The organism is Saccharibacillus deserti (assembly GCF_013618475.1).
GTDB classification, from domain to species: Bacteria; Bacillota; Bacilli; order Paenibacillales; family Paenibacillaceae; genus Saccharibacillus; species Saccharibacillus deserti.
Window position 1 is genome coordinate 57,672 of sequence record NZ_JABJVN010000001.1, and the last position, 115,343, is coordinate 173,014.

Consider the following 115,343-nt stretch of genomic DNA (forward strand, 5'->3'; position numbering starts at 1 on the left):
GTAGGAGCGAGCATTTCCGGCATGCCGGGTCCGCCTTTTGGTCCTTCGTAGCGAATGACCACGACATGACCTTCTTTGACTTGTCCTTTTGCGATACCTTCGAGCGCTTCTTCCTGGGAATCGAAGCAGATCGCAGGTCCTTTGTGATAGCCGCCGACCGAAGCGTCGACCGCACCGACTTTGATGATTGCCCCTTCCGGAGCCAGGTTGCCGAACAGAACGGCCAGACCGCCGCGCTCGGAATGCGGATTGTCGAGTCTGTGGATAACCTCGGTATCGAGGATTTCCTGACCTTGAACGTTCTCGGCAAGCGTCTTGCCGGTAACGGTGATACGGTCGCCGTGCAGGGCACCCGGTTTTTTGAGCAGTTCGTTCAGTACGGCGCTGACGCCGCCGGCATTATGCACATCTTCGATATGCCAGTCGGAAGCGGGAGCAAGTTTGGCCAAGTGAGGAACGCGGTTGGCGACTTCGTTGATGCGTTCGATCGGATATTCGATACCGGCTTCCTGTGCAAGAGCCAAAGTATGCAGAACGGTGTTGGTCGAACCGCCCATGGCCATATCCAGAGCAAAAGCGTTGTCGATCGCTTCGACCGTTACGATATCGCGCGGTTTGAGATCAAGCTTGATCAGTTCCATCAGCTGCGTAGCCGACTGGCGAACGAAGTCTCTGCGTTCTTCGGCAACCGCGAGAATCGTACCGTTGCCCGGAAGAGCGATACCCAGAGCTTCGGCCAGACAGTTCATCGAGTTGGCGGTGAACATGCCCGAACAGGAACCGCAGGTCGGACAGCCGTATTGTTCAAGCTCCAGCAGCGTCTGGTCGTCGATTTTGCCGACTTGGTGCGCGCCTACGCCTTCGAAGACCGAAGTGAGCGAGATGGAGCGGCCGTTTTTGTCTTTGCCGGCTTTCATCGGGCCGCCGCTAACAAATACGGTCGGGATATTGACGCGCAGCGCGCCCATCATCATGCCCGGTGTGATCTTGTCGCAGTTCGGAATACAGACCATTCCGTCGAACCAGTGTGCCATAACCATGGTCTCAACCGAATCGGCGATGATTTCGCGGCTCGGCAGGGAATAGCGCATCCCGATATGTCCCATGGCAATTCCGTCGTCGACGCCGATCGTATTGAATTCGAACGGAACGCCGCCCGCTTCGCGGATCGCTTCTTTGACGATTTTGCCGAATTCCTGCAGATGGACGTGGCCCGGAACGATGTCGAGATAAGAGTTGCAGACTGCGATAAACGGTTTTCCGAAATCTTCTTCCTTGACGCCGGCTGCACGCAGAAGGCTGCGGTGCGGTGCGCGGTCGAACCCTTTTTTGATCATGTCGGAACGCATTTTCTTAGCAACCATGATGACTTTTCCCCCAGAACGATATATTGAAATACCTGCTTTAGCGCGGTTCACGAGCAAAGCGAAAACTCGTGATGCCACCGAAATAAAGATGAAACGAGGTAGCGGATTGTGCTTTCGCCCCTCGCGGCAGCCGTTTATTCCGGGAACGGCTCCAGCTCAACAAATAAGCTAAATTTTCTAAACAGTCTAACACATGCCGTTACTTTTTTCTAGCAAAGGACAAAAAAATGGAGCTTCCTTTATTTGGACACGCAAAAAAGCGCGCCCAGGCGAAAGAGCCGAACACGCTGACAGACTTCGTTTCGGCTCTTTCGCTTGGCGCGCGGGGAATAACGGCATGGGCGAGAGGCAGCCCTGAATGCGGGTTACTTCTGGCCGCCTTTGCGTCCGATTTCGCGATAAAAGTCTTTGTCGTGGGAGTTGGAAGTCGCTTCTCCGCCTTTGCGGCCGATTTCCTGATAGAACTCCCGGCTGTGCGATTTCGCCGTGGCTTTGCCGCCTTTGCGTCCGATTTCTTGGTAGAACTCCCGGCTGTGTTTCTTGGCCGTAGCTTCTCCACCCATACGACCGGCTTCTTCGCGACTCATTTTCTTGTTGCCCGACTGACTGTTTGTCATCTCAATCACTCCTCAGTAGTTGTTTTTGCCGCGTGCACCAACTATTTACCACCGCCATTTTCCAATGAAACGCCGAGCAAGCTTGAAAAAGCCCTACCTGGGTAGGTTTTCTTTCCAAATCCTTGCAGCGGCGCGGTCTAAAAAATTTTTGGTTTTTTTGCTTATTTTCTTATTTGCGGCCGATCGGAGTTGCAATCCTTGCGGAACAAGCCCGCAGCCTCCGTTTTCGCCCACGGATCAGTCTTTTAATTATTGAAGAATTTGTTTAAAAAATCGAAAATGAACGTTCTTATCGGTGCTTTTCGGTTTTTTTCATTGACACCGCAAAAGCGTTTGACGCACAATGAAAGCGAGTACAGCGGCGTGAATAAGTACCTACAAACGTTCGGCCGTATTTGCCGCAGAAGGCCGGAAGCGGAGAGGGATGAGCGGAATGAAGAAAATCAAGGTGCTGCAGCGAATTATGGACTGCGGCGTGGTGGCGGTTCTGCGCGGGGATTCGCCGGACCAGGTGGTGGAAATGGCCGAACAGGCGATTGCCGGAGGCGTCAAGATTATCGAGGTCACGATGACGGTGCCGAACGCGCTTCAAGCGATCGAACGTCTCAGCCGTATTTACAGTCCGGAAGCGCCGATCGACTCGGATCGTTTTGCCGTGATCGGAGCGGGAACGGTATTGGAGCCGCATACGGCGCGTATGGCTATTATGGCGGGTTCCCAGTTTGTCGTGTCCCCCGCCTTGAACGAAGATACCGTCAAGCTGTGCAATTTGTATCGGATTCCGGTGATGCCGGGAATCGTCACGATCGCCGAGCTGCTTAAAGGGTTGGAATTGGGCGCCGATGTCATGAAACTTTTCCCGGGAAATATGTTCGAGCCTTCGATTATCAAAACGTTCAAAGGACCGGTCCCGCAGGCGAATCTGATGCCGACCGGCGGAGTCTCCGTAGCGAACCTGGGAGAATGGATCGAAGCCGGGGCGGTTGCGGTAGGGATCGGTTCCGATCTGACCAGCGAAGCGCTGAAGACCGGCGATATGACCAAGGTTCGCGAGAAAGCGGCGCAGTACGCCGAAGCCTACCGCCAGGCCCGCAGCCGCTAGGTACGGATTTCGATTCTTCCGGACCCGGCTGAAGCCCGCACGGATTCCTCGGTTTGGAAGTGCGGGCTTTTTGCATGCGCAGAATTATCCGCGGGAGGCTTTGCCGGGACTGCGGCGTTTCTTTATAATGGTACGGGGAAAGCCATAGAAGGGTAAGGAGGAAGCATGATGCTGACGGGAACAAGATCGCCGATCCGGCCGTTCGAAACCGGAAAACGAAAAGGAAACAAAAGCGGAAGGAATCCGCGCGGCAAGAAACGCCTGGTCCTGACGATTGTGATTGTGCTGCTGATTGCTCTGATCGCCGCGGCCGTCGTGTACGTAAGTACGCCTTACGGCCCTTCCGCAGAAGCGCAGGCCGCTCTGAAAGGGGACGCCGCCGTTGCGGTGTCTCAGACGGACGATTGGATCGAGTTCGAACCGGTGGAAGGCGAAACGGCCAAGCAGCCGGGGGTTATTTTCTATCCGGGAGGCCGGGTCAAAGCGGAAGCTTACGCCGCATTCGCCCGCGATTTGGCAGAGACCGGACGGCATGTGTTTATTGCGAAGATGCCATTGAACTTCGCGTTTCTGGGACAAAACGAAGCGGAGAAAATCGCGGAAAAGTATCCGGATGAAACGTTTGCGATCGGCGGACATTCGTTGGGAGGGTCTTTTGCGGCACGTTACGCGGCTGAGCATCCCAAAGAAACTGCCGGGATCTTTTTCCTGGCTTCCTACGCGGAAAGCAAAGGCGATCTCAGCGCTGCGCAGATGCCGGCTTTGTCGATTACGGCATCCGGCGACGACGTGCTGAATCGGGAAAAGTATGCGGAAGGACGCAAATATCTGCCGGCCGATGCTCAGTACGAAGTGATAAAAGGCGGCAACCATGGTCAATTCGGCAGCTACGGCGACCAGGGAGGCGACGGGAAAGCTTCGATCTCCGGGGCGAAGCAGCGGGAACAAACGGTGGCTTTGATCTCGGCTTGGCTGGATGCCATACCGGCTTCCGGAGCCAAATAGGAGGAAGCGTATGGCATTTCTGACGGTTCAAGAACGCTCCTATGCCTGCGAGGCGCTGATCTTCGACAAAGACGGCACGCTGCTCGATTTTATGGAGCTGTGGGGCCGCTGGGCCGACGAGATGCTCCGGCAGACCGAGGAGAAGCTGACCGCCGCCGGAGGGCAATGGACCGGCAGTGCGGAGCGGGCATTCGGCATTGTGCGAGCACCGGATGGGCGCATCGCCGATTATGATCGCAGCGGACCGCTGGCGCTCGCGACCGCCGAAGAAATGACGGGGGTTCTGGCCTGGCAGCTGTACGGGGCCGGGATTCCCTGGCATCAAAGCGTGGACGCGGTGCGGGGATTCGCCGCCTCCGCGGAAGAGACGATGGAGCGGGAACGCCCCGTGCGTCCGTTGCCGGGTCTGGTCGCGAAGCTTGAACAAGCCCGGGCCGCCGGGATGCGGATTGCCGCGGCAACGTCGGACACGACGGAGTCCGCACTCCGGCATCTGCGCTGGGCCGGCCTGGACGGATGGTTTGATTCCGTCCAAGGGCGGGACCGGGTGCTTGAAGGCAAGCCGGCGCCGGATTTGGTGCACGAGGCCTGCAGGCGCCTCGGCGTGGAACCGGCGCAGGCGATTGTGATCGGCGACGGCGGCGCCGATATGGAGATGGCGAGGCGCGCGGGTGCTGCGCTGGCTATCGGCATCGCGCCGAACGGAGGACCCCGCGGTCATCTGTCGGCGGCGGACTATGTGGTCGGCGGGTACGACGAACTGGAAATCGCCGCCGGGAAATAAGAAGCGGAGGAGGAAGGCATATGGAGAAAGACGGCGCGGAAGTGCTGGCAGAGTGGATCGAAGCGGCGCGGCGGATCGTATTTTTCGGCGGTGCGGGAACTTCGACGGAAAGCGGCATTCCCGATTTTCGTTCGGCGGGGGGATTGTACGAAACGGAAGACCGCGAGTTTCCCTATCCGCCCGAAGACATGCTGAGCCGGGAGTTTTTTTACCGGAAGCCGGAAATGTTCTATGACTTTTACCGCAAAAGGATGGTATACCGGGAAGCGCAGCCCAATGCCATGCACAAGCTGCTTGCCGATCTGGAGCAGGCCGGCCGGCTGAACGCGGTCATCACCCAGAATATCGACGGCCTGCACCAGAAAGCGGGCAGTCGGCGCGTATTGGAAGTGCACGGTTCGGTACTGCGGAATACGTGTACGCAGTGCGGGGCGGTCTACGGACTGGAAGCGGTAATGGACAGTACGGGGATTCCCTGCTGCACCGCCTGCGGCGGAACGCTCAAACCGAACGTGGTGCTGTACGGCGAAGTCCTGGACTCAAGCGTGATGGAAGCCGCGATGCAGGCGATCCAAGAAGCGGATCTGATGCTCGTCGGCGGAACTTCGCTTACGGTCCAGCCCGCTGCCAGTCTGGTCGGCATGTTCGACGGCGGGCACCTGGCCCTGTTGAACCGTACGGCGACTCCTTACGACAGCCATGCGGATCTGTTGATCTCGGAACCTATGGGAGCGGTCGCCGAAAAGGTGCGCCGTCTGCTCGGATATGCCTGATATCAGCCTCATGCAGGATAGGGACAAGATGTAATCGTTTTCTTGCCAAGCGGCAAACCCGGCGCTAAGATGGAAGCAAGCTTGAAACGAAAGGATGGAGAAAATCGATGGAATACAAGGCGAGCGGAGAACGTTACGACCAAATGAAATATAACCGCAGCGGGCGGTCGGGGCTTAAGCTTCCGGCGATCTCGCTCGGGTTGTGGCATAACTTCGGCGGCGTCGACGCCTACGAGAACGGACGAAGCATCGTGCACCGGGCGTTCGATCTGGGGATCACCCATTTCGATCTGGCGAACAATTACGGACCGCCGCCGGGATCGGCCGAAGAGATGTTCGGCCGCATGCTGTCGACGGATCTTAAGGCATACCGCGACGAACTGATCGTTTCGACCAAAGCCGGCTATTACATGTGGCCCGGGCCTTACGGCGAATGGGGATCGCGGAAATATCTGGTCTCCAGCCTGGATCAGAGCCTGAAGCGTCTCGGACTGGATTATGTCGATATTTTCTATCATCACCGTCCGGATCCCGATACGCCGCTCGAAGAAACGATGATGGCACTCGATCATATCGTCCGTTCCGGCAAAGCGCTGTACATAGGCGTGTCCAATTACTCGGCGGAGCAGACCCGCGAAGCGGTGGCTATCCTCAAAGACCTTGGTACGCCGCTTACGATCCATCAGCCGAGCTATTCGATGATGAACCGCTGGATCGAGCACGGACTGCAGGACGTGCTCGACGAGAGCGGCGTCGGCAGTATCGCTTTCAGCCCGCTGGCGCAGGGACTGCTGACGAACAAATATCTGAATGGGATCCCGGAAGATTCGCGTGCGGCGAGCGCTTCGCCGTTCCTGAACCAGACGCAGATCACGCCGGAAGCGATGCGCCGGGTGCGCGCGCTCAACCAAATGGCGGTTGCCCGCGGACAAAGCCTGGCACAGTTTGCACTGGCCTGGGTACTGCGGGGCGAGCGCGTGACCTCCGTTCTGATCGGCGCGAGCCGGGTGGGGCAAATCGAAGAGAATATCGGGACGCTCAAACAGCTGGAGTTCTCGGCCGAGGAGCTTGAGCGGATCGAGAAGATCCTCAAGACGGAGAATGAACAATAAGAACACCGCGAGGGCCGGAACGGCTGCCCGAGCGACATAAATGACGCATGCTTAAAATCCCGAATCTTCGCCTTTGTGCGGAAGATTCGGGATTTTTGGCATGATAGAGCAGCGGAATTCGGGTTCGGACGAAGATTTATGCTTTATCATTAGCGCTTTGCGGAAGTGGACAAAGCGTCCGGCGGCAGGCCCGTTCGCCGATTCCGCTTTGCCGGATTCTGCCGCCGCTTTCCGGTTAATTTAGGGAGGGGACGCCGTGTGAAGATTTTACGTCCGATTGAGTACGGATTCCCGGTAGGCGGTCGGAGACTGTCCGTGCAGCCGCTGAAACTGGCGCGAAAAATACAGCGGATCGGTCAGTCCGACGGACGACGCGATCTGCTGGATCGACAGATCCGGCCGCTCGCGCAGCAGCCCGCGGGCTTTATCGATCCGCAGACGCAGCAGATAAGTGACCGGCGCGGCGCCCGTTTCTTTTTTGAACAGCCGAGACAGATAGGCGCGGTTGTAACCAAGGCTCTGGCACATGTCCTCGATCGAGACGGGATGGGCATACTGGTCGGTCATATAGCGGATCATCTGCTTGACCGCCAGGCTGCCCGCCGTGTCTGCGGCGGGCAGCGCCGAATCGCCGCGCACGACGTCTTCGGCGGCAGACAGAATCAGGTGCAGGTAGCCAAGCGACGCCAAATGGGCGCCGGCGCGTCTGGAACGGAACGATTCGAGCGTGTGAAGCAGCAGGCGCGGGATGTCCGATTCCGGGGCAGGACGGAACACCGGATGCTGCCGGGTGAGGCCGGCCGTACGCACCGTATCCTCGGCGAGCTTTCCTGCGAACGAGATCCAGCGGTAGCGCCAAGGTCGGCGGGAATCGGAGATATAGCTCACCAGCCGGCCGGGCCGGATCAGGAACGCGTCGCCGGCTTCCAGTTCGTAAGGCTGGCCGTCGTGCACGAACGTTCCCCGTCCTTCTTCCACGATATGCAGCAGGAAATAATCGTAGATCTTCGGGCCGATCTTGTGTTCCGGCAGGGTCTGACTTTCGCCGGCGAACAGGACATAGAGCATGCCTTTGTCGTCGTATACCGGATTGGGGGCGACGGAGTAAGAGAAGTCCGGCAGCTGCGCGGACGGGGAAGAGCTGTGGGTCATGGGCGTTCCTCGCTTTCCGAAGTGTTTTTACCAGTATAAACGCTTCTTTATCGAAAGTCATATAAATCCATGCAGTCCGCACATCGGTGCATTATCAGGGAGAACGCTATCTTTTATACTAAAGGTACAGGAAGAACAAACCAACCCATGAGGTGAGCCCAGAATGAATACGCAGCAAATCAAGCAAATGTTTATGGAAAAATTCGGGGAATCGAATATCGATCCGCGTGTGTTCCATGCACCCGGACGCGTGAACCTGATCGGCGAGCATATCGATTACAACGGCGGCTACGTCCTTCCGGCGGCGCTGGAATTCGGTACGACGCTCGTCATCCGCGAACGGGCGGACGGAATCATCCGCCTCGCTTCGAGCAACATGCCCGAAGAGGCGCGGATCAAGGTCGACGAGATCGGGCTGAGCAAAACCGGAGAATGGACAGACTATCCGGTCGGCGTCATGGTCGAACTGGCCGAGCGCGGCTATCCGGTATCCAAAGGCTTCGAGCTGCTTTACCACGGCGAAATCCCGAACGGAGCGGGCCTCTCGTCTTCCGCATCGATCGAAGTCGTCACCGGCTACGCGCTGCTCTCGATGGGCGGCTACGAGCGCGATACGGTCGAGATCGCCCTGCTGTCGCAGGGGGCGGAGAACAACTTCGTTGGCGTCAACTGCGGCATCATGGACCAGTTCGCGGTAGCCAACGGCAAAAAAGATCATGCGATCCTGCTAATGTGCGATACGCTTGAGTACAAACATGTTCCTTTCCAAACGGGCAGCTACACATTGGTCATCGGCAATACGAATAAGCGCCGCGGTCTGGTAGACTCCAAGTATAACGAACGCCGCGAGCAGTGTACGCAGGCTTTGGAACGTCTGAGAAGCTGCAAAGCCGATCTGAACTACCTCGCCGAGCTGACGCCCTCGCAGTTCGAAGACTTCAAGTCCGCTCTGACCGACGAGACGGTCCGCAGCCGGGCGCAGCATGTCATTGAAGAAAATGCCCGCGTGCTGGCTTCGGTCGAAGCGCTCACGGCAGGCGATCTGCATGAATTCGGCCGCCTGATGAACCTGTCCCACGACTCCCTGCGCGACCTGTACGAAGTGAGCTGCGAAGAGCTGGACATTATGGTCGAGGAAGCGCGAAAAATTCCGGGTACGCTCGGAGCCCGCATGACCGGCGCCGGTTTCGGCGGATGCACCGTATCGCTTGTACATGAAGACGATGTGGAGCGCTTCGTGGCCGAAGTCGGCGAACGCTACAAAGCGCGCACGGGTCTCGAAGGCGAATTCTACGTCTGCGGCGTAGGCGAAGGCGTGGAAGAACTCGGCGCGAACTGATTGGGCGGGAACGACACACGGCGGAATCACTTTTTCAACAAATAAATGGACGCGCGGCCGAAGACCTGTCAAGCATCGTACAGACAGCGGACCGCTCGCTCCCTCATTCCAAGGAGGAATTGACAATGGCAATTTTGGTTACCGGCGGTGCCGGTTACATCGGTTCGCATACTGTGGCGGCTCTGCTCGAACGCGGCGAAGAAGTGGTAGTGATCGACAACCTGCAGACGGGTCATCGAAGCGCGCTGCTGGGCGGCAAGCTCTATGAAGGCGATCTGCGCGACAAAGAACTGCTGAAAAAACTGTTTGCGGAAAATGAAATCGAAGGCGTGATCCATTTCGCGGCGAACTCGCTGGTCGGCGAAAGCATGGAGAATCCCGGCAAGTACTACGACAACAATATGTACGGTACCCTGTGCCTGCTCGAAGCGATGAACGAGGCGAACGTGCGCCGGATCGTCTTCTCGTCCACGGCGGCGACTTACGGCGAACCGGAAAAAACGCCGATCGAAGAAACCGACCGCACCGAACCGACGAACGTCTACGGCGAAACGAAGCTGATGATGGAACGCATGATTCGCTGGTACGACCGTGTGCTGAACGTCCGCTACGTCGCTCTGCGCTACTTTAACGCGGCCGGCGCGCACGACAGCGGCAAGATCGGCGAAGATCACCGTCCGGAGACGCACCTGATCCCGATCGTGCTGCAGACGGCGCTGGGACAGCGTTCGCACATCTCCGTTTTCGGCGAAGATTATCCGACGGAAGACGGCACCTGCGTCCGCGATTATCTGCATGTCAGCGACCTGGCGGACGCCCATCTGCGCGCGATCGATTATCTGAAAAACGGCGGCGAAAGCGACGTATTCAACCTCGGCAGCGGCAGCGGCTTCTCCGTGCGCGAGATCATCGAAACGGCGCGCCGCGTCACGGGCAAAGAGATTCCGGTCAAAACCGAACCTCGCCGCGCCGGCGACCCGGCGACCCTGATTGCTTCGTCCCACAAAGCGCGTACCGTACTCGGCTGGAGCCCGGCGCGCGAAAATATCGAAACGATTATCGCAAGCGCCTGGAACTGGCACCAATCGCGTCCGGACGGCTATAACGATTAAAAAACCAGAACGATAACGGGGGCAGCTTTCATGAGCGAACAGTTGAAAAACGGAGTACAGCAAGAAGCGCTGCGGGCGATCGAGCGCTTGACCGCCTTTGCGCTGCGGGAAGGCCTGCTGGAAGCGGCGGACGCCGATTACGGACGCAACCGGCTGCTTGCGCAGTTCGGATTCGACGAGCCTTACGCCGGCGGCGATGCGCTTGACGAGGAACTGCCGGAAGGCCCGCAGCCCATGTTGGATACATTGATCGATTACGCGGCGCAAACCGGCATGATCCCGGAAAATACGGACACCCAGCGCGACCTGCTCGACAGCAAGCTGATGGGCCTGCTGCTCGCGCGTCCGTCGGAAGTGACCCGCGACTTCCTCGCGGCGGAGCAGGAGGGCGGCATCACGGCGGCGACGGACCGTTTTTACAAATGGTGCATCGATTCCAACTATATCCGGATGGACCGGGTCGCCAAGAACCTGTATTGGACATACGAATCCGATTTCGGGCCGATCGAGATTACGATCAACCTGTCCAAGCCGGAGAAAACGCCGGAAGAAATCGCCCAGGCGCGGCGGCTGCCGCCTCCGGTCTATCCGAAATGCCAGCTCTGCCGCGAGAACATCGGCTACGCGGGCCGGATCAACCATCCGGCCCGCCAGAACCTGCGCGTGATTCCGCTTCAGCTGAACGGCGAGCCGTGGCTGTTCCAGTATTCGCCTTACGTCTACTACAACGAACACTGCATCGTCCTGCACCGCGATCATGTGCCGATGAAGCTGACCAAGGATACGCTGCGCCGTCTGCTTCAGTTCACGGACCGGTTCCCGCATTATTTCCTCGGCTCCAACGCCGATCTGCCGATCGTGGGCGGTTCGATCCTGACACACGACCATTTCCAGGGCGGCAAGCATACGTTTGCGATCGAACGGGCCGTTACCGAAGCGGTGTTCGCCCATGCGAACTATCCGTCCGTAAAACTGTCGATCGTCCGCTGGCCGATGTCGGTTGTCCGGTTGTCCGGCAGCGATCAAAGCGAACTGCTTAAGGCGGCGAACGAAATTTATGAAACGTGGAAAACGTACAGCGACGCAAGCGTCAATGTGCAGGCTTCGAGCGGCAAAGACGGCGAAAGCGTTCGGCACAATACCGTAACGCCGATCGTCCGCCGCCGCGAAGGCGCGTACGAGCTCGATCTGGTTCTGCGCAACAACCGGACGGACGAGCGGTATCCGGAGGGCATTTTCCACCCGCACCGCGAAATGCACCATATCAAAAAAGAAAATATCGGCCTGATCGAAGTCATGGGGCTGGCGATTCTGCCGGGCCGCCTCAAAGACGAACTGGATCAGATCGGCCGGATTCTCAGCGGCGACTCCGCGCTGCTGGCCGCGGCGGAGAGCGACGCTGCGCATCCGCTTGCCCAGCATCTGCCGTGGATCCGTTCCATGATCGAAAGCGGCGGGTCCGCTTTGACACCGGAAGCGGCGCTCGATCGGGTCCGCCTTGAAGTGGGCGCGAAGTTCACCGAAATTCTCGGCCATGCCGGCGTGTACAAGACCGACGCCGCAGGACGCGAAGCGTTTTTCCGCTTCGTCGCAAGCTTCGGCTGGAACCGGACGGACGCGCAGTAAGCGGATGTTCGCACCAGGAGAACAGCGCTAGGGCATCAACGAAAAGGGCGGCTGCTTCGCATGACGCGGCCGCTCTTTTTGTTTTCGCGCGGACTTGGTATATAATAAATACATACTTATCAAAAGGAAGGGGCAACACTTACTCATGAAATCTTTCACTTTCTATAATCCGACCCGCCTTATTTTCGGCAAAGGCCAATTGGAACAGCTCAAAACTTTGGTTCCCCAATACGGCAAAAATATCCTGCTCGTTTACGGAGGAGGCAGCATCAAGCGTTCCGGCCTATACGACAGCGTAACGGCCCTGCTGAAAGAAACCGGTTCGAACGTTGTGGAACTGGCGGGCGTCGAGCCTAACCCGCGTTTGTCGACGGTGCACAAAGGCGTCGACCTGTGCAAAAACGAAAACATCGACCTGATCCTGGCGGTCGGCGGCGGCAGCGTCATCGACTGTGCCAAAGCGATCGCGGTCGGAGCGAAATACGACGGCGACATGTGGGACTTCGCGGAACGCAAAGCGGCCGCCAAAGACGGACTGCCGCTAGGCGTTGTCCTGACCATGGCAGCGACAGGTTCGGAGATGAACAGCGGTTCGGTCATCACGAACGAAGAGACGATGGAGAAACTCGGCTGGGGCAGCGCCTATTCGTTCCCGACGTTCTCGATCCTCGATCCGGAGTTCACGTACTCCCTGCCGAAAGACCAGACGGTCTACGGGGTGGTCGACATGATGTCGCACGTGCTGGAGACCTATTTCCACCTGGAAGGCAACACGCCGGTCCAGGACGGCTTCTGCGAGTCCGTGCTGCGCGCGGTAATCGAAGCGGGGCCTGCACTCGTCAACGACCTGGAGAACTACGAGCTGCGCGAGACCGTCATGTACAGCGGCACGATGGCGCTGAACGGCGTGCTGAGCATGGGCAGCACCGGCGACTGGGCGACGCATAACGTCGAGCACGCCGTATCGGCCGTGTACGACATTCCGCACGGCGGAGGTCTGGCGATCCTGTTCCCGAACTGGATGAAGCACAGCCTGCACGTCGATCCGGAGCGTTTCAAGAAGCTCGCCGTCAACGTGTTCGGGATCGACGCTTCCGGCAAATCCGCCGAAGAAGTCGGGCTCGAAGGCATCGAGGCGCTGAGAAGCTTCTGGAATTCGATCGGCGCGCCGAGCACGCTGGCCGATTACGAGATCGACGGCAGCCGCATCGAAGAAATGGCCGATAAAGCCATGAAATTCGGACCGTTCGGTAACTTCAACAAACTGCAGCGCGAAGATGTCGTAGCGATCTACAAAGCTTCGCTGTAAGCGATACGGCATGAGTTTTAGGCCGCGCTGCCGGCAGGAACAAGCTTCCCTGCTTGCTGCCGGCGTTCGCCACGATAGCCATAAAGGTCCGAACCGAAGGAAGCTTTCCTTCGGTTCGGACCTTTTTTTTGTTAGGAAGATCACGAAGCAGAACCAAGATTGGGAATTTTATCGCAAGTTTATCGTTAGCAAGGAGAATAGAGAGGTTTTTAGAAAATAATGAAACCAAATCGGCAATCACCCGTATGTAATCATAGACTCATCGCCAACGGATCCGTATTTCGGAATCGGGATGAGCGACCTTCAACAAAGAAGGAGGGGTACGCCTATGGAAGCTTTATACTTTGGCTGCTTGGCGGGAGGCGTCATGTTTGCGCTGATCAGCGTCGTGTTCGGGGACTGGATCGGTGACACGCTGGGCGGAATGTTCGATGCGCTATCGTTCGAGTTCCTGCAGCCGATCGTATTGGCCGGCATGGTAACCGTTTTTGGCGGTGCCGGTATTTTGATCGAGCGGTATGCGGGCTTGACCCCCGTCTTGAGCGTATCGGCCGCGGTGCTGTGTGCGCTCGCTTCCGGTCTGCTGCTCTACCTGGGTTACGTCAAGCCCATGCGGGGCAGCGAGAATTCCGTCGGATATTCCATGAAGGATCTGACAGGCCGGATCGGTGAAGTGACCGTGCCCGTACCGGAGAAAGGCTACGGCGAAGTCCTCGTCGGCATGGGCGGTTCGGGCAATACGCTGCATACCGCGTTCAGCTTCGACGGAGCTTGGATTCCGGCGGGAGTCCGGGTCGTAGTGGTGGATATCGAAGACGGAACGCTTGGTGTGTGCGAACTCGAAAAAACAGAAAAGGGGTTGGAGTAAAATGAGCATTTTCGATCAGGTGCCGGATTATCTGTTGATTCCGGGTATCGTCATAGCCGTGCTGCTCGTACTGGGGATTGCTTTTTGGGCCCGTTACAAGACGGTCAGCACGGATGAGGCGATGGTGGTGACCGGCTCGTTCCTCGGCACGAAGAATATTGCCGACGACGAAGCCGGACGCAAAATCAAGATCGTACGCGGCGGGGGCGCTTTTATCCTCCCGATTTTCCAAAAAGCCGAATATCTGTCGCTGCTGTCGCATAAACTGGACGTGACGACACCCGAAGTGTATACGGAACAGGGCGTACCGGTTCTGGCCGACGGCGTGGCGATCATCAAGATCGGCAGTTCCACGGAAGACGTGGCGACGGCGGCCGAGCAGTATATGGGCAAGCCGATCGAATCGCTCAAGTCGGAAGCCCAGGAAGTGCTCGAAGGCCATCTGCGGTCGATTCTCGGTTCCATGACCGTCGAAGAAATGTACCGCAACCGCGATCGTTTCGCGCAGGAAGTGCAGAGCGTCGCCGCCCGCGACCTGAAGAAAATGGGTCTGCAGATCGTCTCGTTTACGATCAAGGATGTGCGGGACAAGCACGGTTATCTGGAGTCGCTCGGCAAGCCGCGGATTGCCGCGGTCAAGCGCGACGCGGAAATCGCCGAAGCGGAAGCGGTACGGGATTCCCGGATCCAGAAAGCGCGCGCCGAAGAAGAAGGGCAAAAAGCGGAGCTGATCCGCGATACGAATATTGCCGAAGGGCAAAAAGAAAAAGAATTGAAGATCGCCGCGTTCAAACGCGACCAGGACACGGCCAAAGCCGACGCCGACCAGGCGTATATGATCCAGGAAGCGCGCGCCAAACAAGTTGCGGTTGAAGAACAGATGCGGGTCGAGCTGGTACGCAAAGACCGCGAAATCGATCTGCAGGAAAAAGAAATCCAGGTTCGCCAGAAGCATTACGATGCCGAAGTGAAGAAAAAAGCCGACGCCGACCGGTATGCGGTCGAAGTGGCGGCGGAAGCGGACAAAGCCCGCCGGATGCGCGAAGCCGATGCGCTGCAGTATTCGATCGAAACGCAGGCCAAAGCGTCCGCCGAACAGAAGCGCCTCGACGGGATTGCGTCGGCCGATGCGGAGCTTGCCCGCGGTACGGCCGAAGCGGAAGTTATCCGGCTGCGCGGCGCGGCGGAAGCCGAAGCCAAAGAAAAACTGGCGGAAGCGTTCAAACACTACGGCGAAGCGGCGATTCTTGACGTGATCGTCAACATGCTGCCGGAACTTGCCGGCAAAATCGCCGAGCCGATCGCGTCTATCGACAAGATTACGGTCGTCGATACGGGCCGGGGCGAAGGCGGCGGCGCTTCGCGCGTCAGCGGCTACGTGACGGAGCTGATGGCGACCGCGCCGGAAATGCTCAAAAGCGTATCGGGGCTCGATCTGGAGCAGATGATCCAGAATCTGACCGGAGGCCGAACAAGACCAAGCGAAGCGGAAATCGGTGCCAAGCTGGCCGCCGAAAAAGCGTCGAGATCCGATGCCGTGGCGCTCGCTGAACGTCCGTCCAAAGACCCGCAAGCGTAAAAGGACGGCTGCCGCAGCGAAGCGTCGAACCCTGCTTTTTCAGGCCAGCCAGGCTCTCCCGGCAGGCCGAATCCGTACCGTTTTCGAATAAGTATGCATAAAGGACTCAAACCCGCGTTTTTCCAGTAAAAATGCGGGTTGACGGTCCTTTTTTTTATGGGATAGAATGAGGGGATTGCGTGTGTGCCGAAGAATACGGAACCTGCGGCGCCGCAGACGAAATGCCGGAAAAGGACGGGAAAACGAATGCTGAGTAAAAATTCGGTAAGCAAAACGATAACGGATATTGCGTTTATCGCGCTCGGCGCCTTTATTTTTGCGCTGGCGGTCAATCTGTTCGTTATTCCGAACGACTTTGGCGAAGGCGGAGTCACGGGTGTTACGATTATTTTGTTCTATTCGTTCCAATGGTCGCCGGGCCTCGTCAACCTGATCATCAACTCGATTCTGCTGGTGGTCGGCTATCGTTTTTTGGACAAAAAGACGATTATTTATACAATATTTGCGGTAGCGTTCAACTCGCTGTTTCTGCATCTCACGGAGAGTTGGGACATCCAGTCGACCGAGAAAACGGTCAATGCGATTTTTGCCGGCATTTTTGCGGGGATCGGAATCGGCATGATTGTGCGCGTAGGCGGAACGACGGCCGGAACGGTTATTCTGGCGAGATTGGCGAACAAGTATCTGGATTGGAATATCAGCTACGGCCTGCTGTTTTTTGACGTAGTGGTGGCTGTGGCTTCTCTGCTCGTAATCGAAGTGGAGAATTTTATGTTTACGATTGTGCTGCTGTACGTCGGCACGAAGGTCATGGATTTCATTATCGAAGGTCTGAACCCGAAAAAGGCGGTCATGATTATCTCCAAGCATCAGCACATGATCGCCGAACAGGTCAATACGGTCATGGACCGCGGGGTCACGGTGCTGTCGGGACACGGATTTTACACGAAAGAAGCCAAAGAAGTGCTCTATATCGTCATTAATAAACAGGAAGTCTCCCAGCTTAAAAAGATAGTGAAAGAAGCCGACAAAGACGCTTTCGTGACTATTCACGACGTACGCGACGTGTTTGGCGAAGGGTTCGTGGATATTGCAAAATAAAGAAGGTTCCGGCCCGGGTCTGACGGGCCGCGAACGAGAAGGAGCGGAATCAAGCGGATGCTGGTGTCCAAAGTATTGAACAACAATGTCATTATTGCGGACGATCCGCAGTACGGCGAAGTGGTCGCAATCGGCAAAGGGATCGGCTTCGGACGTGCGGAGCGGGATTCGATCGAACCGGAAGCGGCCGAGAAGATGTTTATTTTGCGGAGCCGGCGCGAGCAGGAGCAGTACAAGCAGCTGCTGCCGCAGGTCGACGAGAAGCTGATCGAGGTCATGAACGAAGCGATTCAGACGATCAGCACCCGCAGCGCTTCGCCGCTCAACGAGCATATCCATGTCGCGCTGACCGACCATATCGCTTTTGCGCTCAAGCGGATCGAGAAAGGGATTACGTTTCAGAACCCTTTTCTTTATGAGACCAAAGAGATCTACCCCGAAGAATACGAGCTGGCCGAATATGTGGTGCATCTGATCGAAGAACGTTTGGGTACCTCTCTCGGCCCGGATGAAGTCGGTTTCGTCGCCCTGCATATTCACAGCGCGATTACGAACCGGCCGATCGGCGAGGTCAGAGGGCATTCCGAGCTGATTGCGGATCTCATCGACCTGATCGAGCAGAATATCGAAGGCGGGTTGAACCGGAGCAGTCTCGATTATTCCCGGCTGCTGACCCATCTGCGCTTCGCGATCGAAAGAGTCTGCCGGGGCGAAGAAGTGCGCTCGACAGACCGTTTGGCGGAACTGCTGAGCCGCGAGTATCCGGAGATGTATTCGCTCGCCTGGAAGCTGACCAAGGTGATGGAGAAACGTCTGGGGCAGCCTGTGTATAAGCCCGAAGCCAGTTATCTGACCATACATCTGCAGCGTTTGGCCGAAAAAGAATCGATCTGATTTTTGTTCGTGAAAGGGCTTGCCAACCGTAAGAAGCGATGCTATAATGACCGACGTAAGCCAACTTAAAACGACCTTTGTAACGATGTGTCACTGATACGATCAGGCATGAATCGCTGCGAAAGATAAAACGCATACTTGCTACAAGGACCAAGCTGTACCCGGGGGGTCCGTGCACGAAGTATTCCTTTTATTTTTCGTACGTTCATGCCTTTTTTGCGTCTTCAAAAAGGACTTTCGTTGAGGGTCGGTCGGAAACAAGGAAAACAAAATACACAACAAAGAGGGAGTTACATCCATGTTCAAACAGCTATTTGGACTTTTGCAGCGTGTCGGCAAAGCGGTTATGCTGCCGGTGGCCATCCTGCCTGCGGCAGGTCTGCTGCTGGCGATCGGAACCCTGCTGGTCAGCCCCGATTTCCTGGAATTGGCGCCTGCGCTTGACGTGCAGTGGGTACAATCGATCGCAACCGTCCTCATGAAGGCGGGCGACATCGTCTTCGCCAACCTGCCGCTGCTGTTCGCAGTCGGCGTCGCGGTCGGATTATGTGACGGAGAAGGCGTTGCGGGCCTCGCGGCGATCGTCGGTTTCCTGATCATGAACGTCACGCTTGGCGTCGTTGTCGGCGTTACGCCGGCTCTGACCGGCGAAACCGGTCTGGGCTACGCAAGCGTGCTCGGCATCCCGACATTATCCACCGGCGTGTTCGGAGGTATCATTATCGGGATACTGGCCGCAGTCATGTACAAAAAGTTCTTCCGGATCGAACTGCCGTCGTATCTGGGCTTCTTCGCCGGCAAACGTTTCGTTCCGATCATGACGGCGGCAATGTCGATTCTGGTCGGCCTGCTGCTCGTGATCGTCTGGCCTCCGATTCAGCACGGTCTGAACTCGCTGTCGAACGTGATGATCAACGGCAATCCGACGCTATCGGCTTTCGTCTTCGGTGTCATCGAACGTTCGCTCATTCCGTTCGGTTTGCACCACATTTTCTACTCGCCGTTCTGGTATGAATTCGGCGAATACGTCAACAAAGCGGGCGAAGTATTCCGCGGCGACCAACGGATCTTCATGGCGCAGATGAGAGACGGCGTAGACTTCACGGCCGGCATGTTCATGACCGGTAAGTTCCCGTTCATGATGTTCGGTCTTCCGGCCGCGGCTCTGGCGATCTACCACGAAGCCCGTCCGGAACACAAGAAATACGTGGCCGGTATCATGGGTTCGGCGGCTCTGACCTCGTTCCTGACAGGGATCACCGAACCGCTGGAATTCTCGTTCCTGTTCGTCGCTCCTGTCCTGTTCGGGATTCACGTGGTCTTCGCGGGTCTGTCGTTCATGACGATGCAGCTTCTCAACGTCAAGATCGGAATGACCTTCTCGGGCGGTCTGATCGACTTCCTGCTGTTCGGGGTTCTTCAGAACCGTACGGCTTGGTGGAATGTCATTATCGTCGGTCTCGTACTGGCAGTCATTTACTACTTCGGTTTCCGTTTCGCCATCCGCAAGTTTAACCTGAAGACACCGGGCCGCGAAGATGCGACGGAAGAATCGGCGGGCGCTTCGCAGAGCAAAGGAACCGCAGGCGAACTGCCGCAAAACATTCTGTCCGCTCTTGGCGGACGCGAAAATATCTCGAACCTCGATGCCTGCATCACGCGCCTTCGCGTTCAGGTCAACAATGTCGGCAGTGTCGACAAAGACCGCTTGAAGAACCTCGGCGCGGCCGGCGTACTGGAAGTCGGCAACAACATCCAGGCGATCTTCGGAACACGTTCCGATACGATCAAATCGCAAATTCAGGACATCATGTCGGGACGCACTCCGGTCGAAGCGCCGGCTGCCGCCGTCGAACTTCCGGAGAAAAATGCCGCAGCCTCCGACGCGGCCGAAGCGATCGACGTACTGAACGAAGAAACCATCGTGTCGCCGGCCAACGGCGAACTGCAGGACATCTCGAATGTTCCCGATCCGGTCTTCTCGCAGCGTATGACGGGTGACGGTTTCGCGGTTCTTCCTTCGGACGGCAATATCGTATCGCCGGTCAACGGAACGATCTTCAATGTGTTCCCGAGCAAGCATGCGATCGGCATCATGTCCGAAGCGGGCAAAGAAATTCTGGTCCATATCGGTGTGAACACCGTTAAACTTAAAGGCCAAGGGTTTAATGTATTGGTAGCGGAAGGCGACGCCGTTATGGCGGGCCAGCCGATTCTCGAAGTCGATCTGGCTTATGTGCGGGAGCATGCTCCTTCGATCATGACGCCGGTCATCTTCTCCAATCTGCCGGAAGGTGCCAAAGTTACCCTGCTCAAGACCGGCACCGTCAAAGCGGGAGAAGCCAACATCGTTTCGATCAAATAAGCCGCAGGGCGATTAAGATCGGACCAGGGAACACCGCGGTGCGAAACGGCTCAGGACGCGCTTCGCACCGCCGGGATTCCTTATAGAAGCAAAGCATGCAAAAGCAGTTAAATCAGCAAACAGCAGGCAAGCGTGCAAATGGAAGACAAGTAAGCTATAATAAGTATGGTAACTTTAAAAACAGAACATAATTGGAGGAACTCTATCATGGAAAAAACATTCAGAATCGTAGACGAAGACGGTATTCATGCACGTCCGGCAACGGCACTGGTCAATACGGCTAACAAATTCAAATCGACGGAATCGTTCGCGGAAGCCAACGGCAAACGCGTAACGCTCAAATCGATCCTTGGCGTTCTGTCCCTCGGTCTGGAAAAAGGATCGACGCTGACACTGATCACGCAGGGCGAAGAAGAAGCAGCGGCTCTCCAGGCTCTGGAAGACGTAATGGTCGGAGAAGGTCTGGGCGAAGTAAATGCTTAATATTTCCGGAATCGCGGCTTCGGCCGGCATCGCTATCGCTAAAGCGTTTCGCCTGGAGCATCCGGATTACACCGTAACCCAGCAAACGGTAAAAAATGCGGAAGCGGAAATCGCAAAGCTCGACGACGCGCTTGCGAAATCGCAGGTTGAACTTGAGCGCATCAAAGAACGGACCCTGCAGGAACTGGGCGCCCAAAAAGCGGAGATCTTCGAATCGCATCTGCTGATTCTGAACGATCCCGAGCTGATCAGCCCGGTCAAAGACATGATCGTCAACGATCAGGTTAACGCGGACTATGCGCTGAACGAGACTTCCAAGCAGTTCGTGACGATGTTCGAGAACATGAAGAGCGTTTACCTGCAGGAACGTGCGGCGGATATGAAAGACGTCACTAAACGGATCCTCGGTCATCTGCTCGGTCTGAACGTGCAAAATCCCGCGGAAATCAGCGAAGAAGTGATCGTGATCGCCGAAGACCTTACGCCTTCGGATACGGCCCAGTTGAACCGCAAGTACGTCAAAGGCTTTACGACGAACATCGGCGGACGTACTTCGCACTCGGCAATCATGGCCCGCTCGCTCGAAATTCCGGCTGTTGTCGGAACCAAGAACGTGCTGGAACAGGTACAGCCGGGCGATCTCGTCATCGTCGACGGTCTGGAAGGCCAGATCATCGTGAACCCGAGCGACGAAGTGGTGGCCGAATACCGCGACAAGCAGGTCAAATACGACGAGCAGCGTGCCGAATGGCGCAAACTGCGCGGCGAAAAGACTCTGTCGACGGACGGCGTCCATGTCGAGCTGGCTGCCAATATCGGCACGCCGAACGACGTAGCCGGCGTACTCGATAACGGCGGCGAAGGCGTAGGTCTGTACCGGACGGAATTCCTGTACATGGGCCGCGACAAACTGCCGTCCGAAGACGTTCAGTACAATGCCTACAAAACGGTACTCGAGAAAATGGAAGGCAAGCCGGTCGTTGTCCGCACATTGGACATCGGGGGCGACAAAGAACTTCCGTATCTCGATCTGCCGAAGGAAATGAACCCGTTCCTCGGTTTCCGGGCTATCCGTTTGTGCCTGGATCGTCAGGATATCTTCCGTACCCAGCTCAGAGCCCTGCTGCGCGCAAGCGTACACGGCGATCTGCGCATCATGTTCCCGATGATCGCGACTCTGGTCGAGTTCCGGGAAGCCAAAGCGCTGCTTGAAGAAGAACGCGCCAACCTCAAGAGCGAAGGCATTGCGGTGGCGGATGAGATCCAGCTCGGCATCATGGTCGAGATTCCTTCGACTGCCGTGCTGGCCGATCAATTTGCAAAAGAAGTCGACTTCTTCAGCATCGGCACCAACGACCTGATCCAGTACACGATGGCCGCAGACCGGATGAACGAACGCGTCTCCTATCTGTACCAGCCTTATAACCCTTCGATTCTGCGCTTGGTTGACATGGTCATCAAAGCGGCGCACAAAGAAGGCAAATGGGCCGGCATGTGCGGCGAAATGGCCGGCGACTCCGTCGCGATTCCGCTGCTGCTGGGTCTGGGCCTCGATGAATTCAGCATGAGCGCCACTTCCATTCTGCCGGCACGCAGCCAGATCTCCAAATTGTCCCGCGCGGACATGCAGGAACTGGCAGCGAAAGCACTGGAATGTGCGACAGCCGAAGAAGTTGTGGCTTTGGTCGAAGCGATCCAAGCCTGATTAAGGGCTTTACGCATTTCGTACCTTACGTTAGGTCTGTATGATCTCTGTCGCTCCGGCGTGTTCGCCGAGCATCTTGGCACGCCGAAGCTGCGTCCGTCCGGTTCCTTTACAGGGAGCCGGATTTTTTTGTTTGAAGCGGCTGCTGATTCGGCAAAAGTTAGGCAGCATCAAAAGGCCAAAAGGCGGATTGGGCGAGCAGAAATATCCGCAAGCTTGTTTATTTTTCCACACAAAAAAAGAACCGGCAGAGGTCTGCCGGTTCTTTTTGGCTTGGAGGAAAGTTTTTGATCGGTTAAGCTCGAATGGGCAGAAGAGAAATTCCGGCGAAGGAGCGATAGCGTTCGCCTTTGTACGGGGGAAGCGGCCGCTTGAAGCCTGTTCCAGCTTCCTCCGTGCAACACGCGACCGCAGCGAAATTTCTCTGTCAGCCCCTGTGGCGCCCCTAGCGAATAGGATTTACCCGGCCATAGCTAAGCATCGTCCGGTTCCCCGCCTCCTACCACAGACTTTGAATATTCACGCCTTTCGGCTCCGCCTGCGGATCGCTTTCGTTGATATGGTCGTAGAACATCACGCCGTTCAGGTGATCCAGCTCATGCTGCATGACGATTGCGGGATACCCTTTGAGCTTCAGCAGCAGTTCCTTGCCGTTCTCGTCGTAGGCTTTGAGTTTGATTTTCTCGTAGCGGGGGACGATGCCTTCGACCGGGCGGTCGACGGACAGGCAGCCTTCGCCGTCCGGCAGATACGTCATCGCCGCGGAGTGGCTGACGATTTTCGGATTGAACAGCTTATATTCGTACAAGGTCGGATTTTCTTCTTCGTCTTCCATGATATCCGTGAACAGCACCGCGAACATCCGGCGATCGAGGCCAACCTGGTTGGCGGAAATGCCTACACCCGCACGCAGTCCGTACTTCTCGGCCAGTTCGTCGTCTTGGCTTTCTTTGAGATAACGCATCATCGCATCCATGGCATTCCGGTCTTCGTCGGAAAGAGGGAATTCCACTTCCGCAACTTTGCGGCGCAGAATCTCGTGGCCTTCGCGGACGATATCGTCCATTGTAATTCGGTAATCTTTATCGGTGAGTGACATAATCGTGATATACCTCGGCTTCCTGAAAATTTGTTGGGGTCAAACGGCCGCCGGACCTGCGTAACGCGCAATAAGCGGACCTTCTTCTATTATGAAGCGGCCCGCCTCAAAAGAAAAGCCGCTTTGCCGGAAAAATCCGGGAAAGCGGCGGGGAGAAACGGATGGCAAGGTTGAGCCTTCCGTTTAGGCTTTAGCTGCAGGCGCAGTTTAGGACCGGCTTGCGCGCGGCGTTCGTCTCGTCGAGACGGGTGACCGGCGTCGTGTAAGGCGCGTTCAGCAGAAGTTCCGGATTTTCTTCGGCTTCCTTGGCGATCCGGATCATCGTGTCGATAAAGCCGTCGAGCGTTTCTTTGCTTTCCGTCTCGGTCGGCTCGATCATGATGCATTCTTCGACGTTGAGCGGGAAATAGATGGTCGGCGGGTGATACCCGAAATCGAGCAGCCGCTTGGCGACATCCAGCGTGCGCACGCCGTATTTTTTCAGTCCGCTGCCGCTCATGACGAATTCGTGTTTGCACGGACCGGCGAACGGCACTTCGTAATGGTCTTTGAGGCGGGTCATCATATAGTTGGCGTTGAGCACGGCGCATTCGGAGACGCGGCGCAGGCCGTCCGGACCGTAGGTGCGGATATAGGCATACGCGCGCACGAGAATGCCGAAGTTGCCGTAATACGCTTTAACGCGGCCGATCGAAGTCGGGGAGGGAGCGGCCAAACCGTACGAACCGTCTGCCAGCTTCTCGACGATCGGAGCCGGCAGGTACGGGATCAGGATCGACTTGACGCCGACCGGACCCGCGCCGGGACCTCCGCCGCCGTGCGGCGTGCTCATCGTCTTATGCAGATTGAGATGCACGACGTCGAAGCCCATGTCGCCCGGACGCGTGATGCCCATGATCGCGTTGGAGTTGGCACCGTCGTAATAGAGCAGGCCGCCCGCTTCGTGCACGATCTGCGCGATTTCGACGATTTGTTCTTCGAACAGTCCGAGCGTGCTCGGGTTGGTCAGCATGAGGGCGGCCGTATCGGAACCGACGGCGGCGCGCAGCGTGTCGAGATCGACCATGCCTTTGGCGTTCGACGGAATGGTCACCGTCTCGAAGCCGGCCACGGTCGCGCTCGCCGGATTGGTACCGTGCGAAGAGTCCGGCACGATTACTTTGGTGCGCTGATGTTCGCCGCGCTCTTCGTGGTAGCTGCGGATCATCATCAGGCCCGCCCATTCGCCATGCGCGCCGGCGGCCGGCTGGAGCGTAACGGCGTCCATGCCGGTCAGCGCGGCCAGGTCGCTTTGGAGCGTGTACATCAGCTCAAGCGCGCCCTGCGCGCTCGATACCGGCTGATACGGGTGAATCTTGGCGAAGCCGGCATAGCGTGCCACGTCTTCGTTGATCTTCGGGTTGTATTTCATCGTGCAGGAGCCGAGCGGATAGAAGCCGTTGTCCACGCCGAAGTTGCGGCGGGACAGTCCCGTGTAATGGCGGATGACGTCGACTTCGTACACTTCCGGCAGGGCGGCGGCATCGCTGCGCTTGAATTCGGCCGGGAGCCAGTCCGCGGCTTCTTCTTCGCTGAACGGCACGTCGCAGTCCGGCAGCGAATAGGCGACGCGGCCGGGGGTGCTGAGTTCGAAAATCAGGGAGCAATCTTCTTTGGCGTCGAGGCCTGTCGGCGTCGTCAGATCGAGGCTCGTGTTCATAGACTTCCCTCCAAAATTTCCGCGAAGCGGTCGATGTCTTCCTTGGAACGTCTTTCGGTGACGGCGATCAGCAGGGCGCTGCCCAGTTCCGGATATTCGCGCGACAGGTTATAGCCGCCGATGAAGCCTTCTTCCAGCAGTTTTTCGTTCAGGGCGTCGATGTCCGTGCCTTCCGGCAGCTTCAGCACGAACTCGTTGAAGAACGGCGAAGTGAAAGCGGGCTTCACGTCGTGGATCGAACCGAGCTGTTTGGCGGCGTAATGGGCTTTTTTGAGGTTCAGGTCGCAGACGTCGATCATGCCCTGGCGGCCCATAACGGACAGATAGACCGAAGCGGACAAAGCGAGCAGCGCCTGGTTGGAGCAGATGTTCGACGTCGCTTTGTCGCGGCGGATATGCTGCTCGCGCGCCTGAAGCGTCAGCACGAAGCCGCGCTTGCCGTTCTTGTCGGTCGTCTGGCCGACGATGCGGCCGGGAATTTTGCGCATGAGCGCTTTGGAGACGGCGAAATAGCCGCAGGTCGGTCCGCCGTACGAACCGGAGATGCCGAGCGGCTGCGCGTCGCCGACCGTGATATCCGCGCCGAGCCGGCCCGGCGCTTCCAGCAGGCCGAGCGACAGCGGATTCGCGCTGACGACCAGCAGTCCTTTTTGCGCATGGACGAGCTCGCCGATGCTTTTGACGTTTTCCACGGCGCCGAAAAAGTTCGGCGATTGAACGAGTACAGCCGCGGTATCGCCGTCGATCATGTTTTCCAGCTGCTTCAGGTCGGTCACGCCGTTCTCGAAGCCGGCTTCGACTACTTCGATGCCGAGTCCGTACGCGTACGTGCGTACGACCGCCCGGGTCTCCGGGTGCACCGTGCTCGCGATAATGATCTTTTTGCGTTTGGTGGCGCCGCTTGCGAGCGAAGCCGCTTCGGCCATCGCCGTCGCGCCGTCGTACATGCTGGCGTTGGCGACTTCCATGCCGGTCAGCTCGCAGATATACGATTGGAACTCGAAGATTGCCTGCAGCTCGCCCTGGCTCACTTCCGGTTGGTACGGTGTGTAAGCCGTATAAAATTCCGAGCGAGAGATGACATGGTTGATGACGACCGGAACCTGGTGATCGTACAGCCCGGCTCCGAGGAAGCTGGCGTAGCGGTCGCTGTCGGCGTTTTTGCCGGCGAGCTGCGTCATGTGGCGCAGCAGCGCCGCTTCGTCCAGGGCGCCGGACATCGGCAGCGTACCTTCGTAACGGACGTTTTTCGGAATGTCGACGAACAGGTCCTCCATGCTTTGCGCGCCCACGGCGGCGAGCATATCGCGTTCGTTCTGCTCGGTCATCGGAATATAACGGTGTTTCTTCAAGGCGTATTCACTCCCTTTTCGGATTGGACGTTGTCGGACGGGTTATGTTGAATCAGCGCTTTGTGCGCCGGGGTGTTTTTGTAAAAAGGAGCTTTGACGACTTCGGCCTGCAGCTTTCTGCCGCGGATCTCGACTTCGATCTTCGTGCCGATCGCCGCGAATTCCGTTTCGATCAGCGCCAGCGCCAGATTGCGCTTGAGCGTCGGCGACTGCGTGCCGGTCGTCACTTCGCCGATCCGGCGTCCTTCGGCGAAGACGGGATAATGCGAGCGCGCGATGCCGCGGTCGATCATTTCCAGGCCGACGAGCTTGCGCGGCACGCCCGCTTCCTTCTGGGCGGCCAGCGCTTCGCGGCCGATAAAATCGCCTTTGCCGAGCTTCACGAAGTAGCCGAGGCCCGCTTCGAGCGGCGTGATGTCCGCCGACAGCTCCTGCCCGTACAGCGGCAGCTTGGCTTCGAAGCGCAGCGTGTCGCGGGCACCGAGCCCGCACGGCAGCAGACCGAACGGTTCTCCGGCAGCAATCAGATCGCGCCAGATTGCGGCAGCGAATTCGGGAGCGGCGTAGATCTCGAAGCCGTCTTCGCCGGTATAGCCGGTGCGGGAAATGTAAGCCAGCGTTCCTTCGAATACGCCTGTTTCGATAAAGTGAAACGGCTTGAGATCGTCGAGCGCCGGTTCGTTGCAGACTTTCTTGAGAATCTTCAGCGAAGCCGGACCCTGCAGCGCGATCAGCGCGGTGCCTTCGGAAGCATCGCGGAATTGGACCGACTCGGGCATGTGCGACTGGATCCACTGCGCGTCTTTGTCGATATTGCCCGCATTGACGACGAGCATGTAATGCCCTTCGCGAATTTGATAAACGAGCAGATCGTCCACGACGCCTCCGTTTTCGTAGCACATGAACGTATACATCACCCGGCCGTCTTCCAGCGAAGCGATATCGCCTGTGATCAGCTTGGACAAGAATTCACGGACACCTTCGCCGCTGAGGATGAACTCGCCCATATGCGAGACATCGAACAATCCCGCGCGTTCACGTACGGCCTCGTGTTCTTTTTGGATACCGAAGAACTGAACGGGCAGGTCCCAGCCCCCGAAATCGATGCAGCGGGGTTCGCCGGTCTCCGCATACAGCGGGTAGAGCGGGGTACGCTTGAGAGAAGTCATCGTGTAAGAGTCTCCTTAGGAAATCGGATTTGGTATTGGATAGCGCGAAAAAGGACAGGTCCCCAAAGACCGGCTCTCTTTTCCGTCCATACGGAAAAAGGGCCTGATCGAAAGGGCTCTGTCCTTGGTACCTGAGAGTTACCCCGCCGCCTAACTCCGATCAAGTGCGATCGGGACGTGCGGCAGGTTTCCCCTTGGGTGATCCGCCTGCGGTCCGGGTTCGAAAATTCCGGCTGCGCGGATGCTCTCCAGAGTGGCGTCCGGCACAGGTCCTTTTGCCTGAGAGATTCACCGCTTGAGGCGAGGTCCATAGACCTTGCGCCAATGTCCGGTTTACTCCTTCGGCGGCGCCCGCGCAAGCCCAATCGGCTCCCGGCGCTCTCTCCCTATGCTTTCACTCGCCTATGCGTCAATCGTCGAACGTTCGTGTTTTGCCAAATGCGGATCAAATGCTTTATCCTAATTATTAAGGGATGCGGCACCCCGTTGTCAACAAAACTTTAAAGCGTTCGAAAAATATTGTGAGGAACATTGACACGCCAAATAGGCTGCCGTAAGCTAAAAGTATTAGAAATTCCCGAACATCAAAAAGAATAATCCAGCCGAATGTTCGGCAATAAACCGAAATGGAGCGAAATGGACAATGAGCGAAATCAAAGCGGGTCTGTACTATACCAAGAATCACGAGTGGGTCGAAAAGCTGTCGAACGGCAATCTGCGGTTGGGCATTACCGATTTTGCGCAGCATCAGCTGGGCGATATCGTATTCGTTGAAGTTCCGGCCGAAGGTGCTGCGGTCACAGCGGAAGGCGAAGTCGGTTCGATCGAATCGGTCAAAACGGTCGCGGAACTGTATTGTCCGGTGGGCGGTACCGTAGCCGCAGTCAACGGAGCGCTTGAAACCGAGCCGGAACTCGTCAACAGCGCACCGTACGGCGAAGGCTGGATGATCGAAATCGAGCCGGACGGCGAAGCGGAAGATCGGCTTGCCGGGCTTCTGACTCCGGAGCAGTACGAAGCGGAGCAGCAGGACTAAGCGGATCGAATCCGGCAGGCGGGGTATGCGGGCGGTATCTGGCGTTCGCCCGCACCGATTCATATCCCTATAAACGGGGCAGCAAACGGCAGGCGTTCAAAAACGCTTCGTTTGCTGCCCATTTTGGCGTTTTGCGCGGCGTGCTGCAGAAGAAGCAAGGAGGCGTTGTTCATGGAGCCTGATTATCCGATTTTCTGCGAAGACTGCGAACCGCCGATCGGGGAACCGGATTTTGCGGAGCTGGAGCGGCGTTTCGGTTTTGAATTCCCTGCTGCGTTCAAAGCCCACTATCTGCAGTTCAATGGCGGTTATCTGCCGGAGGCGCAGATGGAGCGGCAGCGGATCGCTTTTGGCGGATTCGAGCCGATCCGGTACGGAGAGCTTCCGGCCGAACGGCTGTATATGGACCTGCTGGAATCTTTTCCGCAGCTGCCGGGATTGTTCCCGTTCGCTTACGATCAGGGCGGCAGCTGTTTTCTGATCGGGCTGCAGCCCGGGATGTATCGGCACCGCATTTATATTTTTCTGATGGACGGCGAAGAACTCGTTCCCGTCGAAGATTCGTTTGAGCGCTTTATGATGCTGCTTGGCGAAGCCTGAGAGTTGTAGATAAGCCTGCGCATTCTGCGCGGGCTTATTCGGATTTGGAGGCTGTACGGATTGTCACGCGGCGGGGCCCTGGTTTATGATGGGGGATAAGCGATTATGCGGCAGTACGACTTGGAAAGATCCGAAGGAGGAGAACGCGGTGATACGAAAAACGGTGCTTGTAACCGGCGCGAATTCCGGCATGGGCCTGGCTGCTTCGGTCGAATTGGCCAAGCGGGGATACCGGGTGATCATGGCCTGCCGAAGTCTCGAACGCGGCCGTCAAGCTCTTCGGCGGGTGGAAGAGGCAGGCGGCCCAGGCTGCGCCGAGCTGGTGCTCTGCGATCTGGCCGATCTGGCTTCGATCCGGCGCTTCGCCGATGAAGTTCGCAGTCGGGTTTCCGCCCTGGATGTGCTGATTAACAATGCCGGGGTAGTCAGCCCCAAACGCCGGGAGACGGCGGACGGTTTCGAACTGGCACTGGGAGTCAATCATCTGGGACATTTTCTGTCGACCCATCTGCTGCTTGATCTGGTGAAAGCTTCGGCCGGCGGACGAATTGTCGTCGTAGCTTCGGGCGCCTACAAAGCGGGCCGGATTCACTTTGAAGATCCGCATCTGCGCACAAGTTACAACGTCGTCAAATCCTACGGACAATCCAAATTGGCCAATATTCTGTTCGCGCGCGAATTGGCGCTGCGGGTGTACGATGACGGCATTGCCGTCAATGCGCTGCATCCCGGCGCGGTTCTCACCCAATTGGGCGTGGACCGGGGGACGGGATTCGGCCAGGGCGTTTATCGCGCACTCGGCCGGATGCCTTCGTTCCAAACGCCCGAACAGGGAGCTTCGACAGCCGTGTATCTGGCGGACAGCCCGGAAGTGGAAGGGATCTCGCGCGAGTACTTTTACCGGCGCCGTCCGAAATCCCTGGACCGGAAAGCGGAAGACGACGACACGGCCCTTAAGCTGTGGGAGTGGAGCGAGCGCGAGGTGGGACTGCGTTAACGAACCGAAAGCACCGAATCGCAAATAGAAAAAGACATCGGCCGAACCGGAAAATATGCGGCGGCATCGGCCAATCCATAATGGGGGACTATAACATGACGACATCCAACAAAGCGACATCCGATCAAACGCCGGTTATCGAACTGGCGGCATTCGAAGATCTGCCGGCAATCGTGGACATTTACAATTCGACCATTCCCGGACGCAAAGTCACCGCCGATCTCGAGCCGATTACGGTAGAAAGCCGGCATGCCTGGTTTGCAGAACATGAACCTTCGCGCCGTCCCTTGTGGGTGATGCGGCAAAACGGACGGGTTGCGGCCTGGATCAGTCTTCAGTCTTTCTACGGACGGCCGGCCTACAATGCGACGGCGGAAGTCAGTATCTATGTGGACGAGTCGCTGCGGGGCACGGGCGCGGGCAGCCGTCTGCTGGAGAAAGCGATAGCCGAAAGTCCGGCGCTCGGCGTCGATACGCTGCTCGGTTTCGTTTTCGGGCACAATGAGCCGAGCATCGGTCTGCTGCGCAAATACGGCTTCGAATCGTGGGGACATCTGCCGCGCGTAGCCGTGTTGGACGGCGTGGAGCGCGATCTGGTGATTTTGGGTCTGCGAATCCGCGGATAGGGTAACCAACCGTAGGGCCAAATTAGGATACGAAAGGGAGTTTGGCGAAGAAAAAGTGTGGAAAAGGTGCGTCCGTCCGGCTTTTTTCGTCCAAATATATAGGGAGCAAGACAAGCAAGAAAACAAAGGCGGAAGCCGAACGGAAAAAGGAGCGGGAACTCGGCGCGCAAAAGCGGTGTCCGGGAATTCCGGGTTCTGCGGTTTCGTTCGGTCGGAGGCCTTTTTCAACGGAAAGAAACGTTTGCATGCACAGAAGGCGGATAACAGAAACGAAGCGATCAAGACGTCCGTGCGAAGAAGCGGGACGTCCGAACAAAGGGGGAACGGACATGGCCGATACGCTGAATTTTAACGACACATTGGATTGTCCCGATTTCGAAGCCTATCCTTACGGGGATTTGGGGCTGACGTTTTCCCCGCAGTACAGCACGTTCAAGGTATGGGTACCGGGGGCGGAGAAAGTGCGCGTTGCGCTTTACGAAGACGAAGGGCAGTACGACGCGCTAGGCCGGGTGACCGACCATTCGGGCGGGCGCGAACTGACCATGGAAGAAGACGAATACGGCGTATGGAGTATCGTGGTGCCCGGGGACCTCGAAGGCCATTATTACCTGTATCACATCACGTACAAAATGGGCGAGCAAGCGCACAACCGGTACGTGATCGATCCATACGCCAAAGCGGCTTCGGCGAACGGTCAGCGCGGAGCGATCGTCAACATGAAGCGCACCGATCCGGAAGGCTGGGAAAGCGATATCCGGCCTCCGCTGCGCCATCCGGTCGACTCGGTCATTTACGAGCTGCATGTACGCGATTTTTCGGCTTCCGAAGATGCGAAGATGAATCATTCCGGACAGTATCTCGCATTTGCGGAAGCGGGCATCCAGACGAAGGAAGGACGAAAAATCGGCATCGATCATCTGGAGGAGCTGGGCGTCACGCATGTTCATCTGCTGCCGGTTTACGATTTCTGCACGGTCAACGAGTGCGACGTGACAACGGAATCGTACAACTGGGGTTACGATCCGCAGAATTACAATGTGCCGGAAGGTTCATACGCTTCCGACCCGCGCAATCCGGAATCGAGAATACGCGAGCTCAAAAAGCTGGTGCAGTCCCTGCATGCCCGCGGGATCCGGGTCGTGGTGGATGTGGTGTTCAACCATACGTTTTCGGTGGAAGACGGGCCTTTCGATCCGGTAGTACCGGGGTATTTTTACCGGTTCAACAAGTACGGACAGCTCAGCAACGGCTCGGGAGTCGGCAATGAACTGGCGACGGAGCGGCCGATGGTGCGCAAATATATCCTCGATTCGCTGCTGTATTGGGCGGAAGAGTATCATCTCGACGGTTTCCGGTTCGATCTGATGGGGCTGATCGATACCACAACGATGCGAACGATCGCTTCGGTACTGCACGAGAAGATCGATCCGACGATGCTGATCTATGGCGAGCCGTGGACGGCCCTGGACACTCCGCTGCGTGAACCGACGCTCAAAGGTTCCCAGCAGGGCGGAGGATTCGCCGTATTCAACGATAACTTCCGCAACGCGATCAAAGGCGACGGCGATGGCTGGGGAACGGGATTTATCAGCGGCGCGCCGGATAAGGAAGGCGAGATCGCCCAGGGAATACGCGGTTCGGTCCACGATTTTGCCGCGGAACCGGCAGAAAGCGTCAACTATGTGACCGCGCACGACAATTTGATCTTGTGGGACAAACTGGTCAAGTCGCGCGGGCAGTGGGAAGCTGCGGGACTGGTCGAGTTTGACAACGGCAAACCCGCATCCGGCGAAGACGCGGCCGATGCCGTAGCGGCGTGCGACCCGTATCGTATCTTGAGCGAAGATCCGCTGGAACACGATCTGGTCAAAAGACAGCTGCTCGCTTACGGCCTCGTCCTCACTTCGCAGGGCATTCCGTTTATCAGTGCGGGCGACGAGATGCTGCGCAGCAAATTCGGCGATCATAACAGCTATCGCAGTCCGGATGTCGTCAACGCGATCCGCTGGACCAACAAAGACCGATTCCATACGGTTACCGATTATATTCGCGGCCTGATCGAGCTGAGACGTTCCCACCGGGCATTCCGGCTCAAGACGCGCGGCGATATCGAGAAACATATGGACGTGTTCCGTATGCACGGCGGCGTTGTGGGCTTTATGCTGAACGATCACGCGGGCGGCGATCTGTGGCGGACCATTGCGGTCGTGCACAACGCTTCGGAGTCGGAACAAACGATCGAACTGCCTGCCCGTGCGCGCTCATGGAAAATCGTGGTCGATTCGCGCCGCGCCGGAACGCAGGTGCTGGGCGAAGCGTCCGATTTCGTACAGGTGCCCGCCCTGTCGAGCATGGTGCTCTACGATGAGGAAGACGATTACACGCCCGAGCCTTCGCTGCTGGAATGGGAGAATATGCCGGGTGTCGTACAACCGGGCGAAAAATTGTTCCTGCAGGCGACCGTACGCGACCAGCGCGGACGCCGGATGCCGGAAGCGGAAGTCTCCTATCATTCTTCCGATCCCGAGAAGATTATCATCCGGCGCGACGGATCGGCCTGGGCAATCGGAATGGGACGGGCGCTGATTACGGCCGTATGCGGCGACATGCAGAGCAGTACCGCGATTCTGATCGAGCGCCGGACGCTGCATCAGATCGGAATCGTCATGGAAGACGAAGTGAGACGTCTGTACGTGGGGCGCAGTCTGAAACTGCGGGCCGAGCCCAAAGACCCGTTCGGCAATCCCATGTCGGCTTCGCGTCTGGAATGGCGTTCCAGCGACGTAGGGATCGCCACGGTAAATCAAGCAGGCCGGGTTACGGGAGTAAAACCGGGCCGTGCGGTCATCTCGGTATTCGGCGATGGCGTACAGGCACAGCTTGCGCTGGAAGTGCGCGATTACGAGCTTCGCCGTCTCATTCTGGAATACGAACGGGACGACCGCGATTATGCGGGCTGGAACCTATGGATGTGGGGGGCAGCTTTCGGCAGCCGCAGAGTCGACTTTGCCGATATTAAGGGCGATACGGCGTCCGCCTTGTTGGAAGTGGCACCCGATGCCAACAGCCTGGGCTTTATAGTTCGGCACGAGGAATGGGAGAAGAAAGATATTGCGGCCGACCGGTATATCGACCTCGGAGCGATTACCGGCGATTGGATTCGGATCCGGATTCGCAGCGGCGAATTCCGCGTCTCGGCGGAAGCGCTGGATGAAGCCGATATTCCGGCGGAACAGGAGAAGTTTGCCCGGCTGGAGCAGGAAGCCGCCGAGCGGGCGGAGTCAAGCTCCGATCCGGCAGTAGATGCCGCGGATCACGGAACGGGACAGGCGGAAGAAGCCGAACTGCCAGGCGAAGCGGATTCCGGTTCGACGGAAGTTCAGTCCGGGGGATCCGAATCGGAACCGCCGGCGACGGTCGAAGCGGCGGAGAACCGTTCCGGCACGGACAGCGAAGAACAAGCGGAAGCCGGCGACGGCACCCAGTCGCCGAAAAGCGGCGGGGACTTCGGCGCGGGGATTTGAACACCCGATAGGCCATAGACGACAAACAAAGAACCTTCGGCTGCTCGCCGAAGGTTCTTTGTTTGCGTTCATGCCGATTCCGGCCGATCCTATTCGCCGGACCCCGGCAGTCGGACGCCGTTCGCTCAGTTCTCCGATCCGTCCAGGTACACGGCTCTGCCCGTTCGTGCCGATTCGTAGATCGCTTCGAGAATCTCGGACACAACGCAAGCCTGCTCGGGCGTAACGGTAGGCGTCAGATCCTGTTCGATCGCTTCAATCCAGCGGAACATTTCAAGATCGGAATCGCTCTCGGCTTTGCCTTCGTAGAACGCTACGCCGCCGGAAGACAGATCGACTTCCTTGGTGTACAAGCGGCCGAACTCCTCGCCGTTGATCCGCAGGCCGTTCTTCATATCCGCGCCGCCTTCGCTGCCGCTCAGGCTGCATTTGGATTCGTCCACGTCAAGCGAATTCAGGGCCCAGCTGGATTCCAGCACGACCGTTGCTCCGTTTTCCATCACGACCATGCCAAAAGCCGAATCTTCGACCTTGAATTTCTCGGGATCCCAAGGGCCCCAGGCATTGGCGGCATTCTCTCGCTGGGACAGCTCGTGGTATTTGGTGCCGAGCACTACTTTGGGTTTGTAGTTGTCCATCATCCACAGCGTGAGATCCAGCGCATGGGTGCCGATATCGATCAGCGGACCTCCGCCCTGCTTGTCTTCGTCGAGAAATACGCCCCAGGTCGGTACCGCTCTGCGGCGGATCGCATGGGCCTTGGCATAATAGATATGGCCCAGCGTTCCGGCTTCGCAGACTTTTTTGAGATGCTGGCTGTCCGGACGGAAACGGTTGTTGTAGCCGATCGTCAGCTTTTTGCCGCTGCGCTCCGCCGCTTGTACCATTTGACGCGCTTCCGCTGCCGTTTTGGCCATCGGCTTCTCGCACATCACGTGCTTGCCCGACTCCAGCGCGGCGATCGAGATCCGTGCATGCGATTCGTTTGGCGTCAAGACGTGAATAATATCGATCGTAACGTCCCGCAGCAGCTCGGTATAGTCGGTGTAGACTTTGGCTCCTTCGGTGCCGTATCGGGCTGCGGCTTCTTCCGCCCGTTCCGGTACCACATCGCAGAAAGCGACCAATTCGACGTTGCCCAGCCTGCTCAGACTCGGCAGATGTTTGCCGTTTGCGATACCGCCGCAGCCGACGATACCGATTTTATACGTTTGGCTCATGATGATTCACCTCGTTTGGGATATGGGAAAACGACTCGGGCGGCGTTTCGGCGGGATGCCGATGCAGCTCGGACCGCTTGGCTTTTCGGTACACGGAAGGAGAGAGCCCCATCCGTTTGCGAAAAACGGTATGCAGATAAGCGGCGGTCGAAAAACCTTCCAGTTCCGCGATCCGCTCGATAGACAAGCTGCCGTTCCGCAGTCTGTCGCATACGGCCAGCAGCCGGATATCTTCCAGCACCCGGCTGAACGGCCGGTCGGGATCGACGCCCCGGAAAATGCGCTGAAGCTGCCTTGGACTCAGATCAAGCTTCTCCGCGACGTCTTCCAGCCGGAGACCCGATGTATAATTGGCTTCCATATAACGCACGGCGTAGTCGTAGCGGTACGCGGCCATATCGCGGCTGGGCGCTTCGGTGCCGACATCGCCGGAATCGTACGCCTGGATCGTTTTGAGCAGAATAGCGATGACCTGCATACGGATCGCGGTATAGTAGCCGATCCGTTTGGTCTCGCACGCTTCATACGCTTCCAAAAAACACGGCATCGCTCCGTGGCTGTCCGGTGCGGGACGAATCGGCAGCACGTTCAGCTTCTGCATACAATCTTCGGCTTCGGCCGCTTCCCAGGGGTCGGCCGCCGGATTGAACTTGGGGACGATGTCGAGATGCAAACACAGCTCTTCCATGGCCCGATGGGGATCGGCTTCCTGGTAATGCATCACACCCGGCCCCGTCAGATACAGCAGACCTTCCGACAGCGAGTAGGGCTGACCGTCCAGAATGACCCGGCCCGCGCCGCGCGGGATAAAATGAAATTCGTAAGTCGAATGGTTATGGAAATTGATGATGCGTCCGGGCTCGAACGAGGTGAGGTGGAAACGGAGCACTCGAATCTCGTAATGGCCCCAATTTACCGCAATCTCAAGCCGCTCCAGAATATCCCCTTTGTCGAACATGGTCTCATAAGGAAAAGCAGTGCGTACAAAACGTCCCGTCATTTAGGCATTCAGCTCCCGCGGCGAAATCGCTTGGCCTTCCCGTGCCGAGCGGTTGGCCGCTTCCATCAGACGGGTGAGTTCGATCGCCGCCGCCACATTCTCCGAAGCCGTTGTTCCTTCCTGAATATGGCGGACCCACTGTTCGAAAGCGCTCTCCCGGTTCTCCGGCAAAGATTGTTCGGTCCATTCGGAAGCGGAAGTATCCCGTTTGGACCGAAGCAGCAGTTTGTTCTCCGGCGTCCCGTAGAGAAGAGTGCCTTCCGTACCGTGGACTTCGACGGCGAAAGGCGAATGGGCATTGACGAATCCCGCTTCCACCGAAGCGATCGCTCCCGATGCCGTCGACAGTGTCGCCTGGGCATTGTCTTCGACTTCCCGGCCGGTCACGTAACCGAAAGTCGCGCTCACACCGGTAACCGGTTCTCCGAGGAACAGGGCGGACAGATACATCGGATGACAGCCCAGATCGATCAAGGCGCCCCCGCCGCACTGCTCCGCGCTATAGAAATGTTCCGGCAGCCAGCCGGCCAGCGCTCCGTCGTGCGACAATCGGGCCCGGACATAGGTGATGCGGCCGAGCCGTCCACTCTTTAGGATGTCCTGGATCGCAAGCGTATAGCCTTCGTTCAGACGAGGCAGCGAAACGGTCAGTTTGACGCCTGCGCGGTCGACTTCTTCGACGATCTCCGAGACGTCCGCCGCAGTCGCCGCAATGACTTTTTCCGTAAAAATATGCTTGCCCGCACGGGCTGCTTCGACCATGACTTCCTTGTGCCGGTAGGTCGGCGCATCCACGATGATTGCGTCGACAAGGCCGGAACCCAGCATGCCGCCGAGTGTTTCGTAATAAGGAACCCCGAGCTTTTCGGCCGCTTCCCGGCCCCGATCCGGAATTTCGTCCCATACGGCCGTAATCGCCGTGTCGGGATGGCTCTGCGCCTGAGCGATATAATCCCAAGCGTGCACATGCCACAGACTTGCTTTGCCTACACGAATCGTCAATGAATCGTCCTCCTGTCGCCCTATCTAAAATTCTGACATTTCCCTACTTAAAATAGCATACGCTCTTTCCGAATTCACTAAAACCATACGACATTTAACATTCAATATTGCGACATCTATTTGAGAGAGAGCGATCCCGTCCCGCGATTTGCGAGTGCGTTGTTTAGGCGGGGCGGTTTCCGGTTATCCCCTAAAGGAAGGGAGCTGCCGGGCAGTGCGGAAGCCGTCAGCGGCAGTTTAGAGCCAAAAGGAGGAAAGCCATGGAACGGGAACACGATACGCGGGTCGGGCAGCAAAGCGGATCCGCCGATTATTGGAAAGAAGGCGTGCTGTACCAGCTGTATCCGCCAAGCTTCAAAGACAGCGACGGCGACGGTTGGGGCGATATCGGCGGCATGCTGGAAAAAGTGGACTATCTGGCCGAACTCGGCGTCAGCGCCGTCTGGATCGGTCCGGTATGCGATTCGCCGATGGAAGATAACGGTTACGATATTCGCGATTACTATAAGATTCACGACGCGTACGGGACGATGGAGCAGATGGAAGAACTGATCGCCAAACTGCACGAGCGCGACATCCGGCTGATCATGGACATGGTCATCAACCATACGTCGGACGAACATCCGTGGTTCGAGGCATCCCGGTCGTCCAAAGACAATCCGTACCGCGATTATTACATCTGGAAGCCGCCGGGCGAAGACGGAGGACCTCCCAACAACTGGCGGTCTTTTTCGGAAGAATCGGCCTGGGAATTCGATGAAGCGACCGGCGAATACTACTTGCACATTTTCGATAAAAAACAGCCCGATCTGAATTGGCAGAATGAAGCGATGCGGCGGGATCTGTACAAAATGATCACGTTCTGGCTGGACAAAGGGGTGGACGGGTTCCGTCTGGATGCGATCAACATGATTTCCAAAGATCCGTCGTTCCCGAACGCGCCGGAGGAAGCCCGTCATCCGAGAGGCCAGCAGTTTTACAAAAACGGCCCGGGCATTCACGAACTGCTGCGCGAGCTGAACGAGGAAACGTTCGGCCGTTACCCGGGCACGCTGACACTGGGCGAAGCGCCTACCGTCACGATGGACGAAGTAGTCCGGTATACCGCTCCCGAGCGGCGCGAGATGGATATGGTGCTGCAGATGGAATTGATCCGGCTGGGCAAAGACTTCGGCGATCCGTGGAAAACCGACCCCGATTGGTCGCCCGTTACGCTCAAGGAAAGCGTCGTGCGCTGGTACAAAGAGGTCTTTGGCCGGGGCGCCTACGCGACCTATCTGAATACGCACGATCATCCGCGCATGATCGGAACCCTGTTCGGCAGGGGGGCGGGCCGTGGTTCCGGCCAAACCGACACGGACTTGAACGAAGCGGCGGCCAAAGCGATCGGAACGTTTCTGCATACGCTGCCGGGAACTCCGCTCGTTTATCAGGGCGAAGAACTGGGCATGCCCAATGCCGATTACCGGTCGCCAGGCGATTATCGGGACAAAGCGACGGCTGCCGCCTACAAGCGCCTTACCGCGCAGGGCATGGAGCCGGAACAAGCCCTTGCCGGTCTGCATGCGCGAAGCCGGGACGGCGCCCGTTCGCCCATTCGCTGGACCAACGAAGCGCAGGGCGGGTTTACCACCGGCACGCCGTGGATTCCGCTGGCGCCGGAAGGAAACGAGGCGAATGCGGAAGACCAGCGCAGCGACCGGAATTCGGTCTTCCACCACTACCGCCGGCTGATCGAACTTCGCAAGCAGTCTCCCGTCCCGGCACATGGAGATCTTACGATGCTGCCGCTGGAGGACGAGTGGATGTTCTTCTACATCCGCGAAGCGCAGGGCGAGCGCTGGATGATCTTGGTCAATTTCTCGCATGAAGCCCGGGAATGTTCCGTCAACGGCGAATGGGCAAGGTTGGCCGAAACGGGCGAGCTGCTGCTCGGCAGTGCGCCGGCGCATGCCGGAACTTCGGGGGCCGGCGCACCGTTCCGGCTGGTGCAAGGAGAGTACAAGCTGCATCTGCTGCCGTACCAATCCGCCGTGTACCGTCTTGCGTCGGCAGGCGAATAGGAATCGGCGGAGTTTCCGTCAAGCTCTGCCGTTCTCGGGAAAATGAACATCAAAAAAGCGGTTCCCGTCAAAGGGAACCGCTTTTTGGTGTATCCGATTTTCATAGCCGCCCGGCTTCAAAACGAGGTTTGAATCAAGCTTCCTGTTTTTCTTCGAAAGTCGTGCATTCCGCCGTATGGTCGGGAGCGAAGATCACTTCGATCTTGTCGGCCGTGCAGCTGTTGGCTTCCCAGTTGGTGCAATCCGAAACTTGGCATTGGATATCAGACATATTAAAAACCTCCGTGTGCATTGGATTTTTGCTGCGGACTGACCGTCATGGCAACAAAACTTATAAATCCAATATAACACAAATAAGCGGGTTCGCAACCCGCGTTTTAAGAAAAATATGAATATTCGGGACTGAAATCGAACGAAATGTTCGGAAATGGTGAGGATGATTTTCATTGTCGAGATAATGAGATTCACTCTCTGGAGAATGAGACTCACTCTCAGGATATACCCAATTTATCATATCATCAGCGAAGATTCAACCGAAACCGTAAAATTTTGAAAACATTTTCGGTCTGGGCTTTTCAAAGCGGTTTCACGGAAAAGAGGAAAGGTTACCCAATAAATGACACAAACAAATCCACGCGTCATCATTCACAGCGACAGGGAGGAAATAGATCATGACAACAGGAGCCTTGGCAGGTAAAGTAGCCGTGGTAACGGGAGCAGGTTCGGGAATCGGAAAAGCCAGCGCGATTCGGTTTGCACAGGAAGGAGCCAAGGTAGCGGTTCTGGAACTGACGGCGGATACGGCGCAGCAGACGAAACAGGAAATCGAAGCGGGCGGCGGCGAGGCGCTGGTCGTGGAATGCGACGTATCGGATCCCGAGTCGGTAAAAGAAGCAGTCGCAAAAGTGGGGGAAACCTGGGATCGTATCGACGTCGTTTTTGCCAATGCGGGCATTAACGGAGCGGCGGCGCCGATCGAGACGATGGAGATCGAAGACTGGAACAAAACGCTTGAAACCAATCTCCGCGGCACTTTTGCCACGGTCAAATATGCGATCCCTTATTTGAAAAAAGAAGGGGGAAGCGTCATTATCACAAGTTCCGTCAACGGAAACCGGATTTTCTCGGGTACGGGCTTTGCCGCCTATTCGTCTTCCAAAGCCGGGCAGGTCGCTTTTGCCAAGATGGCGGCTCTGGAACTGGGACGTTACAAGATTCGGGTCAACGCCATTTGCCCGGGAGCCATCGACACCAATATCGACAAAAATACGTTCCCGAGCGACGACCTGGAAGAAATTGCGATTCCCGTGGAATATCCGGAAGGCAGCCACCCGCTCAAAGGCAAACCCGGCAAGCCGGAAGAAGTCGCCAAACTGGTTCTCTTCTTGGCATCGGACGAATCCTCGCATGTCAGCGGTACCGAAATGTATGTCGACGGTGCGGAATCCCTGCTCTGACATCCGTTATGGGGTGGCACCGCCGCGAGAAGAAAGGGTGCGCCAAGGCTAACCGCGTCCGCGGCGCAGCGCATCGGGAATCACGAAGAACACGATATACAGCGTCGTGAATGTCAGCAGCGCCAGCAGTTCTTCGGCCAGAATATACAGCGGATACTCGCCGAGCATGTCCAACACCGAAGGCGAATCCGGCTTGCCGCGCAAAAACATGTAGTTGGCATCCAGCAGCCGGTCGAGCAGATAAACCGCCAGCGCGATTGCGTTCAACGACAGCATGACCGTCAGGAGGGTACGCCAAGTCGGCCGGAACCGTTCGATCCAGACCATATAAAGCGCGGACAAGATGATGGCGGCATGGGCAACGAAGAATTGGATGAAGCGGAAATGCGGGTAATCAAAAGCCAGATTGGGGGTAATCAGCGCCTGCAGGGCACCCCCGATGCCCGCGAAAAAAACAAGCCCTGCGAGAAAACGGCTGCGGGTAATCAGCATCAAAATCGCGGCCAGAAGCATCAGACTGCACAGCTCGAGCGGCAGCGTAAAGCGTGCGTTCCAAATCTGCTGCGTCACGTACCAGATATGGAGCGAAGCTTCGGAGACCGTCAGAGCGGCCAACAAGATCAGACGCAGGGCAAACGCAAGTCTCGGCGAAGTCCTTATCGAGCGCCGAAAAGCGAACAGCAGAACCGCCGCGGTCAAAAACAGCCCAAGCGAAGCCAGATGGGCGGGCGAGAACAAGGCAAACGGTCCGGAAACGGACGACGAGAAAAAAGAATCGGGCACCTGGACGGCCTCCATTCATGCGCGAACCGTATTCCCGGCACAGGGAATACGGTTTATATGTATACACATCGCTCAAACTTTTCCCCTACATCTTCCCGGATTGCCGAAGGTTCGTCAATGATTTTGTCCGGTCAAACGGGCAGGAGAACGCCAAAAAGCGGCGCCCCGTTTGCCTTTCGGCTTGAATTCGGGTCTGCCGCTTTTTGTGCATAAAGCAATGAGAATCGGTAGGGAAACTTATCCAACGCTTTGGACACTCAACTCGTTTTCGGCGAAATCCGGCTCCATAAACGCATCTTCGCGTCTACCTCTATGGTCAATTAGACCTAGTTCGCCTTCAGCCTTATATTTGCGCATCCAAATTTTCAAACGGTTTAGATCATAGATGCCCAGCTCTTTCGCCACTTGCTTTTTCGTCATTCCGTCCATACGCATTTGGACGGCTCTAAGCTTCGTTTCATAGCTGTACTTGCAAAACGTTTGTCCCTTAGTTGCCACTAAAACCACCCCTTAAGACTTATATCGGACGGGGCATGTCTTTTTCTAATGGTTTTTGACAACGAATTTGGGCGAAATCATTATTTTTTTGCATAAATCCGCTTTTTGAATCAGGCCCGTCGGACAATCGTGTTTAATGTGCTGCGGTCGAGGCCTTTGACTAGGCGAACCAGCAGCTCTTTGGCTGCCGCGTAATCGTCGGTATGGATGATCGAAGAGGAGGTATGGATATACCGTCCGCAGATGCCGATGACGGTCGACGGCACGCCGATCCCGCTCAAATGGACCTGTCCGGCATCCGTTCCGCCCGGCGAAATAAACGGTTGAACGGGAATACGGTGCGTGGACGCCGTGTCCTGCACATATTCCAGCAGGCCGCGGTGCGTAATCATTGTCGGGTCGAAGATGCGCAGCAGCGCTCCCTGGCCGAGATGCCCGAACAGATTGCGGTCGCCCGTCATGTCGTTGGCGGCACTGCAGTCGAGCGCGAAAAAAATGTCAGGCTGGATCAGATTGGCCGCCGTTCTTGCTCCGCGAAGACCGACTTCTTCTTGTACCGTGGCGCCGCTGTAGACCGTGTTGGGCAGCTTTTCTCCCTGCAGCTCTTTCAGCAGTTCGACAGCCAGGCCCACCCCGTAACGGTTATCCCAGGCTTTGGCCATGATTTTCTTGGGATTGGAAAGAGGGGTGAAGTCGCAGATCGGCAGCACCTGCTGGCCGATCCGGATGCCGAAACTTTCCGCTTCCGCACGGTTGTCGGCACCCAGATCGATATACATGGACTTCAGGTCCGCCGGACGGTTGGCTTCCGCCTCGCCCAGCAGATGCTTCGGGGTCGATCCCACGACTCCGATAACGGGACCGTTTTCGGTCACGATCTGCAGGCGCTGTCCCAGCACGACTTGACTCCACCAGCCGCCGAGCGGCTGAAAGCGTACGAGGCCCGTTTCGGTAATGCCGTTGACGAGAAAACCGACTTCGTCGAAGTGGCCGGCCACCATGACTTTCGGTCCGTCTTCCTGGCCGCGCATGACGCCGAACAGACTTCCGAGGCGATCCTGGACGAACTCCTGCGTATACGCGGACAGCATTTCCTTGACCCTTGCGCGCAGATCGCGTTCGAATCCCGGAGCCGCCGGGAACTCGGTCAGTTCTTTAAATAAAGCCAGTGTTTCGTTATTCATGCTTGCACTCTCCCATCCCAAAATAAGAACGCGGCAAATCCGCGTCCGCTCTTTTACCAGTATGCAGGCTTGAGCGGGAATTGTCACGGCAAGACCGTATCCTTTTCGGGGGATAGGTGTGCGTTCGCAGCTTCGATCGTGTACAATATATGGGCACAACGTTTTCGGCGGCCGCTTGTTTCTTGAACAAATGCCGTCTTTTTATATCTCGTCTGAACGAACCGCTTTTCCACTCGGCCGCAGGGCCGATTTGTACATCGCTTGCCACGTAGGAGAATGACTTAGGAGGTTGTCCATATGTCCGTAAGTTCCGAATCCATGCAGATCGTTACCGCCGTAAGATCGAATCTCGAGTCGTGCATATTGGGGAAAACCTTTGAGATAAAATTGTTGATGACTTCGCTGCTTGCCGGAGGCCACGTGCTGATCGAAGACGTGCCCGGCACCGGGAAAACGCAGATGATCAAAGCGCTGGCCCGTTCGATGGAAGGCGTCTACCGCCGGGTGCAGTGCAACCCCGATCTGCTGCCGACCGATATTACCGGCGTATCGATCTATCACCCCCGCGAAGAACGGTTCCAGTTCCGGCCGGGCCCGATTATGTCCCACATTTTGCTCGCCGACGAAATCAACCGGGCGACAACCAAGACCCAATCCGCACTGCTGGAAGCGATGGAGGAACGCAGCGTAACGGTGGACGGGGAGACCCATCCGCTGCCGCATCCGTTTATGCTCTGCGCGACGCAGAATCCGATCGACTTTGAAGGGACCTATGTGCTGCCCGAAGCGCAGCTCGACCGTTTCATGATGAAACTGCATATGGGCTATCCGGATCTCGAGACGGAGAAAAACCTGATCAGCGCCAACCGTGTCGGCCAACCCGCCGATCAACTGCATGCCGTGACCGATATGGCGACGATCGCGGGCATCCAGCGCGAGGTACGGGAAGTCCATATGAACGACGCCGTCACTTCATATATGTTGGGCATTGTCCGGGCTACACGCGAACATCCTTCGGTTCTGCTGGGCGCAAGCCCCCGCGCTTCGATCTCGTTTGCGCTGGCGGCCAAAGCGTACGCTTTTATCAATGAACGCGATTTCGTCCTGCCCGACGATATCAAGGAACTGGCGCCCTATGTGCTGCCGCACCGTATCCTGATCCGTCCGGAAGCCCGGTTGGACAGCCTGAATGCCGAATCGCTGATTCGCAATCTGCTGGCCGCCAGCAGCGTGCCGGTATCGATGGGACGCTAACCCATGCGGGAAATCTGGAGCCTTTTCAAACCGAAACTGTCACCCGCCAAAATGTCGATGCTGCTGTCGGTGTGGCTCTGCTGCCTGTTTTATCTGCTGTTTCAGGGGGGCAAGACTTCGGTCATGCTGTTTGCCATGGTTACGCTCTTCGGTCTTTATCTGCTGTTCGGCGGCCTGAACGGAATTGGCCGGACCCGCGGGGAACGGAGTTTTTCGGGCGAACTCGGCGAATGGGGGGGCGTGCTGCATGCCGGCGATCAGATCCGGGTCCGGCTTCGTCTGGAAATCCCCGGATTTCTGCCCCTGCCCTATGTAATCGTGCGCGAGACGCTCAAGCGCCACAGCGGCGAAACCTGGTCGTTCGAGGAAAGCCTTGTTCCGAGCATGAACGGAAGCGGCGAGCTGCTGTTCCAGACGCCGCCGCTCGAACGCGGACGGTATGCTTTTTCCGATACGGAATGCGTAACCGAAGATATCTTCGGCCTGATCGAGCACCGGGGGACGTTCTCCGCACGCGGAGAGTTTCGGGTTCTGCCCCGTACGGCCGATATTGCGAAATGGCAGCTGCTTGACCGGCGCAATCGGCTGCTCGGTCCCCAGTCGGTGGGCAATGTATCCGGCCGGGAGACCAATCAGGTGGGCGGGGTCCGGGACTATATATACGGCGACCGGATTTCGCGTATTCACTGGAATGCGACAGCCCGGACGGGAGAATGGAAATCCAAAGAATTCGAATACGAATCGATTCCCAAAACGATGATCGTCCTCGACGCTTTCGAAGACCATTATCGTTCGTCCAGGCAGTTCGAAACCGCGGTCTCGGCCGCGGCTTCCATGCTGGAATACGGAAGCCGCGAATCGATTCCGATCGGATTGTGTTCGATCGGCCGCGAAGTGAATGTCTTCAATCCGCTGCAGGGACGTTCCCGAATCCACCCGATGATGGATCACCTGGTGGATCTGGATCCGAAAGGCAGCGGTTCGCTGTTGGCCGGACTCGAGTCCGCGCTTGCCCGGCTGCCCAAAGGAGCGGTACTTGTGCTCGTTACGCCTCTGGCGGACAGTCCGGTCCTGGATTTGATCCGTTTTGCCCAGACGCACCAGATGGGTTTTTGCCATGTTCAGATCGCGGAATCCCCGGTTTCGGAAGGGGAGGGCACTGCCGCTTCCCGGCAGTGGATCTCTTCGCTGCGGGCCAAAGGAATAGCCGCTTACCGGACGGGCAGCCTGGATGAGCTGCCTGCCGTGCTGGGAGGAGGAACCCGATGAAAAAATGGGCCGAATCATTCAAATCGTCGTGGTATACGGCGGTTGCGGCCGTCTGGCTGATGATCTTCGCCATTCAATGGCTGAATTATACGCGAACCGTTTGGTTCGATGAGACGAACGCGCTTGTGCTGGCCGTTCTGGCCACGGTAGCCGTTATCCATGTGCTGCTGCCGGACATTTCCTGGTTTCGCCTGGGGCTGAAGGCTGCCGGCTTTGTGGTTGCGATGTATGCGACGCTCAAAAGTTACGGCATTTTTCAGCCGTCCGGAACGCTTGCCTCGAGAGCGGAACAGTTTTCCCAGGCGATGTTCCCTTATGTCTGGTTTGCGCTGATCGGCTGGCTGCTGTTCGAATTGTGTATCCGTGCGGTTAACAGCCAGCGCCGCATTTTGATTTTCGCTTTTCTGAATATCGTGCCCATGGCCGCGCTGGACTCTTTTACCGTCGTATCGCTGTGGAAGCAGGTCGCCTGGATCGTCTTCGCGACAATGGGCTGGCTGGTATGCGACCATTTCCGCCGGTTTCAGACCCGTTTCCCGAGAGGATGGAAAGCGATTCGGCGCAATCCGTTCAAACTGCTGATCAATACGGCGGTCGTTTTTTCGCTTGTCATTCTGGCGGGTGTCAATATGCCGTTTGTACAGCCGATCCTGACCGACCCGTATACGGCCTGGAGGCAGATGCAGGGGACGTCGAATGTGGCGTTCAATGCCAACGGGCTGCTGCAGGGACAAGCGTCCGCTTCCGGATACAGCCGGGAAGACGGCCAGCTCGGAGGCGGCTTCAATTTCGACTATACGCCCGTCATGACCATCGAATCGACGGAGCGCAGCTATTGGCGCGGCGAGACCCGGATGACCTATACGGGCAGCGGCTGGGATGCCGACAGCGGCTGGGGTTCGCTTGAAGAAGTATCGCGCGAGCAGGAGCTGGAGACCGAAGCGGCTCCGCTGACGCCGACCAAAACGGTACGCCAGAAAGTTACGATGCAGAGCGATTCGACGTATCCCGTCTTGTTCGGAGCCTATGCGATCAACAAGGTCGAAAGTCTCGATGTCGAGAACGGCGAGAGCCGTATGCAGTGGAAGCCGGAACAGGGCGAACTGCATTGGCAGGAGCGTGCGGGCCGCGGCGCGAGAATCTATCCGAAGACGTACACGATCACGTCGAAGGTTCCGGTCGTACCGGTAGACGCCCTGCAGGCGGCAGCGTACGACAAGCTGTATCCGGAAGGCGTGGATCCGCGCTATGTCCAGATTCCGCGCGGATTTCCGCAGCGCGTGACGGACCTGGCCGCCGAAGTGACGGCTTCGGGACAAACGCCGTACGAGAAAGTTTATCTGCTGCAGCAGCATTTGCAGCAGAATTATCTCTATACGAACAATCCGACGCTGTCGCGCCGGCAGAGCGACGACTTCGTCGAAAGTTTCCTGTTCGATATCAAGGAAGGGTACTGCGATTACTTCTCGACCGCCATGGTCATGATGGCGCGTTCGCAGGGCATACCCGCACGCTGGGTCAAAGGCTACGCGCCGGGTACGCCTTCGGGCGATGTGCCGGACCGTTTCAGCGAAAACAGCTCGCAGTACGAAGTCACCAATGCCAATGCCCATTCCTGGGCGGAAGTGTATTTCGGCGATTACGGCTGGGTACCTGTCGAAGCGACGCGCGGCTTTACCGTGCCGCTGCTTGAAGAGTCGTTGGCACCCGACGATTCCGAAGTGAAGCAGCAGCCGGCCGAACAGCCGGAAGAGGAAGAAGAGGAAACCGCACCGAACGAAGCGGCGGCGCCTACGGATTCCGATTCCAATCTCGTCCCGATCATCGTAGCGGCGGCAGCGGTTGTCGTTGCGGCCTGGGGAGCGTATCTGCTCTGGCTGCGCCGCCGCTCGGTCTACTTCTTCCTGATGGGACTGCGAATGGGCGGACCGCTGACGGCGGACCAGAAAATCGTATTGGAGACGGAACGTTTCCTGCGTTTCCTGAAGCGCAAAGGCCTGAAGCGGGAAGAGCACGAGACGCTGCGCGAATCGGTCTCCCGTTGGGACAAGAAAGTCGCCGGATCGGAAGCTGCGATTGCGCCGATTCTGGCCCTTTTCGAGAAAGCCCGCTACAGCCCGGAACGCATCACGGATAAGGAATGGCTCGAAATGCAGCATCTGGCTTCCGAACTGCGCAAAAATTGGAAAGGGTACTATCCGGCTTCGCCGGCCGTGCCGGAATCCAATAGCTGACGCGAAGCGTCGGCTGTGATATAGTTTGAACTTAAAGACTAAGGAGACTATCCCGAAACGGCGCACGCCGTTTCGGGATAGGGTCTTAATGGGGTGACACGATTTTGTTTGAAACACTGCTGCCGAAACTTCAGGTCGACACGGTATTCGATATCGATTTGGAAGATTTGTATAAGCGCGGTTACCGGGGGATCGTCACGGACCTGGACAATACGCTGGTCGGTGCGAAAGCCCCGAATGCCACGCCGGAACTGATCGCATGGTTTGCGAAAGTCAAAGAACTCGGGTTTCAGCTTGTGATTGTATCCAACAATAATATGAACCGCGTGTCCGTTTTCGCGACGCCGCTGGATATCCAATTTGTGCATGGGGCACGCAAGCCTTCCCATGCGCCTTTCCGCAAAGCGATGCAGCTGATGAAACTCAGCGAGAAGCAGACGATTGTCGTCGGCGACCAACTGCTTACCGATGTGCTCGGAGGCAACCGTCTGGGTCTGTACACGGTATTGGTTCTGCCGATCGCGATCGGCGACGAAGGCTGGCGGACCCGGTTCAATCGCAGGATTGAGCGCGTTGCGATCGCACGTCTGCGCAGAATGGGCAAATGGCTCAAGGAGGAAAAGAAGAAATGACGGAAAGACTCGAAGGCTCCGCCGTCATCCGCTGCAGCGGATGCGGAGCTCCGCTTCAAACGGAAGATCCGGCAGGACCCGGCTATATTCCGCAGCTCAAGGAAGAAGGCGGGCAAATCTGCCGCCGCTGTTTCCGTATCAAAAATTACAACGAGGTTGCTTCGGTCGCCGTAAATCAGGATGAATTTCTGCGGATGCTCAGCCAAATCGGCGACCGTAAAGCTCTCGTGATCCACATTGTGGACCTGTTCGATTTCCAGGGCAGCGTCATTACCGGACTGCAGCGCTTTGTAGGCAGCAATCCGGTTATTCTCGCGGTCAACAAAATCGATCTGCTGCCGAAGGTGACCAATTGGAACAAAATCCGCAACTGGGTACAGAAGCAGGCGAAAGAAGCCGGATTGAAAACGGAAGAAATCGTATTATGCAGCGCCAAGAAAAATCTCGGCTTCGACCGTCTTCTTCAGGAAGTGGCGGACCGCCGAGGCGATCGAGACGTCTATGTGGTAGGTGCGACCAACGTTGGCAAGTCTACGTTGATCAACCGCCTGATCAGCGATTACAGCGATCTCGAAGAAGAACTGACGACTTCCCGTTATCCGGGAACCACGCTGGATATGGTCAACATTCCGCTGGACGACGGACATTATATCGTCGATACGCCGGGGATTGTCTATCCTTCCCGTTATACGGAACTGGTTACGCCCGGAGATCTGGTCAAGGTCATGCCGGAAAAGCCGCTTAAACCGGCTGTCTATCAGTTGAACGAAGGACAGACGATCTTTATCGGAGGACTGGCGCGGTTCGACTTTGTCGAAGGCCAACGTCAATCGTTTACTTTCTACACAAGCGGAGCTTTGAATCTGCACCGGACCAAACTGGGCCGTGCCGACGAATTGTACGCCGAGCACGCCGGGGAAATGCTGACGCCGCCTTCGCGCGAAAGTCTGCCCGATCTGCCGGCCTGGACCCGCCATGAATTCCGCGTGCCCAAAGGCGGCGCCCAGGATTTGTTCGTCTCCGGTCTTGGCTGGATCAAAGCGAACGGCGAGAGCGGGGCCAAGGTTGCGATCCATGCACCGAAAGGCGTTAAGGTCATTATGCGCGAATCGCTGGTCTAGCACCCTGTCAACTCTTAATCCGAGGTTTACGTTTTCCTGAAACAACAATTCCGTCGGAGACTTCGTACATGCTTCAGGTACGAAATCTCAGGGAAGCGTAACCTTACCTTTGGTGTTGACAAGGTACTAGCCCGCACCGTATTCGGGAGGGGAAATCCGTTGAATCCAATCAATAAGCATCCGCTCAAGCTCGGAGTCATCGGCGATCCGATTGCGCATTCCAAGTCGCCGGTCATGCATACGGCTGCGCTGCGCGAATGCTCGATTCCGGGCAGCTACTCGGCGCTGCATATCCAGCCGGACCGGCTCGAAGCCATGATCCGTACGGTGCGCGAAGAAGAATACCGGGGGATCAACGTGACGATTCCGCACAAGGAATCCGTCATGGAGCTGCTCGACGAGCTGGGCGAAGATGCCCGGCGAATCGGGGCGGTCAATACGATCGTGAACGAAGGAGGCCGGCTGATCGGCCGCAATACCGACGGAATCGGCTATGTCCGTTCCCTGAAGGAAGAAGCGGCGGCCGAACTTGAAGGCCGCCGCATCGTTGTCCTTGGAGCGGGAGGCGCGGCGCGCGGAATCATCTACGCGCTGGCGGCCGAAGCGCCGGACCGGATCCTGCTGCTGAACCGTACGCCGGAAAGAGCGGAGAAACTCGCGCGCGAGTGGAGCGATCTCGCCGATATCGCGGCCCTGCCTTCGGAGCGCGCGGCCGAAGCGCTGAAGACCGCCGATATCGTGATTAACACGACTTCGGTCGGCATGCATCCGCATCTCGAAGGGCTGCCGCTCGATCCTGCGCTGCTTCGCGGCAGCGAGATCGTCAGCGACCTGATCTATAACCCGCTGGAGACGCGGCTGCTGCGTTCGGCGCGGCAGCAGGGCTGCCGGACACACGGAGGCCTGGGCATGTTCGTTTATCAGGGCGCTTATGCATTTGAATATTGGACAGGCGTTCAGGCTCCGGTCGGCGTCATGCGCAGGGCCGTACTGGCAAGCATGAACGTCTAGCCCGAAATGGGTAAAAGAATATTAAGTACACCTGCCCGTCGGCGGGAAACATTCCCGTCAACGGCATTTTCCAAAAAGAGGAGTCTATCAAACCTATGCTGACAGGCAAACAAAAACGTTATTTACGCTCGCAGGCCCACCATCTGAACCCGATTTTCCAAATCGGAAAAGGCGGCCTCAACGAACAGCTGGTTCGTCATATCAACGAAGCGATCGAACTTCGCGAACTGCTCAAAGTGGCGGTACTGAACAACTGCGACGAAGAACCCAAACAGCTCGGACCGGAACTGGCCCAGGCCGCGGAAGCGGAACTGGTACAGGTTATCGGCCGTACGATCATTTTGTACAAGCCGTCGAAAGAACACAAGCAAATCGAACTGCCGTAACGCGGAGGAGTGAATGCGTATGAAGATCGGAATCATGGGCGGAACGTTCGATCCGATCCATATCGGGCATCTGGTCGCCGCGGAAACGGTGCGTGAAGAGCTGGGTCTGGACGAAGTGTGGTTTATGCCGTCGCATATTCCCCCGCACAAAGCCGAAGCCGGATTCTCCGGCGAGGAACGGATGCGTATGGTGGAACTTGCGATCGGCGCCCAACCGGCGTTTCGGACCCTCGATATCGAGCTTACGCGCGGTGGCGTTTCGTACACGGCCGATACGATGGGCGAACTGGCGGAGAAATATCCGGAAGCCCGTTTTCATTTCATCATCGGGACGGATATGGTCAACTATTTGCCCAAGTGGGAACGGATCGAGAAGCTGGTCGAACTGACGCGGTTTGCCGCGGTCGGCCGTGCCGGTTACGAGTTGAATTCCGATGTACTGCCCCCTTCGGTCGCAAGCCAAATCGATTATTTCGATATGCCTCAGCTCGAAATCTCGTCTACGGAGATTCGCGAGCGGCTGAAAAAAGGCCGTTCGGCCCGTTATCTGGTACCGGAAAAGGTGTACGATTATTTGCAAAGGAGCGGTCCGCATGCGGCATACGCGCGAACAACTGATTGAGCGGGTATCGTCGCAGATGCCGGCCCGCAGATGGCAGCATACGCTTGGGGTCATGGCATCGGCGGTTGAATTGGCCGAACTTTACGGTGCCGATCCCGCGCGGGCGGAACTTGCGGCGATTATTCACGACGTGGCCAAGTATTGGCCCGTTCAGCGGCAGGCCGCGGTGATTGCCGAGAATGGACTGAATGCCGAACTGCTGAATTACGATGCTCCGCTGTGGCACTCCGAAGTGGGCGCCTACGTGGCGGAATACGAATACGGGATCGAAGATCGTGAAGTCGTCGATGCGATCCGCTATCACACATCCGGCCGCGAAGGCATGACCCTGCTTGACAAAGTGGTCTGTCTGGCCGATTATATCGAGCCCGGCCGCGAATTCCCCGGAGTCGAACTTATTCGGGGCAAAGCCCGGCTCAGTCTGGAAGAAGGATTGATCGCCGGATTCGACTCTACGCTTCGCGTATTGGTCGAACGGGGACAACAGATATTTCCGACAACGGTACTGGCACGCAACGATCTGATTCGCCAGCTTGCAGAGCGTGAGCGGGCAAGTCAGACGAAGCCGGTATCCGAAAACAAGGGAGGATAACGAATGAGTGTAAAACCAAAAGAACTGCTCCATCTCGCGACGGAGGCCGCTGTAGACAAAAAGGCGATGAATGTCGTAGGTTTGGACTTGACCGGCATCTCCATGGTCGCCGATTATTTCATCGTTTGTCACGGCAATTCCGATACGCAGGTACAAGCGATCGCTTCGGAAGTCCGCAAGCGCGTCCTGGATGCCGGCGCGACGATCCGCGGGATCGAAGGCATGGACTCGGCGCGGTGGGTATTGATGGATCTGGGCGATGTCGTGGTACACATTTTCCATCGCGACGAACGGGAATATTACAATATTGAACGCGTCTGGTCGGATGCGAAAGTGGTGGAAACGGTATGAGTCTCGAAGCGGGGACGATCGTCACGCTGAAGGTGGCCCGTGAAGTTTCGCCGCACGGATTTTTTATGACAAACGGCATGGATGAGGTGCTGCTTCCTTATACGGAGCGTACCGGCAATATGAAATTCCGCAACGGTCAGGAAACCGAAGTGTTTATTCACCACGATTCCGAAGACCGGCTGATCGCAACGATGAAAAAGCCGCTGCTGACGTTCGGCGAGATCGGCGCACTGGAAGTAGCCGATATTCATCCGCGTCTCGGCTGCTTCCTCGAAATGGGTCTCGGCCGCCAACTGCTGCTGCCCAAGCGCGAACTGCCGGAACTTCCGGAACTGCAGCCGGAAATCGGCGACCGGGTCTTCGTACGAATGGACCGCGACAAACAAGGACGTCTTCTTGCCCGCGCTTCGGGCGAAGAAGAATTGGCTCCGCTTTGTTTCCAGGCGCCCGAATCGTGGAAAAACCAGTGGATGAAAGCGACGGTATACCGTCCTCTCCAGATGGGCACTTTCGTGGTTGTTGAAGGCGGCGTATTGGGATTCGGCGCACTCGGTCTGATTCACTCGACGGAACGGCCGCGGCCGCTGCGTCTGGGCGAAGTGATCGATGTCCGGGTCGCACGCGTACGCGAAGAAGACGGTCGCGTGAATCTGTCGATGGCACAGCCCAAAGAAATCGGAATGGACGAAGATGCCGAACGGATTCTGTCATTTATGCGTGCCCGTGAAGGCGGCGCAATGCCTTACTCCGACAGCACGGCTCCAGATATCATCAAGCTGCGCTTCGGGATCAGCAAGTCGGCGTTCAAGCGCGCGCTTGGCCGCCTGATGAAGCAGGGATTGATCGAGCAGGAAGACAATTGGACGCGTCTCAAGCAGACCGGCGAAGACACTTCCGGCTCCGAGCAGTAAGATCCGCGCGGGCGGAAACGGGTTAGGCAAAGGACGGCTCTTTTCCGGGTACGGAAAAGAGCCGTTTTTTTGCGGGAAAAAGAAGAAGGAGAGGGGCACTGAGATGTCTTACGGGAAATTCGCTTATGTCTACGACGAGCTGATGCAGGATATGCCTTACGCCAAGTGGAAAAGGTTCGCGCTCGAAGCCTGGGAAAAGCACGGGAAACCGGCCGATGTGGTCGAGCTGGGCTGCGGCACCGGTACTTTGACCGCCATGCTGGCCGAAGAAGGTTATCGCGTGACCGGGATCGATCTGTCGGAAGATATGCTGGCCGTCGCCCGCAGCAAAGCGGACGAGCAGCCCTCGCTGCAGGGGCTGCTGCGCAGCGGAAGCCTGCGCTTCGTACGGCAGGACATGACCGGGTGGCAGGCGCCGGAGCCGGTCGATTCGGTCGTGTCTTTCTGCGACTGCCTGAACTATCTGACCGAACCGGAAGAAATCGAGAAAACGTTCCGGGCGACGGCGGCCGGCTTGAAGCCCGGGGGTACGTTCCTGTTCGATGTCCACCATCCCGACACCCTGCGGCGCTACGAAGAAGAGCAGCCGTTCGTTTTCGACGAAAAAGGCCTCTCGTACATTTGGACCTGCGGACTGGATGAAGAACGGACCGAAATCGAGCATCATCTGCGTATTTTCGTTCGCCGTTCCGGCGGGGGAAGTTCGGATGTGTACGACCGGTTCGACGAAGTGCATGTGGAACGGGCTTACGAAGCGGAGTGGCTGAAGCAGGCGCTGCTGCGCGCCGGATTCTCGCGCGCCGATTTCTACGCCGATTTCGAATGGACGGCACCGGGAGAAGGGGCGGAGCGTCTATTTGCCGTGGCGGTCAAATAAAGAAAGCAGCGGACCGGTTTATCTGCCGTATCGGACGATGCTATGCGTTGATCGTGACCCCAAATCGCGTCCCAGAACCCAGGCGTACTCAAAAACGGATTCCCCCGGGGAATCCGTTTTTTGATATGTCTGCCTAATTTCCGCCTACCTACCGCCTGGCATTCGGCCAAGATACATACGGTAGATCGCCGCTTGGGCCGCTCCTTCGCGCTTACAAGCCGTTGACAAGAAGCAGAAGGGCGGCCAGCAGCGCCGCCATGCCGGCAAGGCGGCTCCACGTGATCGGAGCGGGAGTCGGCCGGTTGTGGTCGCTTCCGGTCTGTCCGTACCGCCTGCGCCAGATCCACTGCGGTGCCAATACGTTCACCGCTCCGACAGCTACAAGAACAAGAAAAAGCAGGAACAGGATAAAGATCAGCCCCTTTCCGCGAAACGCTGTCTTGTGTATACGCGGCAGAACTTGAGAAGTTCTTGTCGCTTGCCGGGTTGGACAAGGTTTTGCGAGGAAAAGGCCGATTTGTGTCCGTTATCGGACCGGACCGGGCATTATTCGTAAAAAAGCAGCCGTTTCGCGTAAGCGTTCCGGAAATCGCTTGGCGTCAGTCCGACTATCTTTTTAAACGCTTTCATGAAATTGTGGGAATCGCTGTAGCCGAGCTTGACGGAAACTTCGCTGATATTCTGGTTCGTGTCGGTCAGCAGGTATTTGGCCAGCTCCATTTTTTGCTGCAGAATATACTGCTTGAGCGATATACCCGAGATCGAAGAGAACAGATGCGAAATATATTTTTCGTTGTAACCGAACACTTCCGCAATTTGGGAGACTTTGACGGGCTGGCCGCGGCTCCATTTGATATAGTCGACGATGTCGTGGTAAAGCTGCTCCTGCCGGGTCTTTTTGACGGAAAAAGATTCCGCGTGCACGATCTGGTTGTACAGCTCGCATAAAATGACGGTCGACATGTAATCGTTGAGCGGGGACGTATCGTAACTGCGGACGGAATCCTGGAGCTGCTTCATCATGACAATCATTTTCTCGAGGCTTTTCAGTTTGCCGTAGCGCGGCAGCACAATTTTCTGTTCCTGCTTGTCCGGCAGTCCCTGATCCGCATTTACGGTGACGACATCCTGCGCTTTGGCGGAAAAATGCAGCCAGTAAAAACTGCATTCCGATACCCGGTACCCGTACTGCTCGGTCGAAGGCGGCAGCAGCAAATATTCGCCTTTCGACACGGTGAAACGCTGGCTTCCGTCGGCCAGATACAAGACGCCTTCCGTGACGACCATCAGTTCGTAATCCGTCAGCGTGCGGCTGAGGTGAATCCAGTTGGCGTCGGGTGCGACGAATTTGCCGGTAATCGCCAGCTCGACGGGAGAATCGACGGACAGCTCGTACGCAATCATCAAAGCGGCCCCCTTTATCCGGTGAAAGTTTTTTTACAAAAAAAGGTCTAAAATAACGCTAACACAAAACCTCCCCTCCCGCCAGAGACCGCCCCTTACAAGCTAACCTTTTGACACTTATTCGAACTTTAAACTATTTGCCGAGACCTGAGATCCGATTAATCTAGAGTCGACAAATGACTTTGTAAGCGGATTCAAAATAGGGCATCGAAAAACGGAGGGGATCGGATCATGGGAAAAAGATTGGCGATTCTGGCGATTCTGACGCTTGGGGCGGGGCTGCTCTCGGGCTGCGGCGGTTCGGAAGAAGGGAGCGGCGAAAGCGCGCAGACGACGCCGGACGGCAAAGTCAAACTGACCGCAATCATGACGAAGCACCCGCTGACCCAGGAGTTTTCCAAAATGAAATGGCTGCAGGAAGCGGAAGAACGGGCGGGCGTCGAGATCGAATGGCAGGAAGTCAGCGCGGACTGGGGCCAGAAAAAAGGCGCTCTGCTCGCAGGCGGCGATATTCCCGATCTGATCATCGGTCCCAACGCTATTACGGATGCCGATTACGCGCAGTTCCCGGGGCTGTTCGAAGACCTGACGCCGCTGATCGAATCCGGTGCCCCCAATGTCCAAACCATGTTCGGGGAGAAACCGGAAACAAAAGCCATCTCTACCCAACTAGACGGCAAAATCTACGGGCTGCCGAAATACCAGCGCTTCTGGCCGGAGACGACCACGCGTCAATTTATCAATAAGCAGTGGCTGGACAATCTGGGTCTGAAAGCGCCGACGAACTGGGATGAGCTGTACGAGGTTCTGGTCGCATTCAAGGAAAAAGACGCCAACGGCAACGGAGATGCGAACGACGAGATTCCGATGGACTTTGCGCCGAGCGGAACAGGCGGCTTCGGTCCGTTCATGCCGACGGTGCTGCTGGGCAGTCAGGGGATCACGCTTACGGATAACGCGGGACAAGGCTATTTCGTGGAAGACGGACAGGTCAAGAACTTTTTCACCGATGAACGTTACAAAGATCTGGTGGCGTTCCTGCACAAATGCTACGCGGCCGGCCTGATCAATACGGAAGTGTTCACGCAGGATTATACGAAGTACCAATCCGTGGCGCGCGGCAGCGGAGACACGGCGGCCGTCGGCTTCACCTGGGGCTGGGAAGTGACCGACCGCGTCGGCAACACGCTTGCGCCGCAGTACGAATCGCTGGCTCCGCTCAAGGAAAATGCGGCTTCGAGCGATCCCCTGTCCTGGACGTACGATTACAATTCGCTCAACTACGGGGTCAATATGGTCTCGCTGGCGTCGACTTCCAAAAACAAAGAAGCGGCCGTGAAATTCATCAACGAACTGTATGATCCGAAAGTGAGCATGCAGGTCCTGTTCGGTTCGCTGGGCACCAATATCAAAGACAACGGCGACGGAACCTACGCGGTACTGCCTCCGGGAGACAAAGCCATGGACCCGGGAACCTGGAAATGGACAACGACATGGGCGGACAACGGTCCGATGTATATCGCGGATTCGCTGAAGCTTGAACTGGGCACGGATATGCAGTCGGTCGGCGCACAGACGGAACCGCTGAAAGCGGCGCTGGACGGGATCGACAAAGAAAAAGACGTGCTGCCGAGCATATTTATCAAATACAGCGTGGAAGACAACAATACCATGACGCTGAACAACACGTCCATGCTGTCGCTGACTTTGTCCAAATGGGCGGAATGGATCACCAAAGGCGGCGTCGAGGAACAGTGGGACGGCTACGTGGACAGTGTCAAAAAGACCGGCATCGACCAAAACATCGAAATCATTCAAAAATACTATGACGATTATATGAGCAAAAATTAAGCGCTCGTCCGTTCTCCGGGAAAGGAAGTGACTCTCGATGGTTCCGAAAAATCCGTACGAGCATCCGGTTAATCTGCGCGCCTACAAACGCAAAAAGCCGACGGTGCTCAATACGTTCAGACGCGATTATCAGCTGTGGATCATGATTTTTCCCGCAATCGTCGTTATCTTCATCTTCAATTACATTCCGATGTACGGGATCCAGCTGGCGTTCCGCGACTACAATTTTGCCAAAGGATTGACGGGCGGCGAATGGCGGGGATTATTTTACTTCAACCAATTTTTTGAAAGCTACCAATTCGCCGATCTGATGAAAAATACGATTGTCATCAGCTTGTCGACTGTCGTGCTCAGTTTCCCGGCTCCGATCATTCTGGCGCTGCTGATCAATCAGCTGCGCTGGAAGCGGGCCAAAAAAGCGCTGCAAACGACCGTCTATCTGCCGCACTTCATCTCGATCGTCGTCATGGTCGGCCTGCTGAACGTGCTGCTCTCGCCGAATTCCGGCGTCATCGGCCATCTGCTGCAGTCGATGGGGCTGGGAGACGTGAATCTGCTGGGCTCCACCTCGACGTTCGTGCCGGTCTATGTACTCTCGGAAATCTGGCAGCACTGCGGCTGGAACAGTATTATCTATCTGGCGGCGCTGTCGACGGTCGACCCGCAGCTGTACGATGCGTCGAAGATCGACGGGGCAAGCCGCTGGCAGACGATCCGCAATATCGAGATCCCGGCGCTGATTCCGACGATTATCATCTTGTTCGTTCTCAGTATGGGCAGCGTCCTCAGTACCGGCTTCGAGAAAATATTCCTGATGCAAAATTCGCTGAACCTGCCGGTGTCGGAAGTCATTTCGACTTATGTGTACAAGATCGGGATCGTGAGCAACCAGTTCAGCTATTCGGCGGCGATCGGGCTGTTCAATACGCTGATCAACTTCTTCTTCCTGTATACGATGAATCTCGTCGCCAGAAAAACGTCGGAGACCAGCCTGTGGTAGCGCGGGCGGGTCTGCGAAGAAAGGAGCGGAACCTTCATGCAGCTTGTGCAAAAAAAGCAAAAAGAAGTCACACATAAACGGAGCTTGGGCGAGTGGGTATTTGACGGAGCCGTATTCGCGATCTGTCTGCTGATCTTCCTCAGCATCGTCTATCCGCTGTATTTCGTTGTTATTGCTTCGATCAGCAATTCGACGCTTGTCTCGACGGGGCAGGTAACGATTTTCCCCAAAGACATCAGTTTCTTCGGCTATTCGGAAATCTTCAAGGACCAGCGGATCTGGACCGGTTACGGCAATACCATTTTGTACACGGTGCTCGGTACGGCGGTGAATCTGCTGTTCACGCTGCCGGCGGCCTACGTGCTGTCCCGGCAGGAATTCCGCGCCCGGCGCTTTATCATGTTCGCGTTCGTCGTGACGCTGTTCTTCGGCGGGGGACTGATTCCGACTTACCTGCTGATGAAAGACCTGCATATGCTCAACACGATGTGGGTGTTTATTCTTCCTTTCAGCGTAAACGTGTACAATCTGATTATCGCGCGTTCCTTTTTCGAAAGCTCGATTCCCAAAGAGCTATACGAAGCGGCCGCCATGGACGGCTGCTCGCATTTCCGCTACTTCGGTTCGGTGGTGCTGCCGCTGTCCAAAGCGATCGTGTCGGTTATCGGGTTGTATTACCTGGTCGCGCACTGGAACGACTTTTTCACGGGGCTGATCTATATTCGGAGCAACGATCTTCAGCCGCTTCAGATCGTACTGCGCGACATTCTGCTCTCCAATCAGGTTTTCTCGCAGGGAGCGGGCTCGGGCGGAGCGGCCGGCGGTTACGCCCAGCAGTATGCCGACCAGGTGAAATACGGCGTTATCATCGTATCCACGCTGCCGATCCTGCTCGTTTATCCGTTTCTGCAGAAGTATTTCGATAAAGGGGTCATGATCGGTTCGGTCAAAGGGTAGCGGCGGATCCGGCTTGGCGAAAAAAAGAAGCAGCACAAAAAGAGGCCGGAAACGGCCTCTTTTGTATGTCGGGCAGGTACGGTGCGGAGAGCGAAGCGAAGAGGAAGGATGCCCGCGTTATTTGGCGGATAAAGCGGCGGGTCTGTCCGCAGCGGCAAACCCGCCTTCGTGCGGATTGTACAGCACCCGCGCGAGCAGATGCTGGCTGTAATTCCCGAAGTGGCGTCCGAACAGCGTAAGACCGCGTTTGTTGGCGGGCCGGTCGGTTACGGCCATCCGAAACGTCATTTCGCTCCGGTAATCAAGCCGGATATCTTCGAGCGTGACGTCCGAAATCCGGCAGCCGTCGATAAAACTGCCTTCGCTGTTGATCCGGATCAGCTTGAGCATCCCGTATTGATTCAGGTGGGGCGGCCACCAGTCGGGATTGAACGTGCCGCGTACATCGCCGAAGTCGCCGGGACTGGTCCACGTTCCGATCGCGATCCCGTTCAGGGAAAAGTCGATATCGGAAGGATAATGATCGTTGTAACCGGGCGCTTCGGAACCGATCTCCATCGAAAACTGGATCTCGCGGAAACTGTGATTGGCTTTGAGGTAATTCGGAATGCGGTATTCGACGAACCCTTCGGCGAGCCAGATGATCTCCGCATGAATACGCCCAGGATCGGCAAAATAACGCGGATCGTCGAAATCGCCGATGATACTGTCTTTGGTCGCAAGGCCGCAGGTCGGCAGGGCTTTGTAGTCGCTGTAGTGGCCCACCTGGATTTCCACTTCATACAAGTTTTCGGCTTCTTTGCTGCGCAGATCGACCATAAGTTTGTCTTTGTTCAGATAACACAGTTTTTGCAGCCCGTGTTTGCCGCCGGTCGTCCGGATTTCGATCAAGCCGCATTCTTCGAGTTTTTTGATATGGGGCGTGATCGCTCCGTTGCTCAATTCCAGCTTTTTGGCCAGTTCGTTCAGGTTGAGTTCTCCGTTATGCGCCAGCAGTTCAAGAATCCGAATCCGGATTTCCGAACTGAGCGCTTTAAAAATATCGATCCCGCTCATCAAGTCTTTGATATAGATCATACCGGTTCCCACTTTCCCGAAAGTAGTCCTGAAACGTTTTACTATTTTAAAATATTATAAACGTAAAGCGCGAAAAAAAGCAGTCGAAAGCCAAATTGCCCGAAATACGGCATTTAAAATCCAGAAAAAAACGTGAATACGTTATTTTGGTTCAATAAAACCTAAAGTAAAAGAATGGATACGAAAAGGCTCTTTTTCCTCCTCTTTGTTTTAGATTTGCCTCTTATAGCTTTAGAACTTCTTGAAAAGTTTTAAAACTTGTAGTTTACAAGGTCAAATCCTTATGTTATTTTATTCCTGTAAGCGGATACATTCAAGGTTAAATTAATTGTTTTATATTAATCCAAACTAAAGAGGGGGTTTTATATTTTTATTGCAGGTGCGAAAAACAAGCCATCGAAGCAAGCCGCCACAAACCGATCGTAACCCTGCCGGGCCGACCGCCTCTTACATAAACTCCGGCACGGAAAATGATTCGGTGAGGCAGCCCCGCCAAGACAGTCACTATTCTATTTATATTCGGGAGGGTCAAGCATGATGAAAAAAGGATTTATTGTTTTGACGCTGTGCGCACTTCTGCTCGTGATGGCAGGCTGCGGAAATTCTTCGAGCAACGCGTCTTCGGGTGAGAAGTCGGTCATCGATGCGGGAGCGGGCGAAGGGGCGACCGAGTTGTCCTACTGGACCTTCGTCGAACTGCACGGCAAACACTTCGAGAAAATGCTGGAGAAATGGAACAAGGAAAATGCAGATCGCCAGATCAAGCTGAATGTTACGGTTATGCCTTACGACGATATGCACAACAAATTGTCGATCGCGCTGCAGACCGGAACGGGCGCTCCGGATATCGCGGATATCGAGCTGGGCAAATTCCCCGATTTCCTCAAAGGCACACCGCAGCTGGAACCTCTGAACGACGCTATCGATCCTTACCGCGACACGATCGTCAAATCCCGGATCGATATCTATACAAAAGACGGACAGAATTACGGAATCCCGACCCATGTCGGCGCTTCGGTCGCTTTCTACAACACCGAAATCCTGGAAGAAGCCGGCGTGGACTACACCAAAATCGAAACCTGGGACGACTTCAAAAAAGCCGGCCAGCAGGTTTACGAGAAAACCGGCAAATACATGGGTACCGCCGATACCAGCGCGCCTTGGGAAGAATCGATGCTGCTCGCGCAGCAGGGCTCGGACTATACGGATGCCGACGGCAAGCCTCAGGTGAACTCGCCGGAAATGGTCAAAGCGTTGACGATGCTCAAAGACCTGCAAGACAGCAACGTGATCGCGACGATTGCCGGCGGACAGCCGGATACGGAAGAAGCTTACGGCGAATATAACTCCGGCAATTATGCAACCGCCTTCATGCCGCTGTGGATGATGTCCCGGTATACGAACTATATGCCGGACCTGGCCGGCAAGATTGCGATCGCGCCGATTCCGGTCTTCGAAAAAGGCATGCCCCGTTCGGTCGGCGGCGGCGGCACAGGCACAGTCGTCACCAAGACGGCCAAAGACGTGCAGCTGGCCAAAGACTTCCTCGCTTTCGCCAAACTGTCCGAAGATGCCAATATCGAAATCTGGAACACGCTGGGCTTCGATCCGGTCAACATGAAAGTCTGGGATATGAAAGAAGTCACGCATAATCCGGAAAACGAGTTCGTGAAATACTTCAAGAACAATCCGTTTGACGTCCTGCAAGAAATCCGCGAAGAAATCAAATTCGTCAAATCGGTTCCGGCTTCTCCGACGATCAACAACGTATTCGGCACGGTGACGCTGAACGAGATCTTCGAAGACGGCAAGGACATCAAGCAGGCACTGGACGACGCGCAGGCCCAGATCGAACAGGAACTTCAATAAACCGGCCGGCTTCATCGAACGGTTTCCATCCTAACGGAATTCCCGCCTGCCGCGAAAAGATCGATCTTTTCGCGAAAGGCGGGGTTCTCTTTAAAAGAAGGTGCGAAAAGATGATCAAACGATTCCTGTATTCACAAAAAGTCGCTCCCTACGTGTTTGTCCTGCCTTTTATCCTGGTGTTTCTGATCTTCTGGGTGTATCCGCTCGGCAGTTCCTTCACGATGAGCTTTCAGAAACTATCGCTTGGGCAGGAAGCCGAATGGGTCGGTCTGGAAAACTATACCAAGCTTCTGGGCGATACCATCTTCCTCAAAGCGGTCATGAACAGCGCCGTGTATATGCTCTGTACGCTATTGATTCTCATCCCGCTGCCGATGCTGCTGGCGGTGCTGATCAATAACAAGTTTATGTGGGGCCGCGAATTTTTCAAATCGTCGCTGTTCTTCCCGGCACTGACTTCGGTTGTCGTGGCCGGTACCATCTTCCGCCTCATGTTCGGGGAAATGGACGGCTCGCTCATCAACAGCTTCCTCGGTCTGTTCGGCATCGAACCGGTGAAGTTCCTCAAAGGTCAGGTGACCGGATTTATCGCGCTGCTCGCTCTGGCAACGTGGCGCTGGCTCGGCGTAAATATTCTGTACTTCCTGTCGGGGCTCAAAAGTATCCCGGACGATTATTACGAAGCGGCTTCGATCGACGGCGCTTCGGCTTGGCAAAAATTCCGCATGATTACGATGCCGCTGCTCAAGCCGACAACGATCTACGTGCTGACGATCAGTATTTACGCGGGGCTGGCCATGTTTATCGAAAGTTTGATGATCTGGAACGGCAACAATTCTCCAAAAAACATCGGCCTGACGATTGTCGGTTATCTGTACCGCCAGGGCATCGAGAAAAGCAATCTCGGTTACGCGGCGGCGGTCGGCATCGTGCTTCTGGTGCTGGCGATGACGATCAATATGATCCAGCTCGCCTTCTCGGGCCTATTCAAGAAGGAGGATTGACATGAAGAAAGAGGCAACGCTCAAAATGAACGAAGGCTCGGCGATGCGGGTGAGAAAAGACATTCCGCTCAAGATTCTGCTTTTCGTTCTGTTCACTTTATTGTGCGGCATTATCCTGGTCCCTTTCTATGCAATCGCCCTGGCGTCGTTCAAGCCCGGCGAAGAACTGATCCGCTACGGGCTGAACCTGAAGTTCGATTTGTCCGTCATGAGTTTCGACAATTATGCCTATCTGTTCACGGGCGACCATTCGTATTTTGTCTGGTTCTTCAATTCGCTGCTGCTGACGGTCGTCCAGGTGGCGCTTACGCTGATCGTCAGCGCGACGGTCGCCTACGGCTTCTCGGCCTATGAATTCAAAGGCAAAAACTTTCTGTTCATCTGCGTACTGCTCATCATGATGGTACCGTTCGAGATTCTGCTGCTTCCGCTGTACACCCTGATCTTCAACCTGAAGCTGATGAATACGTACTCGGCGATTATCCTTCCCGGGATTGCGAGCGCGGCGACCATCTTCTTCTTCCGCCAGTATTTAAGCGGGATTCCGAAAGAAATCATCGCGGCGGGCCGCGTGGACGGAGCCAGCGAGTACGGCATTTATCTGCGGCTGATTCTGCCGATCATGAAACCTTCGTTTGCGGCGATGGCGATCCTGAACGGCATGAACAGCTGGAACAATTTTCTGTGGCCGTTCATGGTGCTGAGCGACGAACGTAAATACACGCTGCCGATCGGACTCAAAACGCTGCTGACGCCTTACGGCAACAATTACGATCTGCTGATCGTAGGTTCGTTTTTCTCGATCGTTCCGATCTTCATCCTGTTCGTGGCTTTCCAGAAGTATTTTATCGACGGAATGACGGCAGGCGCGGTCAAAGGCTGAAGACGGTCTACTTATAAGGAAGCAAGGAGAGCGATGGACATGGACGAAGCAAAAAAGTACCGCAATCCCCTGATCGAGCAGCGGGCGGACCCTTTTATCTGCAAGCACGATGACGGTTACTATTATTTTATGGGTTCGGTACCGGAGTACGACCGGCTCGAGCTGCGGCGGGCGCGTACGATCGAAGGTTTGAGGGAAGCCGAGCCCAAGGTCATCTGGACCAAACGCGAAAAGGGGCCGATGAGCGCGAATATCTGGGCCCCCGAGCTGCACCGGATCGATGGCAAATGGTACGTCTATTTTGCGGCCGCCCATACGACAGAGACGAACGAAGGACTGTTCGATCACCGCATGTATGCGCTGGAGAACGAGTCGGAGAATCCGCTGGACGGAACCTGGACGGAAAAAGGCCAGATAGTCACCGCCTGGGAATCGTTTGCGCTGGATGCGACTTCGTTCGAACACGGGGGCAGCCATTATTATGTGTGGGCCCAGAAAGATCCGGCAATCCCCGGCAATTCCAATCTGTATCTGTCGGAAATGGAGAACGGATGGACGCTCAAAGGACCGCAGGTGATGATCAGCCAGCCGGAATACGATTGGGAAAGGATCGGATTCTCCGTCAACGAAGGCGCGGCCGTGTTGAAACGCGGAGGCCGGATCTGGATCACGTTCTCCGGCAGCGCAACGGATCATCATTACTGCATGGGCCTGCTCTATGCGGATGAAGATGCCGATCTGCTGTCGCCCGCCTCGTGGACCAAGCTGGATCGGCCGGTCTTTGCGACCAGCGAAGAGAACGGGCAGTACGGTCCGGGACATAACTGCTTTACGGTCGGAGCAAACGGCGAAGATCTGCTCGTTTATCATGCCCGCAGCTACAAGAAGATCGAAGGCGATCCGCTGTACGATCCGAATCGCCATGCGCGGGTCAAATCATTCGGTTGGACCGAAGCCGGAATGCCGGATTTCGGCGTGCCCGAAGCGGATACGCCAACCGTACGGGAAGAGCAGAAGAGCGGACTTGAACGGTGAGGGTTGAAGATCCCGGCAGAAACGGGACGGGAATGAACGGGTTTATCCAAAAAGCGCTTCACCCCATTCAAGGGGTGAAGCGCTTTTTCGGGATCGGGGAGCGTGGGGAAACGATCAGAGAGGACTTTTCACGATTTCGATGACATAGTCCCGCGTTTGTTCGTGATCTTCGGCTGCAGCGGTCAGACGGAGAACGGTCCGTTCTCCATCAAGCTTCACGAGGCGGCGAAGCGTATCTTCGATCAGCACGCCGTCTGCATGGACCAATCCGTTTCTGCGGAGCGGAACGGCGAGAAAGTCGACATGGTCCGCGCTTTCCGGCAGATGCAGCGTATAGCCCGTCCGGGAAGGTTCGAACGGAGGCTCCAGTCTGCCGGTACCGAAATCCAGACTCCGCAGCGACGGATCGGGATCAAACGGAGTCAGGACGCGCAGGATCCCGAAGATGCCGGTCTCTTCGCCGCCGACCTTGAACGTCACATCCAGCTGTTCCCGTTCGCCGATCAGTTCCGCCGGCAGCGTATACCGGTGCGAATGGAAACCGCGTCCGATATCGGACGGCGGAACCCCGTCGAAAATCACCGCTTCGCCGGCTTCGATCGTGATCGGCCGGTCGCCGCGGTGGCCGGAGAAAAAGGTCGCTTCCAGCACCTGTTCTTCGCCGGGGCGAACCGTCAGCGTGTAGCCGAACCAGCCGCCGGTCTCGGCGCGGCGGGTCGTGCTGCCGTCCCAGACGTCGACGAACGTTCGCTCGCCGCGAATCCGGTGTTCCAATTCGTATTGGTCGTTGCCGACCGGCAGACTGTCAACGGTATGTTCTTCCGTTCGGCTGCCCCGTTTGGCTTCCCGAATATGCCGCTGCATTTCCTTCGAATCGGCTTCGGCGACCCGCCAATAGATGCCGTAGCGTTCGCCGTGCCGCTTGTAATGCGGTGTGAAGATCAGGCGGTCGTCTTCGTCCGTTCCGCGAAGGACGAATTCGAGGGCGCCGCAGCGCCGTTCCCAACGCGAAGCAAAAGATTGCAGCCATTCGTCCGGGCTGCCTTCGACCGTCAGGAAGTCTTTGACGAGCCTGTTTCTCGTCGGTACGCTCACCGCCACGCCGGTGGCGGACTCGGCCATGTCATCTTGGCCGAGCCCCGCGCTGAGCACGGTGGGGCCGTACTTGAACGCGACCGAATGGGGCGCGTCGGGCAGGCCGACCGCGCGCAGCGTCATCGGCAGGCGCAGCTCGACTTCGTCGCCGTCGCTCCAGACGCGGTCGACAACGGCGAAGCCGTTCTGCGCTTGAACCGGTAGGCGCCCGCCGTTGAGCGTCAGCTCCGCTTCGCCGGACAGCCATTCCGGCAGGCGGAAGCGGAGCGAGAAGCGGCCGGAATGCGGCCGGTTGAGCGATACGGTGAAGAGCACCGTATCGCTGTCCGGCAGGGCGGAGCGCTGCGTAAGCTTCAGGCCTAATTCTTCGGCGTCCAGTTCCGAAGAGAGGTATTGGTGGACGACGATACCGTCCGCGGCGCGGAAATACAAGCTGTCGTTCAGCTTGGTGAAGCTCTCCATGCCCGTGCCGGTGCAGCACCAGAAGTGCTCGAACGGCGAACTGTAGACTTTGAAATAGCCGGTCGCCATCGGTTGGAAATACATCGTCATGCCCGTGTTCGGATGCTGCGACGAGAGGATCGCGTTCAGGAACGTATTCTCGTAGAAATCGGCGTATTTGGCATCGCCGCTCAATTTGAACAGCTCGCGCGACAGTTTGAGCATATTGTACGTATTGCACGTTTCGGCGGTAAAATTGGACCGTTCGCGGTCCAGTTTGTCGGGTTCGCCGAAATGCTCCCATTCGCTGTTGCCGCCGGTAACATAGCTGTGATGGTGGACAACCATTTTCCAGAAGCTTTCGGCCGCTTCCAGATAGAAACGTTCGCTGCCGCCAAGGGTCCGGTAGCGGTTTAGCGCTCCGAGGAATTTGGGGATGGTGGTGTTGGCATGTTTGCCGCGCAGAATATCGCGTCCTTCGCGCACCGGGGCAAACAGCGAATCTTCATCGAAACGGTGTGCGGCATCAAGGTGCGCCGGACTGCCGGTCAGTTTGTACAAATCGTACAGACAATCGTTCATGCCTCCGTATTCCACCGCCAGCACGGCGCCGCGGACCTCCGGCGTCCAGGCCAGAGCCCTCCCCGCGATCCAATCGCCCAGACGGGAAGCGATGTCCAGCGCTTGTTGGCTGCCGGCATATTCGTAAGCGGCGGTCAGACCCGCCGCGATCTTGTGCATCGTATACCAAGGCACCCAGGCAGGCTGTTTGCGCTCGATCCGGTCAAACAGTTCTTCCGGGAAAGCGGACAAATAACCGCTTTCGAACTGGCACTCGTGTAAGCCTTCCACAAGTTCGTCTACACGTTCGCGCAGCTCGGACTCGCCGGATACGGCATAAGCCTGCGCCAGCGCTTTTAGATAATGGCCGAGCGTGTGGCCGCGGATTTCGGTACTTTCCCAGCCGGGATATTTCTCGGCGAGCGGAGGCAGTCCCCGGGTTTCTCGGAACCCCGCCAGCAGCCGATCAAGGCTGTAGCTTTTCAGATAGCGGACTTCCTGGTCAAAAGCGTTCTGCAGATAAGCATCATGGATCCGTACACGGCTCAGCGGATAATCGTCAAGCCGCGCCGAAGGCGCGGTGAATTCGGTAGGCATGGCAGTCTTCTCCCCGTTGACGGAAATATGGAATAGGGTCGCATCCGTTCTGTGTCCAGCTTATCGGCCGCGGCCTTTTGCGTAAATGGCGCAACGTTCGAATAAGTGTCGAAACGTTCGAAAAAATAAACGGAATAAAGCGGTATTCAGCAACCGGAATCCGTTATTTTGTACAAAAACCTTGCAGTGGAGCCTTCTGTCGAGTTTGGGCAGCCTGGAAGGCTAGGTGTCAAAAAGGCAGGCAAACGGGCAGGTGATCGGCCGTCAAATCGGGGAATGCGACGTTGTCAGCCATACGGCCATTTCGCCCCGGCCCCGATTGCCCCATAGATAATAAGGCACCGCGGTCAGGCGGGCCGGTTCGAGCCGCGGAGACTGCGTGCCGTAGAGCGGGCCGCCCACGGAATCCGTATCCGAAAAAGAGGTTACGCTGCGCAGTCCTTGCGTCTCGAGTACCAGCGCGTCTCCCGGCAGATCTTCCGCCGGCCGCTGCATGAACGAAGCCTGCCGCGGCAGCAGCAGCGAAGAGATCTCTTCCCCGTTATCGGCGCTCTCCACACAGTATACGAGCGGTCCCCGCTGAATAGCCGCTTTGTGGGCATCGGCACGTACCCGGCTGTCGGCGTACACAAGCCGGGGCTCGACCTGCAGCTTCGCTTCGACCCGGTCTCCGTTTCTCCACGGCCGGCTCAGAAGCAGGTAACCGTCTTGGAAATCGTCGGCCGAGACGGGGATTTTTTCGCCGTTGACGGTGACGGCGAGGTTCGGCGACCAATCGGGCCGACGCAGGGCCAGTTCGAATACGGCTTCGGAATCGGTCTCGATATCGAACGCCGCCGTTCCGCCCCACGGAAGCTCCGCCTGCTGCCGGATCCGGACATTCGTTCCGCCCAGTTCGGCGGACCAGTCGCTGCCGATATACAGATTGACGTAGACCGTATCGCCGCGTCGGGTATAGATATAACGCCCCAGGGAAGTCAGCAGCCGCGCAACATTGGGCGGACAGCAGGCGCATCCGAACCAGGCCTGCCGTTCGGATTTGACGTGATGTTTGCCCGGATTGTGCGAGCAGGCCTGAGGCCAGACTTCCAGCGGATTGACGTAGAAATAATGCTTGCCGTCCTGGGCCATGGAGCCGAGCACGTTGTTATACAAGGCACGTTCCATTACATCCGCGTATTCCGATTTGGGTTCAAGCAGCAGCATTCGCTGGGCGAAGAAGATCAAGCCGATCGAAGCGCAGGTCTCGGCGTAGACCGTGTCGTTCGGCAGATCGTAATCGAAGGTGAACGCTTCGCCGTGATGCGTCGATCCGATGCCTCCGGTGATATACATCTGGGTCCGCGTCACGTTGTGCCAGAGGCGCAGGCAGGCCCGGTGCAGATCCTCGTCCCCGGTCAGGCGGGCCAGATCGGCCATGGCCGTATACATATACACGGCGCGCACCGCATGGCCCGCCGCTTCCGACTGTTCGCGAACCGGTTTGTGCGCCTGGAAATAGGAGACGTCGAGATGATCCTGAAGATTCGGGTTGAAGTGGCCGCGGCGCCCGCGGCTTTCCCACTCGATGCGCAGGAAATTCGGTTCTTGTCCGCGCTCGTTGATAAAGAAAGCCGCAAGCTTCAGGAAACGGTCTTCCTGGGTGAGCGTGTAGAGCTTCACCAAAGCCAATTCGATCTCCTGATGGCCGTCGTATCCTTTCAGCTTGCCTTCTTCGGGTCCGAAAACCGTTTCGATATGGTCGACCATACGCCGCATAATCCCGAGCAGCTTGTCTTTGCCGGTCGCTTCATAATAAGAGACCGCCGCTTCGATCATATGGCCGGCGCAGTACAGCTCGTGGCAATCGGTCAGATTGGTCCAGCGTCTGCCCGGTTCTTTGATCGTAAAATAGGTATTCAGATAGCCGTCCGGCTGCTGGGCCGCCCCGATCAGATCGATCAGTTCGTCCGCGCGCCGTTCGAGATCGGGGTCCCGCCGGATTTGCAGCGAGTAGCCGACCGCTTCCAGCCATTTGGCCAGATCGCTGTCCTGGAAAACCCAGCCGACGAACTCGCCTTCCGCCTGCTTGGCGGCAATCCGGAAGTTCTGTACGGCACCGCTGGGCTCCGCGCCCGGAGCCCGGTCGTGCAGCGCTTCATATTGATAGGGAATCACCACCTGCCGGGCAAGATCGAGATAGCTGGACCAGAATTTGTCGTTCAGGGCAGCGGATACGGCCGTTCCGCCGGAACGTTCGGAGATCGGATTCATCGGGTTTCTTCCTTTCGTTTCTTGAATAGTCGTTCGATTTACTCCTGTACATTTGTATTATATTCCTTAGAATAAAAGGATACGATTGATAAAAGAAGCTTATTTTTTGTCGGATTTCACACTCAATGAATACGCTTCCTTAAATTCGGGAAAGAAGAGGAGAGGCCTGATGGAACAGGAAGCATCGGAAATTTGTCTGGCGGCCCCGCCGTTTCCGTATTTTACGGAATGCGGCCGCAGCGTGTACCAACCGGGAGACCGTCATCCGAACCGCAGCAATTTGGGAATGTTCGATCTGATCCTGGTGGAGAAAGGAAGGCTGTTTATCGGGGAAGAAGATCGGCAGTGGGAAGTTTCGGCGGGGGGAACCCTGCTTCTTCTGCCGGACCGTTATCATTACGCGGTCCGGCCCTGCACGGAAGAAACGAGTTTCGTCTGGATTCATTTTCGCGCTTTGGCGGAATGGGGAGTTCGGACCGACGGCGATACGGCGTTCGTCGATCGGGAGAGTCATATGAGCCGGTATGCGACGGCTCCTTATACCATGCGTCTGCCGCAGTTCGGCACGCTGCCCGGGGTTCCCGGCAGCAGCGGAGAAGGAGAGCGCCTGCTCCGTCTGCAGGAACGCAGTTTGTCCGGTGCCGTCTGGGAACGGCAGCGATTATTCGAGCAGCTGCTTCGCTCGCTGGATCTTCGCGGCCGGGACCCGTCCGGCAGTCCCGCCGCAAGCGTCGCCGAACGGACGGAACGTTATATCCGGGCCCATTACGCCAAGCCGCTGACCGGCGCCGCCTTGTCGGAAGCGCTGCATTTTCACTACAATTACTTGACCCGCTGCATGAAGCGGGTCAACGGGCTGACTCCGATGGAGTATTTGGAGGAGTGCCGGCTTGAACAAGCCCGGCTTCTGCTGCTGCGGACCGAATCTTCCGTGGCGTCCGTAGCCGAACAGGTCGGCTTCGAGACCGCGCCTTACTTTTCGCGCCGCTTCTCGGAACGCTTCGGCGTACCGCCGCTGAAATTCCGGCAGCGGTATACGCGCTGAGCCGACCGGATCGCGTATCCGGCCGTCCGATCGAAGAGGTGCAGGAAGCGGCGCACCGCCGCGTCAGACGGACCATTCCTGCAGCAGCATAAAAGCGGCCCCCGCCGCGACGGCATTTTCTTTCAGCTCCGCCAGCGAAAAGGCGGGGCTGTATTCGTTTCCGCGAACGATATTCTTGAGCGCGGTCGCGACGGCCGTTTCATACACAAGCGGGTGGGCTTCGATCAGCGGACCGCCAAGCACAACCATGTCGGGATGCAGCACATTGATGAGATTCGCAAGACCGATTCCCAGATAGGCGGCGGCTTCATGGAACTGTTCCTTGACCAGTGCATCGCCGGCATCCAGCGCTTCCGTCAGGTCCGCGAAGCGGATCTGGTCCGGACGACGGTCTGCCAGGAGACTGGGCCGGCCGATCTTGAGCTGGGTGCGTACCCGGTGCTCGAGCGCACGGACCGATACGAACGCTTCCCAGGCTCCGTGGTTGCCCCGGCCTTCGAAACGTGGACCGTCGGTGGCGATAATCATCTGGCCGACCGCGCCTTCCGCATCGGCCGCGCCGCGGATCAGCCTGCCTTCGGACATCATCGCCGCGCGCAGACCGACGCCCGAATGGACATACAGCAGATGCCGGATGTTTTGTCCGCGCAGCGCCCAATGTTCGCCGAGCAGTGCGGTATTCGAACCGTTGTCCAGTCGGGCCGGCACACCAAGGCGCGTCTGCAGCTGTTCGCAGATCGGAACTTCGTCCCAGCCCGCAGCCGGGAAAAATTCGGGACCGAGGATCAGTCCGCGTTCCCGGTCAAGGGGGCCGACGGCTCCGATGCCGATGCCGAGCAGCTTCCCGCGGGGAATGCCGTGCGCGGCAAGGAAGCTTTCCGCCTCGACACCGACACGCTGCGTCAGCCGTTCGGGCGTCATATCGGCATCCATTTTCCAGCGGGTGGACGACAGCAGATTGAGATGCATATCATACAAACCCAGTGTGGAATAGATCCGCGAAATTTCCAGGCCAAGCAGATAACGGTAGGTAGGATGGGTCTGGAACAGGATCGGTTTGCGCCCGCCGGTCGAAGTGCCGAACCCCGAGACCCGAATGATATCCTGCGCGGCCAAATCGTCGAGCAGGCGTGTCATGCTGCTGCCGGTCAAAGCGAATTCGCGCATCAATTCGGCTTTGGATACGGGACCAAGCTCGAGAATGCGGTGATACACATGTTTGCGGATCGAAGGTTGAGAATGGGCGGTAGGCAAGCGAATCTCTCCATTTCCGAGTATGTAAGTTGGTTATGAATCAGTATAAAGGAGCCGCACGCCTATTTCTATACTAAAGCCATGTGAATAATCGACTTTTTGTTGAAATGGTAAAAAGTAGGGCTGCACCCCTCACTATACGGCTTTATTTTCTCTATACGCAATCCTTTTTTATTCTTTTGACAAAACTTAAAACCAAAACGAAATAATGTGGTATAATTAAAAGATTGCCAAGAGAAGTTTTGCAGGACGGAGGAGAAAAAATGCAGGTCTCGGCCGCACCAAAAAAGAAAATGCACATGCTGGGGCAGATTTTCACCGCTTTTCTCAAGATCGGTCCTTCCACGTTTGGCGGAGGATACGCGATGATTGCAACGATCGAACGCGAAATCGTGGAGCGGCGGAAGTGGATGGAGACCGAAGAAATGGCCGATATGGTCTCGGTAGCCGGGTCGGCGCCGGGCGGAGTGGCGGTGAATTCGGCGGCTTTTGTCGGATACCGGCTGGGAGGCTTGGCCGGAGCCTCGGCCGCGGTCATCGGAATTACGCTGCCGACATTGGTCATTGTGCTGGCGCTCAGTTTCACTTTCGCCTGGTTTCGGGACAATCCGAAGGTGGAAGCCGCACTCAAAGGCGTACATGCGGCCATCACGGCCCTTATTCTGCTGGCTGCCTGGAAAATGGCGCGTACTTCGCTGTTCGACGCGGTCACTTTCGGCATTACGGCCGCGGCACTCGCGATTCTGCTCCTGACCCAGGTGCATTCGCTCTGGCTTATTGCGGGCGGTCCGCTAGTCGGCCTGGCCGCGTCATTCATTCGGCGGAAGCGGGGATGGGAAGTGCGCACGGAACCTTCGCACCGCACCGAAGAAGACCGGGCCATGCTGCCTGAATATTATATTTAATCCGGAGTTCGGGCCGTGAACGATCCGGAAATGTAAGGGTTAAGGAGGGAAATTATGCTGTGGGAGCTGTTCGCCCTCTTTTTCAAAGTGGGCTGTATGGCATTTGGCGGAGGATATGCCGTCATGAGTCTGATCCAGCGCGAGACGTCGGATCGGGGCTGGATCGATGCGGAGTCTTTTCGCGAGATCGGCTCGCTTGCCGGAATGGCACCGGGTTCGATCGCGACCAACAGCGCAACGCTGATCGGTTATGCGCAGGCGGGAGCCGCCGGCGCGATTGCGGCCACGGTCGGTATTGTTCTTCCGTCGCTGCTGCTCGTTGCGGTGCTGACCGCCTTTTTCGTCAGGCTGCACGATCGATTCGGAGTCAAGGCGGCTTTTTACGGTCTGCGTCCCGTTGTCGTGGCGCTGATCGTATATGCGGGGATTCATTTCGGCCTGGGAGGTCTGCTGTCGAATCCTCAGCCCGCTTGGACGATGGCCGGAACGCTGTTGATCTGCGGCGGCTGTCTGGTTGCGCTCGTGAAGACCAAACTGCATCCGCTGGCGGTTATTTTGCTGTCGGCCGCGGCGGGCATCATCTGGTTTTGAAAGACTTTGCTTTTTCGGACTCGGCTTCCGGAGCAAAGTCTTTTTCGGGTTTTCATGGTAACCTCTCAGGGAAAGAAACTACTTTTCTTATTATCTTCACAATCTGAGTCCCGAAGTCGATGATATAGATAACCTGTTCACCGTTGTTCAAGACCTGACAGGCGATCGATCACGACTTCTGCGCCGGAGGAGAAACGCCATGAGCATACTGATCGTCGACGATTCGATGATGAACCTCGCTTATTTCAAGCAGGTACTGTCGGAAGCCGGTTACTCGGGCATCGAGACGGCTTCCTCGGCGGAGCAGGCACTCGAACGGCTCGGCATGAGCGGAGGGCGCGTTCCTCGCAAAGCCGCGGCTTTCGACCTGATTCTGCTCGATATCGTCATGCCGGATATAGACGGAATCGAAGCCTGCCGCCTAATCAAAGAATGTCCGCCCTATACCGACCTGCCTATTATTTTCCTGACGGGCGACCGCAGGCACTTTAAGGAAGCGTTCGGAGCGGGGGGAATGGATTTTATCGAAAAAGGAGCGCCCGAATACGAACTGCTCGCACGCGTTCAATCGGCGATCCGCCTCAAAAAGGAAACCGATATTCGCAAAAGCCGCGAAATCGGTCTTGTCAAAGAACTGCAGCTTGCCAAACGGGTCCAAAAAACCGTTCTGCCCCCGCCGATGATCGAGCCGGGGATCGAAATCCACGCCCAGTATATCCAATCGGACGAAGTGTCCGGCGATATGTTCTACTGGACGCGGATCGACGACAAACGCTGCGGGGTCATGCTGATCGATGTGGCGGGACACGGTTTGTCGTCCGCACTGATCAGTATGTCCGTCCGTTCGCTGCTGGACGGCATAGTCAAGCGGATTTCCGATCCGTCCCAAGTCTGCCTGGAACTCAACAAACAGGTGTGCAGCCTGTTTGGCGGCAGCCGGGATTCCATTTATCTGACCGCCATTTATTTGCTGATCGACCAGGAAGCCCGGGAAATCCGCTACTTCAACGCCGGACATCCGCCGGGTCTTTTTTTTCAGACCGATCGTAAAGCGCATTATCTGGAAAGTACGGGCGTGCCTCTGGGCATCCGTAAAACGATCAAAGGAGCCAGCGGCATCTGCCATTATGAAGGTTCGGGAAAAATTCTGCTGTACACCGACGGGCTGGTTGAGACTCCCCGGCAGTCGATCCGTGCGGGAATCGGTCAGTTGGAGCAGTACGCATCCCGAATCCGGTATCTGCCGAACGATCGTTTTACCGAGAAGCTGGCGGTGCTCGGGCGGGGCAAAAGCGATGACGTCTGTATCGTATCCATTCAATTGAATTGAGACGCGATTCGGCCGAAAGGAAGGAATGTCGGTGGAAAGATCCATTACACGAGCCAAAAGTGCCGAGACGGCAGTCGAAGAAGCGCTGAAGCTCTTGGCCGTCAATCGGGAATCCGTACAGATCGAAATTATCGAACCGGGCGGCCGAGAAGTGCTGGGTTTGGGCAGCCGTCCGCAGAAACGGCAGCGTTTTCTATAGAAGAACGGCCGGCTGCCGCTCCGCAGCCCGAAGCGGATATCGTCCGGCTGGCGCGCCGGGCCCAGGTGGAACAGACTTCGTTCTACGAGATTTTGCCCTGCGAAAAACGGACTTACGAAGCGCACTTTTATCCGGAACACGGAGAAGCCCGGATCGTGCTGACGGATATTACGCCGGCGATCGCTTACCGGGAGAAACTGCACGAAGAGACGATGCTGTCGTACCGGGAGATCATGTCGGCGCTCTCGTCCGGCAAAGTCTCGCTCTGCCGACGGAGCAGGAACTGCTTGACCGACTGGGTGGGCGTTTAGCTGCGATTCAGGTCACCGAGCGCACGGATGCAGGGCGAAGCCGGGATCTGGCGGCGGGATTCATGCAGCCGGGAGATCCCAAACGCATCAGGCAGATCAAGCTGGCGGCATCCGAAGCGGCCACCAACGTGCTCAAGCACGCTTTGGGCGGCGAAGTCACTTTGTTTGTCCGCGAACACGCACTGCAGGTGCTGGTCCGCGACGACGGTTCGGGTATTGCGCTGCACGAACTGCCCAAGACGTTTGCCGTTTCCGGCTGCAGCAGCAAAAAGTCGCTTGGACGCGGCTTTGGCGTCATGTATGCTTCGGCCGACCGGATATTTTTGCATACGGATGCCAAAGGCACATAGGTACTGCTGGAATTCGACGGCATCCAGAATGTCGGCGAAACCGTCCCCGAACCGGGAGACGCGCAGGCACAGGGAATATCGCGCTAGATGTCGAACGGGATAGAGCAAGAAGCGGACCTGCAGGTCCGCTTTTTTTGTGCAATCCAGAATGAACGACCGAGGCTGCTTATCAATCTTTTGGATAAGCGAATCGAAAAACTCTATTAGCCCCGCCGTGTTTCCGGTGATAAAGTTAACAGCAATCAATCCCGAGTAAACAAATCGGTGATATGTACTTAAAGCGGGGGTGCCGAAAATGAGTGAAATTTACCGGAGAGCCGAAGCGCGGGATGCGGAGCGGCTGGTCGATATTACGTACCGGGCTTACAAGGTGATCCGCGAGCTGGGTCTGCACTGGCCCGCAGCCCATGCCGATCTGCCGTTGGTGCTGCAAAACATTGGGGAGAACGAATGTTACCTGCTGGAAGCGGACGGTGTCCCGGTTGCTACGTTGACCCTCTCCACCAACGGGGAAAGCAAAGCGATTACGGACCTTCCTTTTTTCAAATGGTTCGCAGCCGATCCGGCCCTTTCCGGTAAAGGGTACGGGGGCCGGCTGATCGATTGGGTCGAGCGCGAGATTGTATGGGGCCGATACGGACACCGCGAAGTGACGCTGGCGACGGCGCAAAAGCATCCCTGGTTGGTGCAGATGTACGAACGCCGCGGATATGAACGCATTCTGGAGATCGATACGAAGAACGGGGACGGCATCATGTACCTGTTCCGCAAAAACATCGCCGATTACCGCTATTCCGATCCATACGCCATTCAAAGGGGATAAATAAAAATGAAGATCGAGACGGGCGCAAGAAAAAGAAAAAACGGGTTGATCGTATCCGCACTGGGTTTGATGCTGCTGGCTTCCGGCTGCGGAGCAAGCGGAGAAAAGACGGCACAGGCATCCGGCTCGGCCGCGGACGCGTCCGGCGAGAAGGTTACGAAGATCGTGGTCGGCACGGGAACCGGATTCCCGCAGGTCTGCTTCCTGGACGAGAACGGCAAGCTGACCGGCTTTGACGTCGAACTGCTGCGCAAGATCGACGAGCGGCTGCCGCAGTACGAGTTCGAATTCCAGACGATGGATTTCGGCAACCTGCTGCTGAGCCTGGAGACGGACAAGATCGATCTCGTCGCCCATGTCATGGAGAAAAATCCGGAGCGCGAGCAGAAATATGCGTTCAACACCGAAGCGTACGCGCATTGGCGCAACCGGATCGTCGTCGCCAAAAACAACGATTCCATCCATACGCTCGATGATCTTCAAGGCAAAAAAGTGCTGACCAGCGCCACGAGCGCCGAAGCGCAGATCGTTGAGAACTACAACAAGGAACATGGCGCCAAGATCCATGTCGTCTATCAAAGCGGTCAGGCCAACGATACGGTCAGCCAGATTGCTTCCGGACGCGTCGACGCGACTATCGCGGCCGATTTCGTGGTTCCGGTTATCGATCCGCAGGGCCAGCTCAAGCAGGTGGGCGAAGAACTCACGTCCGACGATGTGCTGTACGTATTCCGCAAAGACGATGCCGACTCCGCGGCACTGTCGGGCGCCGTCGACGGAGCGGTAAAAGAACTCAAACAAGACGGCACACTAAGCGATCTGAGCGTGGAATGGCTGGGCAGCGACGTCACGGGCGATCATGCTAAATAAAAGAAGAACAGAGTCCTTTCGTTGACGCATGCAGATAACCCACCCGGAAGTCCGGGGTAAAGGAAAGGAGATTGTCGATGGGCGCACCTTTTGAAATCGGCTACGTCTTTTCGTTCCTGCCGAAGCTGCTGGAGACGCTGGGCGTTACGCTCCTGATCGTAGCCGGTTCGCTGCTGACGGGGATCGTGGCCGGATTTCTGGTCGCGCTGCCCCGCATGTACAAGATTCCGGTACTGCGCACGCTGTCCGGTCTGTATCTGTCTTTTTTTCGCGGCACGCCGATTCTGATCCAGCTGTTCTTGTTCTATTACGGACTGCCGGAACTGCTGAAGCCGCTCGGTTTCGACTTGAGCCGCGCACCGGTGCTGTTCTTCGTCATTCTCGCGTATGGACTGCATACCGGCGCCTACGCGGCAGAGATGATTCGCGCTTCGGTCGAAGCGGTGGACCGGGGGCAGGTCGAAGCGGCTTACGCGTCGGGCATGACTTCTTACCGGGCGTTCTCCCGGATTGTTCTGCCCCAGGCGCTTGCCATCGCGGTACCGGTCTTCTCGAATCTGGTCATCGCGCTGCTCAAAGACACTTCGCTTGCCTTTACGCTCGGAGTGATGGAAATGACGGGCAAAGCGCAGACGCTCGGCACGCTGACCCAGCATTTTTTCGAGACGTATATCGCGCTGGCGCTTATCTATCTGGTCATCAGTTTCACGCTCGAAAAGGTACTGCTGGCCGCCGAACAACGATTGAAACGTCATGAAGCACGCGAAGAGAAAGCCGGCCGCAGCTTCAAACTGAGACGAAAAGGCTCGTACCGGGCCGTGCTGGCGGATATCGATGCCGGAAAAGGAGGGAGACTCTGATGCAGCTTGATCCTTCGTTTATTTGGACGGCGTTCTGGCAAATTTTTCGCGCAATTCCGACCACGCTGTCAATCACGGTCGTGTCGGTGCTGCTCGGTTTTGCGATCGGAACGGTAACGGCCCTGGTCCGTCTGTACCGGGTTCCGGTGCTGTCGCAGATGGCGTCGGCTTACGTCACGTTCATTCGCGGTACGCCGATGCTGACGCATCTGCTGTTGATCTACTTCGGTCTGCCGATGCTGATCGACGGATTGGCCGAATCGTTCGGCTGGAGCTTCCGCTCCGTGTCGATTCCCATGATCGGCTTCGCTTACATTTCGTTCTCGATCACGGCCGGCGCCTATATGTCGGAAGTGGTGAGGGCCGGCATGCAGGCGGTCGATCGCGGACAGGTCGAAGCGGCCCATTCCGTCGGAATGACCTCGTTTCAGGCACTGCGCCGGATCTCGTTTCCGCAGGCTTTGGCCGCCGCGCTGCCGAACCTGGCCAACTCGGTGATCGGGATGCTGCACGGTTCGACGCTCGCTTTTGCCGTGTCGGTGGTCGACATCAATGCGCAGGCGCAGATCGTCGCTTCGACCAATTGGAAATTTTTCGAAGCTTACCTGGCGGCGGCTTTGATCTTCTGGGGGTTGACGGCGCTGATCGAACGCGCCGCGGCGCTGATCGAGAAACGGGTCGGTGCTTACAATCGGGGAGGTGTGGCATGATCGAATTGAAAAGGATCTCAAAATCGTTCGGACGCCACCGGGTGCTCCAGGATATCAGTCTGAGTGTCAAGACGGGGGAGGTGGTCGTGATTCTCGGACCCAGCGGGTCGGGGAAGACGACTCTGCTGCGCTGCGTCAATTATCTCGAAAAGCCGGCCAGCGGCGAGATCGCGATAGGCGATTTCAAGATGGACTGCTCGCAGGCCAAGCGCGGCGATATTCTGCGATTGCGGCGCAAAACGGCGATGGTCTTCCAGCAGTACAATCTGTTCCGTCACAAAACGGCGCTGGAAAACGTAATGGAAGCTCTGCTTGTCGTCAAAAAGATGCCGGCCGCCGAAGCGCGGAGCCGCAGCGTCGCCCTGCTTGAAAAAGTCGGCCTCGGCGGCAAGTTGGACGAGTATCCGAGCCGCCTGTCCGGCGGCCAGCAGCAGCGGGTCGGCATTGCCCGGGCGCTTGCGCTCGAACCGGAAGTGATCCTGTTCGACGAGCCGACATCCGCCCTCGACCCCGAGCTGGTCGGCGAAGTTCTGGAGGTCATCCGCGATATCGCCCGCGAAGGGATCACCATGATCGTCGTGACCCACGAAATGGGCTTCGCCCGCGACGTGGCCAACCGCGTCGTCTTTATGGACGGCGGCGTGGTGGTCGAAGAAGGCACGCCCGACGACGTGTTTCAGCATCCGCAGGAAGAACGGACGAAGCAGTTCCTTCGCCGGATCACCCCAGAAGCTAACTGGGTGATTTAGTGCGTTGAACGAAATCTGCCGAAGCCTACGAGTAGGCGCGATTGCGTTCGACGTGCCGGACTTCGGCAAAGCCGTGTAAGCCCAGTCGAGAAAAGAGGCTGTGCCGATGACTCGTGTCAGAGAATCCTTGTTCAATCCGGCAGACCCGCTTCGCATCGACGAAGCCAAGCCGGCGCACTCTCCGGATGCCGGGCTGCCCGCTTCTGTCGATTCGGGGTCCGAACCTTCGCTTGTCTCCGAATCCGAAGAATGGATCGCGATCCGGCGCCATCTGCACCGGTATCCGGAGCTGTCCGGCGAGGAATACGAGACGACTGCCTATCTGCGGGAGCGCTTGGAGAATCTTGGCATCCGGATTGTCAATTACGGCCTTGAGACCGGTGTGATCGCCGAGATCGGCAGCGGAGAAGGTCCGATTGCCGCGCTTCGCGCCGATATCGACACGCTGCCGATCGAAGAAGAAACCGGGCTGGAGTATACTTCTGTCCATCCCGGCAAGATACATGCCTGCGGCCACGATTTCCATGCCGCCGCGCTGATCCGTGCGGCCCAGGCCGAAGAAAGCCGCCGTGTCTAAGTGCCGCGATCTGCTGCAAAACGTCAACAAAGCGGCGTGAAAAAAGCATAAGAAAAAGCCCGTTCGCATGTGCGAACGGGCTTTTGACGCTATAACGGATCGGGATGACACGATTTGAACATGCGACCCCCTGGTCCCAAACCAGGTGCTCTACCAAGCTGAGCTACATCCCGAAATAAATAATTCCTACAGCATTAGATTATACGTACTTCTAACCTAGCTGTCAACTATTTTTTCGGAATAAACTTTCGGGAGCCGATTTTTCGGAAAACGCGCACAAGAAAGACCTACGGAACCGGCGGGCCGAAACGGGGCGCCGCTCTGCCGGTTCGCGTATATGGTTTGGAAAATGGGGCAGGGCTGCTCGATTTGCGGGATGGCGGGACTTGTCTTACGCGAGCTTCTCCCAGTCATACGCGCGAATCCGCTCGTACTCGCTTTGCGTAATCCCGAGCACGGTGCCGTGCTTGAAGCCGTAAGGGAAGCTGAAGCTTGCGTCGGACCGGATAAACCGCCCGTCCGCCAAACTGTCCGCGATAAACGGAACGTAACCCTGGCCTTCGCCTTCCACGCCGTAGAAATCGAGCATGAGGCACCATTTGCCGTCGCGCAGCCGGAACGCGGTGGGAGCTTCATAGACGCCCTGCTCAAGCTTGGCCATTTCTTCGTCAAAAGCAGTATTGCGCACATAATCGTCGCCCGTCAGCGAAGAGCCTTTTTCCAGGATCAGCGTCTCGGGATTGGCTTCGCTTTTGAGGAACCGGTAGAACAAGCCGTCTTCTTCGTAGATCGCCGAGTCGATAACGCCGCTGTCCGCTTTGCGGCAGAGCAGCTTCGGTTCGGTAAAATGTTCGAAGTCCCGGGTGCGGGAATAATAGATGGCTTTCGGACCGTAATCGTTGGACGCATGCGAAGACGACCAGTGCAGGACGTAATCGCCTTTTTGCGGGTCGCGAATGATATCGGGCGCCCACAGGCAGCCGAAATCCTCGCTGCCTAGCTCGATCAGCCGCTGCTCCGACCAGTTGACGAGATCGTCCGACGACCAGAGCGACAGACTTTTGCTTCCGCCGGTTCCGATGTTGGCCCAATCCCCTTTGTATTTGCCGTGAAAAGAGTTCGCCAAGCTGAGGTCGGTCGCAAGAATATGGAACCTGCCTTCGTCCGTACGGACGATCGTATGGTCGCGTACCCCTTTTTCCCCGAGCACGCTTTCCAGGATCGGCCGTCCGCCGTTCACCTGTTCCCAATGAAAGCCGTCCGTGCTGAGCGCGAAGTACACCTGCTCGCCGTCCGGCGTCTTTTTTTCTTTAAAATGCACGAATAGGTAAGCGTCCAAGTTCGATTCCTCTCCTTCGTCGATATCTTTTTCACCTTACCCGTTTGCCGAAAGGCGAAGCAATGAATTATAATAGCTAAAAACTGACGGATCGTGCTTGAAAGGCGATTGGAGGAGGGACGCAATGATCCGGTTGGTCAGCTGCGGATGCCGGTTTACGCACCGCGAAGGCATATCGATCGAACGCCCGCACGGTGCGGGAAATTACGCTTTCGTCTTCTTTCGCTCGAAGGCGGAAGTCACCGTGAACGGACGAAGCCGGCAGGCGGAATCGAATTCGTATATCCTGTTTTCGCCGGACTCGCCCCATGCTTATCGCGACCTCGAACGGCCTTATGTCAACGACTGGTTTCACTGCGAAGGCGAAGGGCTTGAAGAACTTCTGCGGCGGCTCGGATTTCCGACGGACCGGCTGCTCCCGGCTTCCGATCCTTCCCTCGTCCCGAGGCATATTCTGGAGCTTCAGAATACCGGGCGGGAAGGGGGGCCTTTTCAGGAAGAGATCGCGGAACTCGAACTGCGCAGTCTGCTGACCAAACTTGCGGCGGCGCAGGCGCGCGATACGGCTCCGGCCCGGACGCTCCGCTACGCGGAACAATTGTCCCGGCTGCGCGCCGATTTGTACGGTTCGCCGGATGCCCGGGTCTCGGTAGAAGAACTGGCATCCCGGGTAAACTTGAGCAAGTCTTACTTTCAACATTTGTACAAAGAAACATTCGGCTGCTCTGTCGTCACCGACATGATCCGCGGCCGTGTGGAATATGCCAAGTATCTGCTCGCGAGCACCGCTCTGCCCGTCGGAGAAATCGGGAGACTGTGCGGGTACGACAGCGAGACGCATTTCATGCGGCAGTTCAAGCAGTTTGCGGGCATGACGCCGGGTGCGTACCGCAAAGGACTGCACTGAAAAATACCCGCAGCCGATACCGCTATCGGTGCGCGGTTTGTCGAGCTTCTTTTCCGTTGCTTCCGGCAAAAGGGGCGCGTATAATCGAACCCAAGATGAAACCCGTTTCATAAACGAAAAATTCCAAGGGGAAAGAGGAATGCCGATGCGTCCGGTAACCGTCTACGATATCGCAAGGGAAGCCAATGTGTCCGTAGCCACCGTCTCCCGAGTGCTCAACAATACCGCTCCCGTCAAAAAAGAAACCCGGGAACGGATCGTCGCACTCATGCACAAGCATCAGTTTCAACCGAACGCGCTGGCACGAAGCCTGTCGCGCAAGGAGACGGGGATGATCGGATTCATTCTGCCGGATATCACCAATCCTTTTTTTCCCGAGGTGCTGTCCGGGTTCGACTACGAAGCGCGCAAATTGGGTTATACCTATTTCCTGTGCGATACGATTTCCACGAACGAAGAAAACGAGCGCCTGTACGATCGCCAATATGAACGCGAGTCCCAGTATCTAAGTCTGCTGATGGAGAAACAGGTCGACGGCATCGTAATGATTGGCGGACGGGTGGATCTGGCCAAACCGGGCGAAGAATTGGCGCGCGAAGTCGAGGAAGCGGCCAAGCGGGTGCCGGTTCTGCTGCTCAACGGCAATCTGCCGCAGACCCATCTCAACCGGATCGCCGCCGACCAGAAGCTGGGAGCGCAGCTCGCCGTGCAGCATTTGATCGAACTGGGCCATCGGGATATTGCCGTGATCGGCGGTTATGCCAAGATGACCAATACCCAGCAGCGGCTGCTCGGCTTCCGTACCGCAGTGAAGGAAGCGGGACTGAACGTACGCAAGGAGTGGGTACTGACCGAAGGGTTTTCCGTGCAAAAAGGCCAGGAATTCGCTTCGCGCCTTCTGGGGGCGAAGCGCCGTCCGTCGGCTATTTTCTGCATGAACGATCTGCTGGCGATCGGTGCGATCAAAGCGGCTCACCGTTTCGGGATCCGGGTGCCGGAGCAGCTGTCGATCGTCGGATACGACGATATTCCGCAGGCGACCTACAGTATTCCGGAGCTGACGACCGTTTCGCTCCAGTCTCAGGAAATCGGCCGTCAAGCTGCGAAAACACTGGACAAAATGATCGCCGGCAAAAAAGTTCCGCGTCTGCAGTCCATCATGCCGGAACTGATCGTACGCGAAACGACGGCCCCCTTCACGGAGCCGTCCGCCTAAAAAATATTGCGAAAAATATTGACAACAGCAGAAACAGGGATTATTCTGATTTCAAAAGAAAGCCCTTACATTCTGGTTTTGGATGAAACGGGTTTCACTAAAAGTCGCCGTACTGGTACCTTGTTAACTCTTAATCCGAGGTTTACGTTCTCTTCAAACGCACACGCTTTAGGTGCGTTTGAAGAGGGCGTAACCTTACCTCTAGCGTTGACAAGGTACTAACAGGGAGCTATCCGGGAATATCGCTTAAACTCGTATTTTAAGTATGAGAAGAACGCATAAACCTGACAAGATAGGTCCCTTTTTACGGCTGCAAAAATGTAATCGGTTTCATAATTGGACGTTCTCGTCGACCTGAGAAGGAGGGGATTGCATTGTCCGTATTGACCGAGAAAGAAAGTACCCTGGAGCTGGAGAATCGGCGGGCGGGTTCCTGGTGGAAAAAGTTCAGGAACAACCGCACGCTGCTCATCATGTGTCTGCCCGCCATTGTCTTTTTCGTCATCTTCGCGTACCTGCCGATGCCGGGGCTGTATCTGGCATTCATCAAGTACAACTACTCGGACGGTATTTTTAACAGCCCGTTCGTCGGGTTCGAAAACTTCCGTTTCCTCGTGATCACGGGGGACTTGTGGAAGCTCACCTTCAACACCGTCGCGTACAACCTGGCGTTTATCCTGCTGGGCAACGTGCTGCAGATCGCGGTGGCGGTGCTGCTCAACGAACTCAAAGGCAAGTGGTTCAAAAAGATTTCCCAGACGCTTATGTTCCTGCCCCACTTTATCTCCGCCGTTCTGATCGGCCTGATCGCCTACAACATCCTCAGCTACGACTACGGCCTGCTCAACGGAATTCTTCAAGCCCTCGGCATGGAACCGCTCAAAGTCTATTCGACTCCGAACGCGTGGCCGTTCATCATCGTGCTTACCTATCTCTGGCAGGCGACAGGCTACGGATCGATCATTTATTTCGCCGCCATCATGGGACTCGACAACGAAGTGGTGGAAGCGTCGGAAATCGACGGAGCGAACGCTTTCCAGCGTATCCGCCATATCGTGCTTCCGTGGCTCAAACCGACGTTTATCATTCTGCTGCTCTTCTCGCTCGGAGGCGTGCTCAAAGGCAACTTCGGACTCATCTACAACCTGGTCGGAGCCAACAATACGGCGCTGTACGCGACTACCGATATTATCGAGACGTACGTGTTCCGTTCGCTGATGACCAACTTCAACTTCTCGCTCGGCAGCGCGGTCAGTTTGTACCAGTCGTTGTTCGGCTTTGCGATCGTATTGACGGCCAACTGGCTGGTTCGCAAATTCTCGCCGGAGAATTCGCTCTTTTAGGAAAAGGAGGAGTATACGATGGGCGTTATGGATGAAGAAAGGGTCAGCACCCGAAAAACGACGGATCGAAGCAGTATCATCATTCGCGCAATCAGTTATGTCTGTATCGGCGGGTTCGCGCTCTGCTGCCTGCTGCCGTTCCTGCTCGTACTCGGCACTTCGTTTACTTCGGAAGCTGCCGTCAAACAAAGCGGCTTCAACTTCTGGCCCAAAGAATTCAGTACGTTCGCTTACCGGATCGTGCTGGAGAACCCGACACAGATTCTCGGTTCGTACCTCGTGACGATCGGCATCACGGTGACGGGGACCGCCGCAGGCCTGCTGATCGTGGCCATGACCGGCTACGCGCTGCAGCGTCCCGACTTTATTTTCCGCAACAAAATTTCGTTCTTCATCTACTTCACGACTTTGTTCTCCGGGGGATTGGTCCCGTTCTATCTCCTCATCACCCAGTATCTGCACCTCAAAGACAATTATCTGGCGGTTCTGCTGCCGGGGCTGCTCAGTCCGTTCCTGATTATCATGATGAAAAGTTTCGTCCGTTCTATCCCGCATGCGATTACCGAATCGGCCAAAATCGACGGTGCCGGCGATTTCACGATCTTCGTCAAGCTGATCCTGCCGATGACGACGCCTGCACTGGCCACGATCGGCTTGTTTATCGCTCTCGGCTACTGGAACGAATGGTACAACTCCATGCTGTTCCTGTCTTCGGATATGGAATTCAGGCCGCTTCAGCTGTATCTGTACAATGTGGTCACCAAAGCCGACGCCATCCGCAACTCCGCGGCCGCTTCCAACGTACCGCTCAGCGACGTGCCGATCGAGACCATGAAGATGGCAATCGCGGTCATCGCTACAGGGCCGGTCATTCTGTTCTACCCGTTCGTACAGCGTTACTTCATCAAGGGCATTACGGTAGGAGCGGTCAAAGGCTGATCGTTTCCCGTCACATAGGCCGTGTTTCGAAAGGGTACAGCGCGGATTCCTGCAGCGGTGCACCGTTCGGGGAACAGCCGTAAGCCAGCCGATTTGAAAAGTTTGGCCACCACCAAATGGTTCGAAGGGGGTATACAGATGTTGAGATGGAAAAAGGGATGGGCACTGCTGATGGCGGCGATGCTGGTTGTGCTGACAGCCTGCGGAGGAAGCGGGGGCGGAGACGGAGGGACAAGCGCTTCGGGCGGAACGACGGCCGACGGCAAACCCGATACGTCGAAGTTCGTGAAGATCAGCTACGTGGTGCTCGGCGACAAACCTCAGAACGGCCAGTTCGAAGCGGTGATGGACAAAGTCAACGTCATCATGAAAGAAAAAATCAATGCCGAACTGGAATGGAAATGGGTCGAGTGGGCGGATTGGCAGACCAAATACAATCTGCTGCTGGCATCCGGCGAACCGGTCGACCTGATTACGATCGGAACGGATTGGCTGGATACGTGGGCGAATGCGCAGCGCGGAGCGTTCATGAATCTGGACGAACTGCTGCCGACCTATGCGCCGGAGACATGGAAATCGATTCCGGAAGAAGACTGGAACGAAAGCAAATACAACGACAAGATCGTTCTGATTCCTGAAAACGATTACACGCAGTGGGTCAACCACGGGTTCTTTTACCGCGGCGATTGGGCCAAAGAAGCGGGAATCACCGAGCCGATCAAGAACTGGGAACAAATCGGCGATTATCTGCAGTATATCAAAGACAACAAGCCGGACGTCGTGCCGTGGGATATGGCTTCGGGTGCCCAGACTTGGGGCGGTTATGTTCAATCGTATACGGACAACCTCGATCTGCCGATCTCGACCGGCTATATGCCGATCTTCACCGCCGTATCGAACGACGAGAAATACACGGTAGCCGAGCCGGTATTCAGCGATACGCTGGTCGATTACGCGACGATGATGAAAGATTGGGCGGACAAAGGGTTCTGGCGCGAAGATGCCCTGAACAACAAAAACGATAACCGCGTCGCGCTCAAAGCCGGCCTGTCCGGTATGGACCAGCATCATACGCAGACCTTCTCGGGACTTCGCGTCGAAATGGACAAAGCGCAGCCGGGTTCGGAACTGCAAATGTTCGCTTTCAACACAACGGGCGGAAAAAACCTGATGGAGCTGTCGATCACGCACGGCGGCACCTCGCTCGGCGCGCACAGCAAGAATCCGGAACGCGCCCTGATGGCTTATGACCTGATCCGCAACAACGAAGAAATCTACCACCTGCTCAACTACGGTCTCGAAGGCGTGCAGTACGAAATCAAAGACGGTAAACGTACGCGTCCGGCCGGCTACGAAGAAGCGCGCGATCAATTCTACTCCGACTTCTGGGGCGGCCGCGTGGACAAGTTCGAAATTCCGAGCGATACGACCTGGGACAAGATCGATACGGTCTATGCCGAATACGACAAGATCAAGATTCCTTATCCTTACGGCCAATTCGTCTTCGACAAGACCGCAGTCGAGAGCGAACTTACCGCTATCTCGCAGGTAGCCGGCGAGCTTGGTCCTGCCCTTAACTTCGGTAAAGTCGCCGATCCGGTTCAGGCCGTCGAAGAATTCCGCGCCAAGCTCAAGACGGCCGGATACGACAAAGTCAAAGCCGAACTGCAGAAACAGCTCGATGCGTACAAAGTGAAGATGGAAGCGCAGCAGTAAAGGCGCGAGCTTTTACCCTGGACGAAGCGGAGAAATCCAATCGACCGTTGCATGCGATCCGAAGAAACCCTCGACTGTCCAATCGGCAGTCGAGGGTTTCTTTTTTTTATATTCGGTTTCGGTTTGCGGTTCGGGATCAGATTCCGGCCCGAATGTTTTTGACCGTCTTGGCTTCCAGTGAAAAGTCCGAATAGATACGTTCTCCGCCTTGTCCGGTCGGGGCTTGCGGCACGAATCCGACTTTAACCGTATCGCCGGCAGGCAGCGTGAAGTAGCGAAGCATATCGTAGCGAATTCCGTCTGCCGAATAGTGGAACGCGAACGACGGGCCGACGCGCGCGATCTGAAGCCAGGCCTGCTTGCCGTCCAGATTGCTGCCGTTGGCATCGTCGGATACTTGATTGGTAACGACGCTGACCACCGCATTCGTTTCGAAATCGGTACGCTCGAAGCAGAGTTTGGCCCAGATGTTCAAGTCCTGCATGACCATGACCGAAGCGGAATCATAGACGTCATTGAAGTCGTGTTCGACTTTGACCCGCATCACAAAATCGCCTTCCGCTTCCGTGTAGAAGAAAGGAGCGTTAGTGAGCGATTCGGGAATCGTCCCTTCTTCGGAAGCGTTCCCATGATTGCAGAAAAAATCACTGTTCGCGGGAGCTTCCAGAACGATTCGATGCTCTTCGAAACGGATCCTGCTTTCGTTCAACCAGCGGAAATGTTGGAAATCGGACGGATTCAAACGGAATTCCTCCTTTATGTAATCCTGATTGGAGAAGCTTCCCGTCAAGGAACGTTTCTCTCTATGATTATACCACCTATTATGATAGTTTAGATTTCGGACCGAACATCAAATGGAGGAGAGCGGGAATTTCGAATACATATCGGTCCATATTCGGAGTTTCTTCGTGAAGAACTATGGTTACTTTGCTGCTTATTCTAATTTATTTGGCTTTTATCGGACTGGGGCTGCCCGATTCGCTAGCTGGGAAGCGCTTGGCGGGTGACAAAGCTGGAATTGAACGCAACGACAGAGATGGCCGGAATTATCCCGTTTGTCGTCTCTTTATGTACGGTTGCTTCCAGCCTGCTGGCCAACAAACCGCTCTACCGGTTTGGAACGGGCAAAGCGGTGGCTGTCAGTATTTTGTCGACGGCGCTTGCGCTTGTTTGGTATTCGATTGTCCCGAATTTCGCGCTGCTGATCGTCGGGGCGGTCCTGCTCGGATTCGGCGCAGGCGCGGTCGATGCGGCTCCCAGCAATTACGTGGCACTGCATTTCAAAGCCAAGCATATGAGCTGGCTGCACTGCTTCTGGGGAGTCGGCGCAACGGCGGGTCCGCTGCTGGTAGGTCTCGTTGCCGGATCGCTTGGCATGGCCATGATGCCCGTAGTCTTCCTGATCTTGTTCGCGGCCATGTTTGTTTCGTCAATATTGATGCGATAACCGCGAAGAAGCCCGACATTCGCGCATAGACATAGAGATGGCCTCGATTCCCGCAGCGGATTCGGGGCTTTTTGATCGACGCTTTTTTGAAAATGAACTGCAGCTCCCTTAAGATGGGGAAGGAGGAGATGAATTTATGAACATGACGAAAACGGCAGCCGATCCGCTGCTGAAACTGGAACAAGTCAGCAAGATTTACGGTTCAAAGAAAGTATTGAACGGGATTTCGCTGATCCTGTACCGGGGAGAGAGTCTGATTCTGCGCGGCGGCAACGGTTCCGGCAAGAGTACGCTGCTCAAGCTGATTGCCGGACTTATTCCGGCCAGTACAGGCAGAGCGGCAGGCGCGGCGCCCGGACTGCGTATCGGGTTCGCGCCGGACCGGCTGCCGAAGCTGCGCATGACATCCGAAGAATATTTGATGCATATGGGCCGGATCGCCGGCATGGCAAAAGCTTCCGCAGCCGAGCGGATCGAAGAGCTGCATACGCTTCTGGAACTGCCTTCGGGCAGCCGGTCGATGCTGATCCATTATTCCAAAGGCATGCTGCAAAAAGTGAATGTGATGCAGGCCTGCCTGGCCGAACCCGGCCTGCTTCTGCTGGATGAGCCGTTCTCGGGTCTGGATGTCAACGCTTCGGATAAACTGCTGGCTCTGCTGCACGGTCTCCGGGTGAACGGGACGGCGATCGTCACCTCGCTGCATGACCCGCTGCCCTCCTGGGAAAGCGTGAGTACCACGTACCGGCTGCACGAAGGGCGCCTTATTCCGAACGAGAGCAGCCAAAGCGGCGAGCCGCACACGGAATCCGCTTTTTACGAGTTGGACGGGCTGCTGCCGGAATCCGCGCGTTCCGTTCTGGCCGGACACTTCCCGGATATAGCTTGGACAGCGGCCGGACAGGCGGTGTGCTGCCGGATTCCGCCTGTCGACTGCCAAGCGTTTCTGCATGAATTCTGGCAGGCGGAAGGGACCGTATTGTCGCTGAATCGGAAGGAGGAAAGCCGGTGATCGCAATGCTGGAGTATGTGCACCGCTGCTTTATGCGTTCTTACCGATACGGAGCGCCGACAGTCATTTACATAGGCATCCTTCTGCTGATCTACAGCATGGGCAATAATGCGATTATGGACAGCTATGCGTTTACGTCTTCGATGCTGTTCGTCGCCGCGGCGGCGATCGGAAGTCTGGTGATCGATGTCGAAGCCTTCAATCAGGAGATGGCGACGACGCTGCATGCCCGCAGTCTGGTTCGGCTGAGCGCCGCCAAACTGATTTACGGTTGGATGTTCGCTTCGGTACTCGGTTTATTTGCCGTGCTGTACCCGGCCCTGCTCGGCCGGTTCGAACGGCTGCCAAGTGTCGAGGAACTGACGATGGGTCTGCTGTACCATGTCTTCTTGGCCGGACTCGGAGTTTCGCTCGCCGGCTGGTTCAGCGTCAAGCTGTTCGAGTCGCGCTTCTATGCGATGCTGGGGTTGTGCATCTGGATTGCGCTGGCTTTTGGCGCGCGCGGTATCGCCCATGCGCTTCCGGACGGCTGGAGCTGGATCACCTACCTGCTGCCGCCTATCCAATTGACGCTGCATGCGCTTATGTTCTACGACGGACTGTCGGCCGGAGCCAAATGGATGCCGCTCGGCGCCTTGCTGCTGTATGCGGGAATCTCGGTGGGACTGCTGCTGGCTGTGCTGAACCGGCGCCGGCTCGATTATCCGGGAGAATGAATCTCTCCGGATTTGGTGACGGCGGCCAACGGGATAATGGAATTCTAACGGAACCAGGAGACGCTTAGCGGGTATTTTGGAACGTTTGAGAATTTTAACGGATTCAGATGATGCTTAGAAGGGAATCGGGCTTGATTTTGGCGAAAAAAAGGCGATGAAAATCGGCTAAAGGAACTATGATCCGTTAAAAGTTTGAACGGGCTGGATTCGGCGCGCTAAGGGACATATAATCCGTTAGCCGAGCCGAGCCGAGCCGAGCCGAGCCGGAAGGAGGCCTATTCGGCTCTTTTGCCGGCAGCGGGGGAATCGATTCAGCGCTTTGCCCGGCGTACCACTTGCCCGACAGCAAAAAAAGAGAGCAGACTAATGTCTGCTCTTTTTGGCTTGATTTATTTGGAATGCGTTTGCCGTGTTCCCGGCCGAATTTCGGATTCGCCGGTCGAGCGTAACTTGAGAGCTTAACCCTGCAGTTTCTTCGCCCGTTCTTCGTCTTCGGCCGCGATCTCGCGGCGCCATTCGTCAAGCTCGGGCAGCGGGCGGCCCATGATGACGCAGCAGGCGTAGACCGATTCTTTCAGTTCGACGTAGTCTTTGTCGTAGCCGATCTTCACGAGTTCCTGGACGACCGGGAGCGCCTGTTCGGAACCGAGGCGGCACAGGCCGTCGGCGAGTTTGGCGATGCGGGTGAAATGGTCTTCTTTTTCCAGCAGCGCAATCAGCGCTTCTTCGGCGGACGGCAGCAGAATGCGCGACAGGATATCGACGATGCCGAGCAGCAGGAAGCCGTCTTTTTCCTCCGCGTACATCTGTACCAGCTTTTCGACCACTTCTTCGCTGCCTACACGTACGAGCGCGTCGGCGGCCTGCTCGGCCACGAGATCGTTGTCGGACTTGAGCGCGTCGTAGAACAGCGGAAGCGCGTACGCGATCTTCAGTTTGCCGGCCGCCTGCATCAGATACACCGTGCGGACGGATTCCGGGTCTTTCGTGTATTGTTCCTGCAGTTCGTCCATCGTCTCGCGCGGCTGGAGCATCTCGCGTTCGATCATTTCGCCGAGCAGCAGATCGAGCGTATCGTAGTCGATATCGCCGTAATCCAGGCCGCTGTTTTTTTGCGTTTCTTCATTGAACATACGGCGTACCCATTCGTCGGTCAATTCCGACACGCGCACGCGCTCCGCCGCTTCGTCGTACCAGTCTTCGTCCAGTTCCCGGATCGCCGGAAGATGGGACTTCAGCAGGTCGGGGCTGCTGCCGAGCAGCATACGGGACAGGAAGATGCGCGCATTGCCCGTTACGAGATCCGCTTTGAGCAGATGCAGCATCGCCTGCACCGTGACTTTGGTCTGCGGGAAAGCCGCGGCGCGGTGCAGATACACGTCTTCTTTGCGCGGCGCGGCGACAAGCTTCTCCAGGACCAGCGCGGAGATGTCCTGCGGGTATTTATACGTCTCGGCCAAAAACCGGATCGCCGCGTTGCTGACGAGCGGGTCGGCGTGCGTGATAAACGGTTTGACCTGTTCGGGTGTGAACATATGAAAATTCCTCCTCAAGTGCTTCGAGTGCGCCTACCAGTATACCACAGCTTGGGAGCGGAAGGCGCGGAGTCATTGACTTTTCGCTTTTGTTTTCTATATAATAGGGGCATTGCACAGGTAAAAAACTCGTCGATGATGAGGAGCAGTAGGCAGCGGTGCGTTTCCAAGAGAGTCGGCGGATGGTGGAAGCCGGCAGCGAACCCTGTACGAACTCGCCTCGGAGATATGCGGCAGAAGGCGGCGCGTCCGGTATGACCGGCACGCGCGCGGTAAGTCGCATCGGCTCATCCCCGATAACGGATGCTTAAGTGAGCGGCAGCAGAGAAGATTCGGCCGCTAACTAGGGTGGTACCACGGGAAGCAGCGCCTCTCGTCCCTAGCGTCGTTGACGCTGGAGACGGGAGGCTTTTTGATTTTAGAAGCGAAGGGACAGATGACGATGAGCGAAAGAAACGAGCAGGGAGCCGGTTCGCAGGGCTACCGCGCCCAGACGATCGAACCGAAATGGCAGCAGAAATGGGACGAGGAAAAAACATTCAAAACGGATGACGCCGATCATTCCAAGCCGAAATTTTACGCGATGGACATGTTCCCGTACCCGTCCGGCGCCGGACTGCACGTCGGTCATCCGGAAGGCATGACCGCCACGGACATCGTGTCGCGCTACAAACGGATGAAAGGCTACAACGTCATGCATCCGATGGGCTGGGACGCGTTCGGCCTGCCGGCCGAGCAGTACGCGATCGACAAAGGCGGCCATCCGCGCGAGTTTACGATTCAGAACATCAACAATTTCCGCCGTCAGATCAAATCGCTCGGCTTCTCGTACGACTGGGACCGCGAGATCAGCACGACCGACCCGGAATATTTTAAATGGACGCAGTGGATCTTTATTCAGCTGTACAACAAAGGACTGGCTTACGTCGCCGAAATTCCGGTGAACTGGTGTCCGGCGCTCGGCACGGTGCTGGCGAACGAAGAAGTCATCGACGGCAAAAGCGAGCGCGGCGGCCATCCGGTCATCCGCAAGCCGATGCGCCAGTGGATGCTGAAAATTACCGAATATGCCGACCGCCTGCTGGAAGATCTGGACGAACTGGATTGGGCGGAGAGCATCAAGGACATGCAGCGCAACTGGATCGGCAAATCGCAAGGCGCGGAAGTGACGTTCCAGGTGGAAGGCACGAACGAGTCGATCGCCGTGTTCACGACCCGTCCGGACACGCTGTACGGCGCGACTTACTGCGTGCTGGCGCCGGAGCATCCGCTCGTGGACGCCATCACGACCGAACACGAAAAAGAAGCGGTCAAAGCGTACCAGGAAAAAGCTTCGCATAAAAGCGACCTGGAGCGGACCGACCTGAACAAAGACAAAAGCGGCGTGTTCACCGGCGCTTACGCGGTCAATCCGGTCAACGGCGCGAAACTGCCGATCTGGATCGCGGATTACGTGCTGGCCGCTTACGGCACCGGCGCAATCATGGCCGTACCGGGCCACGACACGCGCGACTGGGAATTCGCCAAAAAATTCGGCATTTCGATCATCGAAGTCGTCAAAGGCGGCGATATCGAAAAAGAAGCGTATACGGGCGAAGGCGAACACGTCAACTCCGGCTTCCTGGACGGCCTGAACAAAGAAGACGCGATTGCGCGCATGATCGAATGGCTGGAAGAAGGAGGCAAAGGCGAAGGCAAAACGACTTACCGTCTGCGCGACTGGCTGTTCAGCCGTCAGCGTTACTGGGGCGAGCCGATTCCGATCCTGCATCTGGAAGACGGCAGCATGAAGACCGTGCCGGAAGACAGCCTGCCGCTGCTGCTGCCGGAAATGGACGAGATCAAACCGTCGGGCACCGGCGAATCGCCGCTTGCGAACGCGACCGACTGGGTCAACGTCATCGATCCGGAGACAGGCATGAAAGCGCGCCGCGAGACGAACACGATGCCGCAGTGGGCCGGCAGCTGCTGGTATTACCTGCGCTACCTCGATCCGACCAACGATCAAGAGCTGTGCAGCAAAGAGAAGCTGGATCACTGGCTGCCGGTCGATCTGTATATCGGCGGCGCGGAACACGCGGTCCTGCATCTGCTGTATGCGAGATTCTGGCATAAAGTCCTGTATGATCTGGGCGTGGTCAGCACCAAAGAACCGTTCCAGAAGCTCGTTAACCAGGGCATGATCCTCGGCCCGAACAACGAGAAAATGAGCAAATCGCGCGGCAACGTCATCAACCCGGACGAGATCGTGAACGAATACGGAGCGGACACGCTGCGCATCTACGAGATGTTCATGGGACCGCTGGAAGCGACCAAACCGTGGAACACGAACGGCGTCGAAGGCGCGCACCGTTTCCTGTCCCGCGTCTACCGGATGTTCGTCGACGAAAACGGCGGTTTGAGCGCCAAGATTTCCGATACCGCGGCGGGTACGGACGCATTCAAACGCACCTGGCACAAAACGATCAAAAAAGTGACGGAAGATATGGATGCCCTGCGCTTCAACACGGCGATCAGCCAGCTGATGATCTTCACGAACGACGCGTACAAGCAGGAAGAACTGCCGCGCCGGGCGATGGTGGACTTCGTTCAACTGCTGTCGCCGCTTGCGCCGCATCTCGCGGAAGAGCTGTGGGAAAAAGTCGGACGCAGCGACAGCCTGACCTATGCGGCCTGGCCGGCGTTCGACGAAGCGTGGACGACGGAATCCGAAGTCGAGATCGTCGTGCAGGTAAACGGCAAAATCGTGCAGCGCGCCAACGTCCAGAAAGACTGGGACGCCAAAGCGCTGGAAGACCACGCGATGAGCCTGGAAAACGTGCAGAACGCGCTGGCCGGCAAAACGGTCCGCAAAGTGATCGCCGTACCGGGCAAACTGGTCAACATCGTCGCGAACTAAAAGTTCGTCCGGCCGGACAAGCCGGACTGCGTTTGCAGGGTGCGCACGGGCTCGAAGCGCGCATCCGGCGGAAGCGCGAAAATTTACGGCATACGAAGCGGGCTGCGGCTCGAACGGGAGGCGGGGCGAATCTTCGCTCCGTCTCTTTCGCGCGCATTCCGGCGGAGCGGCCGACAACGGGAGTGGGAATGAAAGTGGGGAGCAGTCCGCGCAAAGATTGGGATACGTATTTTATGGATATCGCTTTTATGGTGTCGACGCGTTCGCAGTGTCCGAGGCGGCAGGTGGGCGCGGTGCTGGTGCAGGGCAAGAAGCTGCTCGGCACGGCTTATAACGGAGCGCCGATGGGCGTGCCGGACTGTTCGGAAGCGGGCTGCATGATCGCCGAAGAGTACGAGCTGGTGCAGGTAGGCGAAGCGGAACAGGTGATCAAAAAACAGCGCTGCGTGCGGACGATCCACGCCGAGCAGAACCTGCTGCTGTTCACCGACCGCGCCGACCGCGAAGGCTCGACGGTATATGTGACCGACGAGCCGTGCTGGACGTGCGCCAACATGCTGGCGAACAGCGGCATCACGGAAGTCGTCTACTGCCGCGCCTATCCGAAAGACAGCGGCAAAGTTCGGGCGATGATGGAGCAAAAAGGCATTTCTTTTCGCGGAATCGGGCCTTACAGCCCGCCTACGAAGTCTGCCGAGCCGGTCTCTTAAGCAGGCGCATCGGCTTTGACCGGCAGGCGAGCATTGACTTCAAGTTTCCTCATTCCCTATAATAAGGAAATCAGGATATTCCAGCGATCGGCTCATCCCCGTTATCGGATGAAGGGAGACGGCAGGCGAAGCACGCTTGTCCGTCGACCGGGGATCTTACGGGAAGCACAGCCTCCCGTCCCTGGCGTATATACGCCGGGGACGGGGGGCTTTTTTTGTGTGGGCGTACGATCGAACCGCATATTCCATTCGGGAGGAAAAAGAGATGAAAAAGGAAGTATGGATCGCGGCTTGTTTATCGGCCGTATTGGGAGCCGGCGTGCTGGTGCTGTCCGGAGGAGGCGAAGCCGAAGGAGTGCCTTGGGAACCGCTGAACGGGAAGATCGAGGCCGTATTGGCCGCTCAGGAGCACCCGGAAGAAACGGGGAATCCGGGCAGCGGCACCGTAAAAAACGCTAAAAGTGAAGACTCCATGCCAAAGGAAACCGGGAAAGCCAAACCCAGCTCGGAAAAGGCTCCGGTTCAGCCCGTGAAGGAAGCACCGGTGCAGCCCGCCGGACTGGATCCGGCCGGGGACAAGGCCGTCTCAACAGGAAGTGCCGAGGACCATTTGCCTCCTGGGAAAAACAGCCAGGCGCTGCCCGCCGCAGGCGAAGACCTTGGCACTGCGCAGAACGTTCCCGCCGCTTCCGCTCCTGCCGGACTTTCCGAGGCGGACTTACCCGCGTCGGACGAGGCCGGGAAGATCCATATCAATACGGCCGATGCGGCCGGGCTGATGGAACTGCCCGGAATCGGGGCGAAGAAAGCCCAGGCGATCCTGGATTATCGGAGCCAGAACGGTCCGTTCCGCAGCGTGACCGACATCGTCAAAGTCAAAGGGATCGGCCCTAAAATGCTGGAAAAAATGATGCCGGATATGGCCTTATAGGGGCTACCATGAACCGTAGACCCCTAATCGTTTTTACCCTTTGTTGGCTCGCCGGAGCGGCGTCCGCCCAAGTGTACGGAGGGCTGCGCCTGGCGGCCGTCCTGGTGGGGCTTACGCTGCTGCTGGCTGCGGCCGTTCTGTTCACCCGAACTTCCGCCAAGCTGCTGTTAATCTTCGGGCTGGCCTTGGGATCTGCCGCCGGCTACGGCCTGCTGCGGGAAGCGGGCAGCCTTTCCGTCCTGCCGGAAAGACTGGGCGTGTCGACCGGAGAAGCGGACGGTTATTCCGGTATCCGGATCGAAGGCCGTATGGCCGGTCCGGCCAAAATCGATGGCGATCTGGCCCAGTTCGTATTGAAAGCCGAACGGGTGCTGGAGCAAACGGATCCGCTGCCGGGAGAAACGCCGGGCGGCGCAGACGGGAAGCCCGGCTCGGCCGTACCGGACGAGGCCGGGAGATCGGAAGCGAAACCTGCGGCCTTCGGACCGTTATCCCATGCCGAAAAGGTCGTCGTGCGCGTCAAATTGGCGGCCGAAACCGAACAGGAAACAGCCGCTTCCTGGCAGCGGGGCGACCTGCTGATCGTATACGGGGATCTGGAAGCTCCTTCGGGGGCCCGAAATTTCGGAGCTTTCGATTACCGCGATTATCTGCGGAACCAACGTATTCACTGGATCGTCAAAGCGGCCGGCGCATCAAGCGTGGAAACCGCCGATGCCGCATCCGGCGGACTGCAGCTGCTTCGCCGCAGCGACGATCTGCGCACGAAGCTTGCGGATACGCTGGCGAAGCTGTACCCCGGGATCGGAGCCGGTTATATGCAGGGGCTGCTGCTCGGTCTGCAGGAAGGGCTCGATCCCGATACGTATACGAACTTTGTCCGGCTCGGGATGACGCATGTACTGGCTATTTCCGGGATGCATGTCGGCTTGTATGTCGGTGCACTGCTGCTTGCGCTGCGCCGCTTACGCGTCTCCAAAGAATCTTCGCTGCTGGCGGCGCTGTACTTCGTTCCTCCTTACGTGCTGCTCACGGGTTCTTCGCCTTCCGCGGTCCGGGCCGGCATCATGGCCATGATCGGTCTGTATGCGGCCAAACGGGGCTGGCTCAAAGACGGTCTGCACATTCTGTGCCTGGCCGCCCTGCTGATGCTGATCTGGGATCCGCACTACCTGACTTCGATCAGCTTTCAGCTTTCGTTTGCCGTGACGGCCGGCATCATTCTGCTAACCCGCCCCATGCGGCAGCTGCTGTTTTTTCTCCCGAAGGCTCTGGCCGGCGCGGCAGCGATCTCGCTGGTTGCGGACCTGGTTTCTTTTCCGCTGAGCATTTATTATTTCAATCAATATCCGCTGCTCGGACTGGCTGCGAATCTTGTCCTTGTTCCCCTGATCAGTTTCGTATCGATTCCGCTCGGAACGGTATCGCTGATGCTGGGGACTTTCTGGATGCAGGGAGCCGAATGGGCCGCTTATCCCGTCCGGCTGGTCAATGCCGCGGTATTCTGGTGCGCGCAAAGCGGCGGTTCCGTGCGCTTCGCCCGAACGATTTGGGCTTCGCCGCCGCCCGTCTGGATCCTGATGTACGAAGCCGCTCTGATCGGAGGCCTCTTCGCACTTGCCGCGCACCTTGCCGCGCGGCGGCCCGATCCGTCCGCCGACGGGCGGCACGGGGGAATACCGGGATTCCCCGCGCATAGGCCTCTTCCCGGCGACACCATGCCGCTCGGACCGCTGCCTGGCGAAATGCGCTCCCAAGCGGGAAGCGGAAAAAGTTTTGCGCCGTCCGTACGCTACGGCGTCGATCCAAGCCGCCGCCGGACCGTGATAAGGCTTGCGCTTGGCGCGTTGTCCGGTCTGCTGCTGGCCGGAATGGTTGGCGCTGCCTACGCGCCCCGGCCCGATCCCGCGGGATTGGTGCAGATGCTGGATGTGGGACAAGGAGATGCCATACTGGTTACGACGCCCACCGGCAAAAACCTGCTGGTCGACGGAGGAGGGACCGTAACCTTCGAGCGTCCGGGCGAAGCCTGGAGACGCCGGCTGGATCCTTACGAAGTCGGCCGCGATGTCGTGGTGCCTCTGCTCAAGAAGCGCGGTATCCACCGTCTGGATGCGGTGATTCTGACACATGGCGACCGCGACCATTACGGCGGGCTGCTTGCGGTACTCGACGAGATTCCTGCGGATCGCCTGATCATGAACGGTACCCGCAGCGGCGGCGAAGACCTGGACGCGCTGCTGGCTTCGGCGCTGCGTTTCGGGGCCGAAATCGATGCGCCGCAAAACGGCGATATATGGAAAGCGGATGAAGCCACCTCTTTGGAATTTCTCAATCCGTCGGGAGTGTTCGCCGGGACCGTGCCCGAATTGGAAGAGCAGAACGAATACTCGGTGGTATTCCGCCTTGCGATGAACGGTCATTCTTTCCTGTTTACCGGCGATATCGGTCTTCAAGCCGAGCGCGACATTCTGGATCGGCTCGAAGAACGCGGAGACGGCGGCAAAGTCGAAGTGCTGAAAGTCGGTCACCACGGCAGCAAAAACTCTTCTTCCGACGAATGGATCGGAGCTTGGTCGCCGCGGTTGTCCCTGATCTCGGTTGGAGCGAAGAATACTTACGGCCACCCGAATCCTGGCGTGATTCAGCGGCTGGAACTCGCGGGTTCGGCCGTTCTGCGTACGGACAGGGACGGGGAAATCCAGATTTCAGCGCCTCGGGGCGAGCCGCTGAGATACCGCACCCGCCTGGACGGCCGGGCGAATCCCGTCGAAGCATCCGATTAAACGGCGGCAGCATGGCTCCTTTCTCGACGATTCGGGAAAAGGGGCCTTTTGTATGTCCGGCCGATAGGGTATAACTAGAACAGGTGCTTGCTTGCATAGGCCGTGGGCCGCAAAGAGGCGGACTGCTTCACGCGAGATGACGCATAAAAGCGTTTCTGATAGACTGATGGGAGATATAGGCCCGAAGCGGCAGATGTTTTTTTGAAAATAGAAAAAGAACGCAACCTTTCGGCGGCTAAGCTCGTCTGAAAAGGTGCAAGAGAGGGGGACCCTTAGTGGTCGAGCAGGAACTCATTAGAGCCGCTCAATCGGGCGATCGCGACGCTCTTATCACCCTATTGCGAGAGATTGAACCGGCCGTCTACAAGACGGCTTATTATACGCTGAATAACGAACAGGACGCGATGGACGCCGCTCAGGAAGCCCTGATCCGCATTTACACGAAAATCGGGTCCTACGAAGAAAAAGCGCAGTTCAAAACCTGGGTGCAGCGAATCGTGACCAATATTTGTATCGACAAATTCAGACGCGCCAAACCTACGGTGTCGATCGAAGAACACGAGATGGTGTTCGAAGGAAACGACAGCGTGGAAGGCGAAGTGATGCGGGCCTATACCCGGGAAGATATCGACCGGGCGATCAATCTGCTGCCGGAACATCACCGGACGGTCGTCATCCTTCGCTACGTGCAGGATATGTCGTACGGCGAAATCGCCGGATGCCTGGATCTGCCGCTTAACACCGTAAAATCGTATTTATTCAGAGCCCGGGGCCAGCTTCAGCAGCTGCTTCGAGATTATCAGAAAGGAGGTGCGCTGTAGATGAAACGCGAAGAAGCGTTGGAATATATGAACCGTTACCTCGACCATGACTTGAACGCGCAAGAAACGGAAAAATTGTTCCTTCATCTCGGCGACTCTCCGGAGGCACGGGCGGATTTTGATTTTCTTCAGGGTCTGTCGGACAAACTGGAATCGCTGCCCGACGTGACGCCGCCGATCAGCCTGGTCGATTCGATCCTGCCCCGGCTGGAAGAACTCGACCGCACGGCTGCGGCCGCCGCTCCCAAGGCGGAACCCGAGAAATTGTCGGAGATGGAAAGCAAACGGATGTTTGGCGACGAGGTGTCTCAGCGCCGCAGGCCGGCCGGATTCTGGCGCTCCACTTTGGGCCGGACCGTCGGCGGCACGGCTGTGGCGGCCGCCGTATTGGGAATCTTCGTGGCCACTTACGAGCCGCAGGAAATGCCGAATGCGGAGATGACGTCTTCGACGGCCGTGTCCGGCGCAGTGGACGATACGCTCGTTCCGTCGGAACCGGCGCAGAAGACGGAGAGCCAGACGATGCCGGATGTCACCGATCCGAGTACCGAAGCCAAATCGATTCAGCCGGAGACGAAGCTTGTACCCGGCGACGATACGGCCAACCAGAAGTCCGTGACACCGGAAGATTCTGCGGCGGACGGAGCTCCCGCCAACGAAGAGCCGAATCTGGATGCAGCTACACCGCAGGCAGATCTCCCGGCTTCGTCCGCCGAACCGGATCCTGCTCCGCCGTCCGAGTCCGATGTTACAAATTCGGCCGAACCGGATACGGGTACGCCTGCGGGCAGTCAGAATCCGGACCGTTCGCAGACTCCGTCTGACGATTCGGCATCTTCGACCAAGTCCGAACCGAATACGGACCAAGCCCCGGATAAATCGTCCGAGCCGGACAAATCGGCTTCGGCCGGCACACGTACGGAAAAAGACCAGGATAAATCGGTCAAGTCCGGCGGCAAAGCACAGTCGGATAAATCGACCCCGGCCGCCAGTCCGCCTGCTTCGGGCAAAGAACCCGCTGCCAAAAGCGCAGAACCGGACAGTCAGCCGAACGAAGGGATCGAAACGTCCTCGGCTTCCGAAGAGGCTCCGGGCACTCCGGAAGAAAGCGAAATTTCCGATTCGGAAAGCGCCGATGCGGCTCCCGACCAAGCGGCAGACAGCCGGATATACGGGTTGACCATGGCTCCTTCGGAATGGAACTCGCCGGATAACGCTTACCGGGTCACGTATTCGGACAGTACGCTGAAGCTTCTGAAAGGCGACGGTTCCGCCGAACTGGGCAGCCGCAAGATAGACGGAAGCGTAGCCGGAGGCGTCTGGTCCGCGGACGGCAAAACGTTCACGTACGATTTGATCAAGTCCGACGGCACCACGGCCCAGGAAACCTGGACCATCGAAGAAACCCTGCTCAAACAGGGCGGCAAATAAAAAATTACCGGCCGCAGGCCGTTTCAAGAATCCGCCAGACGGAGGAAGAAACGTGCCCCGGCCGGTTTTTTGTCGTTTGAGGCAGACGGAAGGAAGAACCCGATGTCCGGATGCGTTTTTCGGCGGAATTCGGTACAATGGGTACAGCGGGATGCCAAATGCTGCGCAGGCAGGCTCCCAACAATGCGGCGGACGATCGACGCGTCCGGCGGAATCGGAAAAGAGGGTTAAGATCTATGGATTTGAAAATGGCGGCCAAGCAGGTGAAAGCGGGCGAAGTATCGCCGCTCTATCTGTGTCACGGGACCGAAAAATATAGAATGAAGGAATTCGTTTCCCTGCTGGAAACGGAACTGATCGCCGAAGACCAGCGTTCTTTTGCTGTCGCGAATTACGATTTGGCGGAGACACCGATCGAACTCGTGGTGGAAGAAGCGGAGACGGCTCCGTTCCTGTCGGAACGCAAACTGATCGTGGTGCGCGACAGCAGTCTGTTTACGGCAGGCAAAGAGTCGGCGAAAGTGGAACACCGGATCGAAAAGCTGCTGGAGTATCTCGCCAATCCGGCGGATTACAGTGTACTTGTTTTTCTGGCCTACGCCGAGAAGCTGGACGAGCGCAAAAAGCTGGTCAAAGCGTTCAAAGCTTCGGCTGCGGTAATTTCGTTTGCGCCGATGGGGGAGAGCGAACTGTCCGGCTGGGTGACCAAACAATTCGGCCGAAGTTCGGTTTCGATCGGACCGGAGGCGGCAGCCCTGCTGTTGAAACGGGCCGGCACATCGCTTGCGGGACTGTCGGGAGAGATCGAAAAACTGTCTCTGTTTGCGGGAAAAGGCGGTACGGTCGGAACGGACGATGTGGAAAAACTGGTGGCGATCGGAACGGAGCAAAGTGTGTTCGTGCTGGTCGAACATATCGCCAATCTGAAACTGCAGCAGGCGCTCGACGTTTTCTACGATCTGCTCAAACAGCGGGAAGAGCCGATCAAGATTGTGTCGCTTATTGCGCGGCAGTTCCGGATTATTTTGCAGGTCAAAGAGATGTCCGGACAAAATTATTCGCAGCAGCAGATGGCGGGGCAGCTTGGGCTGCATCCGTATGCGGTCAAGATCGCTTCCGAGCAGGCAAGGCGGTTTGAGACGGTTCGGCTGCGGCATATTCTGTCTTCGATCGCGAAGCTGGATCACCAGATCAAGACCGGAGCGGTGGATAAAGTGTTCGGGCTGGAAATGTTTCTGCTGAGATTGGGAGCATAAATGAAGGGCAGGGCCACAGCGGGTGCGCTTAAGGCGGCGGAATCGGGAATAGGGCGGTGGTCGGAGCGGCGGAAAAAGAATTTCCCCGGTGCCCGGCTGCCGCTTTTCTTTTTTTGTGGCAAAAATGGAAGTGGACAAAAACTTAAAAACCCCGATATCCTAAAGGATTCCGGGGTTTCGTAAGCGGTGTTGTATCGTGCGATTATATCGCAAAACGCGATTGTCTTAGGCTTTTTCAGCTGTCAGAGCGTTCGCTTTTTTAGCGAGACGGGATTTTTTGCGCGCTGCCGCGTTCTTGTGGATCAGGCCTTTAGTTACGGCTTTATCCAGCTTCTGCGAAGCGTTCTTGACTGCAGTTTGGGCAGTTTCCACATCATTGCTTTCCAGTGCTGTCGTAGCGGTTTTTACTGCGCTGCGAAGTGCGGATTTTTGCGAAGCGTTAAGCGCACGGCGTTTCTCGTTCGTTTTCACGCGTTTGATAGCGGATTTGATATTAGGCATTGCATTCACCTCCTGTAAAGCATATACGAAACATCGAAAGTTTCACAACTTAAAGTATCTTAGCATGGCGAGCGTAAAAAAGCAACCATTCCGCAAGATTTTAGATTTTGATTTTGCCGGAAACAAACGGTATTCCAAATTTAAGAGACTGCCGATCTTTTGGGAGCCCAAGTGGGATTGCTGGGACTATCCCCAACTGCTATAATAAATGGATTGATTCTTGTCAAATTGAGGCGGAGGTAAGGAATGACTGACATTGCAGCAAGACAAAAGAAAATAAGAAACTTCTCTATTATAGCGCATATCGACCACGGCAAGTCCACGCTTGCCGACCGGATTCTCGAATATACGGGAGCCCTGACTTCACGCGAAATGCAGGAGCAGGTCCTGGATCAGATGGAGCTCGAACGCGAACGCGGCATCACGATCAAACTGCAGGCGGTCCGCCTGACGTACAAAGCCGACGACGGCGAAGAGTATCTGCTCAACCTGATCGACACGCCGGGACACGTCGACTTCACGTATGAAGTCTCGCGTTCCCTGGCCGCCTGCGAAGGCGCGCTTCTGGTCGTCGACGCCGCCCAGGGAATCGAAGCCCAGACCCTGGCCAACGTCTACCTGGCGCTCGATAATAATCTGGAGATTCTGCCGGTTATCAACAAGATCGACCTGCCGAGCGCGGACCCGGAACGGGTCAAACAGGAAGTGGAAGACGTGATCGGCCTTGATGCAAGCGACGCCGTACTGGCTTCCGCCAAAGCGGGGATCGGCATCAAGGAGATTCTGGAACAAGTCGTGTCCAAAGTACCGGCGCCTACCGGCGATCCGGAACAACCGCTCAAAGCGTTGATCTTCGATTCCCATTACGATCCGTACAAAGGGGTTATCGTCTATATCCGCGTACTGGACGGCAAGATCAAGTCCGGTTCCAAGATCAAAATGATGGCTTCCGGAAAAACGTTCGAAGTAATCGAAGTCGGCGCTTTTATGCCGCGTATGACCATGGTGGACGAACTGAATGTCGGCGACGTAGGCTTCGTGGTTGCGGGCATGAAGTCCGTGGGCGACACGCAGGTCGGCGATACCATCACCGATGCGAAGAACCCGACAGCCGAACCGATGCCGGGTTACCGCAAGATCAACCCGATGGTGTTCTGCGGCCTTTATCCGATCGAATCTTCGGATTACAACGATCTGCGCGAAGCGCTCGAGAAGCTTCAGCTCAACGATGCTTCGCTCACGTTCGAGCCGGAAACGTCCAGCGCGCTGGGCTTCGGCTTCCGATGCGGATTCCTCGGTCTGCTTCATATGGACGTCATCCAGGAGCGGATCGAACGCGAATTCGATATTGCGCTTATCACTACCGCACCAAGCGTAGTATACAAGATCGGATTGACCGACGGTTCCGTCATGCAGATCGACAACCCGTCGCACTATCCGGAAGTCGGACGGATCGATTATGTCGAAGAGCCTTATGTCAAGGCAGCCGTCATCGTCCCGAACGATTACGTCGGAACCGTCATGGAACTGTGCCAGAACAAACGCGGCGAGTTCGTCAATATGGAGTACCTCGATACGACGCGCGTTACGCTGACGTACCAGATTCCGCTGTCGGAAATCGTCTACGATTTCTTCGACCAGCTGAAGTCCGGTACCAAAGGATACGCTTCGTTCGATTACGAAGTATCCGGCTACCGCAAGTCCAATCTTGTCAAAATGGATATTCTGCTCAACGGCGAGCAGGTCGATGCGCTGTCGTTCATCGTCCACCGCGACCGCGGCTACCAGCGCGGCCGGATCATCTGCGCCAAACTGCGCGAGCTGATTCCGCGGCAGATGTTCGAAGTGCCGATCCAGGCTTCGATCGGAACGAAAGTCGTAGCGCGCGAAACCGTCAAAGCGATGCGCAAAAACGTCCTCGCCAAGTGTTACGGCGGCGACATCTCGCGTAAGCGCAAACTGCTCGAGAAGCAAAAAGAAGGCAAAAAGCGGATGAAGCAGGTCGGCAACGTCGAAGTGCCTCAGGAAGCTTTCATGGCTGTGCTGAAGCTGGACGAGTAGGCTTTCTTTTTATGCGGAGTAGGCGCGAAAGTTCAAGGGCGGCTCGGGTGCGGCAGTTCGTGCCTCGGTCGGCCGGGAAAAGGGATCGGGCTTAACCGCCGTTGGAGTCGGGAAATAGGATGGAAGCCTAATAAGGTGGATTTCCCGATTTCCAAATGCGGCCGCTCCGCTTTTCGCCTCGATCCCTTTTCCCTCTCCCCGCCGCACGCCCGCTTACGCAGAGCCGCCCTTCCCGAGCCTGCTCCTCCGGCGTTTTTGGGGGAGTGGGGAAAGGGCGAAGGGGATGCGGCCTTGTCTGGGCCTGTTCCGCTTGAGAGAGAACCGTACACGTCAGTACATGTCATAAGTGAAACAAACAGTTTATAAATGAAAAACAGCGTGCGGAATATTCGCCGCTGCGCATGCAGAAGGAAAGCCGGACTCCGGCTTTCCTTTTTGAAGATTTAAGGCGCTTTTACGCGCCGGAATATTGGATAGAATCTGTCCAACCTTAGCAAAAAACGTATTTTTGCCCTTATCCTTTTTTACGTGCCGAGGTGAGCCGCGATTGAAGTCCCTTGCTCCGGGAGTGCTTCTCTGAGTGCTTTTCGGAACGCCGCCCTCGCCTCGTTCGCGTATTTCCCCATCTTAGTTAGGAGGCTCCACCCATGACTACAGAACCCAACCGGAACCGCGCCGCAGCAGCGCCGGAAGCCGTCTATATCCATATTCCGTTTTGCACCAACAAATGCTTCTACTGCGATTTCAATTCGTATGTCCTCAAAGACCAGCCCGTGATGGATTATTTGCGCGCGCTTGACCGGGAAATGGAGCAGACCGTCGCGCTTACGCCTCCGGGCGTCATCAAGACCATCTTCGTCGGAGGCGGCACGCCTACCGTACTGAAGCCGGACGAAATGGCCTTTTTCCTGGCATCGGTCCGCAAGCATTTTCCGAACTGGTCCGATGATATCGAATTTTCGATGGAAGCCAATCCCGGCACGACCGATCTCGACAAGATGATAGTGATGAAAGACGGCGGCGTGAACCGCGTCAGCTTCGGCGTACAGGCGTTCCAGAACAGTCTGCTCGGCGAAATCGGACGGATTCACAACACGGACGACGTGTACCGCTCGCTGGAAAACGCCCACAAGAGCGGTCTGCACAACCTGTCGATCGACCTGATGTTCGGGCTGCCGAACCAGACGGTCGCGATGTTGGACGAGAGCATCACGCGCGCGCTTGAACTCGATCTGCCGCATTACTCGATCTACAGCCTCAAAGTCGAAGAGAACACGCTGTTCCATACCCTTTTCAACAAAAACAAACTGCCGCTTCCGAACGAAGACGACGAGCTGGCGATGTACAAGCTGCTCATGGACCGGATGAGGGGCGCGGGCTACAAGCAGTACGAGATCAGCAATTTCGCCAAACCCGGCAAAGAAAGCCTGCACAATATCACGTATTGGAAAAACGAAGATTATTACGGTTTCGGCGCGGGCGCGCACGGTTACGTCGGACGCAAGCGCCATATCAACATCAAAGGCGTCAATCCGTACAACGAAGCCGCGGGCAAAGGACTGCCGAGACTCGAAGAGTTCGAAGTGCCGCGCGAAGAAGCGATGGAAGACTTCATGATGGTCGGCCTGCGCATGCTGGACGGCATGGAGAGCGCGCGGTTCCGTGAGCAGTTCGGCGTACCGGTAGAAGAAATCTTCGCGGCTCCGCTCAAAAAGATGACGGATCTCGGACTCATCGAACGCCGGAGTGATCGGGAAGGCTACCGCCTGAGCGAAAAAGGCATTTTGTTCGGCAACGACGTGTTCGGCGAATTTATCGGGTATTTGACGGTAGGCGCGTAAACGTCCGAATGGAAGGATTCCGATTCCGGTGAAAAAGACAGCTATTATGCAAGAAAGCTTGAACCTGAAAAAGGGAGTCCGCCGTCTGCGCGGAAGCCTCCTTTGAAGAAAGCGCCGGGATTCTCCCGGCGTTTTTTTCATGGGACAGCCCTCAACTGCCGATAACAACAACGAAGAAGAAAGGCGGCGGGGCAGTCGTGCGAACGCTCTCATTGGCTGCCGCCTTGCTGTTAGAAATCTGCGTGATCGGGTAAGAACGGTCAAACGCTTTGATTTCCGTCAGTTAAAATTTTATGGGAGCATTCTTTTAAAAGTGTTGAAAAAGTATGCGTTATGATGTATATTTATCCAATCGAAAACTTATCCGACAGCTGGCGCTTTGGCGTCACGACTTGAACAGGGAGGTGAACGGCCGATGCCCGCCGTTACCGTTGTATGCAGACAAGCGAATGCAGGAGATATTGAACCGCTGCATTCCATGATAGAAGAATATGCGCGCAGGGGAATCATGCTCCCGCGCTCCAAGGAAGTGCTGCGGCGCCAGATCGACAATTTTGTCGTGGCGGAAGAAGACGGCAGGGTCATCGGCTGCGGTTCTCTCTGTTTGCTGGGTCCGGATCTCGTAGAGATTCGCTCGCTCGGCATCATGGAAGGCAACAAAGGCAAAGGGATCGGTTCCAAGCTGGTTACCCGCCTGATCGAACTTGCGATCCAGCAGCAGATTCCGAAGATTATCGCGCTCACTTACGAAGTCTCGTTTTTTGTGAAAAACGGCTTTACCGTCGTACCGATGGATGTGTTTCCGGAAAAAGTATGGACCGACTGTATCCATTGCGCCAAGCGCGATCGCTGCGATGAAATCGCGGTACTCAAAATCATCGGCTGATTTTGTCCGCGGGCGAATGCGAAAACGTGCCGGCAAAGGCCAAACCGAACTTGACAACGCCAAGTCCGGTTTGGTATTTTTGTATTAGAGTTTAGCACTCATTTGAATAGAGTGCTAACGGAAGAAGGTTCCGATGCGCTCTTATCGATCCGGACAGGAGGGGATCTCGTGTTAAGCGAACGTCAGAGCATGATCTTGAACGCCATCGTGGACGACTACATCCGTTCGGCCGAACCGGTCGGGTCCCGCAGCATCTCCAAGCGGGGCGATGTGGCGTTCAGTCCGGCGACGATCCGCAACGAAATGGCGGATTTGGAAGAACTGGGTTTTTTGGAACAGCCGCATACGTCGGCAGGACGTATTCCTTCCAATAGAGGATACCGTTATTACGTCGATCATCTGGCTCCGCTGAAGCCGTTGAAAGCCGAAGATTTAAAACTGTTCAAGCAGCTCGCAGCCGAGAAGCTGAGCGCGGTGGAAGAAGTGGTTCAGCATGCCGGGACGATTCTGGCTTCGATGACCAATTATACGTCGATCCTGCTCGGTCCGGAGATGTTCAATACTTCGCTGCGCCATTTTCAACTGCTTCCGCTCAACGAGACGACGGCTGTCGCGATTATCGTAACCAGTACAGGCGAGGTCGAGAACCGAACCGTATCGATTCCGCCGGGACTGTCCGTTTCCGATATGGAACAAACGGTGACTCTGCTTAACGCCAAGTTGGCCGGGGTTCCGATGCACAAGCTGAAAGCGCGGCTGTACTCAGAAATCGGCCAGGAAATCCAGCGTCACGCGGAACACTACGAAGAACTGATGAAGCTGCTCGACGATTCGTTTACGAGCGGCAAAGATCAGAAAGTGTTCTTGAGCGGAACGACCAATATGCTGATCCAGCCCGAATTCAGGGATATCGGCAAGCTGAAGACCGTGCTCGATCTGCTAGAGGAGACGCCGACGCTTACCCGTCTGCTGAACTCCGACCAGAAGGGAATTCAAGTCAAGATCGGCAGCGAGAATGTGCATCAGGCCTTCGTGAACTGCAGCCTGATCACGGCGACGTATTCGCTCGACGGCGAAGCGTTCGGCACGATCGGCATACTGGGTCCGACCCGGATGGAATATGCCAAAGTGATCGGAACGCTTGATCTGCTGTCGCGGGCGATGAGCCGTGCGCTTGGAGGCCGGTACGGAGCGTAACCCGGCAGGAAATTTGTTGGCAACCATCTAATTTTATTCGGTTTAACGGACAGGACCTGTACGGCTGGACCGTCAGGGCGTCCGTTGCGATCCACACAAGGAGGTGAATGCATCTTGAGTAAGGAACAGCCGTTATACCCGGAGAACGAAGTGGAAGTTAAGGAAGAACAGCAGGATGCAGAAACAGCCGGGAATCCGGCGGAAGACGCACAAGCGGAAGCCGGTGAAGTAATTTCGGTCGAAGAGCTTCAGGCGCGTGTTCAAGCTTTGTCGGCGCAGTCCGAGGAATATATGCAGCGTCTGGCCCGTTCGCAGGCCGACTTTGATAATTTCCGCAAGCGCACGATCCGTGAAAAAGAAGAATTGGGCAAATATGCTTCTTCGAAACTGATCTCCGAGCTTGTGCCGGTTATCGACAACTTCAGCCGCGCTCTGGACACGACGCCGGAAGGCGAGAACGCGGAATCGTTCGTAAAAGGCGTGAAGATGATCCACCGGCAGTTCGAAAACGTGCTTCAGGCGGAAGGCCTGACCGCGATGGAGACCGTCGGACAACCTTTTAATCCGGAATTCCATCAAGCCGTTATGACGGTGGAAAGCGATGAAGTCGAAGAAGGCATCGTCGTGGAAGAACTGCAAAAAGGCTATATGCTGAAAGATAAAGTGCTTCGTCCCGCCATGGTGAAAGTCAGCGGATAAGCCGTATTTTCAAAAAGGCGACCGTTTCGGAAGCCGTATGCAAAAAGCGGATGCGGAATGAAAAACGCGAAGTTTGAAAACGCGCGCCAAACCGTTATGATAGAGCGTAGGGTCCGAAACCGGGACACAGCGCACGAAACGAATCTTCATCAATCCAAAAATCAATCGACCTTTCCAAGGAGGATATTTACTGTGAGTAGAGTAATCGGTATTGACCTGGGTACGACCAACTCTTGCGTGGCTGTTATGGAAGGCGGCGAAGCCGTCGTTATCCCTAACCCGGAAGGCGCGCGTACGACCCCTTCGGTCGTAGGTTTCAAGAAAGACGGCGAACGGATCGTCGGCGAAACGGCCAAGCGCCAAGCCATCACCAACCCGGACCGCACGATCGCTTCGATCAAGCGCCACATGGGTACGAACCACAAAGAAACGATTGAAGGCAAAGACTACACGTCGCAGGAAATTTCGGCCATGATTCTGCAAAAGCTGAAATCCGACGCCGAAGCTTACCTGGGCCAAACGGTCACGCAGGCGGTCATCACGGTTCCGGCTTACTTCAACGACGCCCAGCGCCAAGCCACCAAAGATGCCGGCAAAATCGCGGGCCTCGAAGTACTGCGGATCGTCAACGAGCCTACGGCTGCGGCACTGGCTTACGGTCTCGAGAAGTCCGAAGATCAAACGATCCTCGTCTATGACCTCGGCGGCGGTACGTTCGACGTTTCGATTCTGGAACTCGGCGACGGTTTCTTCGAAGTCAAAGCGACAAGCGGCGACAACCACCTGGGCGGCGACGACTTCGACCAAGTGATCATCGATTATCTGGTAGCCGAGTTCAAAAAAGAACAGGGCGTAGACCTGAGCAAAGACAAAGCGGCCGTACAGCGTCTGAAAGACGCGGCGGAAAAAGCGAAAAAAGAACTGTCGGGCGTCATGACGACAACGATCTCGCTGCCGTTTATCACGATGGTTGACGGAGTTCCCCAGCATTTGGAGCTTAACCTGACCCGTGCCAAGTTCGAAGAAATTTCGGCGGATCTGGTTGAGCGTACGCTTGCTCCGACACGCCAAGCGCTGAAAGACTCCGGTCTGTCGTCGAACGAAATCGACAAGATCGTGCTCGTCGGCGGTTCCACGCGGATTCCGGCCGTACAGGAAGCGATCAAGAAACTGACCGGCAAAGACCCTCATAAAGGCGTTAACCCGGACGAAGTCGTCGCTCTCGGCGCAGCCGTTCAAGCGGGCGTCCTGACAGGCGAAGTCAAAGATGTGGTACTGCTGGACGTAACCCCTCTGTCCCTGGGTATCGAAACGGCAGGCGGCGTATTCACGAAAATGATCGACCGCAACACGACGATTCCGACCAGCAAATCGCAGGTTTACTCGACCTATGCGGACAACCAGCCGAGCGTGGAAATCCACGTCCTGCAGGGCGAACGCGAAATGGCTGCCGGCAACAAAACGCTGGGCCGCTTCACGCTGGGCGATATTCCGCTGGCTCCTCGCGGCGTACCGCAAATCGAAGTTACGTTCGATATCGACGCCAACGGCATCGTAAACGTGTCGGCAACCGACAAAGGCACAGGCAAAAGCCAGAAAATCACCATCACTTCCTCGAGCGGTCTGAGCGACGCCGAAGTCGAACAGATGATGAAAGACGCCGAGCTGCACGCGGAAGAAGACAAGAAGCGCAAAGAACTGGTCGAAACGAAAAACAACGCCGATCAGCTTGTATATCAAGTCGACAAAACGATCAAAGACCTCGGCGACAAAGTCGACGCTTCCGAGATCGAAAAAGCGAACGCGGCCAAAGAGAAAGTTCAAAAATCGCTGGAAGGCGACAATGTGGACGAAATCAAAGCCGCAACCGAAGAGCTGACCGAGATCGTTCAGCAGCTGTCCGTGAAGCTCTACGAACAAGCCAATGCCGAAGGCGCCCAAGCGGGCGGCGAAGCGGAAGGCGGAGCTTCTTCGCAAAGCCGCGACAATGTGGTCGACGCCGAGTATGAAGTCGTCGACGAAGACAAAAAAGACTAATCGGTATCCGTGCCGGTTTGAATTAATAAGAAACAAGCCCGCCCCCGCTTTTTGGCGGACGGGCCGGCTGGGGAGGTCAGGCCGGGTCATCCCGGATCGGACTTCCCTTTTCTTGGGTTTTGGGCAGAACGGAAGGCGAAGCCGCCTTTGGCAAGAGAAACGATTATGAGCATAAAGGAGTTGGAGTGCAGCGATGGCGGACAAGCGCGATTACTACGAGGTGCTCGGCATCGAAAAGGGCGCAAGCGAGCAGGATATCAAGTCGGCTTACCGCAAGCAGGCGCGCAAATATCATCCGGACGTCAACAAGGCGGATGATGCCGAAACGAAATTCAAAGAAGTCAAAGAAGCGTACGACGTCCTGAGCGACGGCCAGAAACGGGCCCGTTACGATCAGTACGGCCATGAAGATCCGAGCCAAGGCTTTGGGGGAGGCGGCGATTTCGGCGGCGGCGGATTCAGCGACATCTTCGATATGTTCTTCGGCGGCGGAGGCGGGGGAAGATCCCGCAACCCGAACGCGCCGCAGCGGGGCAACGATCTGCAGTACACGATGACGATGGAGTTCAAGGAAGCGGTGTTCGGCAAAGAGCTGGACATTACCATTCCGCGCACCGAGAGCTGCGATACGTGTCACGGAAGCGGCGCCAAACCGGGCACGCAGCCCGAAGTTTGTTCCGTCTGCCATGGCAGCGGACAAGAAGAAGTCGTGCAAAACACGCCTTTCGGCCGTATGGTTAACCGCAGAGCCTGTTCGAACTGCAGCGGCAGCGGCAAAATCATCAAAGAAAAGTGCACAACGTGCAGCGGCAGCGGGCATGTGAAAAAACAGCGCAAAGTGCATATCCGCGTTCCGGCAGGTGTGGACGACGGCGCTCAACTGCGCATGACCGGCGAAGGCGACGGAGGGCTGCGCGGCGGTCCTGCCGGCGACCTGTATATCGTCATTCGGGTGAAGCAGGATGAATTCTTCGACCGCGAAGGCGACGATATCTACTGCGAAGTGCCTTTGACCTTTACCCAGGCCGCTCTCGGCGACGAGATCGAAATTCCGACCCTGACCGAGAAGGTCAAACTGAAGATTCCGGCAGGCACCCAGACCGGTACGTATTTCCGCCTGAAAGGCAAAGGCGTTCCTCGTCTTCGCGGTACCGGCCAGGGCGATCAGCATGTGAAAGTCGTCATCGTCACTCCAAGCAAACTGACCGATGAGCAGAAAGAGCTGCTGCGTCAGTTCTCGGGACTCAGCGGCGAACAAACGCATGAGCACGAACAATCTTTTTTCGACAAGATGAAGCGTGCTTTCCGCGGCGACTGATCAAGCCCGAGTACCGGAGAGATTCAGGCTTTATGTATTCCAAGAAGCAGGCCGTTCTTAAAGAACGGCTTTTTTGTTTTCTCTCCTACTGCGTAATGGATATCGATCTTCAAACGTTCTACGGAAGGAAAAAACGATGAAGGAGAGTGGAAACGATGATTTTTGTTATTCTTTTGATTATTTCAGCAATCGGTTACGGGTTTATAAATTTTTTGATTAAATCTTTAAACCCCAATGCAGAAAGATATAATCGGGGTTGGGCCAGCTTTTTCTTCGCTGCCTTGGTATTTTTGCTTTTCGGTTTCTTTTATCTGGTCGGCGGCACTTTATAAG

Annotated in this window: 101 protein-coding genes, 1 tRNA gene, 1 pseudogene, 1 riboswitch and 1 other annotated feature (1 of these 105 only partly in view); of the genes and pseudogenes, 78 read left to right on the plus strand and 25 right to left on the minus strand. The window is 56.7% G+C overall.

The genetic code is table 11. The annotated features are described in order from the left end of the window. Together ilvD and HOP44_RS00275 are read right to left on the minus strand one after the other, a co-directional pair. Positions 1–1,364, minus strand: partial view of a dihydroxy-acid dehydratase gene (ilvD, locus tag HOP44_RS00270; RefSeq protein ID WP_172249536.1) — the 5' portion only. 322 nt of this gene lie to the left of the window's left edge; only the first 1,364 of its 1,686 coding nucleotides appear in the window; it begins with the start codon at positions 1,362–1,364; its stop codon lies off the left edge, out of view. A gap of 368 nt (positions 1,365–1,732) precedes the next feature. Next, positions 1,733–1,984, minus strand: coding sequence for a KGG domain-containing protein (locus HOP44_RS00275; RefSeq protein ID WP_018975823.1), 252 nt, complete (start codon positions 1,982–1,984; stop codon positions 1,733–1,735). 433 nt (positions 1,985–2,417) lie between these two features. On the opposite strand from HOP44_RS00275, the gene HOP44_RS00280 reads away from it, so the two are divergent. From HOP44_RS00280 to mgrA, 5 genes are all read left to right on the plus strand, one after another. Further along, positions 2,418–3,086 (plus strand): bifunctional 2-keto-4-hydroxyglutarate aldolase/2-keto-3-deoxy-6-phosphogluconate aldolase, encoded by a 669-nt coding sequence (locus tag HOP44_RS00280; RefSeq protein WP_172249538.1) that lies wholly within the window; start codon positions 2,418–2,420, stop codon positions 3,084–3,086. Positions 3,087–3,251: 165 nt separating this feature from the next. After that, on the plus strand, positions 3,252–4,091 hold the full coding sequence (locus HOP44_RS00285; RefSeq protein WP_343059675.1) for an alpha/beta fold hydrolase: 840 nt from the start codon (positions 3,252–3,254) through the stop codon (positions 4,089–4,091). A 10-nt stretch (positions 4,092–4,101) separates the two neighbouring features. After that, a complete protein-coding gene (locus HOP44_RS00290) occupies positions 4,102–4,875 on the plus strand; it encodes an HAD family hydrolase (protein WP_172249540.1) in 774 nt (257 codons plus the stop codon). Positions 4,876–4,895: 20 nt separating this feature from the next. Then, positions 4,896–5,648 (plus strand): NAD-dependent protein deacylase, encoded by a 753-nt coding sequence (locus HOP44_RS00295; RefSeq protein WP_172249542.1) that lies wholly within the window; start codon positions 4,896–4,898, stop codon positions 5,646–5,648. Between the two features lie 107 nt (positions 5,649–5,755). Further along, positions 5,756–6,760, plus strand: a complete 1,005-nt coding sequence (gene mgrA / locus HOP44_RS00300; protein WP_172249544.1) for an L-glyceraldehyde 3-phosphate reductase — start codon at positions 5,756–5,758, stop codon at positions 6,758–6,760. A 267-nt stretch (positions 6,761–7,027) separates the two neighbouring features. On the opposite strand, the gene HOP44_RS00305 is transcribed toward mgrA, so the two are convergent. Then, positions 7,028–7,912, minus strand: coding sequence for an AraC family transcriptional regulator (locus tag HOP44_RS00305; protein WP_172249546.1), 885 nt, complete (start codon positions 7,910–7,912; stop codon positions 7,028–7,030). A 163-nt stretch (positions 7,913–8,075) separates the two neighbouring features. Between HOP44_RS00305 and HOP44_RS00310 the strand changes: the two genes are divergently transcribed. The 11 genes from HOP44_RS00310 to ptsP all read left to right on the plus strand — a co-directional run bounded on the left by HOP44_RS00310 (position 8,076) and on the right by ptsP (position 22,293). After that, positions 8,076–9,251 carry a galactokinase gene (locus HOP44_RS00310; protein ID WP_172249548.1) on the plus strand — a complete coding sequence of 392 codons (1,176 nt, stop codon included), beginning with the start codon at positions 8,076–8,078 and terminating at the stop codon, positions 9,249–9,251. A 125-nt stretch (positions 9,252–9,376) separates the two neighbouring features. Further along, positions 9,377–10,363, plus strand: a complete 987-nt coding sequence (galE, locus tag HOP44_RS00315) for a UDP-glucose 4-epimerase GalE (RefSeq protein ID WP_172194013.1) — start codon at positions 9,377–9,379, stop codon at positions 10,361–10,363. A gap of 30 nt (positions 10,364–10,393) precedes the next feature. Further along, on the plus strand, positions 10,394–11,989 hold the full coding sequence (locus HOP44_RS00320) for a UDP-glucose--hexose-1-phosphate uridylyltransferase (protein WP_172249550.1): 1,596 nt from the start codon (positions 10,394–10,396) through the stop codon (positions 11,987–11,989). 145 nt (positions 11,990–12,134) lie between these two features. After that, positions 12,135–13,298 carry an iron-containing alcohol dehydrogenase gene (locus tag HOP44_RS00325; RefSeq protein ID WP_172249552.1) on the plus strand — a complete coding sequence of 388 codons (1,164 nt, stop codon included), beginning with the start codon at positions 12,135–12,137 and terminating at the stop codon, positions 13,296–13,298. A 328-nt stretch (positions 13,299–13,626) separates the two neighbouring features. Then, the gene (locus HOP44_RS00330; protein WP_172249554.1) at positions 13,627–14,166 is read left to right on the plus strand and encodes an NfeD family protein; all 540 of its coding nucleotides are present in this window, start codon (positions 13,627–13,629) and stop codon (positions 14,164–14,166) included. 1 nt (position 14,167) lies between these two features. Continuing rightward, the gene (gene floT / locus HOP44_RS00335; protein WP_246369535.1) at positions 14,168–15,745 is read left to right on the plus strand and encodes a flotillin lipid rafts scaffold protein FloT; all 1,578 of its coding nucleotides are present in this window, start codon (positions 14,168–14,170) and stop codon (positions 15,743–15,745) included. A gap of 246 nt (positions 15,746–15,991) precedes the next feature. Beyond that, on the plus strand, positions 15,992–16,846 hold the full coding sequence (locus HOP44_RS00340; protein ID WP_172249556.1) for a YitT family protein: 855 nt from the start codon (positions 15,992–15,994) through the stop codon (positions 16,844–16,846). Between the two features lie 48 nt (positions 16,847–16,894). Continuing rightward, positions 16,895–17,740 (plus strand): glucose PTS transporter transcription antiterminator GlcT, encoded by an 846-nt coding sequence (glcT, locus tag HOP44_RS00345; RefSeq protein ID WP_172251436.1) that lies wholly within the window; start codon positions 16,895–16,897, stop codon positions 17,738–17,740. A 298-nt stretch (positions 17,741–18,038) separates the two neighbouring features. After that, entirely contained in the window at positions 18,039–20,105 is a 2,067-nt protein-coding gene (gene ptsG, locus HOP44_RS00350; protein ID WP_172249558.1) for a glucose-specific PTS transporter subunit IIBC, read from the plus strand. Positions 20,106–20,312: 207 nt separating this feature from the next. Beyond that, positions 20,313–20,588: an HPr family phosphocarrier protein gene (locus tag HOP44_RS00355; RefSeq protein WP_088489220.1), complete on the plus strand. Its 276-nt coding sequence runs from the start codon at positions 20,313–20,315 to the stop codon at positions 20,586–20,588. Then, positions 20,581–22,293, plus strand: a complete 1,713-nt coding sequence (gene ptsP, locus HOP44_RS00360; RefSeq protein WP_172249560.1) for a phosphoenolpyruvate--protein phosphotransferase — start codon at positions 20,581–20,583, stop codon at positions 22,291–22,293. Before HOP44_RS00355 ends, ptsP begins: the two co-directional genes overlap by 8 nt. Positions 22,294–22,792: 499 nt before the next feature. On the opposite strand, the gene def is transcribed toward ptsP, so the two are convergent. From def to gcvT, 4 genes are all read right to left on the minus strand, one after another. Beyond that, complete coding sequence (def, locus tag HOP44_RS00365; protein WP_172249562.1) at positions 22,793–23,392, minus strand: peptide deformylase; 600 nt, start codon at positions 23,390–23,392, stop codon at positions 22,793–22,795. Positions 23,393–23,582: 190 nt separating this feature from the next. Continuing rightward, positions 23,583–25,091: an aminomethyl-transferring glycine dehydrogenase subunit GcvPB gene (gene gcvPB / locus HOP44_RS00370; RefSeq protein WP_172249564.1), complete on the minus strand. Its 1,509-nt coding sequence runs from the start codon at positions 25,089–25,091 to the stop codon at positions 23,583–23,585. Continuing rightward, positions 25,088–26,443, minus strand: a complete 1,356-nt coding sequence (gene gcvPA, locus HOP44_RS00375; RefSeq protein ID WP_281367760.1) for an aminomethyl-transferring glycine dehydrogenase subunit GcvPA — start codon at positions 26,441–26,443, stop codon at positions 25,088–25,090. The genes gcvPB and gcvPA overlap by 4 nt, the downstream gene beginning before the upstream one ends. Further along, positions 26,440–27,612, minus strand: coding sequence for a glycine cleavage system aminomethyltransferase GcvT (gene gcvT / locus HOP44_RS00380; RefSeq protein ID WP_172249566.1), 1,173 nt, complete (start codon positions 27,610–27,612; stop codon positions 26,440–26,442). The genes gcvPA and gcvT overlap by 4 nt, the downstream gene beginning before the upstream one ends. A 257-nt stretch (positions 27,613–27,869) precedes the next feature. Further along, positions 27,870–28,010, minus strand: a riboswitch (glycine riboswitch). Positions 28,011–28,255: 245 nt separating this feature from the next. Between gcvT and gcvH the strand changes: the two genes are divergently transcribed. The 5 genes from gcvH (at position 28,256) to pulA (ending at position 34,398) form a co-directional block, all read left to right on the plus strand. Then, the gene (gene gcvH / locus HOP44_RS00385) at positions 28,256–28,648 is read left to right on the plus strand and encodes a glycine cleavage system protein GcvH (protein ID WP_172249568.1); all 393 of its coding nucleotides are present in this window, start codon (positions 28,256–28,258) and stop codon (positions 28,646–28,648) included. A gap of 171 nt (positions 28,649–28,819) precedes the next feature. Continuing rightward, positions 28,820–29,248: an SMI1/KNR4 family protein gene (locus tag HOP44_RS00390; protein ID WP_172249570.1), complete on the plus strand. Its 429-nt coding sequence runs from the start codon at positions 28,820–28,822 to the stop codon at positions 29,246–29,248. A gap of 148 nt (positions 29,249–29,396) precedes the next feature. Beyond that, positions 29,397–30,245: an SDR family oxidoreductase gene (locus HOP44_RS00395; RefSeq protein WP_343059678.1), complete on the plus strand. Its 849-nt coding sequence runs from the start codon at positions 29,397–29,399 to the stop codon at positions 30,243–30,245. A gap of 95 nt (positions 30,246–30,340) precedes the next feature. After that, complete coding sequence (locus HOP44_RS00400; protein WP_172249572.1) at positions 30,341–30,871, plus strand: GNAT family N-acetyltransferase; 531 nt, start codon at positions 30,341–30,343, stop codon at positions 30,869–30,871. Between the two features lie 329 nt (positions 30,872–31,200). Next, positions 31,201–34,398 (plus strand): type I pullulanase, encoded by a 3,198-nt coding sequence (pulA, locus tag HOP44_RS00405; protein ID WP_172249574.1) that lies wholly within the window; start codon positions 31,201–31,203, stop codon positions 34,396–34,398. Between the two features lie 125 nt (positions 34,399–34,523). On the opposite strand, the gene HOP44_RS00410 is transcribed toward pulA, so the two are convergent. The 3 genes from HOP44_RS00410 to HOP44_RS00420 are packed head-to-tail and all read right to left on the minus strand — an operon-like array spanning position 34,524 to position 37,620. Continuing rightward, positions 34,524–35,618 (minus strand): Gfo/Idh/MocA family protein, encoded by a 1,095-nt coding sequence (locus tag HOP44_RS00410; protein WP_172249576.1) that lies wholly within the window; start codon positions 35,616–35,618, stop codon positions 34,524–34,526. Continuing rightward, positions 35,602–36,618, minus strand: a complete 1,017-nt coding sequence (locus tag HOP44_RS00415; RefSeq protein ID WP_172249578.1) for an AraC family transcriptional regulator — start codon at positions 36,616–36,618, stop codon at positions 35,602–35,604. Before HOP44_RS00415 ends, HOP44_RS00410 begins: the two co-directional genes overlap by 17 nt. Next, positions 36,619–37,620, minus strand: coding sequence for a Gfo/Idh/MocA family protein (locus HOP44_RS00420; protein WP_172249580.1), 1,002 nt, complete (start codon positions 37,618–37,620; stop codon positions 36,619–36,621). It lies immediately after the preceding gene. 260 nt (positions 37,621–37,880) lie between these two features. Between HOP44_RS00420 and HOP44_RS00425 the strand changes: the two genes are divergently transcribed. Beyond that, positions 37,881–39,683 (plus strand): glycoside hydrolase family 13 protein, encoded by a 1,803-nt coding sequence (locus HOP44_RS00425; RefSeq protein ID WP_172249582.1) that lies wholly within the window; start codon positions 37,881–37,883, stop codon positions 39,681–39,683. A gap of 133 nt (positions 39,684–39,816) precedes the next feature. Here the strand turns inward: HOP44_RS00425 and HOP44_RS00430 are convergent, their stop codons facing one another. After that, complete coding sequence (locus HOP44_RS00430) at positions 39,817–39,954, minus strand: DUF1540 domain-containing protein (RefSeq protein ID WP_172249584.1); 138 nt, start codon at positions 39,952–39,954, stop codon at positions 39,817–39,819. Between the two features lie 400 nt (positions 39,955–40,354). On the opposite strand from HOP44_RS00430, the gene HOP44_RS00435 reads away from it, so the two are divergent. Further along, positions 40,355–41,140: an SDR family oxidoreductase gene (locus tag HOP44_RS00435; RefSeq protein WP_172249586.1), complete on the plus strand. Its 786-nt coding sequence runs from the start codon at positions 40,355–40,357 to the stop codon at positions 41,138–41,140. A gap of 48 nt (positions 41,141–41,188) precedes the next feature. On the opposite strand, the gene HOP44_RS00440 is transcribed toward HOP44_RS00435, so the two are convergent. The 3 genes from HOP44_RS00440 to HOP44_RS00450 form a co-directional block, all read right to left on the minus strand. Further along, positions 41,189–41,923 (minus strand): YwaF family protein, encoded by a 735-nt coding sequence (locus tag HOP44_RS00440; protein WP_343059680.1) that lies wholly within the window; start codon positions 41,921–41,923, stop codon positions 41,189–41,191. A 237-nt stretch (positions 41,924–42,160) separates the two neighbouring features. Next, entirely contained in the window at positions 42,161–42,421 is a 261-nt protein-coding gene (locus tag HOP44_RS00445; protein WP_172194034.1) for a helix-turn-helix domain-containing protein, read from the minus strand. Positions 42,422–42,531: 110 nt separating this feature from the next. Beyond that, positions 42,532–43,605, minus strand: a complete 1,074-nt coding sequence (locus tag HOP44_RS00450; RefSeq protein WP_172249590.1) for a M42 family metallopeptidase — start codon at positions 43,603–43,605, stop codon at positions 42,532–42,534. Positions 43,606–43,902: 297 nt separating this feature from the next. Here HOP44_RS00450 and HOP44_RS00455 point away from each other — a divergent pair, with 297 nt between their 5' ends. The 12 genes from HOP44_RS00455 (at position 43,903) to HOP44_RS00510 (ending at position 54,865) form a co-directional block, all read left to right on the plus strand. After that, entirely contained in the window at positions 43,903–44,859 is a 957-nt protein-coding gene (locus tag HOP44_RS00455; protein WP_172249592.1) for an AAA family ATPase, read from the plus strand. A 3-nt stretch (positions 44,860–44,862) separates the two neighbouring features. After that, positions 44,863–46,128, plus strand: a complete 1,266-nt coding sequence (locus HOP44_RS00460; RefSeq protein ID WP_172249594.1) for a DUF58 domain-containing protein — start codon at positions 44,863–44,865, stop codon at positions 46,126–46,128. Next, on the plus strand, positions 46,125–48,362 hold the full coding sequence (locus HOP44_RS00465) for a transglutaminase TgpA family protein (RefSeq protein ID WP_172249596.1): 2,238 nt from the start codon (positions 46,125–46,127) through the stop codon (positions 48,360–48,362). Before HOP44_RS00460 ends, HOP44_RS00465 begins: the two co-directional genes overlap by 4 nt. Before the next feature lie 104 nt (positions 48,363–48,466). Beyond that, the gene (locus HOP44_RS00470) at positions 48,467–48,994 is read left to right on the plus strand and encodes a YqeG family HAD IIIA-type phosphatase (protein ID WP_172249598.1); all 528 of its coding nucleotides are present in this window, start codon (positions 48,467–48,469) and stop codon (positions 48,992–48,994) included. After that, positions 48,991–50,115: a ribosome biogenesis GTPase YqeH gene (gene yqeH / locus HOP44_RS00475; RefSeq protein WP_172249600.1), complete on the plus strand. Its 1,125-nt coding sequence runs from the start codon at positions 48,991–48,993 to the stop codon at positions 50,113–50,115. Before HOP44_RS00470 ends, yqeH begins: the two co-directional genes overlap by 4 nt. 159 nt (positions 50,116–50,274) lie before the next feature. Further along, positions 50,275–51,126 carry a shikimate dehydrogenase gene (locus HOP44_RS00480; RefSeq protein WP_216667444.1) on the plus strand — a complete coding sequence of 284 codons (852 nt, stop codon included), beginning with the start codon at positions 50,275–50,277 and terminating at the stop codon, positions 51,124–51,126. Between the two features lie 95 nt (positions 51,127–51,221). After that, on the plus strand, positions 51,222–51,512 hold the full coding sequence (gene yhbY / locus HOP44_RS00485) for a ribosome assembly RNA-binding protein YhbY (protein ID WP_172249602.1): 291 nt from the start codon (positions 51,222–51,224) through the stop codon (positions 51,510–51,512). Between the two features lie 19 nt (positions 51,513–51,531). Then, on the plus strand, positions 51,532–52,134 hold the full coding sequence (locus HOP44_RS00490) for a nicotinate-nucleotide adenylyltransferase (RefSeq protein WP_172249604.1): 603 nt from the start codon (positions 51,532–51,534) through the stop codon (positions 52,132–52,134). After that, on the plus strand, positions 52,106–52,726 hold the full coding sequence (gene yqeK, locus HOP44_RS00495; RefSeq protein ID WP_172249606.1) for a bis(5'-nucleosyl)-tetraphosphatase (symmetrical) YqeK: 621 nt from the start codon (positions 52,106–52,108) through the stop codon (positions 52,724–52,726). The genes HOP44_RS00490 and yqeK overlap by 29 nt, the downstream gene beginning before the upstream one ends. Positions 52,727–52,729: 3 nt before the next feature. Next, positions 52,730–53,077, plus strand: a complete 348-nt coding sequence (gene rsfS, locus HOP44_RS00500; RefSeq protein ID WP_172249608.1) for a ribosome silencing factor — start codon at positions 52,730–52,732, stop codon at positions 53,075–53,077. After that, positions 53,074–53,988, plus strand: coding sequence for a CvfB family protein (locus tag HOP44_RS00505; protein WP_172249610.1), 915 nt, complete (start codon positions 53,074–53,076; stop codon positions 53,986–53,988). Before rsfS ends, HOP44_RS00505 begins: the two co-directional genes overlap by 4 nt. Before the next feature lie 103 nt (positions 53,989–54,091). Further along, positions 54,092–54,865 (plus strand): class I SAM-dependent DNA methyltransferase, encoded by a 774-nt coding sequence (locus HOP44_RS00510; RefSeq protein WP_172249612.1) that lies wholly within the window; start codon positions 54,092–54,094, stop codon positions 54,863–54,865. A gap of 211 nt (positions 54,866–55,076) precedes the next feature. Here the strand turns inward: HOP44_RS00510 and HOP44_RS23320 are convergent, their stop codons facing one another. Together HOP44_RS23320 and HOP44_RS00520 are read right to left on the minus strand one after the other, a co-directional pair. Continuing rightward, positions 55,077–55,382 (minus strand): DUF6199 family natural product biosynthesis protein, encoded by a 306-nt coding sequence (locus HOP44_RS23320; RefSeq protein WP_484592903.1) that lies wholly within the window; start codon positions 55,380–55,382, stop codon positions 55,077–55,079. A 29-nt stretch (positions 55,383–55,411) separates the two neighbouring features. Continuing rightward, positions 55,412–56,269, minus strand: coding sequence for an AraC family transcriptional regulator (locus HOP44_RS00520; RefSeq protein WP_172194048.1), 858 nt, complete (start codon positions 56,267–56,269; stop codon positions 55,412–55,414). A 231-nt stretch (positions 56,270–56,500) separates the two neighbouring features. Between HOP44_RS00520 and HOP44_RS00525 the strand changes: the two genes are divergently transcribed. From HOP44_RS00525 to HOP44_RS00535, 3 genes are read left to right on the plus strand one after another with little or no spacing between them, the layout of a single operon-like run. Then, positions 56,501–58,120, plus strand: a complete 1,620-nt coding sequence (locus HOP44_RS00525) for an extracellular solute-binding protein (protein ID WP_172249616.1) — start codon at positions 56,501–56,503, stop codon at positions 58,118–58,120. A 37-nt stretch (positions 58,121–58,157) separates the two neighbouring features. Then, positions 58,158–59,120 (plus strand): ABC transporter permease, encoded by a 963-nt coding sequence (locus HOP44_RS00530; RefSeq protein ID WP_172249618.1) that lies wholly within the window; start codon positions 58,158–58,160, stop codon positions 59,118–59,120. 36 nt (positions 59,121–59,156) lie between these two features. Next, a complete protein-coding gene (locus HOP44_RS00535) occupies positions 59,157–60,077 on the plus strand; it encodes a carbohydrate ABC transporter permease (protein WP_172249620.1) in 921 nt (306 codons plus the stop codon). Positions 60,078–60,194: 117 nt separating this feature from the next. Here the strand turns inward: HOP44_RS00535 and HOP44_RS00540 are convergent, their stop codons facing one another. After that, the gene (locus tag HOP44_RS00540; RefSeq protein ID WP_172249622.1) at positions 60,195–61,154 is read right to left on the minus strand and encodes an ArsR/SmtB family transcription factor; all 960 of its coding nucleotides are present in this window, start codon (positions 61,152–61,154) and stop codon (positions 60,195–60,197) included. Positions 61,155–61,688: 534 nt separating this feature from the next. Between HOP44_RS00540 and HOP44_RS00545 the strand changes: the two genes are divergently transcribed. The 4 genes from HOP44_RS00545 to HOP44_RS00560 all read left to right on the plus strand — a co-directional run bounded on the left by HOP44_RS00545 (position 61,689) and on the right by HOP44_RS00560 (position 65,945). Further along, positions 61,689–63,023 (plus strand): ABC transporter substrate-binding protein, encoded by a 1,335-nt coding sequence (locus HOP44_RS00545; protein ID WP_172249624.1) that lies wholly within the window; start codon positions 61,689–61,691, stop codon positions 63,021–63,023. Between the two features lie 110 nt (positions 63,024–63,133). Beyond that, on the plus strand, positions 63,134–64,027 hold the full coding sequence (locus HOP44_RS00550) for a carbohydrate ABC transporter permease (protein WP_172249626.1): 894 nt from the start codon (positions 63,134–63,136) through the stop codon (positions 64,025–64,027). A 43-nt stretch (positions 64,028–64,070) separates the two neighbouring features. Next, entirely contained in the window at positions 64,071–64,910 is an 840-nt protein-coding gene (locus HOP44_RS00555; protein WP_172251443.1) for a carbohydrate ABC transporter permease, read from the plus strand. Positions 64,911–64,949: 39 nt separating this feature from the next. Continuing rightward, on the plus strand, positions 64,950–65,945 hold the full coding sequence (locus HOP44_RS00560; RefSeq protein WP_172249628.1) for a glycoside hydrolase family 43 protein: 996 nt from the start codon (positions 64,950–64,952) through the stop codon (positions 65,943–65,945). Between the two features lie 114 nt (positions 65,946–66,059). Here the strand turns inward: HOP44_RS00560 and HOP44_RS00565 are convergent, their stop codons facing one another. Both HOP44_RS00565 and HOP44_RS00570 read right to left on the minus strand, forming a co-directional pair. Then, positions 66,060–68,639 (minus strand): beta-L-arabinofuranosidase domain-containing protein, encoded by a 2,580-nt coding sequence (locus HOP44_RS00565; RefSeq protein ID WP_172249630.1) that lies wholly within the window; start codon positions 68,637–68,639, stop codon positions 66,060–66,062. Positions 68,640–68,903: 264 nt separating this feature from the next. After that, positions 68,904–70,892 carry a glycoside hydrolase family 127 protein gene (locus tag HOP44_RS00570; protein ID WP_172249632.1) on the minus strand — a complete coding sequence of 663 codons (1,989 nt, stop codon included), beginning with the start codon at positions 70,890–70,892 and terminating at the stop codon, positions 68,904–68,906. A 169-nt stretch (positions 70,893–71,061) separates the two neighbouring features. On the opposite strand from HOP44_RS00570, the gene HOP44_RS00575 reads away from it, so the two are divergent. Then, positions 71,062–71,937 carry a helix-turn-helix transcriptional regulator gene (locus tag HOP44_RS00575; RefSeq protein ID WP_172249634.1) on the plus strand — a complete coding sequence of 292 codons (876 nt, stop codon included), beginning with the start codon at positions 71,062–71,064 and terminating at the stop codon, positions 71,935–71,937. Between the two features lie 63 nt (positions 71,938–72,000). On the opposite strand, the gene HOP44_RS00580 is transcribed toward HOP44_RS00575, so the two are convergent. Continuing rightward, the gene (locus HOP44_RS00580; RefSeq protein WP_172249636.1) at positions 72,001–73,191 is read right to left on the minus strand and encodes an ROK family protein; all 1,191 of its coding nucleotides are present in this window, start codon (positions 73,189–73,191) and stop codon (positions 72,001–72,003) included. A gap of 263 nt (positions 73,192–73,454) precedes the next feature. Between HOP44_RS00580 and HOP44_RS00585 the strand changes: the two genes are divergently transcribed. From HOP44_RS00585 to HOP44_RS00640, 12 genes and pseudogenes are all read left to right on the plus strand, one after another. Beyond that, positions 73,455–74,096, plus strand: coding sequence for a chromate transporter (locus HOP44_RS00585; protein ID WP_172249638.1), 642 nt, complete (start codon positions 73,455–73,457; stop codon positions 74,094–74,096). A gap of 54 nt (positions 74,097–74,150) precedes the next feature. Then, positions 74,151–74,687: a chromate transporter gene (locus tag HOP44_RS00590; protein ID WP_172249640.1), complete on the plus strand. Its 537-nt coding sequence runs from the start codon at positions 74,151–74,153 to the stop codon at positions 74,685–74,687. A 199-nt stretch (positions 74,688–74,886) separates the two neighbouring features. Further along, complete coding sequence (locus tag HOP44_RS00595; RefSeq protein WP_172249642.1) at positions 74,887–76,017, plus strand: PP2C family protein-serine/threonine phosphatase; 1,131 nt, start codon at positions 74,887–74,889, stop codon at positions 76,015–76,017. Positions 76,018–76,048: 31 nt separating this feature from the next. Further along, positions 76,049–76,216 (plus strand): Jag N-terminal domain-containing protein, encoded by a 168-nt coding sequence (locus tag HOP44_RS00600; protein ID WP_172249644.1) that lies wholly within the window; start codon positions 76,049–76,051, stop codon positions 76,214–76,216. Between the two features lie 65 nt (positions 76,217–76,281). Further along, positions 76,282–76,527, plus strand: coding sequence for a hypothetical protein (locus HOP44_RS00605; RefSeq protein ID WP_172249646.1), 246 nt, complete (start codon positions 76,282–76,284; stop codon positions 76,525–76,527). A 62-nt stretch (positions 76,528–76,589) separates the two neighbouring features. Further along, complete coding sequence (locus HOP44_RS00610) at positions 76,590–76,877, plus strand: ATP-binding protein (RefSeq protein ID WP_172249648.1); 288 nt, start codon at positions 76,590–76,592, stop codon at positions 76,875–76,877. 295 nt (positions 76,878–77,172) lie between these two features. Continuing rightward, positions 77,173–77,700, plus strand: a complete 528-nt coding sequence (locus HOP44_RS00615) for a GNAT family N-acetyltransferase (RefSeq protein ID WP_172249650.1) — start codon at positions 77,173–77,175, stop codon at positions 77,698–77,700. A gap of 6 nt (positions 77,701–77,706) precedes the next feature. Beyond that, complete coding sequence (locus tag HOP44_RS00620; RefSeq protein ID WP_172249652.1) at positions 77,707–78,570, plus strand: transporter substrate-binding domain-containing protein; 864 nt, start codon at positions 77,707–77,709, stop codon at positions 78,568–78,570. A gap of 77 nt (positions 78,571–78,647) precedes the next feature. Next, positions 78,648–79,430, plus strand: a complete 783-nt coding sequence (locus HOP44_RS00625) for an amino acid ABC transporter permease (RefSeq protein ID WP_172249654.1) — start codon at positions 78,648–78,650, stop codon at positions 79,428–79,430. Continuing rightward, positions 79,430–80,140 carry an amino acid ABC transporter permease gene (locus HOP44_RS00630; RefSeq protein ID WP_172249656.1) on the plus strand — a complete coding sequence of 237 codons (711 nt, stop codon included), beginning with the start codon at positions 79,430–79,432 and terminating at the stop codon, positions 80,138–80,140. Before HOP44_RS00625 ends, HOP44_RS00630 begins: the two co-directional genes overlap by 1 nt. Next, positions 80,137–80,889, plus strand: coding sequence for an amino acid ABC transporter ATP-binding protein (locus HOP44_RS00635; RefSeq protein WP_172249658.1), 753 nt, complete (start codon positions 80,137–80,139; stop codon positions 80,887–80,889). Before HOP44_RS00630 ends, HOP44_RS00635 begins: the two co-directional genes overlap by 4 nt. A gap of 193 nt (positions 80,890–81,082) precedes the next feature. Further along, positions 81,083–81,457 (plus strand): annotated as a pseudogene (locus HOP44_RS00640) (M20/M25/M40 family metallo-hydrolase); the annotation flags it as partial. 108 nt (positions 81,458–81,565) lie between these two features. Here the strand turns inward: HOP44_RS00640 and HOP44_RS00645 are convergent. Further along, a tRNA-Pro gene (locus tag HOP44_RS00645) sits at positions 81,566–81,639 on the minus strand. Positions 81,640–81,857: 218 nt separating this feature from the next. Continuing rightward, complete coding sequence (locus tag HOP44_RS00650; RefSeq protein WP_172249662.1) at positions 81,858–82,805, minus strand: glycoside hydrolase family 43 protein; 948 nt, start codon at positions 82,803–82,805, stop codon at positions 81,858–81,860. Positions 82,806–82,929: 124 nt separating this feature from the next. On the opposite strand from HOP44_RS00650, the gene HOP44_RS00655 reads away from it, so the two are divergent. From HOP44_RS00655 to HOP44_RS00675, 5 genes are all read left to right on the plus strand, one after another. Continuing rightward, positions 82,930–83,712, plus strand: a complete 783-nt coding sequence (locus HOP44_RS00655) for a helix-turn-helix domain-containing protein (protein WP_172249664.1) — start codon at positions 82,930–82,932, stop codon at positions 83,710–83,712. A 139-nt stretch (positions 83,713–83,851) separates the two neighbouring features. Continuing rightward, positions 83,852–84,928, plus strand: coding sequence for a LacI family DNA-binding transcriptional regulator (locus HOP44_RS00660; RefSeq protein ID WP_343059685.1), 1,077 nt, complete (start codon positions 83,852–83,854; stop codon positions 84,926–84,928). A gap of 473 nt (positions 84,929–85,401) precedes the next feature. Then, a complete protein-coding gene (locus HOP44_RS00665) occupies positions 85,402–86,271 on the plus strand; it encodes an ABC transporter permease (protein WP_172194222.1) in 870 nt (289 codons plus the stop codon). Positions 86,272–86,298: 27 nt separating this feature from the next. Beyond that, a complete protein-coding gene (locus tag HOP44_RS00670) occupies positions 86,299–87,210 on the plus strand; it encodes a carbohydrate ABC transporter permease (RefSeq protein ID WP_172194223.1) in 912 nt (303 codons plus the stop codon). Positions 87,211–87,348: 138 nt separating this feature from the next. Further along, the gene (locus HOP44_RS00675; protein WP_172249666.1) at positions 87,349–88,926 is read left to right on the plus strand and encodes an ABC transporter substrate-binding protein; all 1,578 of its coding nucleotides are present in this window, start codon (positions 87,349–87,351) and stop codon (positions 88,924–88,926) included. A 136-nt stretch (positions 88,927–89,062) separates the two neighbouring features. Here the strand turns inward: HOP44_RS00675 and HOP44_RS00680 are convergent, their stop codons facing one another. Then, on the minus strand, positions 89,063–89,668 hold the full coding sequence (locus HOP44_RS00680; RefSeq protein ID WP_172249668.1) for a DUF1349 domain-containing protein: 606 nt from the start codon (positions 89,666–89,668) through the stop codon (positions 89,063–89,065). Between the two features lie 261 nt (positions 89,669–89,929). Here HOP44_RS00680 and HOP44_RS00685 point away from each other — a divergent pair, with 261 nt between their 5' ends. From HOP44_RS00685 to HOP44_RS00695, 3 genes are all read left to right on the plus strand, one after another. Continuing rightward, positions 89,930–90,373, plus strand: coding sequence for an MFS transporter (locus tag HOP44_RS00685; RefSeq protein WP_172249670.1), 444 nt, complete (start codon positions 89,930–89,932; stop codon positions 90,371–90,373). 136 nt (positions 90,374–90,509) lie between these two features. Then, positions 90,510–91,385 carry an ATP-binding cassette domain-containing protein gene (locus HOP44_RS00690; protein WP_172249672.1) on the plus strand — a complete coding sequence of 292 codons (876 nt, stop codon included), beginning with the start codon at positions 90,510–90,512 and terminating at the stop codon, positions 91,383–91,385. Further along, positions 91,382–92,101 (plus strand): hypothetical protein, encoded by a 720-nt coding sequence (locus HOP44_RS00695; RefSeq protein ID WP_172249674.1) that lies wholly within the window; start codon positions 91,382–91,384, stop codon positions 92,099–92,101. The genes HOP44_RS00690 and HOP44_RS00695 overlap by 4 nt, the downstream gene beginning before the upstream one ends. A 458-nt stretch (positions 92,102–92,559) precedes the next feature. Here the strand turns inward: HOP44_RS00695 and HOP44_RS00700 are convergent, their stop codons facing one another. Beyond that, the gene (locus HOP44_RS00700; protein ID WP_172249676.1) at positions 92,560–93,636 is read right to left on the minus strand and encodes a HEAT repeat domain-containing protein; all 1,077 of its coding nucleotides are present in this window, start codon (positions 93,634–93,636) and stop codon (positions 92,560–92,562) included. A 126-nt stretch (positions 93,637–93,762) separates the two neighbouring features. Then, positions 93,763–94,020, plus strand: a binding site (T-box leader). Between the two features lie 58 nt (positions 94,021–94,078). Here HOP44_RS00700 and leuS point away from each other — a divergent pair. From leuS to holA, 7 genes are all read left to right on the plus strand, one after another. Beyond that, complete coding sequence (gene leuS / locus HOP44_RS00705; RefSeq protein ID WP_172249678.1) at positions 94,079–96,535, plus strand: leucine--tRNA ligase; 2,457 nt, start codon at positions 94,079–94,081, stop codon at positions 96,533–96,535. A gap of 188 nt (positions 96,536–96,723) precedes the next feature. Further along, positions 96,724–97,245 (plus strand): deoxycytidylate deaminase, encoded by a 522-nt coding sequence (locus HOP44_RS00710; protein WP_172251466.1) that lies wholly within the window; start codon positions 96,724–96,726, stop codon positions 97,243–97,245. 265 nt (positions 97,246–97,510) lie between these two features. Beyond that, a complete protein-coding gene (locus HOP44_RS00715) occupies positions 97,511–98,176 on the plus strand; it encodes a ComEA family DNA-binding protein (protein ID WP_172249680.1) in 666 nt (221 codons plus the stop codon). 8 nt (positions 98,177–98,184) lie between these two features. Beyond that, on the plus strand, positions 98,185–100,962 hold the full coding sequence (locus tag HOP44_RS00720; RefSeq protein ID WP_172249682.1) for a ComEC/Rec2 family competence protein: 2,778 nt from the start codon (positions 98,185–98,187) through the stop codon (positions 100,960–100,962). A gap of 275 nt (positions 100,963–101,237) precedes the next feature. Continuing rightward, positions 101,238–101,783 (plus strand): sigma-70 family RNA polymerase sigma factor, encoded by a 546-nt coding sequence (locus tag HOP44_RS00725; protein WP_172194084.1) that lies wholly within the window; start codon positions 101,238–101,240, stop codon positions 101,781–101,783. Then, positions 101,784–103,214 (plus strand): hypothetical protein, encoded by a 1,431-nt coding sequence (locus HOP44_RS00730; RefSeq protein WP_172249684.1) that lies wholly within the window; start codon positions 101,784–101,786, stop codon positions 103,212–103,214. A gap of 236 nt (positions 103,215–103,450) precedes the next feature. Continuing rightward, positions 103,451–104,470, plus strand: coding sequence for a DNA polymerase III subunit delta (holA, locus tag HOP44_RS00735; protein ID WP_172249686.1), 1,020 nt, complete (start codon positions 103,451–103,453; stop codon positions 104,468–104,470). 225 nt (positions 104,471–104,695) lie between these two features. On the opposite strand, the gene rpsT is transcribed toward holA, so the two are convergent. Continuing rightward, complete coding sequence (gene rpsT, locus HOP44_RS00740; RefSeq protein ID WP_141446331.1) at positions 104,696–104,971, minus strand: 30S ribosomal protein S20; 276 nt, start codon at positions 104,969–104,971, stop codon at positions 104,696–104,698. Positions 104,972–105,217: 246 nt separating this feature from the next. On the opposite strand from rpsT, the gene lepA reads away from it, so the two are divergent. The 8 genes from lepA to HOP44_RS00780 all read left to right on the plus strand — a co-directional run bounded on the left by lepA (position 105,218) and on the right by HOP44_RS00780 (position 115,342). Beyond that, complete coding sequence (gene lepA / locus HOP44_RS00745; RefSeq protein ID WP_172249688.1) at positions 105,218–107,032, plus strand: translation elongation factor 4; 1,815 nt, start codon at positions 105,218–105,220, stop codon at positions 107,030–107,032. A gap of 647 nt (positions 107,033–107,679) precedes the next feature. Continuing rightward, on the plus strand, positions 107,680–108,873 hold the full coding sequence (gene hemW, locus HOP44_RS00750; protein ID WP_172249690.1) for a radical SAM family heme chaperone HemW: 1,194 nt from the start codon (positions 107,680–107,682) through the stop codon (positions 108,871–108,873). A 415-nt stretch (positions 108,874–109,288) separates the two neighbouring features. Beyond that, entirely contained in the window at positions 109,289–109,759 is a 471-nt protein-coding gene (locus HOP44_RS00755; protein ID WP_172249692.1) for an N-acetyltransferase, read from the plus strand. A 168-nt stretch (positions 109,760–109,927) separates the two neighbouring features. Next, positions 109,928–110,956 (plus strand): heat-inducible transcriptional repressor HrcA, encoded by a 1,029-nt coding sequence (hrcA, locus tag HOP44_RS00760; RefSeq protein WP_172249694.1) that lies wholly within the window; start codon positions 109,928–109,930, stop codon positions 110,954–110,956. 114 nt (positions 110,957–111,070) lie between these two features. Continuing rightward, positions 111,071–111,655 carry a nucleotide exchange factor GrpE gene (gene grpE / locus HOP44_RS00765; RefSeq protein WP_172249696.1) on the plus strand — a complete coding sequence of 195 codons (585 nt, stop codon included), beginning with the start codon at positions 111,071–111,073 and terminating at the stop codon, positions 111,653–111,655. Between the two features lie 192 nt (positions 111,656–111,847). After that, positions 111,848–113,692, plus strand: a complete 1,845-nt coding sequence (gene dnaK, locus HOP44_RS00770) for a molecular chaperone DnaK (RefSeq protein ID WP_172249698.1) — start codon at positions 111,848–111,850, stop codon at positions 113,690–113,692. Positions 113,693–113,885: 193 nt separating this feature from the next. Then, a complete protein-coding gene (dnaJ, locus tag HOP44_RS00775) occupies positions 113,886–115,010 on the plus strand; it encodes a molecular chaperone DnaJ (protein ID WP_172249700.1) in 1,125 nt (374 codons plus the stop codon). Positions 115,011–115,165: 155 nt separating this feature from the next. Further along, positions 115,166–115,342: a hypothetical protein gene (locus HOP44_RS00780; RefSeq protein ID WP_172249702.1), complete on the plus strand. Its 177-nt coding sequence runs from the start codon at positions 115,166–115,168 to the stop codon at positions 115,340–115,342. Position 115,343: the final 1 nt, after the last annotated feature.

Bases quoted from the DNA above. Each gene is read 5' to 3' on its own strand.
- HOP44_RS00450 (WP_172249590.1), bottom strand. From the start codon at position 43,605: ATGAATAACGAAACACTGGCTTTATTTAAAGAACTGACCGAGTTCCCG.
- HOP44_RS00320 (WP_172249550.1), top strand. From the start codon at position 10,394: ATGAGCGAACAGTTGAAAAACGGAGTACAGCAAGAAGCGCTGCGGGCG.
- HOP44_RS00510 (WP_172249612.1), top strand. From the start codon at position 54,092: ATGTCTTACGGGAAATTCGCTTATGTCTACGACGAGCTGATGCAGGAT.
- HOP44_RS00285 (WP_343059675.1), top strand. From the start codon at position 3,252: ATGATGCTGACGGGAACAAGATCGCCGATCCGGCCGTTCGAAACCGGA.
- HOP44_RS00505 (WP_172249610.1), top strand. From the start codon at position 53,074: ATGAGTCTCGAAGCGGGGACGATCGTCACGCTGAAGGTGGCCCGTGAA.
- HOP44_RS00715 (WP_172249680.1), top strand. From the start codon at position 97,511: ATGAAAAAGGAAGTATGGATCGCGGCTTGTTTATCGGCCGTATTGGGA.
- lepA (WP_172249688.1), top strand. From the start codon at position 105,218: ATGACTGACATTGCAGCAAGACAAAAGAAAATAAGAAACTTCTCTATT.
- pulA (WP_172249574.1), top strand. From the start codon at position 31,201: ATGGCCGATACGCTGAATTTTAACGACACATTGGATTGTCCCGATTTC.
- HOP44_RS00305 (WP_172249546.1), bottom strand. From the start codon at position 7,912: ATGACCCACAGCTCTTCCCCGTCCGCGCAGCTGCCGGACTTCTCTTAC.
- HOP44_RS00675 (WP_172249666.1), top strand. From the start codon at position 87,349: ATGTTGAGATGGAAAAAGGGATGGGCACTGCTGATGGCGGCGATGCTG.
- HOP44_RS00530 (WP_172249618.1), top strand. From the start codon at position 58,158: ATGGTTCCGAAAAATCCGTACGAGCATCCGGTTAATCTGCGCGCCTAC.
- HOP44_RS00595 (WP_172249642.1), top strand. From the start codon at position 74,887: ATGAGCATACTGATCGTCGACGATTCGATGATGAACCTCGCTTATTTC.
- HOP44_RS00625 (WP_172249654.1), top strand. From the start codon at position 78,648: ATGGGCGCACCTTTTGAAATCGGCTACGTCTTTTCGTTCCTGCCGAAG.
- HOP44_RS00290 (WP_172249540.1), top strand. From the start codon at position 4,102: ATGGCATTTCTGACGGTTCAAGAACGCTCCTATGCCTGCGAGGCGCTG.
- HOP44_RS00545 (WP_172249624.1), top strand. From the start codon at position 61,689: ATGATGAAAAAAGGATTTATTGTTTTGACGCTGTGCGCACTTCTGCTC.
- floT (WP_246369535.1), top strand. From the start codon at position 14,168: ATGAGCATTTTCGATCAGGTGCCGGATTATCTGTTGATTCCGGGTATC.
- def (WP_172249562.1), bottom strand. From the start codon at position 23,392: ATGTCACTCACCGATAAAGATTACCGAATTACAATGGACGATATCGTC.
- mgrA (WP_172249544.1), top strand. From the start codon at position 5,756: ATGGAATACAAGGCGAGCGGAGAACGTTACGACCAAATGAAATATAAC.
- hemW (WP_172249690.1), top strand. From the start codon at position 107,680: ATGACTACAGAACCCAACCGGAACCGCGCCGCAGCAGCGCCGGAAGCC.
- HOP44_RS00615 (WP_172249650.1), top strand. From the start codon at position 77,173: ATGAGTGAAATTTACCGGAGAGCCGAAGCGCGGGATGCGGAGCGGCTG.
- rsfS (WP_172249608.1), top strand. From the start codon at position 52,730: ATGAGTGTAAAACCAAAAGAACTGCTCCATCTCGCGACGGAGGCCGCT.
- HOP44_RS00310 (WP_172249548.1), top strand. From the start codon at position 8,076: ATGAATACGCAGCAAATCAAGCAAATGTTTATGGAAAAATTCGGGGAA.
- HOP44_RS00410 (WP_172249576.1), bottom strand. From the start codon at position 35,618: ATGAGCCAAACGTATAAAATCGGTATCGTCGGCTGCGGCGGTATCGCA.
- HOP44_RS00555 (WP_172251443.1), top strand. From the start codon at position 64,071: ATGCGGGTGAGAAAAGACATTCCGCTCAAGATTCTGCTTTTCGTTCTG.
- HOP44_RS00720 (WP_172249682.1), top strand. From the start codon at position 98,185: ATGAACCGTAGACCCCTAATCGTTTTTACCCTTTGTTGGCTCGCCGGA.
- gcvH (WP_172249568.1), top strand. From the start codon at position 28,256: ATGAGCGAAATCAAAGCGGGTCTGTACTATACCAAGAATCACGAGTGG.
- HOP44_RS00575 (WP_172249634.1), top strand. From the start codon at position 71,062: ATGGAACAGGAAGCATCGGAAATTTGTCTGGCGGCCCCGCCGTTTCCG.
- HOP44_RS00710 (WP_172251466.1), top strand. From the start codon at position 96,724: ATGAAAGTGGGGAGCAGTCCGCGCAAAGATTGGGATACGTATTTTATG.
- HOP44_RS00340 (WP_172249556.1), top strand. From the start codon at position 15,992: ATGCTGAGTAAAAATTCGGTAAGCAAAACGATAACGGATATTGCGTTT.
- HOP44_RS00280 (WP_172249538.1), top strand. From the start codon at position 2,418: ATGAAGAAAATCAAGGTGCTGCAGCGAATTATGGACTGCGGCGTGGTG.
- dnaJ (WP_172249700.1), top strand. From the start codon at position 113,886: ATGGCGGACAAGCGCGATTACTACGAGGTGCTCGGCATCGAAAAGGGC.
- HOP44_RS00590 (WP_172249640.1), top strand. From the start codon at position 74,151: ATGCTGTGGGAGCTGTTCGCCCTCTTTTTCAAAGTGGGCTGTATGGCA.
- HOP44_RS00780 (WP_172249702.1), top strand. From the start codon at position 115,166: ATGATTTTTGTTATTCTTTTGATTATTTCAGCAATCGGTTACGGGTTT.
- HOP44_RS00560 (WP_172249628.1), top strand. From the start codon at position 64,950: ATGGACGAAGCAAAAAAGTACCGCAATCCCCTGATCGAGCAGCGGGCG.
- HOP44_RS00390 (WP_172249570.1), top strand. From the start codon at position 28,820: ATGGAGCCTGATTATCCGATTTTCTGCGAAGACTGCGAACCGCCGATC.
- HOP44_RS00570 (WP_172249632.1), bottom strand. From the start codon at position 70,892: ATGAATCCGATCTCCGAACGTTCCGGCGGAACGGCCGTATCCGCTGCC.
- HOP44_RS00585 (WP_172249638.1), top strand. From the start codon at position 73,455: ATGCAGGTCTCGGCCGCACCAAAAAAGAAAATGCACATGCTGGGGCAG.
- HOP44_RS00415 (WP_172249578.1), bottom strand. From the start codon at position 36,618: ATGACGGGACGTTTTGTACGCACTGCTTTTCCTTATGAGACCATGTTC.
- HOP44_RS00620 (WP_172249652.1), top strand. From the start codon at position 77,707: ATGAAGATCGAGACGGGCGCAAGAAAAAGAAAAAACGGGTTGATCGTA.
- HOP44_RS00430 (WP_172249584.1), bottom strand. From the start codon at position 39,954: ATGTCTGATATCCAATGCCAAGTTTCGGATTGCACCAACTGGGAAGCC.
- HOP44_RS00455 (WP_172249592.1), top strand. From the start codon at position 43,903: ATGTCCGTAAGTTCCGAATCCATGCAGATCGTTACCGCCGTAAGATCG.
- ptsG (WP_172249558.1), top strand. From the start codon at position 18,039: ATGTTCAAACAGCTATTTGGACTTTTGCAGCGTGTCGGCAAAGCGGTT.
- leuS (WP_172249678.1), top strand. From the start codon at position 94,079: ATGAGCGAAAGAAACGAGCAGGGAGCCGGTTCGCAGGGCTACCGCGCC.
- HOP44_RS00630 (WP_172249656.1), top strand. From the start codon at position 79,430: ATGCAGCTTGATCCTTCGTTTATTTGGACGGCGTTCTGGCAAATTTTT.
- HOP44_RS00460 (WP_172249594.1), top strand. From the start codon at position 44,863: ATGCGGGAAATCTGGAGCCTTTTCAAACCGAAACTGTCACCCGCCAAA.
- yhbY (WP_172249602.1), top strand. From the start codon at position 51,222: ATGCTGACAGGCAAACAAAAACGTTATTTACGCTCGCAGGCCCACCAT.
- HOP44_RS00755 (WP_172249692.1), top strand. From the start codon at position 109,289: ATGCCCGCCGTTACCGTTGTATGCAGACAAGCGAATGCAGGAGATATT.
- HOP44_RS00520 (WP_172194048.1), bottom strand. From the start codon at position 56,269: ATGATTGCGTACGAGCTGTCCGTCGATTCTCCCGTCGAGCTGGCGATT.
- yqeK (WP_172249606.1), top strand. From the start codon at position 52,106: ATGCGGCATACGCGCGAACAACTGATTGAGCGGGTATCGTCGCAGATG.
- HOP44_RS00275 (WP_018975823.1), bottom strand. From the start codon at position 1,984: ATGACAAACAGTCAGTCGGGCAACAAGAAAATGAGTCGCGAAGAAGCC.
- ptsP (WP_172249560.1), top strand. From the start codon at position 20,581: ATGCTTAATATTTCCGGAATCGCGGCTTCGGCCGGCATCGCTATCGCT.
- HOP44_RS00690 (WP_172249672.1), top strand. From the start codon at position 90,510: ATGAACATGACGAAAACGGCAGCCGATCCGCTGCTGAAACTGGAACAA.
- HOP44_RS00730 (WP_172249684.1), top strand. From the start codon at position 101,784: ATGAAACGCGAAGAAGCGTTGGAATATATGAACCGTTACCTCGACCAT.
- HOP44_RS00540 (WP_172249622.1), bottom strand. From the start codon at position 61,154: ATGATCTATATCAAAGACTTGATGAGCGGGATCGATATTTTTAAAGCG.
- rpsT (WP_141446331.1), bottom strand. From the start codon at position 104,971: ATGCCTAATATCAAATCCGCTATCAAACGCGTGAAAACGAACGAGAAA.
- HOP44_RS00565 (WP_172249630.1), bottom strand. From the start codon at position 68,639: ATGCCTACCGAATTCACCGCGCCTTCGGCGCGGCTTGACGATTATCCG.
- HOP44_RS00610 (WP_172249648.1), top strand. From the start codon at position 76,590: ATGCAGCCGGGAGATCCCAAACGCATCAGGCAGATCAAGCTGGCGGCA.
- gcvPB (WP_172249564.1), bottom strand. From the start codon at position 25,091: ATGAACACGAGCCTCGATCTGACGACGCCGACAGGCCTCGACGCCAAA.
- HOP44_RS00535 (WP_172249620.1), top strand. From the start codon at position 59,157: ATGCAGCTTGTGCAAAAAAAGCAAAAAGAAGTCACACATAAACGGAGC.
- gcvT (WP_172249566.1), bottom strand. From the start codon at position 27,612: ATGACTTCTCTCAAGCGTACCCCGCTCTACCCGCTGTATGCGGAGACC.
- HOP44_RS00425 (WP_172249582.1), top strand. From the start codon at position 37,881: ATGGAACGGGAACACGATACGCGGGTCGGGCAGCAAAGCGGATCCGCC.
- HOP44_RS00355 (WP_088489220.1), top strand. From the start codon at position 20,313: ATGGAAAAAACATTCAGAATCGTAGACGAAGACGGTATTCATGCACGT.
- galE (WP_172194013.1), top strand. From the start codon at position 9,377: ATGGCAATTTTGGTTACCGGCGGTGCCGGTTACATCGGTTCGCATACT.
- holA (WP_172249686.1), top strand. From the start codon at position 103,451: ATGGATTTGAAAATGGCGGCCAAGCAGGTGAAAGCGGGCGAAGTATCG.
- HOP44_RS00550 (WP_172249626.1), top strand. From the start codon at position 63,134: ATGATCAAACGATTCCTGTATTCACAAAAAGTCGCTCCCTACGTGTTT.
- HOP44_RS00490 (WP_172249604.1), top strand. From the start codon at position 51,532: ATGAAGATCGGAATCATGGGCGGAACGTTCGATCCGATCCATATCGGG.
- yqeH (WP_172249600.1), top strand. From the start codon at position 48,991: ATGACGGAAAGACTCGAAGGCTCCGCCGTCATCCGCTGCAGCGGATGC.
- HOP44_RS00295 (WP_172249542.1), top strand. From the start codon at position 4,896: ATGGAGAAAGACGGCGCGGAAGTGCTGGCAGAGTGGATCGAAGCGGCG.
- HOP44_RS00700 (WP_172249676.1), bottom strand. From the start codon at position 93,636: ATGTTCACACCCGAACAGGTCAAACCGTTTATCACGCACGCCGACCCG.
- HOP44_RS00670 (WP_172194223.1), top strand. From the start codon at position 86,299: ATGGATGAAGAAAGGGTCAGCACCCGAAAAACGACGGATCGAAGCAGT.
- HOP44_RS00325 (WP_172249552.1), top strand. From the start codon at position 12,135: ATGAAATCTTTCACTTTCTATAATCCGACCCGCCTTATTTTCGGCAAA.
- HOP44_RS00635 (WP_172249658.1), top strand. From the start codon at position 80,137: ATGATCGAATTGAAAAGGATCTCAAAATCGTTCGGACGCCACCGGGTG.
- HOP44_RS00655 (WP_172249664.1), top strand. From the start codon at position 82,930: ATGATCCGGTTGGTCAGCTGCGGATGCCGGTTTACGCACCGCGAAGGC.
- HOP44_RS00400 (WP_172249572.1), top strand. From the start codon at position 30,341: ATGACGACATCCAACAAAGCGACATCCGATCAAACGCCGGTTATCGAA.
- HOP44_RS00435 (WP_172249586.1), top strand. From the start codon at position 40,355: ATGACAACAGGAGCCTTGGCAGGTAAAGTAGCCGTGGTAACGGGAGCA.
- HOP44_RS00660 (WP_343059685.1), top strand. From the start codon at position 83,852: ATGCCGATGCGTCCGGTAACCGTCTACGATATCGCAAGGGAAGCCAAT.
- HOP44_RS00525 (WP_172249616.1), top strand. From the start codon at position 56,501: ATGGGAAAAAGATTGGCGATTCTGGCGATTCTGACGCTTGGGGCGGGG.
- HOP44_RS00465 (WP_172249596.1), top strand. From the start codon at position 46,125: ATGAAAAAATGGGCCGAATCATTCAAATCGTCGTGGTATACGGCGGTT.
- HOP44_RS00665 (WP_172194222.1), top strand. From the start codon at position 85,402: ATGTGTCTGCCCGCCATTGTCTTTTTCGTCATCTTCGCGTACCTGCCG.
- HOP44_RS00330 (WP_172249554.1), top strand. From the start codon at position 13,627: ATGGAAGCTTTATACTTTGGCTGCTTGGCGGGAGGCGTCATGTTTGCG.